Below are 106469 nucleotides of genomic sequence, written 5' to 3'. Positions count from 1 at the left end.
GGCAGTACAACGAACTGCTGTTTGACGACACCCCGGGCGAAGTGCGGGCCAAGCTGTCCAGTGAAACGCACAAGACGCAACTCAATCTCGGTTTTCTCACCCACCCGCGCAGCAACGGCAAAGGCCAGCCGCGCGGCGAGGGGGCGGAATTGCGCTCTGACGCCAGCATTGCCATCCGAGCCGCTCAAGGCTTGTTGCTGACCACCTACGGCAAAGTCCAGGCCAGTGGCAATCAACTGGAGCGAAAGGAAATGATCGAGCTGCTGGATCAGTGCGCCGAGCTTTTCAAGGCATTTGGCGATTACGCCAGTAGTAGCCAGGCTCTCAAGCTGGATCCGCAGTCGCAAACCGAGCTGATTGAACACATCAAGAATTGGGAAAAGGGTAGCAATACCGACCCCAAGTCTTCGGGAGGTGGCCAAGCTGTTCTTGGCCTGACGGCCATGGCAGGGCTTTCCTACAGCTCGCCGAAAGGCATCATCGGTTATGCCGGGCTCAACTATGACCTGGCCGCCAAAAAGCATTTGCAGTTCACCAGCGGAGAGCAGTTTGTGCTCAATGCCGGCAACGGTATCAGCCAGTTCGCCCAATCGGGCGATGTTCGCCTCATCGCGCATCAGGGGCAGTTCCTGATGCAAGCCCAAGCCAATGATCTGGTGGCACAAGCAGACAAGAGTATCCGCATCATGGCCGTGAACGGTGAGGTCTTGATTCATGCGCCGACTATCCGCTGTGTGTCGCAGGCCGGGTCATTTATCAAGATCGACAGCAACATCACCCTGGGTACTTCCGGGCAGGTGCTGATCAAGGCGGCTAGTAAGTCCATGTCTGGGCCGGCAACAGACAGTGCGGACTCTCCACATTTCCGCTCCGGCCCCACCGATCAGAAATTCCAGCTGCACTATCCCGGTAGCGACGGAGGACAGCCACACCTTGCTGCTCATCGTGACTACGAAGTCACGCTTAAAGACGGCAGTAAGTTGACCGGTACTTCTGATGCCGAAGGCAAAACCAAAATCTTGAAAGACCAGGCGATGCAGGTGGCCAAGGTTGCCATTCTGCCGAAACGGAGCTCATGACCATGTCGAGCGCGGAAATCTCCAAAGATATTTTTTATGCAGGCAAGAGTTCGGCCGTGTTGATGCCGAACCGTTACAAGGATCACCCGGTTGAGGTGAAACGGAATCACGTAGGCGTGTTCATCCTGGTGCATGGCGTCAATGATGTCGGAGTGAGCTACCCGGAGATGGATGTGGGTCTCTGCGCCGGTCTGAATGAGCGTCTCGATCGGGTGGATCTGTTTCCCAACGATTTCCGTATTCCCAAGGAAAAAGAAGCGGTAGTCACTGACCCGGACGCGGTATTCTATCAACGTGTTGCCAACGACCGAACCAACAGCCCGGTGATTCACTTTCATTGGGGCTACCGGGCATCAAAATATGATATTGCAAAGGAGAAAGTACACGGGCAGGTTGTAGACAAGCATGGCAACCGTCTTGATGTGCGCAATGCCAAGATGGGCGGCATGTTCGCCAACGCTACCAGCAATATCCCAGACATGTTCGGCGGGCACTTCAAGTCGGGTTTCTTTACCTGGATAACAGATAAAGCGGTGATGGATGATGCTCATAGCCTCAAGACTTGCCCGGATCGCAAATACATGGCGCTGGCCGCAAAGCGGCTGGCTGCGCTGATTACCCAGATTCGCACCATCGACCGCAACGAAACCATCACCCTGATCGGTCACAGCCAGGGCTGCCTTATCTCGCTATGTGCTCAGGCGTTTTTGAAAGAAGATGGTGGCAAGCTCGGTTATGCGGATTGTCTGATCATGAATCACCCGCCGTATGGTTTGCATGAGTCGTTTCTGGATTACGCCTCACAAAGCGGGCACGAGCAGCAAATCACCGAAGCCCGGGTGGAGACCTTGGTCAATCTGGTTAAGCTGATCACGGATAATCCTCACCCCTTGCCCGAATTCACCACACTGTCTCCCGACCAATGCAAGGTTGGCCGAACAGGCTCCGCCTGGACGCCAGAAGCGGGTAAGCGCATACCGCGTGATACGGATGAGGGGCGGGAGGCGAATGGTTACGACAATGTCAGCGACGATACCAAAACAGAGACTTTTGCTGAGCGGGATAACAGGGGCAAGGTGTATCTGTACTTCTGCCCGCACGACCAGACTGTAGGGCTTGCCAATGTGCAAGGTATTGGCACGTTGGGTGTGCCAGCAGCCGTGGATACAACATCGGCACACAAAAATGGTGGAGGCCGCTCGGCAAAGTCGCCCATGCCGGTATTAAGTGCCCTGGGGCCAAGATTCTTGCAGCGGGTGTGGACTTGGCGTAGCCGCAATGGAACACGTACGCCCGTGGGCGCGGCACCGGGGTCTTATGCTCCCCGAGCCGAAGATGAGAAAAAGTATGACGGTACCGGCTTCTTTGCCACTTTGGCGAGGGTTGCATTAAAGCCTGGCGAGCAGGTCCAGATTACTGGCGAAGCGCTGAACCCAACGTTTACCCCGGATCTGCACCATGGGGAAGATAGCGGGGCAGCAGCCAAGATTAATACCGAGAAAGAAGCAGAAGTGCATGGGCCAGGCTACGTTGGCGTGATCAATATGGATCCAATTGATGCTACGGATGCCTTGGTAAAGGGTGGGTTGAAGGGGCGGGCGGATGCCAAGGAGGCACTTCAGCATTATCAGGATGAGGGCACCTTCGAAAACTCCTACCACTCGTCCATCGTGGCCAACCGCGAGCATCACCGCTGGGTAACGGCGATGGATGTCGCTATTGGGCAGGCTAATAGCATTGATGACCCTGAGTGGCTTGAGTTGTTGCTACGCGTTGCAGACTGGCGAACGAACTGGATGCTCCTCAAGGCGACTACTAAGAAATATAACGAAATGGACGGTAAAGTTCGCGAGCTTGTGGAAGCCACGTATCAGTACTACTCGGATGGCACATTCCCGGCAGTACTTGATCGGTACAGCCCTGCCAAGCCCCCAGCTCCAGTTGTGAGCAAAACCCGTGCCGACCGCCAGAAAGAGGAGGACGCATGATGCTTCGCTTAGATGCTCGTCCTCGTTTTTGGGTTTGGCTCATTCCCTGTCTGACTGTTATTGCTATTTGGATGGTGGTGGCAGAAACCGCCATTCGCCCTACCTCGCTGATTCTGGAGTCGACCCCAATGCTGAATCGTTTTGCCTGGTGGCTACTACCGCCGATGTTGCTCATTGCCTCCTTGTTTACCGGTCAATGGGTGCTGGCCAGCTCGCGTTTGAATGCTGCCGAGGCGCTGCAGCAACAGCAGGCAGAAGAGGAGGCCGCTCAAAAGGCGCAGGCGGCACAAGCAGTGACTGATGCCAAAGCGCATCAACAGTTTGCGCTGGAGATACGCAGTGTTGGTGTGACCGTGGACCGCTTCCGCCAGATGAAGCTGTGGCAGCGGATCGATGAGATAAACAATCCTTGGCAAAACGTGCTGATACAGGATCCTGAAGCTTATCCTTGGAGCTGGGAGGAGCGAGGCACAATTATGACTCAGCGCACTAACAAGACGTTTGAAAACGCCTTGCGCTTATGGGTAGAGCGTTGGCCAATCCCCGTGTTGGTAACTGACGGTATCGGATGGGGGAATAATCACATTTTGCAAGCCCAAAACGGCTCAGGATTGGCTATCCACATGTTTACCGGACTGGATTCTCATAAAGGGGATGGCGGAGATGTGCTGGTAGAACGGTTATTCCGTTTTTTTGACGAGAATCCAACTTTGCCTGCCGCAGTACTGCTTGGTGTGGATAGCCAGGCTTTTTATCCGAAGGCATCTAAAAATGGCAAATCCATCCCCTCCATGCCGGACAGCATGAGCGCGATACTGGTGACGCGTACCGACCGCGTTAACCAGTTTATCCGCCCTTATGTGGTTGATGTGCCGTACAACATCAACATAGATGACACCAAGTACGACGTGATCAAGTTGTCCAAGTATTTTTTTGATATGGAATATGCTTACAAAGCAGCAAATAAGGGCCAGCAGGTTATGCCCACCACTTACTGGAACGAGCAGACTAAGACACTGATCGGCCAGGTGGACCCTAATGCCGGGCAAGGCGGCATGATTCCGTTCTGGCATCAAGGCAAGGAAGGATTCAAGCCCACGCCTTGGGTGCCGGTTCGCTGGACCAAGTGGCAATTGGAAGATGAGTACGATCGCGCGCCCTTGGTGGGATATCTGCACCGCCCGATCGAAGTGAAGCTGAATGGCGATATTCATCAACAGACGCAGGCCATGGCGAATGGCTGGAAAGCAGCGCTGGCAACACTGCCAGATGGCCAGGCCCCGCAATGGCTGTTCTATGACACGGGCGGCAACGACAAGCGAGTGATCCCATTCAGTAGTGCCATGGCGTTGGCCGATACCCCGCACCGGCTGGATTTCAGCGATGCCAAGCACAGCTACAACCTCACTCGTCGTGTGGCAGATACCGGCGCCTCTTCACCATTCATACAACTGGCCCTGGCTACCATGCGTAGCTACGACAAGGGCGGGGTGAGTGCAACGGTGAATCTGCGTCAGGATGGTCGTGCCAGCATCATCATGGTATCGCCGCCTTCTGCCGTGGAGAAGGCCAAGAACAAGCCCAATGATTACAACGGTGGGCCAGCGCCGGACCTGAGCAAACCGTATGACCCGTTTGTGGAGAAGAGGCTGTAGCCGCATGCCGAATGTCATTCTGGAAGGCTCTGATACCAGCCATGGTGGCAAGGTGGTGTCGTGTAGCAGCAATGTCACCATCAATGGCAAGAAGGTTGCCAGGGTGGGGGATGTTTGCAGTTGCCCTCTGCAGGGCCATTCTCATTGCGTGATTGTGGAGGGAGATGCCAGCGACACCATCGATGGCATTCCCGTTGCGTATGAAGGCCATAAAACCAGCTGTGGTGCTGTGTTGATGAATGGTGCAGCCAATTGCAGCAAGCAGTAAGTAGCAAGGCAGATTGTTGGTGAGCGCAACAAATCTCAATGCATTGCCACAAGCTGTTCAAGACGCCATTGGTTGCTGGCAGCTGCTGCTAACCGGTGACTACCCCGAAGTACCGCTCGGTACAAGTACATAAGTTCTCAAAGTGAATTTTAGCTTATCAGATGTAGCCCGCTCATTGATTAATGTGACTTATCAGAATAGTGAAGATGGTGCCTGCCTTGTACTGGCCATATTTTGATCCAATTTTATATTAAGAAAAGTATTGATTATCAATTATTGCGAGTATTGGTGAGTGATGCTTAATTTTGGCATGATGTGAATTTAATTGACTGGATGTACCGGAGGGTTTATGAGAATTTTGGCTGGTTTTTTTGCTATAACTTTTGCGGCATCTTGCTATGCACAGGATGCCTCTTGTATGGCAACGGAAGCGACAATTGATAGGCAGGTGGGTAATACGATAGATTCCCTTGTGAGGTCGGAGTTTATTAATTACGAAACCATTGGTGATTATCGATTATTTAGCAGGGAGATTGCCGATTCTATCTCGGCAAGTGATAAGTTGAAGGAGGATTATTTTGATAGCATTAGGAAGATTTACTTCTACTCTGGTATTTATGAAATAAATAAGAATGCTGTATCGGGTGATTACAGTAGCTATGATAGTAATCGTAGAAAATGTACGATTCGTAAATTTAAGTCGGAAATAGAAAAAGATGGGGAGGCGGCTAAAAATAAGGATGCCGCAATTGATGAGTATTTGGAGAAATACAAATCAAATGCAAAGTCATTGAAAGTGGCCGAGGGTATAGTGCAATCTATACAGAATGATGTGAAGGTGAAAGTGTACAATTATCTGCATGAATTTCATTACCAAAAATAGATGATTGGTGGGGCTAGGGGGCGATGGTGACTTCGAGCATGCCCCACTGCATGTCCTTGTTCATGCCGGGGAGGAAAATTTCACGGTGGGTCTGTTTCTTCTAGGCGGACTGTTTGAGGGTGGTGAAGCCCCATTATTGAGCATTTCCAGTTATCGGAGCGGTGGGATTGAGGAATTTTAATGGGAGGGCCGGAACTTATTCTGGCCTTCCCATGTTAATTATTTTGATGGGGATTTAATTCCTGCAAGTGCGAGGCCGGCCTAAGTGAAATTCTTGATAGCAATGTTTTTCATTATCGTCCTGGCAAAAGCTGCCGCTGCAGTTGAGTTAACATTGGGCGGTAATTTATCAATAAGAAATATAAAAGTAGTCAACAAGCAGGTCGTCCGCCTGGTTAATAGAAAATTTGATCGTCAATTAGTCATAAGAAACACTGGGCGCAGTGAAAACATATTGGGTTACATAAGTAAAGAATATTACACAGATGATTATTTGCAGGAAATTATTAATCAAAAAAATGAAGTGGTCGCTATTAATATTGCAACGTATGGAATAATAAGGCAGCCCAGTGGCGAGCAAGGCTATCATGAAGTTGCTAGCTGTGTTTTTATAAATATGGCAACAGGATGCATAATTAGTAGGGAGAGCGCCGTGGCTTGCTCAGGTAAATGGATTGGCAGCGAGGAGTGGGAAACTGATCAAGGTGAAAAAATAGATATGGCGGCGCTGAAAAAATCGATCTTAAAAAAGGCTACTGCAGATGCCGTTCTGATAAGAAACGAGAACTATAGCCGATGTAAAAAATCACAATTTAATCTTAAGAATATCAAATAAATTCCAACTCTGTGTGTTTTCATTTCATAGTCTTGGGTATCTTCGAAATGGTCCGTGTGGAATAAGTCCGCTTGAGGGGTGCTTTAGTCCAATCGATTTGTACAGCAAAACCTTGTGAAATAAAACATGAAACAGCAAAGAAAATAACCTGCGGGGGGGTAAAATGTATTTCGCTTCTTTTCTTGCATTTCAGATGGCAATCATTTCTATCATCAGTTATTTTTTAAATAAAAATTATCACAAATCACTTAGTGGTAATAAGAGCAGTTTTCTTTGGGAGGGTATGCTGGGTCGGTTTGTGTCCATGTTTTTTGCCTTTGTAGCCATAATCATATTGTTAATATCGCTATCAGGCCTGCGCTACTGTGCTGCGATTACTGACAATGCATGCAAAAGGCAGATATTTGCCAGTGCTGATATATTTGTTGCCTTTAAGGCATTCACCCTCTCAATGGCGATTGCATGGTTTTTTTCTGATAGATTTGCATTGTATGCACTGGCTACAAAATACAAGAAAAAATATAGCGAAGTCGTGCGGGATAGTAGCCTAAATAAGCTATCAAAAAAGTACACGTTATATTTTTTAATTTTAAATTTAATGCATTTTTTCTGTTATGTTATTTTTCACTAGTGCTATGCGCTTTCGTCTTGATTTTGGCTTGTATACGTTCTGCTAAATCAATGAAGCAGCCGCTGTTAGCGAAAGAGAAGCCAAAATTATGAAGGAAAGTATATTTATATACCCCTCGATCCGCCTCAGAGTACGCCAAGCTTCATGATACGTCATGGACCTACTTCCCCCCACTGCGTAGCCGGCCCTAGGATGTGTGGGTAAAGACTTTTCGGAGTTTCTAAATGAAAATCAATCATCTTGTCGGAATTTGTGCCTTGCTACTACTGTCTCAGCAGACGCTGGCAGCCTGCAGCAAGCACGACTGGCAGCAATTAATAAAACATGCTGATACTCCAACTGTAAATAATTATATCAGGAACCAGAACTGTAATATTGACCAATCTCTGGACGACGTTTCGAAGACGCCACTAATCTACGCAATTGAAGCGCGAAACCGAGCTGCGGTGCAGGCATTACTGCAGGCAGGTGCCAATCCAAACATCGATGGTTACGATGGCAATACGCCATTATTTTATGCCATAGCCACCAAGGATATGGACATTGTGCAGGTTTTGATTGCGAAGGGGGCAGACGTAAATGCCGCTACACGCATGAGTGAGATCACCGTATTGATGGTGGCAGTACTTGACTCCTCCCCTGGCATCGTTGCCTATCTAGTGGCCCATGGAGCCTCCGTGGATGATGTTGACAAATATAACCACAAAGCAATGGATTATGTTCTAAAACTGCCGCCGAACAGACGAGTAGAAATGCGAGCAGCACTGAATAGGCATTAGAAAATTACATCTAGATCAACAAAGTTTAGATTTATGGAATGGATACTCACTTACAGCACTAACCGCTTTTGTATATGTAAATATTTTACAGATTTCACTTCATAAAGGCTTTTGTTGTACAGCCAGATTTTGTGCTACTAGGTGGTAATGGTTGAAAATTGATAATAAAAAATGGAATCATTGAGATTGTTGCTAAACTTATAAAGACCAATAGCAGCGAAATAAACCACGAACTTGATGGCCTATCCAAGACTCCGCTAGTATATGCGGTTGAATAAAAAAACATTGACGTGATCACTTAAATAGTAAATGCAGGGGTGGTGTTGACTAAGATAGATACGATGAAAAAATACCACTCTACTATGCGATCAGTAGGGAGCAAATAAAGAGTGTGAAATACCTCATTTCGAATGGGTTGGCGCAAATTTCAACATTCGCACGTCAGCTCAATAAAAAAGAAAAGCAGGGTGCTCGATATGAGAAATTTTTTCATGTTTTGGGTGGTGGTTGTTATCTCTATAGTGCCTATGCGGGTTTTTGCCATAGATTGTATTAAGGTAAGGTCACTTCAGGAGAAAATAATTTGCAGCAATTCAGGTCTTCTTAAGCTGGACTAGGATTTAAATAAATTTTATGCAGCTAAGATTGTATTGACTGATAGTTTAGATGCTGAAAAATTAAGTCAGAAGGTATGGCTTTCTGATGTTCGAAGCACTTGTAAAACTGTTGAGTTTTTGGATGGTAAGTACAAGAGCAGGATTCAGGATTTGGCCTTGCAAATAATTAAAATGGCAGAGACGTGTGAAGTAAAAGAAGCTCAGCTGATGGGGGAGTGGTCTGGTGAACGTTATGCAAGGTTCGATGAATTTGAATTTGCTAAGGATAATGTATTTAATAGTTGGTTAGGTGGGCATCCAGAGTATGTCAATGGTGGCTGGAGTCTGAAAAAATCGTCTTGTACACTTGCGATTAAAGTGGTTCAGGGTGAAAGAGTAATTGTGAGTGACTACTTTGCTGTGCATAAAGGGGCTGGACGTTTGGTCATGATTAGCACTGATGGGAAGTCTGTAAGTGTTTATGAAAAATTAAACAATAAGTCTGAGTGGTTTGCGGTAGGTGCGGTCGTGTTGGCTTGTGCATTTGTTTTGAGGTTTTGTATCGTTTTAATTTGACGCTTTTGCTGAATTTTGCCGATGGCTTTGGTATTGATATAAGGAAATGTCGATGAGATGGGGGCTGGCGGTAGCTGGGTATTTATTAGGTGTTGTGCTGGCGTTTTTCAATGATTGGTCAATCAATTTATCTGGCGTTGTGACTGCGGGCTTGGGGTACTGGTTGGGTAGCACCGTTTTGAAAAACGGTCAGAATACGCCAAAGCGCTACCCTCTTACCGCCGAGACTGCAGAGGCCAAGACGCTGGCCGAGAGGGTTAGCTATCTTGAAGCTAGAGTGGATACGCTCAGCATTGAGTTGGAGAGACTCATGCGGCAAACGCCAGATTACCTGGCAAGCCCGGATCCGGAGCACACGGCTGACGCTGTGAAATATGAGCCCTTTCAGCCAGTTGAAACAAGCATTCAGCATGCCGTATTCCATGAAGCCCCGATAGAGGTCGAATCGAAACCTTTGCCTGACTTTGCGTATGCTGGAGCAGAATCAGTTGTCGCAGTAGCAAGCACAGAGCCGTCAAGCCAGCCTTCCCCAGTGGTTGAGGTTCCCGGGTTTATTGAACGTGCTTTCAAGGCGGGGCGCGATTGGTTGCTGGGTGGCAATACTGTGGTGCGTATTGGCATTATCGTGCTCTTTTTCGGCGTAGCTTTCCTGCTCAAGTATGCTGCGGACAACAGCTTGCTACCCATTGAGTTCCGTTTGGCGGGCACGGCTGTTGGTGCAATGGCCTTGCTGGCCATCGGTTGGCGTTTGCGTGCCCACCGCGCTGCATATGGTCTGGTGCTACAGGGTGGTGGAGTAGGGGTCTTGTACCTCACTGTGTTCTCAGCCGTAAAACTGTACGCATTGATTCCCGCCAGCGCGGCCTTGCCTTTGCTGGTGGTGATATGCGCGTTGAGTGCTTTCCTTGCGATTCGGCAGGATGCCGCGCCGCTAGCTTTCATGGGCAGCGCCGGTGGTTTTCTTGCGCCTGTGCTGGTGGCCAGCGGCGGGGGGAGCCATGTTGCGCTTTTCAGTTATTACGCATTGCTCAATGCCGGCATCCTTTCCATTGCCTGGTTCAAAGCCTGGCGATCGCTCAATTTGTTGGGCTTTGTTTTTACCTTTGTGATTGGCGCAGCGTGGGGGGCGACGGCTTATCGGCCCGAGTTGTTTGCCAGCACTGAACCGTTCCTTGTGCTGTTTTTCCTCATGTATGTCGGTATTGCGCTCCTGTATGCCATACGGCGCGAGTTGGCGCTCAAGCACTATGTAGACGGCTCATTGGTGTTTGGTACACCGATTGTGGCGACGCTGTTGCAAGGCGCGCTGGTGAAGTCCATGCCGTTTGGCTTGGCTTGGAGCGCGGTAGGCTTGTCTGCCTTTTATTTGTTGGTGACGGCTGGTCTGGCGCGACAGCGGCAACGCTTGGGCTTGCTGTTTGATTCGACTTTGGCGCTGGGCGTAATTTTTGCCACGTTGGCGGTGCCGTTTGCCTTTTCTGGACAGACAACCAGTGCGGCCTGGGCGTTGGAGGGAGCGGCTATTCTGTGGCTATCTGTACGTCAGCGCCGGCTATTGCCTCTGCTGTTTGGGCTGTTGATGCAATTGGCGGCAGCATTGGCGTTCTTGGTGTCTTTGACCGAGCCTGGCAGCGAAGCTGCATTACCTGTGCTGAATAGTGCCTGCCTGGCAATGCTGATGATTGCGTTGGCAGGTTTGTTTGTTGGCTGGTGGTTGCAGGTGCGCAGCGATGCGCGTGAGTGGCTGACCTGGTTGCCGGGATTTGGCACTGTGGCGGCTATTTGGGGGCTGTGCTGGTGGAGTGCTGCTGGTATCCGCGAAGTCGTCATTCATGCAGCAGGACTGGCGCCTGCTCAGACAGCCTCGTTCATACTGCCGGCGCTGGTGCTTTTCGCCGTATTGACCGCGTGGTTGGCCCATGCTGCGCGATGTGGGCTTGGTTGGTTACTGCCGGAGAAGGTGGCGCGAGCGCTACCGCCAGTTATAGCCTGGCTGACGCTTGGTTTATTTGTGGTGCATCGCGCGCCGCTGACTGGCTTGGGTATGGTGGCGTGGCCGCTGGCTTTGGCGTCGATCTATGGCATTTTGTGGCGCTTGCCGTCCGGTAGAAGCCTTGACGACAAATTTACTTCACAGCCGCGATACGCTGTTCTTCATGTGCTGAGCTTCTGGACGCTCTGTGGCTTGCTGGCTTTTGAAGGATATTGGCGCCTGCGGGAATATGTGCCGGAAGGGGCTTGGAGCTGGAGCGCCTGGGCATATGGCCTTGGCTTTTGCCTGCTGACCGTATCCACCTTGGGCTCGCGGTTGCGTTGGCCGGTACAGGCTTATGCTCGGTCGTACCAGCTATGGGGTGCTGTGCCACTAGCGTTGCTGCTGTGGGGCTGGAGTATCGCCAGCACTGGGAGTGATGGTGACGCAACACCCTTGTTCTGGCTTCCTCTGCTCAATCCTATGGATGTCGCCCAGATGTTGGCTTTCATTGCAGTGGCTGCGTGGGGTCGCCGACTACGTCAACTTGGCATCGCTCAGCAGCCGGTTGCCGTGGATTATCTTGGGCTTGCCACGATTTTCCTGTGGTTCAACGCCTTGTTGCTTCGCACTTTGCATCACAGGTTTGGCACTCCTTACGAGCCAGAAACGGTCCTGAGTACTTTTCGTTGGCAACAGGTGTTCATGCTTGGCTGGGGTGGGTTTGCCTTTGCGGCCATGTGGGTAGTGCGCGCCGAACGGCTGAGGAACACTTGCGTGGCGGCTTCCATGCCGTTGATGTTGGTGCTGTGGTTATGGTCGCTTTATGCGAACGTTACTCAACCCGGCGGCGACTGGATGCGCGTGCCCTTGCTAAATCCGCTGGACGCGGTCCTGCTGGCGATCTACATCCTTATTGCTTTCTGGTTCTCTCGTTTGGGCCACTTGGGCAAGCAGCTTGATCAATACCGCATGCAGCTGCTGGCGGCTGCAGGAGCCACTGCTTTCCTCTGGCTCAACGCCATGATGCTGAGAACGCTGCATCACTGGACGGGGATACCCTATACGCTGGAAGACATGTCCCACTCAATGCTTGTTCAGGCTGCATTGACGGTGTTCTGGACTTTGTGTGCGTTGGCCACGCAAATATTTGCTACTCGACGAGGTGCGCGTTTGTTGTGGTTCGTAGGGGGGGGCTTGCTTGCGATTACTGTACTCAAACTGTTTTTGTTCGACCTGTCACATGTACAGGGCGTAGAGCGGATTGTCTCCTTCATTGGCGTCGGCGTTCTACTTTTGTTGGTGGGTTATTTCTCACCATTGCCTCCAAAGACTGCCGAGCATGTTGAGAGAGGCGAATGATGCGTAAGTTAATTGCAGCCTGCCTAGGCATCGTGATGGGCGTGGCTTGTGCGGGAGATGTGCCACTGATTTCATTTTCCCAGCGATATGCGCTGGATTTGAACAGTCGCGGTGCGTATTTTCGGCTGACTTTGCCCCATCAGGTCTATGCCGCAAGCAAACGGAGCGATCTGGGTGACTTGCGCGTATTTAATGGGGCGGGTGAGTTGGTACCGTTCTCATTGGAGCAGCCCAAGCCAGTACCTGTTCGGCAAACTTTGCTCAAGCCAGCTGCTTGGTTCCTTGTTCCGTCTGAGGGGGCGGCTAGCGACAAGACGCGCCTGGGCGTTTCGGTTGGTGCGGATGGCACCTTGCGGGCCGAGGTGGCTGCGACCCCCGGTACGAAGCGTGATAGTGATGCTGTTTTAGTTGATCTGGGTAAGGGCGGCGCGGCGGTGGCCTTGTGGATCCGCTTGCGAGACGAGCGGTATCAAGGTCGTATTCATGTTGAGGCCGGTGATGATTTGAATGAATGGCAAGCGGTTGCCGATGCCACTTTGCTTAAGGTGTCTGCGGGCGGCAAGCAGCTAACTCAGGAGCGGGTTGCACTTGATGGCGTGAAGCAGCGCTATCTTAGATTGAGTTGGCCGGACGGTATGCCTGGGATCGCGGCTGTTGAGGTAGAGAGTAGTACTCAAGAGTCTGCATCAGATGCGGCTATCAAGGCCTTGCTTTGGCAAGAGGCGGCACAGGTCAGGGCTGGCGCTTCTTCTGGCGAGTATTTATTTGAAAGCGATGGCGCATACCCGGTAGAGAGTCTTCGAATCAGCTTGCCGCAGAGCAATACTATTGCGAGCGTGACAATTCAGAGCCGCGGCGATGCCAAGTCGCCATGGCATGATGTGGCGAGTGGAACCGTGTTTCGGCTGCAAGGCAATAATGGGGAACGGGTGTCTTCATCTTTGAGGTTTGACACCGTGTCCCAGCGCTACTGGCGGATGCTGGTAGATATGAGCAATGGCGGGATTGGCGGAGGGATGCCACAGTTGTCGCTGGGTTGGCGGCCAGCGGTGCTGACCTTTGTCGCGCGAGGGTCTCCGCCTTTTACGCTGGGAGTTGGTAATGCAGCTCTGACGTCTACCGCCTTGAGCAAGGATGCCTTGCTAGTGGGCGAGCATCCGGAGATTCGCGATGCCAGCTTGGGTGCCTTGTTGTCTACGGGGGCGGATAAGCAAACAGATGTTCCCTCCGATGCGACTCGCCGCACCGTGCTGTGGGCGTCCTTGATCGCAGCAGTCGCAGCACTGGGGATGATGGCATGGCGACTTGTCCGGAGCGGTGCTCCTGATGGCAAAAGATAGGCGGGTGGATTGTCTACAGGAGCCGGGGCTGGCCAGGCTGACCTAAACAGCCCAGCAGGCCAAATCTACTGGGCTGTTTTTTCATCTTAACGGGTACATTATGGCAACCGTCACCCTCTGCCTAGATATCGGCAAGAACAGCTTTCACCTGATCGGACATGACTAGCCCGCTGGTCAGTTACGCCTGAGCGCGGAGGACATCCTCGCCATCGATGGGCTGGAATTCGGTGGCTGGCTGGTGAGCCCGGCTGGGCCGGCCCCAGAGTGGGATGGTTGACAGGCCGTCGTTTGCCGAGGTCTGCCACCGGCTCATCGCAGAGGTCGTAGTTATCATGAGCGCCGGCCAGTCTAACGTCCGGTTTTCAATTCACTCCATAGTCGGTGCTCAAGCCGCAGAATGTCGGAGGGCAAGGGCTTGAGCAGGAACAGCGTTTTTATCACCGAGTCCGGTGGGTAGATGGCCGGGTTGTTGGCCAGCTCTGGTTTGACAAACTGCCTAGCCGCCAGATTGGCCGTAGGGTAGTACACCTTGTTGGTGATTTCCGAATTAATCTGCGGCCGCAGAATGAAGTTGATCCAGGCCATGGCAGCAGCCGGATTGGGGGCATCCTTGGGCACCACCATCATGTCGAAGCCGGCCGGGGCCCCGCTGGCCGGGATGATGTAGTCTATGCGGTAGGGTCGGCGCGCCTCCATGGCCCGGTGCCGAGCGATGTTGACGTCGCCGGAATAGCCCATGGCCACGCACACATCACCGTTGGCCAGATCATTGATATAACCGGATGAATTGAACTGGGTGATATAGGGACGGATTTTCTTCAAGACCCGAAAAGCTTCTTGGTAATCCGCTGGACTGGTGCTGTTTGGGTCTTTATGCAGATAGTGCAGAACCGCGGGGAGTACATCGGTCGGTTCGTCTAGTATCGATACCCCGCAGCTTTTCAACTTGGATAGGCTGGCCGGATTGAATAGCAGATCCCAGCTGTCTATGCGAGACTCGGTGCCTAGCGCGCTTCGCGTTCGCTCGACGTTGACACCCAGGCCGATGGTGATCCAAGCCCAGGGCACGCTGTATTTCTGTCCGGGATCGGCGTCCGCCACTAGGCGCATGATGTTTTTGTCCAGATTCACCAGGTTGGGCAGCTTTGCCTTGTCCAGCGGCTGATAAATGCCGGCCTGAATCTGTCTGGCCATGAAGTTGGCCGAAGGCACCACGATGTCGTATCCCGTCCTGCCTGCCAGCAACTTGGCCTGCAGGGTATCGTTGCTATCGTAAACGTCATACTTCACGGTAATGCCGGTCTCTTGCTGAAACCGGGCTACCGTCTTGTCGCCGATGTAATCTGACCAGTTGTAAATATTAAGCGACTGGCCGGAGGTATAAGGCGCGGCCAAGCTCAGCAGGCCCGCCAGCCAGCCGGCGCGGATAGTTGCATTCATGTCGACTCTCCCAAAGGCAAAGCAGGTTCCGCGCCCCCTGGCGCAAGAGCGGGCAGCGGCTTGTATTACGGTTAATGACCTGGCGGTTCAGGGCTGCCGTCTAGATCCGGCGTACTGCGGGGAGGTGATGCAAGCGATATTGCCGCCGCCCAACAGGATTTCACGGGTGTTGGGGATGCCGATGATTTGATGCTGTGGGAACAGGTCGGCCAGCAATTGCTGGGCGGGGAGGTCGTTGGGATCGCCGAACTCGGGCACCACCACCACGTTATTACCTACGTAGTAGTTGATATAGGACGCACAGATACGCGTGCCAGCCACCCGCGATAGGGCGGCATCCCCATGATCCAGCCCGGCGGCCTCCGCTTCGGTCCAGATCAGGGCGGCAGGGGCCTGCATCTTGTGGATCTTCAGACGGCGCCCCCGGGCATCAGTGGTACTGGATAGAATGTCGTAGGCTTCCTGGTAAATTTCATGCTGGGGATCCTCCGGGTCATCCGTCCACTGCAGTACCACCTCGCCAGGTCGGACAAAACAAGCCAGATCATCGATATGCCCGTCGGTTTCATCAAATTTACATCCGCGTGGCAGCCAGATGACCTTGCTGGCCCCAAGGTAGTCGAGTAGGTGCTGCGTAACCGCTTCCTTGCCCAGATGAGCATTGCGATTTGTGTTGAGCAGGCACTGTTCGGTGGTGATGACAGTCCCCTCGCCATCGCACTGGATCCCGCCCATTTCTGCAATGATGGGGGCACAGTAACGATCAGTATTTTCCACCTCCAGAATCTTGTGCGCGATCTGCTCATCCCGGTCCCAAGGAAAGTAAATGCCGCTATCCAGACCTCCATAGGCATTGAACTGGAAATCCACCCCTCGCACTTCTCCCTGCTCGTTCAGCAGCCAAGCCGGGCCAGTATCGCGGAACCAGGCATCATTGACAGTCATTTCCAACACCCGTACCTGCGACGGCAACATGGCGCGCGCATTCGCGTACTGCCCGGCGGAGGCGCAGACGGTCACCGGCTCGCTGCGCGCAATGGCGCTGGCGATGGCCACCCACACTTTCTGGGCCGGCTTGCCGCCATTGCGCCAGACATCGGTGCGCTCGGGCCAGCCAAGCCAGCAGCCCGCCTTAGTTTCAAATTCGCCGGGGCAGCGAAAACCGTCTTGCAAGGGAATAGAAGTGATAGTGCGTGCCATGCGTATGCTCCAGGTGAGGACAGCGTTGCCGACAGGGTTCGGCTTGCATGGCTACAGGCTATGGTGAATTTTTCTACTCGACTATTGATCAATTCTCCACTTTGGATGAATTCATTTCACACATAAAACCAGCGGAGCGGCAAAAGGCCACGAAGGCTGCCAGGCGGGGATCTTCGCGCTTGCGGCGTTCGGCTAGCAAATAGTAGTTGCCAGGAGAAGGCACCGCCCCCGGGAAAGGTCTGATTAGGCGCCCGCTTTTTAATTCTTCGCCAGCAGTCAGCGCATCGGCTAGGCAGATCCCGTGCTTCTGCAATGCAGCCTCGAGCGCCAGCCCTGAGTGGGCAAAATGTATATGCCGTTGCGGCATCGGCAAATCTGCGGCAAACGTGCCCAGCCAGGTTGCCCACGTCTTGCCGTCTGCATCATCGTGCAACAGGCAGCAGTGGGCGAGGTCGGACGGGCTGCGCAAGCCCTGCTCGCCTTCCAGTAAAGAGGGATGACACACCGGGAAAAACTCAATGGCCTGAAAGGGCTGCGCCCAGTAACGTGCCCAGTCGGCATGGCCTATGGCATACAGGATGGTGATGTCGGCGGCAAGGTTGACTACATCCGAATCGCTATCATGCACCAGCAGATGCAAGTGCAAGCCCGGATGGCGCTGAGCAAATTCGGCCGTCACTCGGGTAAAAAGACGGTGAGCCAACTCCGCAGGCACCGAGATTCTGAGCGTACCGTTCATGCCGGGCCTAGCGGCATTGCCGCAAGCCTCGGCAATCATGTCTAGAGCGTGCTGAACCTCCTGCAGTAGACGCAAACCGGCATCCGTCAGGTATTGCTGTCGTCCCCGCCTCTCGAACAGCGCGCACGCCAGCACCTGCTCAAGCGAGCGCACCTGATGGCTGATCGCACTGTTGGTGACACACAGTTCGGCAGCTGCTTTGCCGAAATGACCATGACGGGCAGCGGCCTCGAAAGCCCGGAGCGCCCCAAGCGGTGGAAGTTTTCTCATGCGGACAGCCTACCTCAAGGCTGCCGGTACCCGCTGGAAATTCCGCTCCGGCACCGCGGAAATAGGCAGTGCCAGTAATCACCGGCAGAAACTGACACGCCGCGAGCGTATACCACGCTGCGAACTTGCCCACTAGCAGGCTGTTGAAAAGACCATCAGCCGGGTGCATTCCTACATCTGCTTGCGTATGACGCAGTCAGTCACGATTCTTGCTGAATACGGAGTGGTTCCAGACGGAGTCTTCATTGGCTAGGCTGATGAACCAGCGGAACGGCAGGTTGTAGGAAATCTGCTCGACCAGCTGCCGCTCGCCGCGGATGCTGTACGCACTTGGAGCAGCATGGCCGGCATCAGTTTCTCAGGCGTGATACTTGGTCGTCCGCCTTTGACATCGGCCTCGTACATAGCCGAGAAGCGGGCATTCATGTTGGTGAGGGCTTCGTTGAACCAGGCGCGGATGGGACGCAGAGGCTGGTTGGCCGGAACGAATTCCTCAAGCCGAATGGTGGTGAACAACGCTTCGTTATAACCGTCCGCTCCACGCATGGAGCAACCTTCCGTCATGAGTGTTTGTCTGCATCGATCGCTGATTGGTGCACGAGATGCCAGTATTTCAACAGCCTGCTAGCTAGACCTGCGGGCTCTTTGATATGGAACTGATTCTCAAACTCAAATGCAGCATCCAATTTCGACAGATCACAGCACTCACATCGGCTTCAAGTGTAAATTAAACCTGTTTTAAAGTTAAATTCAAAAGATACTTCCACAGAAAACACTATACTATCCAAAGACAAGCAACCTGCATCAATCCTGACTAGCGAGGTCAATGTTGATTAAAACCATAACATCATTACTTCTCATTGCAATAAGCAGTATTGCTTTTTCGGCTGCGAGTATATCTTTTGCTACAGGGGAATTCCCGCCTTATGTATCCCGAGATATTTCAGATGGCGGCACTGTAAATAGAATAGTTCAAGCAGCCTGTATTGAGGCAGGAATAAAAGCTAGCATTGCCTACTACCCATGGTTGCGAGCTGAGTCAAGGGTGCGATCAGGTCAAGACTTCGCAGCGTACCCTTATGCATGGGATCATGAAAGAGCGAGTGAATTTCTTTACTCTGACTCATTAATGCAAACCAAATCACGCTTTTTTTATCTGAAATCAAAATTCAAGTCGAAGCCAAATTTTAAAACCTTCCCTGAACTGAGAGAGTTCACCATTGGAGGTACCCTTGGATATTGGTACGTTACAAAGCTATCCGAAGAGTCACTTAAAACTGACCTCTCCCCCAACGAGCAGGATGCCTTCAAGAAGCTTGCTAATGGGCGTGTGGATTTTGTCCCCGCTGATGAGATAAATGGATGGCACATCATCCATCAACTCTTTCCAGGTCGAGAAAAACAATTTGCCATGCTTGATGCCCCCATTCGGATAGGAACCCTGCATTTGATTGTCTCTTGGAAGTATCCAGACTCCCTTAATTTGCTTTCTAAATTTAATCAAGGCTTGGCCGCAATTAAAGCAAATGGAACATACCAAGCAATTGTTGGCAGCAAGCAATTAGACAATGATTCGAGAGTGGATGTCTTCATAAAGCAGTGAATAATGCAGACGCCCCCTATTGGCAACAATGCCAATAGGCAGTTCACCAACCCGCCCCAACGGCGGGTTTTTTACGCCTATTACGAGGCCGACATCCCCCCTGTATTGAGTAGCTGGACTGACCCGGCTCCTGTAGGCCTTCCTGCCTTGCATGGGATCTTCGATGTCGAGACCGACGAACCAACGGAACGGCGGGTTGTAGGAAATCTACTCGGCCAGCTGCCGCTCGCCACGGATGCTGTACGCACTTGGAGCAGCATGGCACGCATCAGTTTTTCAGGCGCATACTTGGCCGTCCGCCTTTGACATCGGCCTCGTACATAGCCGAGAAGCGGGCATTCATGTTGGTGAGGGCTTCGTTGAACCAGGCGCGGATGGGACGCAGAGGCTGGTTGGCCGGAACGAATTCCTCAAGCCGAATGGTGGTGAACAACGCTTCGTTATAACCGTCCGCTCCACGCATGGTGCAACCTTCCGTCATGAGTGTTTGTCTGCATCGTCGCTGATCGGTGCGGGAGACGACAGTATTTCAACAGCCTGCTAGTGGCCTGCTGTGATCTGCCTTAGTAACAACGCAATCGCGGCACTGCCCGTACAAGATGATCTCGTGTTCTTCGACCGTGAATCCTGTTGGCGCTAGGTGTTCCAGATTGCCCGGGCAGGCCTTGAAATCAAATACCCGCCCACACCGGCGACACTGAAAGTGATGATGGTGCCCATAGCTGGCCAGCTCATAGCGCGGGTTCTGGCCTGGCAGCACCACCGGCTTGATGGTGCCCTCGTCTTGCAAGGCCTTGAGGTTTCGGTACACGGTGGCAATGGACAACTGCGGTACAGCCTCTGAGGCCAGCGCCAGAATTTCCTGCGCCAGTAATGGGCGCTCGGCGGTAGTCATCACATCAAAAATGGCCTGATGTTGTCGGGTTCTTCGTTCCATATATGTTCAGCACTCTCGCCCGTCGGGCATCGTTGGCGGTATCGCCTGTGGGATTGTGCCGGCTTCTTATTGCGAATACAATCTCAAAAAGCTAATGCGAATACAATAGCAATATGGGTGAAACTACATGTATGCCACTACTAATACTAACCGCTTGCCGGTCACCGTACTGTCCGGGTTTCTTGGTGCAGGCAAGACCACGCTGCTCAATCACATCCTCAATAACCGAGATGGGAGACGGGTCGCGGTCATCGTCAACGATATGTCCGAGGTGAATATCGACGCCAGCCTTATACGAGACGGCGGTGCACAGCTGTCGCGGACCGAGGAGAAACTCGTCGAAATGAGCAATGGTTGCATCTGCTGTACCTTACGGGAAGACCTGCTGATTGAGGTCGAACGCTTGGCCAAAGAGGAGCGGTTCGACTATCTGGTGATTGAGTCGACAGGCATTTCCGAGCCGCTGCCGGTAGCTGAAACCTTCACCTTCGCGGGTGAAGATGGCCGCAGCCTCAACCATGCCGCCCAGCTTGACACCATGGTCACCGTGGTTGATGCCTTCAATTTTCTGCGCGACTACAGCTCGAAAGACAGCCTGAAAGAGCGTGGCGAGTCACTGGGCGAGGCAGACGAGCGTACGGTTGTAGATTTGCTCATTGAACAGGTCGAGTTTTGCGATGTCATCGTGCTCAACAAGCTGGACCTAGTCACCGCAACCGAGCGTGACTGCCTGATGGGCATCTTGCACAGCCTCAATCCGCGGGCACGCATCGAGATTGCCACTTTCGGGCACGTTCCTCTAGATCGGGTGCTGGGAACAGGCCTGTTCGACTTTGAACAGGCATCCCAGTCCCCGGGCTGGCTGCAGGAAATGCGCGGTGAACATGTACCGGAAACTGAAGCGTTCGGAATCGGCAGCTTTGTTTACCGGGCCCGCCGTCCTTTCCATCCGGACCGGTTCAAGCAGTGGAGCGATAACGAGTGGCCGGGAGTGATTCGCTCGAAAGGCTATCTCTGGCTGGCTAGCCATTCGGCGCTGGCTATCGCCTGGTCACAGGCGGGTCCGGTTGCAAGATTCGAGCCTGCTGGCTATTGGTGGGTGTCGGTGCCGAAAGAAAAATGGCCTGACGATGCAGAAACCATTGCACGGATTTACGAGGAATGGGATGAGCAGGTCGGCGATGCCCGCCAGGAACTGGTACTGATCGGCATGGGTATGGACGAGGCAGAGTTACGCAGCCGCTTTGATGCCTGTTTGCTAACCGACGAGGAAATGGCCCAAGGCCCTGCGGACTGGACAACATGGTGCAACCCGTTTCCTGACTTGCACTGATTTGACCGAGCTCCCCAAGCTGAGTCACCCAAGGCGCATTTCAATGATTTTCGCGACTGGTCAGATCTAGCAGTAACACCTGGCACCAACTGAAGTACAGAGACACGGGGAAAGGCCAAAGTCAAATGCTCTGTTGCCTCGCTAGGCGAATTTTCATCGGGTATATGCCCAAACCCATTGATAGGAAATGGCTGCAATCACATATCCAATGGATTGTCTCCTTCTTACTGTGGCTTTGCATCTCTGGCTGGACAGGCATTTTGTGCCTTAGTGCCGCGGTGTTGAATTCGGGTGGTAGCGGAGCAATTTTGCCAATCAAAATGGATTTCAAACATGAGCGCAGTACTTCCAGACATTTCACTGACTGACATTGCACCTAGGCTGAGCGCCTTGGCATGGGTTGGCATGCAGGGTATCGACCTGCCGGTCACCGTGGCCGAGGGCGGATATCGGCGCGAGCTGCATGCTAGAGTCGACGCACAGGTCGATCTGCCGGCACCGCATGTGAAGGGCATCCACATGTCCCGGCTGTACCGTCTGCTCGAAACGCTGGGAGATGATGCGGCACTGTCTCCGGCTGGGCTTTTGCGGGTATTGCAGGGCATGGTCGATAGCCACCGCGACTGTGAAACGCGCAACGCGCGGCTGCTAATTGGCTTCGATCTTCTGGTGCAACGGCCGGCACTGGTCACGCAGGGTTTGTCAGGCTGGAAATCCTACCCGGTGCAGCTGGACGCCACGCTTATCGACGGCACTTTCCGCTGTCGCTTGCGACTGACTGTAACTTATTCATCGACCTGCCCTTGCTCGGCCGCACTTTCGCGGCAGATCATCGAACAAGCGTTTATGCAGGACTTCGCTGGCCTGCGCCGCGTTGATCCAGCGCGCGTGGCTGGTTGGCTGCGCAGCAACGCCACGCTCGCGACGCCGCACAGCCAGCGCAGCGAAGCGCAAGTTGCCGTTGATTTGGCTCGAGACGCGCCAACGTTTTGTCTGCTCGAACTGGTCGACCGTATCGAGTACGCCGTGGGCACGCCGGTGCAAACGGCAGTCAAGCGTGCCGACGAACAGGCATTCGCTGCACTCAATGGCCAAAATCTGATGTTTGTCGAAGATGCGGCCCGTCATATTGAGGCGGCGCTGCGTGATTATGTTGAGCCCGTCATTTACGTGCGGCATCTGGAAAGCCTGCATCCGCATGATGCGGTGGCCTGGGCCTTGCCGGCTGCGCAAAGGGTGGGCGCATGAGCAGAGAATCGGCCGACCTTATCCCTGTCAGGCTGCAAACCGAGCAGGCCGATGCATTAGTCATGATCAGCAAATTCGGTGAGCTGGTGCTCGACCAACGCGGCGCCTACTGGTTGGGCGCACGCTTTGGCGCGCTGTTGCAAACCGCCAGAAACTTGCGTTTCCTTGGCGTCGCGCGGCTGCCACAACTTTGTGCTGCAGATGTTGCTCTATCCACTGTACCTGCAGCTGTACATGCCATAGATCGTAGAGGCGGATGCCGGCATCATCATCAGCGCCATGCTGTAGTGGTGCCTGCCACCTCTGGTGGTGGCGGTCGTCCTGGACAAGGTGTGCCTGCTGCTTGGCAGGCTTCAGCGTATTCGGCACCAGCGAGGGACTTACGTGGTGACGACAAGCACAAGCGGAGCGCCCACTTAGGATTCGTAGTAGAAACCCGCGCGAACATTTGCCACAAACTTATTTTGGCGCAGTGGCAAGAGAAGAATATGACCAGAAGAGCTTTCACCGACCAGTTGGTGGTCGAGTCACTTCAACTGTGGTGCGACAACGTCGTCCGGATTGGGAGGATCCATTCCGAAGGCGGCGATGTGGTGGCTGCTGTAACGCAGATACTCAGCGACAACTACGACTACGACAAGGGCAAGGTGCTCTTCAAGCCCACTCTGGCGTTCGGTCCGCATACCTATCGCCCGACCAAGGAGGGTGCGCTGGCGTATTTCATTGGAGGCAACCCCGACTTTCCGAACGACAAGGGTTTCAAGCTCAAGCCTTGGGTGAGAGTCTGGTTCAACAAGCTCGACTATGTACTTCATGGCGATCTCGCCATCGCGCAGTGCAATGTCTACCTCGTCAGCGATGACGATAGCCATATTTTCGTCAACAAGAGTTTTGTCTTCAAAATTTGCGATGACGGCAGAGTTAGGATCGTACTGCACCAGTCGTCATTGCCGTTCCAGCCAAAGGTGCAATAAATGGCCTCCATTGCTTCAGCTCAGAAGCTCACCATCACACTGCCCGACGGATCACAGCGCAACTTCAACGAACCGGTCACCGTAGCAGAGGTGGCTGCAGCTATCGGAGCCGAGCTGGCGAAAAACACTTTGGCCGGCAAGGTTGACGGCCAGTTGGTGGACGCCTGCGATCTGATCGACCGGGATGCGACGGTACAGATCATCACCCCGAAGGACGACGAGGGGCTGGCGACCATCCGTCACTCCTGTGCTCACCTGGTTGGCCATGCCGTCAAGCAACTATACCCGAGCGCGAAGATGGTGATCGGTTCGGTGACCGAGGAAGGTTTCTACTACGACATCGCCTGCGAGCGCCCCTTCACTCCCGATGATCTGTCCGCAATCGAGGCACGCATGCGTGAGCTGATCGCGAAAGACTACGGCGTCATCAAGCGCTTTTTACCGCGTTACGAGGTGATTCGCACGTTCAGTGCGCGTGGTGAGGACTACAAGTTGCGCCTGATACACGACATGCCCGATGAAGTGCAGATGGGCTTGTATTTCCACGAAGAGTACGTGGACATGTGCCATGGCCCGCACGTGCCCAACACGCGCTTTCTCAAGCACTTCAAACTCACCAAGCTTTCCGGCGCATATTGGCGCGGTGACGCGAAGAACGAGCAGCTGCAGCGTATCTATGGCACGGCCTGGGCAGACAAGAAGCAGCTCGACGCCTACACCAAGGGTATTGAGGAGGCCGAAAAGCGCGACCACCGCAAGCTGGGTCGCGAGCTAGATCTGTTCCACTTCCAGGAAGATGCTCCTGGTGCGGTGTTTTGGCATACGCGCGGCTGGGTGGTTTTCCAGCAGCTAATCGCCTATATGCGTCGTCGCCAGGATCAAGCCGGCTACGTGGAAGTGAATTCACCCGATGTAATGGATCGCAGCCTGTGGGAAATCTCCGGTCACTGGCAGAGCTATCGCGATCACATGTTCACCACCAAAACCGAGGATGGCCGGGCGCTGGCGATCAAACCGATGAACTGTCCCGGCAGCGTGCTGCTGTACCGACATGGCATAAAGAGTTACCGCGATCTGCCAATCCGTATGGGCGAGTTCGGCAAGGTACATCGCTACGAGCCCTCGGGGGCACTGCATGGTCTGTTGCGCGTGCGCCATTTCACACAGGATGATGCGCACATCTACTGTACACCGCAGCAGATGGACGCCGAATGCCGCGATGTGGTGGCGCTGGTGCTCGACATCTATCGCCAGTTCGGTTTCGACGACGTGCGCATCAAGCTTTCCACCCGCCCCGACAACCGTATGGGCACCGACGCCACTTGGGATCTGCTCGAAGGCGCGTTGGTCCAGGCACTGCAACGCATGAGCCTGGATTACCGGATCAGCCCCGGAGAAGGTGCGTTCTACGGTCCCAAGCTCGAATTCGTGCTGCGCGATGCTATCGGCCGCGACTGGCAATGCGGCACGCTGCAAGTGGACATGAATCTGCCCGAGCGCTTCGGCATCGATTACGTCGACGAGGACGGTCAGCGCAAGCGCCCAGTCATGCTGCATCGTGCACTGTTCGGCTCGCTGGAGCGCTTCATCGGCATTCTGATCGAGCATCACGCCGGCAAATTACCGGCTTGGCTCGCGCCGGTGCAAGTTGTGGTGCTGGCTATTAGCAAAGATCACGCCAGCTATGCGCATGACGTGGCGAAACTCTTGTGTGGTGCCGGGCTACGTGCCGAGACCGACGTGCGCAACGAAAAGATCGGCTACAAGATCCGTGAGCAAACGTTGCAGCGCGTCCCCTTCCTGCTGGTCGCCGGCGACAAGGAGCGTGATGCTGGCGCCATAGCCATCCGCAGCCGTGATGGCGAGGATCTGGGCGTACTGCCGCTGGCACAGGCGGTAGCTTACTTAAAGGGCGTCGCCAAGGCGCCTGATTTCGCAGCACGACAGGCCGTGCTGCAAGCACTGTGCGCCCGACTTGGCGTCCATTTCAACGCATTAGACAGGAATGAACCATGAATCATGCTCACATTCCTCAAACGTATGAAGAATGGCGACACTGCATCACAGTCATTTGTCGTCAGCCGCTCACCATGCCATATCTTGAGGCGCGCATCGCGGCACTGAACACCGGCAGCGATCCTATGACCGCTAGGTTCGTCGAACTGTATGGCGAAGCGCAGCGGCTAAACGCCATAACCTGGTTCAAAGAGGGTCGTCATGACTTCTGAAAACCACGCTTTCATTGCGGCTAGGCAAGCTCGCCACGCAGATCTGTTGGTGCTCGGCGGCATGGTCATCACGCCGAACGGTGCCGAGCGTATCGATGTCGCCTGCGCTGATGGTCGAATCGTCGCGCTGGGCGATCTGCGCGGAAGCTGGAGCACCAAAACCACGATAGAAGCCAGTGGCCTGCATGTGCTGCCAGGAGTGATCGACAGCCAGGTGCATTTTCGTGAACCCGGTCTCATGCACAAGGAGGATCTGGAAAGCGGCACGCGTGGCGCGGTGCTTGGTGGCGTAACCGGCGTATTCGAAATGCCCAATACCCAGCCGTTGACGTTGTGTGAAGCCGACCTGCAAGCCAAGCTTGATGCTGCACATGGGCGATCATGGTGTGATTACGCCTTCTATATCGGTGGCTCGGCGGTCAATGCCGAGCGGCTTGGTGCATTGGAAAACCTTCTAGGATGCGCAGGCATCAAAGTGTTCATGGGCAGCTCCTTCGGCGATCTGCTGGCCGACGAGGAGGATGTGTTACGCCGCATCCTGCGCCACGGCCGCCGCCGTATGGCGGTGCACGCCGAGGACGAAGCCCGGCTGCGTGAGCGTAAAAAGTTGGTCGAGGTCAGCGGTGATGTACGTGAACATCACCACTGGCGCGATGTTGAAAGCGCATTGCTTGCTACGCAGCGCATTGTTTGCCTTGCCGCCGAAGCTGGCCGACGCCTGCATGTGCTGCATGTGAGCACAGCTGAAGAAATGGGGTTTCTGGCCCAGCACAAGCACCGCGTTACCGTCGAGACCACGCCGCACCACCTGAGTATGCATGCGCCCGACTGCTACGAGCGTCTCGGCAGCTTGGCGCAGATGAACCCGCCATTGCGTGAAAAGCATCATCAGGATGCGCTGTGGCACGCGATCCGCGATGGTGTGGTCGACGTAATAGGCAGCGACCACGCACCGCACACCCTGGAAGAAAAAGCCAAGCCGTATCCACAATCGCCAAGCGGTATGACTGGCGTGCAGACACTGGTGCCCTTGATGCTTGATCACGTGAATGCCGGCCGGCTCAGCCTGCAGCGCCTGGTTGATCTGACTAGCACAGGCCCGGCACGTATTTTCGGCATCGAAGGCAAGGGGCGCATAGTGCCCGGTTTCGATGCCGACCTCACCTTGGTCGATATGGCTGCCCAGCGTACGATCAGCAATGACTGGATCGCCAGCCGCAGTGGCTGGACGCCGTATGACGGTGTTCGCATTACCGGCTGGCCCATCCACACCGTGATCCGTGGTCAGGTAGTGGTGCGAGACGAGCAGCTACAAGGCGTGCCGCAAGGTCAGGCCATCCGTTTTCTGGAAACCAGCGCTGATATTGCATCGGCCAAGCAAGGAGCCCTCCCATGACCAATCCAAATCCTGAATTACAAGCCCGAAATTCGATCCGCTTCGAGACCCGCACCTCGATCGAACAGGTCGAGGAGAGCCAAGATCTGGCACCAAAATTTGATAAGGATGGCCTGATTGCTTGCGTGACCACCGACGCAGTTAGTGGTGAGGTTTTGATGTTGGGCTATATGAACGGTGAAGCGCTGAAAAAGACCATTGCTAGCGGCGAAGCACATTACTGGAGCCGTAGCCGCAAGATGCTGTGGTACAAGGGTGCCACCAGCGGGTTGGTGCAACGCGTCGTTGAAATGCGCATTGACGACGACCAGGACGCAGTGTGGCTGCGTGTAGTACTGGCCACCGGCCCGAAGGCTGCACCAGCCAGCTGCCACGTCGGATATCGCAGCTGCTTCTACCGAACCGTGGAGCTGAAAACAGGCAGGATTGGCTATGCTGAAACTGAAAAGACCTTTGATCCCAAGCTGGTCTACGGTGACGCGCCTAATCCCACGATTTTGTAACGCGAGTGCAATGTGCCTGAATTGGAGGCGCGTGTTCATCGGCTGGAGCAAGAAAAGTCCATCTTAAAAAAAGCTACCGCTCTCTTGATGTCAGACGAAATCAATCGTCCGCGCTGGTAGACCAGTTAAGTGAGCAATTCTCTGTTGTGATGGCCTGCAATGCGCTGAGTATCAGCCACTCGGCGTATTACGCTGCACGAAAGCAGCAACGGGATATCGATCCTGAGCAATTGGCCCTTCGTGCCAAGGTTCGCCACCTGTTTGGCCAAAGTCGCGGCGCAGCCGGTAGCCGGACATTGGTTGCCATGCTCGCACATGAAGGCATTGCGGTTGGTCGTTACAAGGTTCGTCGCTTGATGAAAGCGGCTACGTTGACGAGTTAAGCAGCTTGCGGCGTCCGAGTCTGATCAGAACGCGAGAGAGAGGGCCGTAATGTGAAGGCCGCCCTTGGGGCGGCCTTGGCAAGCTTTACGGCCAACTTATTGTTTACACTTTGTAGAGGGATACCGTTTGCAGGATGGCGCGCGCTTGCTGATGCAGATCGCGCGCCGCGGTGGCTGAGCTGCTGGCGGCGCTGGAATTCTCTTCCGCCATCTGGGCTATCTGTTCTACCCGCTGGGCAATGGTATTGCTGGTGCTGGTCTGTTCGGAGATGCTGCCGGAAATGTCCTGCACCAGTTCCATGGCTTGGCGGGTATTGCTCTGAATGCGGCCGATGGCATCGTTGGCTTCGGATGCACTGTCGGCTTCCAGATTGGCCTTGCTGACCACGTCTTCCATGCTGGTGACCGCTTCGCGGGTGCCGGCTTGCATCTTGCTGACAATGCTGGAGATTTCTCCGGTGGATTTGGCCGTTCTTTCGGCCAACTTGCGAACCTCATCGGCCACGACGGCAAAGCCTCGCCCCATTTCTCCTGCGCGTGCGGCTTCAATGGCGGCGTTCAGCGCCAGCAGATTGGTCTGGTCGGCGATGTCCTTGATGATGCCCATGACGGTGGCGATGGTGTGGCTGTCGGTTTGCAGTTGCGTGATGTGACCGGCGGCGTCGCGGATGGAGTCGGAGACCGAGCGAATACCGTCCACGGTGGCAAGAATCACCAGCCCGCCCTGAGTGGCGGTTTGCCCGGCTTCGCTGGTCTGGCCCGCGGCTTCGCGGGCGCGGTCGGAGACATGGTTGATGCTGACGGTCATTTCTTCCACGGCGGCGGCCATGGCGCCGGCAGCTTCGCTCTGTACTTCACTGCTGCGGGCGATTTGGCTGGTGTTGGCAGCCATGCTTTCAATGGCTTGATCCACGCTTTCCACGCTGCTGCGGATGCTCTGGAAGCTGGATTGCAGTTGTTGCACCAAGCTATTGAAGGCTTCGGCGGTTTCACCTATCTCGTCGCGTCTCGTAGTGGGCGCGCGTAGGCGGAAGTCCAATGTGTCCCGCACTTGCAGCACCACGGTGCGTATGGTGTTCAAGCTGCCGCGAATATGACGGAATAGCGTCAGCCCCATCAAGGCGCAGGCCACAAGGCAGGCTCCCATCAATGAGACGGAGTACAGCATAGCTTGGCTATAGGCGGTTTCGTTGTCGCGCGACAGGCCTTCGGCCAGGTCGTAGTTGAACTTGCCGTGCTCCTGCAGTTTCTTGTTGAGCGAGGAGGTGAGGCTGCGCATCTGACCTTGCTGGATAGCGGCTTGAGCTTCGCTGGTCTTGTGCGCGTTGGACAACTGCAGAATGGCGTTGCGCGACACACGGTAGCTGGCCAGCAAGGCGCGATCCTGATCCAGCAATTTTTTGTCGTCGTCGCTGGAGATCAGATCCTTCTCGTAGTGGGAGAGCGCGTCGTCCATTTTCTTGTCGGCGGCATCGATGGCTTTCTGGTCAGCGGCTTTCTGATTGTCGGTTTCGTCCAGAATATGCCGGTAAGTTCCTGTGCGGGATTGGGTCAAGCCATCCTGCGCGTCATCCAGCGTGGCGATACTGGGGAAGGTATTGAGCTTGAGATAGGTAAATCTTTCCTTGGCCTGTTTTTGCTCCCACAGGCCGAAGCTGCCGACGGCAACAAGGGCAAGCAGGGCGATGGTCAGGGTCAGGATGAGCCGTTGCGAGATGTTCATGAAATTCCTCATTCTGGCGGGCTGTCATTGATGGCTTCGTGTGTGTCGTCTGTGTCGACGCTCTTCCCTGAAGCATAGGAAATCGGCGAGAAGAAAAAAGTAAGATGTCATGTATTGGCATAGATGTCCGGGGCTTTGCTTGTCATCGACGGGGAGGCGGTGAATAATTCGCGCTTCCTTTTCGTTTTCGCAGCCACATTCATGACTATCCAGATCGCCGAATCCCGTGTTGAACGCCTGGTGGTGCATCGCGTGGGCAACGCCACGCGCGGCGAACCGCTGCAGTTGTCCGAACGCACTACCGAGGTAGACGATGAAGTGTCGTCGCTGATTCTGTCCGGCTATTTGCGCGGTGTGGTGTCCGATAAAAAGAAGCACCAGTTTTTTCATGAGACAGATCTCAATTTGAACGAGGTCTATCACTTCAGCCGCCAGTTTTTCCGTGGCGAGATCGACTTCCTTGCCCTGTCCCAGCGCTTGGCCCGTCATTTGCATGCGCGTTCGCAGCATCCCAATATCAGCGCGGGCGATCTGTTCGTGATCCAGTTTGCGGGCTTGTCGGACGGCGAGCGCGAGTTGCGCGCGCTGGGGGTGTTCAAGTCGGAAGTGCGCGACGATTTTCTGTCCATTATCGAGTCAGGCGAGGTGTTCGACATCCGCCACGCTTCTGGCATCAACCCCAAGCTGATCGACAAGGGGGCGTTGATTCTGGAAAACGGCCCGCTGGTGTATGCGGTGGATAGGGGCGGGCAGCAGGCCAAGTTTTGGCTGGACGATTTCCTCAAGGCCATGCGCGTGCCGGACGCCAGCACGACCACCCGCATGGTGGCCAGCGTGGTGGAGCAGTTGTCCGAAGAGATTGTCGATCCGATGGAGCAGGCGCGTTTCAAGGATGAGTTCCTGGCAGCCTGTCAAAACGAAGAAGAGATGTCGGCCGGGCAGGTAGGGGCTATTGCCGAGAAATTCGTTCCCAAGGAGCAGGTAAACCAGGCGTTTGACGCGGCGGCGGAATCCTACGGCTTTGGCGTGGACGAAGAAGCGCGTCTGCCGGCGCAGAACATGGCCAAGCGGCTGGAGAAATCCTTGTCCCGCTATGGCGTGGGTCACGGCATCAGCGTACTGCTGCCGGCTGGCATCACCCTGAAGAATATACAGTCGGTGAATGATGGCGAAGGCGGGCTGACATTGACGCTCAATCTCAACAAGCGGGATTGATCTTGCTTTTGTGCGGCGTCAAGCCGCGTGAGTCAGCAAAAAGCCCGGAAACTTTCCGGGCTTTTTTGCAAGCAATTCCCTTTGATAAGAGGGTTAGTCCTGCAGCACGGTGGCCATGGCTTCCGCTACGTAGCCGACATTGCGGCTATTGAGACCGGCTACACACATGCGGCCGGAACGCACCAGATACACGGCAAACTCCTCGCGCAAGCGATCCACTTGCGCCGGGCTGAGGCCGGTATAGCTGAACATGCCTTGTTGTTTGACGAAGTAGCTGAAGTCGCGACCCGGAATGCGGGCACTCAATACGTCAAACAGGCTGTGACGCATGGCCTTGATGCGCTCGCGCATGGCGGCCACCTCACCCTGCCATTCGGCAAACAGCGCCGGGTCGTTCATCACGGCGGCGGTAATCTGGCCGCCGTGGGTCGGTGGGCTGGAATAGTTGCGGCGCACGGTGGCCTTCATCTGACCCAGCACGCGATCCGCCTCCGCCTTATCCGCACAGACGATGGACAGGCCGCCACAGCGCTCGCCATAGAAGGACAGGTTCTTGGAGAAGGAATTGCTGACAAAGAAACTGACGCCGGCATCGGCCATGGCGCGGATGGCGTAGGCGTCTTCGTCCAGGCCTTCGCCAAAACCCTGATAGGCGATATCCATGAACGGAATCAGCTTGCCTTCCACCACAGTCTTGACCACCTGGTCCCACTGGGCGCGGCTCAGATCCACCCCGGTAGGGTTGTGGCAGCAGGGATGCAGCAACACGATGCTCTGGGCCGGCAGCTGGCGCAGGGTGGACAGCATGGCATCAAATTGCACGCCGCCGGTAGCCGCGTCGTAATAGGGGTAGTCGTGCACCACGATGCCCGCGCCTTCAAAGATGGCGCGGTGATTGTCCCAGGACGGGTTGCTGATCCAGGCCTCGCTGGCCGGGAAGTAGCGCTTGAGGAAGTCCGCGCCCACTTTCAGCGCGCCGGATCCGCCAATGGTCTGAATGGTGGCGATGCGCTGGGCGGCCACGGCGGGATGTTCAGCGCCGAACAGCAGCTTCTGCACGGCGCTGCGGTAGTTGGCGGCGCCCTCCATCGGCAGGTAGGGGCGTGGCAACGGCGACGCGGCGCGGGCGGCCTCGGCTTTTTGCACCGAGGACAGCAGCGGGATGCGGCCCGCTTCGTCGTAATACAGGCCAATGCCCAGATTCACCTTTTCGGCGCGACTGTCGGCGTGAAAGGTTTCCACCAGAGTGAGGATGGGGTCGCCGGGGTAGGCGTCGACGTGTTCGAACATGGTGCGGCAATTCCTTTGTAGCGAGTGGTGACGGCAGACGCGGCGAGGCGTCCTGCCCGACGGTTTCTCCTGGCGCCGGGCACAAGTCCCACATCTTCGCGCAAAGCCTTGCGCTGGGGCAATACGCGAAATTGCCTTTGGCATTTCCGGAAAGCAGGGGGGCTATTTGGTTTTTGGGAGGGTGACTCGGGCGACAAGTGCTGGCATAATCCGCCACTCGGTGCGCCCATGGCGAAATTGGTAGACGCAAGGGACTTAAACAATTTGAGCACCAGCGTGCGAAAGCCGCTGTGTGAATGGCGTCAAATTCAGCGAACCCCCTGCCTGACGGCGAGGCAACGCTGAGCGAAGCCCCGGTTCTTCGGGGAACGTGCAGAGACTTGACGGCGCCGGCCTAAGGCACTAGCTACGGTCAAGACAAAGTCCAGACCACGAACGCCCGCAAGGGCGGCGGCGAAAGCCGAAGTGGTAAGAAAATCCCTCGACTTCGGTCATGCCGGTTCGACCCCGGCTGGGCGCACCAACCGACTGCCTGTCTCAATGTTCGCACGGCATGTCGTTTTCCAGCGCTTGCAGGCCTCCTTTGGCTGGCAAGGCCGGCGAAGCTGCATTAAGATACGCTGCGTCGGCAAGCGCCGGCGCGAGGAACAGGGCAGGCGGCGATGCAGACCGCCATTAATGTTGGGGCAGTCGGACTGCCCAAGCTTGATGCGTTACAGGATCTAGACAGAAGTTCATGAAGCCAAATACCGAAACGGCACTGGGTGCTGCACTCAAATCCGCCGTACAAAGTCTGTCCAAGAAAAAGCAGACCGAGATGATCGCGGAGCATGTTTACAGCAAGTTCGAAGTGTTTCGCCAGTTCCGCCCGCTTGCGCTGGGCATCCACGAGAGCCTGATCGCTTCCTTGCCGCAATTCGAGCCGGTGCTGATTTCCCGCGTGGTGGCCAACCACTGTCGCAAGCCGCGCTACGTCAAATCGCTGGCTCGCGGCGGCAAGCGCTTTGATCTGGCCGGCAAGCCGGCCGGCGAAGTCACCGCCGAAGAGAAAAAAGCCGCTCAGTTGATGTCCGCGCCCAAGCCGGCAGCAGAGGCCGCGCCGGTGGTAGAGGCCCCGGTGTCGGACGCGCCGGCCGCCGAGAAGGCGCCGGAATAAACCAGCAGACCGCGCACCTGCGCCTCGCTTAGACAAAACCCTCCGTTGCTCCGCGCCGGAGGGTTTTTTACATTCACTGTCCATTGTTTTGAGGTGACGCCATGCGCTGGCTGCTCGCTCCCGATTCCTACAAAGGCTCCTTGTCCGCCGCCGAGGTGGCGCAGGCCATGCGTCGCGGTTTGCTGCGTGCTGACCCCGCGGCGGAATGCGTACTGAAACCCATGGCGGACGGCGGGGAGGGGACGCTGGATGCCTTGCATGCTGCCAGCGGCGGCGAGTGGCTGTCATTGCCGTCGCTGGATGCGGTGGGGAGGGCACAGGAAGTGGCGTGCCTGCGTTTGCCGAACGGCATGGTGGTGGTGGAGGTGGCACGCATTGTCGGCTTGCCTCAGGCTGGAGAAACTGCGGTGCTGCAGCGGCATAGCGGCGGAGTCGGCAGTGTATTGCGTCAGCTGCGCGAGTCCGGCGTGCGCCGTATTGCAGTGGCGCTGGGCGGTTCCAGCACTAATGACGGCGGCGCAGGTTGTCTGGCGGCTTTGGGCGCAGAGTGGCGCGACGCGACGGGGGGCGTCCTGGATGGCAGTCCGGCGCAGATGGCCGCTTGTGTCACCCTGTTGGCCGAAGGCCTGCGTGAAGCATGGCGCGATGTTGAGCTGGAAATCTGGTCGGATGTGGATAACCCGCTGACCGGCTCGCGTGGCGCTACGGCTGTGTTTGGCGCGCAAAAAGGTGTCAGCGCTGACGTCGCCCAAGCATTGGATGCCGGCATTGAGGCCTGGGCTGGGGAACTGGACGCCTTGCATGGCGAGGCGGTTCGTCTGCGGCCGGGCAGCGGTGCGGCCGGCGGTTTGGGCTATGCCTTGCAATGGCTGGGCGGCTGCATGCGTTCCGGCGCGGAGGCGGTGGCCGAGCATACCGGTCTGGCGGCGGCCCTGACGCAGGCTGACTGGGCGCTGAGCGGCGAAGGGCGCAGCGACAGCCAGACCCTGTCCGGCAAGGCGCCTGCCTGCGTGGCGGCGCTGGCCGCCACCGCTGGCGTGCCGGTCAGTCTGATCTCGGGTGCCGTGGAGGCGGATGCCGAGGGGCGGTTGGCGCAACGCTTTCAGGGCATGTTTTCACTGTGCAACCGGCCGATGACGCTGGCTATGGCCCTGGATGAAGCGGCGGAGCGGGTGGCGGAGTGCGCAGAGCAGCTGGCTCGCGCGATACTGGCGGCAAGGAGAGGCGGATGACGCAGTTGGCCGTGATTCAAGGCGATATCACCACGCTGGCGGTAGACGCCATTGTCAATGCCGCCAACAGTAGCTTGCTGGGCGGCGGTGGGGTGGATGGCGCGATACATCGCGCAGCCGGTCCTGCCTTGCTGGTCGAGTGTCGCGCCTTGAACGGCTGCCAGCCGGGGGAGGCCAAGCTGACCGGCGGCCATGATTTGCCGGCGCGTCATGTCATTCATACAGTGGGCCCCATCTGGCAGGGCGGTCAGCACGATGAGGCGGCCACCTTGCGCCGTTGTTACGCGGCGAGCCTAGATCTGGCGTTGGCACAAGGGATGAGCAGCATCGCTTTTCCCGCCATCAGCTGCGGCGTATACGGTTATCCGCTGGAAGAGGCATGCTGGCTCTCGGTGGAGGCGGTGCATCACTGGATGTACCAGCATCCGGACGCCTGCGTGCGGGATATCTGGCTGGTGGCCTTTGACGAGCGCGTTGCCGCCGCGTGGGCGGCTTGCGGAGTCAAACGGCTGCCGTTTCCTGCCTAAGACCCAGCTGCTCAGTCCCGGCGCCGCTAACCACGCCTCGCAGAGGCGTCTGAGCCAAGACGCGCCGACGCAGGCGGTGCCCGGAGTACGGCAAGAAGGCGCAACGCAGAATCTGGGGTGTGTGAGCGGGTTTCAGCTCACCACATCCTTGGCCGGGCGCGGCAACTTGCCGCCGCAATGTTTGCAATACAGCGCATCCCAGTCATGTCCTTCGGTGAAACAGTGCGGGCAGAGGCGGGTGCCGGATTCGTGGTCCGGGTGTTTGAGGCTGTTGCGGGCGATTTCCGCTGTGACAATGCCAGTAGGTACGGCGATGATGGCGTAGCCAGTGATCATCACCACGCTGGCCAGCGCCTGCCCGAGCGGCGTCTTGGGTGTGATATCGCCAAAGCCCACCGTGGTGAGGGTGACAATGGCCCAGTAAATGCTGGTGGGAATGCTGGTGAAGCCGTGTTCATCGCCCTCAATAACATACATCAGCGTGCCAAGGATGATCACCAGCATCATCACGGAGGCGAGAAACACCGTGATTTTGCGCCGGCTGGCCAGCATGGCGCGGCGCAGCTCCCTTGCTTCGCCCATATAGCGCGTCATCTTCAGGATGCGGAAAATCCGCAGCAAGCGTAGCACTCGTATGTCCGCCAGAAAGCGGCTTTCCGGCACAAACAAGGCCAGGTACAGTGGCAGGATAGCCAGTAAATCCACCACGCCGAAAAAGCTGCGTGCGTAGCGCAGCGGTTTGTGCACGCATAGTAGACGCAAGGTGTATTCGATGGTGAAAAAGACCGTGAACAGCCAGTCCAATGCTTTGAGTTCCACACCCCATCGAGCGCGGATGCTGGCGACGCTTTCCAGCGTCACCGTCAGCAAGGACAAAATGATGGTGACGATCACGGCGAGGTCGAACAACCGCCCGGTGCGGGTGTCCGCTTCAAAAATGATGATGTACAACTTGCGGCGCCAGCCCTGCAGCGGCACCAGATCTTCCTGTGTTGGCATATCGTGCGAAATTTTATGGTTAATTGGTTATAAGAAAACACTATTAGCCAGCAGGGGCCGGTCATATATTATAAGCGCTATCTAACTTCACTCTTTTGTAGCCCGGGAGAATAAGACTATGGCCATCGCCCAGAGCATTACCGACCTGATCGGCAACACACCGCTGGTAAAACTCAATCGCGTCACCGCCGGCAGCGTGGCTACCGTGGCGGCCAAGCTGGAGTTCTTCAATCCGGCGCACAGCGTGAAAGACCGTATCGCTCTGGCCATGATCGACGCTGCCGAAAAAGCCGGCAAGATCGGGCCGGGCACCACCATCGTCGAGCCCACCTCGGGCAACACCGGCATCGGCTTGGCCATGGTCTGCGCCGCGCGCGGCTACAAGCTGGTGATCACCATGCCGGAAACCATGAGCCGCGAGCGCCGCCAGTTGCTCCGCGCTTACGGTGCCGAACTCATTCTCACGCCGGGCCCGGACGGCATGGGCGGCGCCATCGCCAAGGCGCGCGAGCTGGTGGAAGCCAATCCAGACACCTGGTTCCTGCCGCAGCAGTTTGAAAACCCGGCCAACCCGGAAGTGCACCGCAACACCACGGCCGAAGAAATCTGGCGCGATACCGACGGACAGGTAGACATTCTCGTGGCCGGTGTCGGCACCGGCGGCACCATCACTGGCGTGGGCGAAGTGCTGAAAGCGCGCAAGCCCGGCGTGCAGGTGGTGGCGGTAGAACCGGACGCCTCGCCGGTACTGTCCGGCGGCCCCAAAGGCCCGCACCCCATTCAGGGTATCGGCGCCGGCTTCGTGCCGCCCATCCTCAACACCGGCATCTACGACGAAATCATCCGCGTCAAGAATGACGACGCTTTCGATACCGCTCGCAAGGTAGCGACGCAAGAGGGCGTGCTGGTGGGTATTTCCTCCGGTGCGGCGGTATGGGCTGCCTTGCAACTGGCGCAACGTCCGGAAAACGCCGGCAAGCTGATTGTGGTGGTGATTCCTTCTTTCGGCGAACGTTACCTGTCTACGCCCTTGTTTGAGCATCTGGCCGGCTAAGCTCGCCAGCGGCTTTTCAAACCGGCCCGCGCCTTGGCGTTGGCCGGTTTTTTCATGCCCGGCGAAACATGCGCGCAGGCGGAGGGTCCAAAACCGGCCATAATCCGTTACACTCACCGCCATGACTCTCGCCCCGTTTTCCCGCCTAGCGTCATCCCTGACTCTTGTGTTGCTTGCCGGTTGCAGTTTATTGCAACAGCCGGCGGCTCCGGTGCGTTCCAGCGCGCCGTCTTCCGCGCCGGCGCAAGCACCGCGGCAGGATTCCCGCGCAGATGCGCTGGTGCGCGAAGCCACCCGCCTGGCAGGCAAGGTAAAGGCGGGCGAGCTGTCACGCACCGCGGCGGCGGACCAGCTCAACCTCACCCGTCTGAAGTTGGTCGGCCCCAATCTGGTGGACGACAATACCTTCGCCATGTATCGCTACCTGGCGGTGGAACGCGACGCCGGCAGGCTGACCCAGGAAGAGTCGCAAGCGCGCATGGAAATGCGCCTGCGTGAATGGATGCGCCGCTGGCCCCGCATGAACCCCCGTCCGCCCGAGCCCGTCTTCACCGATTTTCTGCTGAAAGTCTACGGACTGCCGGCACTAGACCACTGATCACCATGAGCAAGAGCAAGAAAAAGAATCAGACCGAGGGCTGTCCCTGCGGTCTTTCCGCCGCCTATGAATCCTGCTGCGGCGAGTATATCGAGGGCAAGGCCTTGCCCGCCACCGCTGAGAAATTGATGCGCTCCCGCTATACCGGCTATGTGTTGGTGAAGGAGCCGTATCTGCTGTCCTGCTGGCATGAAAGCACCCGGCCAGAGTCGCTGGATCTGGCGGCGGATTCGCCGGTGAAATGGATCGGCTTGGAAATTCGCGCCGCCTCAGGCGGCAAGAAGGCCGACAGCGAAGGCACCGTCGAATACGTAGCGCGCTACAAGGTGGCCGGCAAGGCTTATCGCCTGCATGAGATCAGCCGCTTTGTGAAACAGGACGACCGCTGGTTCTACGTGGACGGCGACGTGCTGGAAGAATGACACCCTTGAGCCGGGACAAGCCGCCACAAGTGCGGCATTGACCCGGCTGCCCCTCTGCGGGAGCATGGTGGCTTCCTTTTTCCGGGAGGTTTCCATGCTCACCTTCTACAGCGATGCCCATCGCTTGCAGCACGGCAAGGCCGAGCTGATCGACGGTACCCTCAAGCCCTGTTTCGAAAACCCTTCCCGTGCGGACATGGTGTTGGCCGAAGCGCAGCGGCGATTCCCCAATAGCGTGCGACAACCCGCCGAACATGGTCTGGACCCCATCTTGCGGGTGCATGACGCGGGCTATGTGAGGTTTTTGGAAACGGCCTGGGCCCGTTGGAGCGCCATGGGCCGCGATTACGATGCACTGCCAAAAATGTGGCAGATCCGTCGTCTGCGCGAAGCCATTCCTGAACACGTGGAAGGCCAGCTCTGCTATTACTCGATGGACTGCGGCACGCCCTTGACCGCCGGCACCTGGCCTGCCATCCGCGCTGCGGCAGATGTGTCGCTTAGCGCCGCCGACCGGCTGGTGGCTGGCGACCGCGCGGCGTTCGCGCTGTGCCGCCCTCCCGGCCATCATGCCGCCTTCGATTACTGCGGCGGTTACTGTTTTTTCAACAACGCTGCCATCGCCGCCCAACACCTGCGGGACAAGGGCGCCTCGCGCGTGGCGGTGCTGGATGTGGATTACCACCACGGCAACGGGACGCAGGACATTTTCTATCGTCGCAAGGATGTGCTGTTTCTGTCGGTGCATGGCGATCCGCGCACCGAATACCCTTTCTTCCTTGGGTTTGCCGATGAGAAGGGAGAGGGCGAGGGGCTGGGTTACAACTTCAACTTCCCGCTGGCGGCGGGGACACCGGCGGATACTTGGTTTGCTGCCCTGGATACCGCGCTGGCGGAGGTGGACCGCTATGCGCCGGAAGCGCTGGTGGTATCGCTGGGAGTGGACACTTTCGAGGGCGATCCCATCTCCCGTTTCCGCTTGCGCTCGGAAGATTTTCTGCGTATTGGCGAGCGTATCGGCAAGCTACATATTCCCACGGTGTTCTGCCTGGAGGGCGGATACGCCGTGGAGCCGATCGGCGTCAACGCCGTGAATGTGTTGCAAGGGTTCGAGAGCGCCTGATGCCTCCTGTTCACTCGAAGACCGGCGCCGCAACGCCGGTTTTTTTCGTCTGGCTTTTGCCGCCGACTGATCTATGGTTTGGTGATGTCGCGGGTGATCGTTGAGTGTTTGATATGAAAATACTGTTTCAGATCAAGCGCATGTCGATTGCAATTAGGTGACGGCCACCTGAGGCGGCTAGGCTGAAAACGAGGGATGAGAGGAAAGGAGGCGCGCCATGGGCATGGCGTTGAAACATCTGCTCCATGAGCTGGAGGAGTGCCGCAGCACGGGTGGCGAGGCCGGTGTGGTGCTGGCTTTGCAACAGGTAAGAACCATCGAAGTACCGCTGGACTTGGTGTCTTGTCGCGAGTTGCGGGTGTTGGCGCATGTATTCAGTGGCGATCAGCCGGCGCTGGCGGCGTTGGTATTGAAAGCCGCCTTGCTGGACATGCAGGAGCATCTGGATGACGACCTCGACAGCTTGGCGGACATCGCGCGCAAGTTGATGGAAGACCCCTGCCAGAAAGCCAGTGAAGTCATTTGAGCGCAGCGGTGCGCGCGGGGCAGCAAGGGCCGGCTTGTCCGGCTCTTCTTCATGATGTTTGCGGCGTTCATGCCGGCACGGCCAACAACTCGGCGATGTGGTCTTCCAGCGATGCGGGCTTGCGATAGGGCGCGGCGCGTTTCACCACGTTTCCCTGCCGGTTCAGCAGAAACTTGGTGAAATTCCACTTGATGCGGCGGGAACCCAAAAGACCCGGCTTCTCGCGTTTGAGCCAATCCCACAGCGGGTGGGCCGTGTCGCCGTTCACCAATACCTTTTCCATCATCGGAAAACTCACCCCGTAGTTCAGTTCGCAGAAACTGGAGATGTCTTCTTGCTGACCAGGTTCCTGTTTGCCGAACTGATTGCAGGGAAAGCCCAGAATCACCAGACCTTGATCCTGATAGCGGCGATGCAGCTTTTCCAGTTCGGCGTACTGCGGGGTAAAGCCGCAACGGCTGGCGGTGTTGACCACCAGCACCACTTTGCCGCGCAGGCTGGCCAAATCGTAAGGCTTGCCGGTGAGCGAGCGGCAGGGCATCAGATAGAAGGGCGAAGTCATCAGACGCGCTCCGGTAAAGGAAGCGGGCATGGTGGCAAGAACCATCATGGAAAACAATGAGCCAAGGCAAAATTGATGGCTTCTAGCGGTTTGAGATGGTTCAGGTTTGTTTTTTATGAATATGGAATGGTTTGTGGAAAAAAAAAGGGGCGTTACGGCAAGGGGGAACCGCGACGTCCCAAGAAGAAACAGCTTTGCAGTGCCAGGGTTTTGCCACCGGGAAAGGTGCCGAACCCACTGTTCATCCTAGAACAAGCAGCCGATTTTGCGACCCGCTTTTTCAGCTGCGTCAGTCGGTGTTCTTTGAACAATCCTGCGATGACAAGACCCGTGGCGGGCGGGAGCGATTGTTGAGGGCAGACGTAAAAAAGGGACAGCGCAAGCTGTCCCTCAGGCGGCTGATAGAGTCATGGGATGAGTAGGGTGCGGGGCCCGACAGGGCCGGGTCCTTCGGCTAACCTATTGCTGCGAACCTTCCCATTGACCTCCTCCCAGCCAGAGAGCCTCGATTTTCGGGCAGAAAGCGAGAGGAGGTTTTTCAACAATCAGAAGTGCAGGCAGTGTCAGGGGCGCGGCAGGGTCACGCCGACCTGGCCCATGTATTTGCCGCTGCGATCCGCGTAGGACACGTCGCACACTTCGTCGGATTCAAAGAACAGCACCTGCGCCACGCCTTCGTTGGCGTAAATCTTGGCCGGCAGGGGGGTGGTGTTGGAGAACTCCAGCGTCACATAGCCTTCCCATTCCGGTTCGAACGGGGTGACGTTGACGATAATGCCGCAACGGGCATACGTGGATTTGCCCAGGCACACGGTCAGCACCGAGCGCGGGATGCGGAAGTATTCCACGGTGCGGGCCAGCGCGAAGCTGTTGGGCGGGATGATGCAATAGCCCTTGCCGGATACCTCTACAAACGAATCCGGGTCGAAGTTTTTCGGGTCGACGATGGTGCTGTTGATATTGGTGAACACCTTGAATTCGTCGGCGCAGCGAATATCGTAGCCGTAGCTGGATGTGCCGAAGGAAATGACCTTTTGACCGTCGACGTTCTTGATCTGGTTGGCTTCGAACGGCGCGATCATGCCTTGTTCTTGCGCCATGCGCCGGATCCACTTGTCAGATTTGATGCTCATGGGCCTGGGTCCGCTTCTGATGTCAAATAGTGAGGATTCTAAACGCTCTCGTCGGTGCAGGCCACTGCCGCGAAAGGGGCGGGCGGCAGGTTTGACGCGCGTCAAACCGCATGCGGGCAAGTAATGGAAAACCGCGCAAGGCACAGGGGCTTCTGGTTATAATAATGCAAATAATTCGCGTTACAGGGTTGCATGCTTATGTTGTCGCTTGATCAGTTCCCATTGGGAAAGCCGGGGGTTGTCGACAGCCTTGATCTGTCTGATGAGGCTTATCGCCGCGTGGCCGCTTTCGGCCTGATTCCCGGCTGCCTGTTCAGTCTGGCTCGCAGCGCGCCCTTTGGCGGCCCGCTGGTGCTGGAGGTGGGTGCCACTCGCTTTCTCTTGCGCCGCAGCCTTGCCCGTTCCATCAAGGTGCGGGACGCGGCATGAAAAGATTCGCTCTGATAGGCCTGCCCAATACTGGCAAATCCACTGTTTTTAACCGCCTTACCGGCATGTCGCAGCGGGTAGGCAACTGGCCCGGTCTGACGGTGGATCTCACTAGCGCCAAGCTGTTGCTGGGCGGCAGCATGGTGGAGTTGATCGACTTGCCCGGCGTCAACGATCTTACCGGTTACTCCGATGACGAAGCCGTGGTGCGCGATGTACTGCTGAGCACCGGTTTTGACGGCGTGCTGCTGGTGTTGAACGCCGCGCAGCTGGATCGCCAGCTGCCGCTGGCCTTGCAGGTGCAAGCGGCGGGCTTGCCTTGCGTGCTGGCGCTGAATATGGCGGACGAAGCCCACTTGCTGGGCGTGACGCTGGACGTGGAGCAACTGTCGGCCCGCTTGGGCATGCCGGCGGCGCTGGTGTCCGCCAAGCGCATGCAAGGTTGGCCGAAGCTGATGGACGCGCTCAACAAACTGGCTTGCCGCGAGGGCGGGCCGGTGCATGCCGCGCTAGACAAGGTGCCGGAAACCGAAGCCGCCTTCGAGGCCGCGCGCGGCAAGCTGGCCGGCGCATGGAGCCTGCCGCCGGTGTTGCCCAAAGGCCTGACCGAAAAGGTCGACAATTGGCTGATGCATCCCTGGCTGGGCTTGCCCTTGTTTTTTGCCTTTATGGCGGTGCTGTTCAACGCCACCTATCAGATAGGCACGCCCTTGCAGGGTCTGGTGTCCGGCGGTATGGACTGGCTCAAAGAACACGCCTTGTCGCTGTTGATCGCGCCGCTGCCGGCCATTGTGCAAAGCCTGCTGGTGGATGGCATCTGGCAGGGGGTGTCCACAGTGGTCACGTTTGCGCCCATCCTGTTTGTGTTCTTTGTGCTGATGGCCATGGTGGAGGATAGCGGCTATCTGGCGCGCGCGGCGTTTCTTACCGATGCCTTCATGGCGCGGCTGGGGCTGGATGGCCGTGGTTTCGTCATGCAGCTTATGGGGTTTGGCTGCAATGTGCCGGCCATCCTGGGGACCCGTGTCATGCGGCAGAAAAAACAGCGCTTGCTCACCATGATGGTGATTCCGTTTTCCCTGTGTTCGGCGCGTTTGCAGGTGGTGGTGTTTTTCGCCGGCGTGCTGTTCAAGCCTTCACAAGCGCCCTGGGTGCTGAGCGCGCTTTATGCCTTGAGCTTCGCCGTGGCCATTTTCACTGCCTGGGTATTCAAGCACCGCTATCGCAGTAACGAGGCTTTTCTGCTGGAGGTGCCGCCTTACCGCCTGCCGGGCGCGCGACACATGCTGATTCGCGCGGTGGGCGAGGTGCGGGCTTTCTTGCAGCTGGCTTCCAGTTTCATCTTGATGGGGGTGGTGCTGGTGTGGCTGGTGTCGCACATTCCGGCTGGCGGGGACAAATCGCTGGCGGATGTACTGGGCACGGTGTTTGCGCCGGTGCTGGACCCGATCGGCATCCGTCACGAGCTGGCCGTGGCGCTGCTGGTGGGTTTTGTCGCCAAGGAGATTCTCCTCGGCGGTCTGGCCGTCATCTACGGCGTACCGGAAACCGGTCTTGGCGCCGCGCTGGTGGCCCATCTGGACTGGGCCTCGGCCATGAGCTTCCTGATCTTCACCCTGGTGTATGTGCCTTGCCTGTCGACGGTGGCTGCCATCCGTCGCGAGTCCGGCAGCCGCAGTTTCACTGCGCTGACGATTGGCTGGTCGGTGCTGCTGGCCTGGGTGTTGTCTTTTGTCTTCTACCAGACGGTGACCCATTTGCGTTGAGACCCACCCGCCGTCTCCGCCAACAGCCGCCTTGAGCGGCTGTTTCTGTTTTTGGCTTGATCCTGCTCATGATATTAGAAATCAATGATATATATGCTGCAGCCTGTTCTCATTACTCCCCGGACGCGCCGTCATGACTGTTGATCTTTCCGTTTCCTGGCTGGGCATGACCATGCCCAACCCGCTTTACAATGCCTCCGGCGTGATGTGCCGCAGCGTGGAGGAGCTGGAGCGGGTGCGCTTGTCCGCGGCTGGCGCGGTGATCACCAAAAGCTGCACGCTAGACCCGCGCGAAGGCAATCCGGAGCCGCGTTACGCCAGCACTCCGCTGGGCAGCATCAACTCCATGGGTTTGCCCAACGCCGGCTACCGCTATTACTTCGACTATGCCCGCCGTTACCCGCACCATGCCGGCAAGCCGCTATTCCTGTCGCTGTCGGGCCTATCACTGGAAGACAATCTGACCATGCTGGAGGCGCTGGCGGTTGAGCAACTGCCCTGTTTGCCGGAAATCAATCTGTCTTGCCCCAATGTGCCGGGCAAGCCGCAACTGGCCTACGATTTTGCCGCTACGGCCATTGCCTTGGCGGAGATCAGCCGCGCCTGGCACGGACCATTCGGGGTGAAGCTGCCGCCGTATTTCGATCCGGTGCATTTCGTGGAAATGGCCCATGTGCTTGGGGGGTATGCAGGATTGCGCTTCATCACCTGCATCAATTCCATTGGCAACGGGCTGGTGATTGATGTCGAGCGGGAAAGCACGGTCATCCGGCCCAAGCAGGGGCTGGGTGGGCTGGGCGGCGATTACGTACTGCCGACGGCGCTGGCCAATGTGCGCGAGTTTGCCCGGCTGTTGCCGGAGAAACATGTGATTGGCTGCGGCGGCATTCGCAGCGGCAAGGAAGCGTTCATGCACATTCTGGCTGGGGCCACAGCGGTACAGGTCGGCACCTGTTTGCATGAAGAAGGCGAGGGTGCCTTTGAGCGCATTCTGGGCGAGTTGACCGACATCATGCGCGCCAAGGGCTACCACCGGCTGGAGGATTTCCGCGGTCGCCTCAAAGTGTGCTGAGCGCGGTCGCAAAAAGATAAGGTTGGCCGAAGGTTTTCGGCCAACCTTATCAATGACCCCGTTTTGGCGTTGATTCAAAGCGGTGCGGGCACCGTCCTGGATTGGTCAGTCGAAGCGCCAGCAGGCCATCGACAAAGACCCCATGCGCCAGTCATCGTGCAGCTTTACCGGTGGCGTGTCGTCCGAAGCCGCTCCCAGCATGACCAGCAGCGGATTGAAGTGCTCGTCGCTGGGGTGGTTTTCCCGGCAGTGCGGCGCCCGTGTTTTCCACTGCAGCATGTCGCTCTGGCGGTTGTCTTGCAGCGCCTGGTTCATCCATTCGGCAAACTCCGCCGCCCAGGCGGGCGGCGCGCTGCCGTCGCGCATCAGCGCCCACAGATTATGGGTGTAGCTGCCGGATCCGATGACCATCACATTGTCGTCGCGCAGGCTGCGCAGCGCCCGACCCATGGCGAAGTAGGTGTCGGCGGACGCGCCGTGCGGCAGCGACACCATCACCAGCGGCACATCGGCTTGCGGATACATCAACATCAACGGCGTCCACATGCCGTGATCCAGATCGCGGTGGTCGGTGGTACCCACGCGCAGACCGCTGTCGCGCAGCAGATTCACCACCTCGCCCGCCAATGCAAGGTCTGTGCTGGCCGGGTAGCGCAAGGTATAGAGCACGGCCGGGAAACCGCCAAAATCGTACATCGTGCCCGGCTTGGGGCTGAGGTTGACCAACGGCGCGGCGCTTTCCCAGTGGGCGGAAACAATCACGATGGCGCGCGGGCGCGGCAGGGTTTTGCCCAATTGCGCCAGAAAATGGCGGGTGGGGCTGTCTTCCAGCGGCAGCGTGGGCGCGCCGTGGGAAATGAAAAGGGCGGGTTGTCTGTTGCTCATGATCTGGCTGCCTGGAGTGTTGTCATGGCATCAGCTTAATGCAGACGCGAAGTGAGAAATACCCCTGTTACGGGAGTAGGTTATTTACCGCCAGTAAACAACCTGCAGGTATTCGACACTGTATGGGGCAGGCTATTGCCTGCCGGCGGGATGCGCTGTTGCGAGGTGGCCGACCGATGCCGGGAGGCGCGGCGGGCGCACTCAAAGATGACTGAGCAGCCAGAGCCAGCCAGCAGCCACCACCAGCATGCCCAATTGGCGCTGGGCGCTGCGATGGAAGACGATGGGCGCGGCGGCGAGGCGGTTGGCGCTAAGCGTGCGGTTCATAGTGGTGCTCCTTGCTGTTGATGGCTCGATTGTGGTGCAAGGCTTCTCATTTATCAAATTGAATATAAATCTTTAATTGATAGTTATTTGTTATTGATGAGAGTGGGCAGGCTGTCGCACAGCACACACAAAACAATTTCGGCCAACGCAGGGTTGGCCGAAGGGTATGAGAACTCGGAGAGATGACGCGGGTGGCTTCATTGCAGCCAGGCAAAGCTGGCCAACATGTCCAGCAAGGCATCTTGCCATTCATGCGGATTGTTCATGGTGCGCTCCTTGGCTTGTCGACAGACTAGAGTATGGCGGCTCCTGATAGTTTGGTTAAATTGATTGTTGTTAATCCATTGTTTGCTATCGACTATAGACAAAAAAAGGAGCCGATGGCTCCTTTCTGTCTAGCAGCACCCGGGATCAATCCCAAGGAACATCCGCAACTTCGGCGTTGCCGTCAGCGGCGGCGCGTTCCGGCGCGGCGGCGGCAGGAGCGGCTTGCGATGCTTCCAGCCCGCCCAGCGCGGCGATCAGGGCCTCTACCAGCTCGCCCAGCTCTTCGCTCATCAGCGTAAAGGTGGCTTCAAACAGGCTGTCGCGGTCATCGCCGGCATGGCTGGCCTCTTCTTGCAGCACGTCAAGGAACTGAATGCGCTTGAGTTGCAGTGTATCGGTCAGCATGAAGCGGATCTTTTCCTGCCAGATCAGCCCCAGACGGGTTACCTGCTTGCCGGTGGCGATGTGCTGGCGAATCTCGTCGGCCGTGAGGTCGATGCGGCTGCAGCGCACCACTGCGCCGTTTTCGCTGCTGTCTTTCAGCTCACAATCCGCGTCCAGCTCAAAACCCTCAGGCGCTTCGCCGCCGGCCAGCCAGTCGGTCATGGCCGTATGCGGCGCAATGGCGGTGCGCGGCAGCGCGGCGGGGAAGGGCGGCAAGGCCTCGCGCAGTTTGGTCACCAGGGCCTCGGCCTTGCTGGCAGTGCCGGAATCCACCATCAACCAGCCGCGCCGGGTGTCCAGATAGGCGGACAGGCGGTGGCTGCGGACAAAGGCGCGCGGCAGCAGGTCGTCGGTGACCTGCTCTTTGAGCGCCAGTTTTTCCTTTCGGCCCACCTTGCGCAGCTCGCGGGCTTCGATGTCGGCCACCTTCATGTCCACCACATCGCGGATCACGCCGGCAGGCAAAACCTTGTCTTCGCGCCGCAGCGATACCAGCAGGCTGCCGCGAGCGCTGTACACGGGTTCATCAAGGTGCCCGGCGACGGAAACCCAGCCTTCGCTGAACCAGTCCAGGCCGGAGCAAGGCTGGAACGGCCTTTTCCCCAGAGCATCAGACAGTTGCGATTGATCGGGGATGGCGTCCGGGCTCAGACGGTAAAAAGATAGTTGCTTAAACCACATAGTTGTTCCATAATGCGCGTCCTCTGAGCCGCAGATTGTAACGCGTCAGCGACGCGAGCGGCAGGCTTTACAGAGAGCGGTAATTGTGGGAGCGGAGTGTAGCTTAGCCTGGTAGAGCGCTACGTTCGGGACGTAGAGGCCGGAGGTTCGAATCCTCTCACTCCGACCAGCAATAAAAACCGTAAAATCCTTGCAAAGCAGCACGAAACAAGGTAAATTTCTCGTCTCCCAGCCGTCAGGGTGGGGATGCAAAATCGGAGTGTAGCTTAGCCTGGTAGAGCGCTACGTTCGGGACGTAGAGGCCGGAGGTTCGAATCCTCTCACTCCGACCAGATTCAAAAAAGCCTTGAATTTCTTTACAGAGACTCAAGGCTTTTTTACCAAGTTGGTTTGCCGGTATAGCTCAGTTGGTAGAGCAGCGCATTCGTAATGCGAAGGTCGGGGGTTCGACTCCTCTTACCGGCACCATAGAAATCAAGGGGTTAGGCTATCTTCAGGCCTGACCCCTTTTCACTTTGTGCCATATTTGTGTCATCGCCTCCCAAAATGGCGTCCAGCTTCTTCGCGTGATCAGACAAGTGACTAGGTGTAACGGCGCGGGAACCTTTGCACCGCTTTGCACTTAATTTTGCGCTGGCCTAACCGCCAAAGCTGCCGCAAAACTTACTGCACGCAACAGCCTTGGCTGGGGGCGTTAGAACAGACCGCCCAGAGCCTCTGGCTCCCAGTTGGTAATCACAAGCTCTCTACTGGTTTCGGCCGTGCCATAGTTGTTGGCTGTGCTGTACTTGATATCCAGCCCCTCCATCCAGAAGCCATCAAATACTGCCCGAATGTCCGGGTGGTCGTTAATGCTGACCATCACTTTACCCTTGCATGTCTGCATAGCTTCAGCCAACTGCTCATACTGGCCGAACTCAAACGGCACACCATAGCCTTCTGTCTGCCAATACGGCGGGTCAGCGTAGAAGAAGGTATGCGCCCTGTCGTATCTCTTAAGGCAGTCCTGCCACGAGAGGTTTTCGACGTAGGTGCCGGCAAGCCGCAGGTGTGCGGCACTAAGGTTCTCTTCGATCCGACATAGGTTGATGGCTGGGCCGGTGGTGGCCGTACCAAAGGTCTGTCCCGTAACCTTGCCAGCGAAAGCATGGTGTTGCAGGTAGTAAAATCTGGCCGCGCGCTGGATATCAGTCAACGTCTCCGGGCGGGTCATTTGCTGCCACTTAAATACTTCGCGGCTGCTAATTGCCCACTTGAACTGGCGGACAAACTCTTCCATGTGGTTTTGCACCACCCTGTACAGATTCACCAGCTCGCCGTTAACGTCGTTTAACACTTCGACGGGAGCAGGGACATGGCGCAGGAAGTACAACGCTGCGCCACCGCAAAACAGCTCTACATAGCACTCATGCTTCGGAAACAGGGGCATAAGCTTGTCAGCAAGGCGGCGCTTACCGCCCAGCCACGGGATGATCGGACTGGAGTCCATCGTCTTCTCCTAGACGTGGCGCTCCTGGGCGCTCTATAGGGAGGCTCTCGGCCTTCAGATGATTCAGCGCCCGACAGCGCGGGCACTTGATGGTCAATTCAAGATACCGGCCAGAGGCCAGTTTGCGGCCGCACTGGCCGCACCGGATTTCATGGTTAAACACTGCAAGCCCCTTAGAAGCTCTGTCAGAATGGATCATCAATCCTGAACACAAGGCCATTGAGTGCGGCATGGGCCGGCCTGGTGTGCTTGTCCATGATGGCCACGTATTCCAGATAGGGCCGGTTTGCCTGGTTGTCCACAAAGAACTTCCAACGGCTGGCCATGTAAGCCGGCTGCAGGTTGTTCTGGTGGATGGTCTTCAGTCGCCAGGGCGACAGGCCCTTGCCCAGTACTTCGCCGGTCTCCTTGTCGGTCTGGGCATCGCGGCCCTACCAGCCACGGCGCTGCAGCACCGGAATCAGCTACTTCTCAAAGTCGCTGTAGGTCTGCCCGGTCGCCAGCGCCTTGTCCACGGCCTGGCGAATGTCCACCAGCACATCCATCTTCATCACGCCAGCCACCGTGAAGGCTTTCGCCTGGGCCTCTTGCCAGACAATCATCTGCTCTTGCGCGATAGTAGTGAAATTTTAATTGATAATGATTTATCATTTGCATTACTATTTGAGAATGAATATTATTCTCAAATTGTGCAATCAATAAAGATAGGGAATTGTTTATTCATGAAACCCAAGTCTTACTCAGAAAGCGCTCAGATCTTGGCGCCTCTTGTTGTGGCGCGAGCCCTGGGGCCAAGTCCCTTGGCGCTTCACTTGGCCCTTGCAGGGGTGCTATGTATTGGCTTCTTCGGCCAAGCATTCGCCGACGATGCGCCTATCTTGCCGACCGTGACGGTTAGCGCTGATTCGTCAGGTGGCCAGCTGTTGCCCTATGCAGGCGGGCAGGTCGCGCGAGGTGCGCGGCTAGGGTTGCTAGGCAATACCGATACGATGAAGTCGCCGTTCAATATCAGCAGCTACACGGCGCAAAAGATGCAGGATCTGCAGGTGGATGCTGTAGCGGGTGTTGTAACCCAAGATTCCTCTGTCCGCGTGAGCCAGAACGGCGGCGTGGTTGATTCTTATTTCATTCGAGGGTTTCCAATCAATGAAGGCAATCTAGGTGAGATCGCCTTTGACGGTCTGTATGGCGTGGCACCCAACTACCGCGTTTTTACCGACTACGCTGAGCGCGTCGAGGTGCTTAAAGGTCCAGGGGCTCTGCTGTACGGTCTGTCACCGAATAGTGGTGTCGGTGGGGTGATCAATGTGGTGCCTAAGCGGGCGAAGGCAGAAGATTTGACCCGTGTCACCACCGACTTCGCTACGTCTTCTCAAATAGGTGAACATTTCGATCTCAGTCGACGTTTCGGTGCCGATCTTGAGTTCGGTTTTCGCCTTAATGGTAGGCATAGTCAGGGTAGTACTGCTGTGGACAAGCAGTCGCGCAAAACGGTTGTCGGATCTCTGGCTCTCGACTATCAGGGAGAACGGCTGCGCGCCTCGCTTGACGCATATAACCAGGAAGAAAAGTATGACGCCCCGTCGCGTCCATTTCTGATTGCATCGGAAGTTGCCGTTCCGTCTGCTCCAGCTAACAGTAACAACGTTAGCCAGCCTTGGGCCTGGTCGAAGATTAAAGAGCAGGGAGTCTTATTCAAAGCTGAGTATGACCTCATCGACAAGCTGACACTTTTTGTCAATGCAGGTGGCTCCCACTCCGACGTGGCGCGCCTGTCGGATCAGACACCGAAGATACTGAATAGCGTTGGAGATACCAGCGCGACGCCGATGTATTACAAGTTCGGCGTGGATCGCTCCAGTGCTGACGCCGGGTTGCGTGTTTATTTTGACACTGGCGTGGTTCACCATGCCGTTACCGTGCAGGCAAGCAGCTATCGTGACGAATTGTCGCGCTCGTCTGGCAGTGGTACCTCGGTGTTGTCGAACATTTACAGGCCGGTCGACAGTGCGAGCCAGGGCATCAGCTTGCCGTCCTCGATACCGAAGGTATCCTCGACTCATCTCTCAGGTGTAGCACTGGCCGACACTATGGTTATGCTTGACGAGCGCCTGCGAGTGACGCTTGGCGTGCGCCAGCAGCAAGTCAAATCGGACAACTTCGGAGCTGGCGGCGCGGTTACCTTGTCCTATGACAAGGCAGCTGTTACTCCGGTGGCCGGAGTGGTGATCCAGCCTTGGCAAATGGTGTCACTCTACGCCAACTACATCGAGGGACTAAGCAAGGGCGATATCGCTCCGTCGACGGCCAGCAACGCTGGCCAAGTGTTTGCACCATATAAAACCAAGCAATACGAGACGGGTGTCAGGATCGACCATGGCCGGCTGATGACAACGCTGAGCTTGTTCCAGATCACCAAGCCGAGTGGCCAAGTTACCAACAACGTGTTTGCCGTGGATAGCGAGCAGCGTAATCGTGGTATGGAACTTAACTTGTATGGCGAAGTGGCCAAGGGTTGGCGATTGCTCGGTGGAGTGACTTTGCTCGACGCTGAGCTAACCAAGACCAATAACAGAGCTACGCTTGGTAAGCGACCGGTTGGTGTGCCAACGGTACAGGCCAACCTGGGAGGCGAGTGGGATACGACTTGGGTGAAAGGGCTCACGCTGACCGGTAGCATCATCTACACCGGCAAGGAGTACGTCAACCAAGCGAATACCCAGAGCCTCCCGGCGTGGACTCGCTTTGACTTGGGCGGCCGCTACAGTACCAAGATCGAAGGGAAATCAGCCACATTCCGGGTGAACCTGTTGAATGTGTTCGATCGCCATTATTGGGCTGGAGTCGCTTCGTACGGCACGATCTCGCAAGGGACTTCGCGCACCCTGCAAGTGTCGGCTGCGGTTGATCTTTAAGTATTGGAAATGCCGACCATGGCCCTCCCCCTCCCCTTAAGGCCCCTCGCTGGGCGCGCCCATTCTCTTCCGCCGCTGCTGGATCCGGTCATCGCGAAGTTTCTACATGTGAAGCAACACCTGTTGCAAGTGCTGACCATGGAGTACGGCTCTCCACTCAACCTCGTGTGGCCACATTGCTTGGCACAAAACGTCAAAGCAATGCGTGCCGTGCTGGATCGGCACGAGGTGCGCTACGAGATATTTTACGGGGCCAAGGTTAACAAGTCACAAGCGCTGGTGCGCGCCGCAGTGGAAGCCGGCATCGGCGTAGACGTGTCGAGCATTTACGAAATGAACGACGCGCTGCGTGCGGGCCTTAATCGGGTTCGGCTGTGCGCCACAGGACCGGCTAAAACGCGAGCCTTTCACGAAGAACTGATTGCCAGGGGGGCGCTGATCTCGGTCGACTCTGTCGAGGAGTTGGCCGACTTGGCCGAGTATATGCACTCGGCCACAACAGGCTGCGCTGCACGCGTGCTGTTGCGCTACAGGCCGACTGGGGCACCGACTAGCCGCTTTGGTATGGGGGGGGATGAGCTCTTGCAATGCCTGCAACGGCTCGCAGAGCCGTCCAGCCGGTTTGCCTTCGAGGGCTTCCATTTTCACCTGGGTGGCTACGATGTCGAGTCGCGTGTGCAGGCGTTGCGGGAGCTGACTCGCTTTGTCGAGATAGCTCGCGAGCTTGGCCTGGCTCCACGCATGCTCGACATCGGCGGGGGCTTTCCGATCCGATATGCCGACGCAGGCGGCTATGCAGCATTCCTGCATGGGCAACGCGCCGGTGACTACCGTACCGGCAAGGTACCGGCTTCTTTCTATCCGTACGGCAGTAGCATGGGAGCGTGCGAGTGGCTCGACAGCTTCTTACTGGCGCAATGCAAGGAGGGTGTGTCGGTCGCTCGCTATCTCGATGACGAACGGTTGACCTTAGGATTGGAGCCGGGCCGCAGTTTGGCTGACCAGGCTGCCATTTCGGTGTTCCGCATCACCCGCGTCAAGCGTTTGGCGATGGGCGATTTGGTGATCTTGGTCGAGGGCAGCAGCTTCAGCGCTTGCGAAACCTGGTTCGCGTCCGAGTTCCTAGTCGATCCGATCCTGGTGTCCGGCCGTAATGACAACGCGACACTAAGCACCGATCTCCCACCTACGTCGCTGCGCGCCTATATCGCCGGGCACAGCTGCCTTGACGACGACGTGATCACCAACCGCTGGCTGTCGTTCGATACCCCACCGCAAGCCGGCGATCTGTTGGTGTACGCCAACACCGCCGGTTACCAGATGGATCTGCTGGAAAACGAATTTCACCGCCATCCTATGCCGCGCCGCGTTGCCGTGACTTACGACGCGGCCGGTATGCTGGCGGTTACCCCTGACGACCTCATGGAGTAAAGAGATGGTTCTGAACAAAGTAACCGATCTAATCGGCAATACCCCGATTCTTAGCATTTCTGTGCCGGCCAAAAATACCCGATTGCTGCTCAAGATCGAGAAGAACAACCCGGGCGGCAGCATCAAGGACCGCATGGCTCGCAATATGGTGATTGCGGCGCTCAAGTCAGGCCGCCTCAAGTCCGGCGGCGTGGTGGTGGAGTCGTCATCCGGCAACACCGGTTGCGGTCTGGCGATCGCAGCCATCGAATTCGGCTTGCGCTTCATCGTGGTGGTAGACCACCACGCGGCACAGGACAAGATCGCAGTGATGCGCGCGCTCGGTGCCGAGATCCGCTATGTCGAGGGGGACTACCGCGAGGATGAGGTTGCGGTGGTTGAGCGCCAACGCCTGGCAGCCGAAATCGCCTGCCAGATTCCCGGCGCGGTATTCATGAACCAGTCGGACAACGCGGCTAACGCCGGTGGTTATGGAGACTTTGTGCACGAACTGATCTGCCAGACCCGCAATGTAGATGCCTATGTCGGCTGCGTGGGAACCGGTGGTTCTATGACCGGCATCGCGCGCGGACTCAAGGTGCACAACCCGCGCGCTAAGACCATCGCGGTGGAGCCGGCCGGCTCCATCGTGTTCGGTCAGCCCGGCCACCCTTACTATCAGTCCGGTACCGGCACGCCGGCCGGCGACACTGTGGGTCTGGTACTAGACTACAGCTGCATTGATTTGGGTGTGCAGGTGACCGATGCGCAGGCGTTCGAAACCGCGCGTTACATCGCACGGCGTACTGGCCTGTTGGTAGGCGGATCCACCGGCGGCGCGATCTACAAGGCTCTGGAGCTCATTCATAGCGGCCTGATCGGTGGCAATGTGGTGACGGCGGTGGCGGACGGCGGTGAAAAATACCTGCACACCGTGTTCAGCGAGAGCTGGCTCAAGGAGCGCAATCTGCTCGATTCGAACATCTGGACCCAGCTCGACAACTGGTTGGCCCCGGGACATCTGGAAATTGAAGACGCGCCGCTGGCGATGCCACAGTTGAGCGCCGCATGATGGCGCAGTCGTTGAATGTCGTGATTTGCGGCGGCGGTCGCACCGGGCATCTGAGCGCTGTGCTGTTCAAGCAACTGCCCGGTGTGCGCGTATCGCTGCTGACCCATAACCCGGACGTGATCGAGCGCCATGCCGAAGCGAGCATCCGTGCGCTGTTGCCGGATGGGATCACCTTGTCGGCGCGGCTGGATGCGGTGTCGGACCAACCGCAACAGGTGCTGATCGATGCCGACGTGGTGATCGTTACCGTGCCGGCACAGGCGCGGCCTGCGTTACTGAAGACAATCGCTGATAATTTGCCGGAGCACAAGCCGGTCTACGTTGGCGCGATTCCGGGCTTCTGCGGTTTCGATTGGCTGGCCGAGAAGGCGCTGGCAGCACGGCCCAACGCGGTGATCTGGGGCATGAAAGATGTGCCGTATATAGCCTTCGAACTGCTGCCCGGCGTATCGGTGCGCATGGGCGGAGCCAAGAGCACGCTGTACGTTGGTACCCATCCGCGCGAAAGCGAAGTAGCGCGCCAAGCGCTGCTCGCGCACTTGCGTAGGCTGTATACCATGCCGGTCGAACTGCTCGGCCACTATCTGGAAATCACCCTGACCCCGGGCAATCCGATCATGCATCCGTCGGTGATCTACGGGCTGATCGGTCCGTATGCGCAGTGGCACAACAAGCCGTTTACCGTGCCGCTGAGCTGGTGGACTGATTGCCCGGAGCTCGGCGCCTATTACCTTGAGCGTTGCGACGAGGAAAGCCAGCTGCTGTGCAAAGCGGTCGAACAGCGACTGGGTGTGGATATGTCCTCGGTGCAGACGCTCAAGCAAGAGATTATCGAAGCCTACCAAGAGCAAATACGAGATCACTCCACCATGCTGTCGGTACTGCGAACCAATCAGGCCTATGACTCGATCCTGGTGCCGATGGTGCACACCGCGGATGGCTATGTGATTGACAAGGAAAACCGCGCTTTCCACGAAGACGTGGCGTTCGGTCTGGCGCTGCTGGTCGAAATGGGAAAGCGGCTGGGTTTGCGTATGCCATATATCGAAGAAATTTTTCACTGGAACATCGCCTACATGGGGGGATTACGCAGTTCCGCGCTCGATTATTTCCCGCCCATTTGGCCGGCTTGCGACTTATGAAAAGCAATCTGAATCCCCGACAAATCGGGAGCAACATGTCCGCAGGGCGCGAAGCCGTCGCCCTGCACAATGCCGAACGCAATGCACTGCGCCGCGTAGTGCGTTGCCTGTTCGCCGAAAAGATCATTGACCCCGCAATGTTGGTATTTGCTCCACAAGGCCGCAGCGTGTGGTTGCCGTTGTGGCATCGGCTAGCCTTGGTCTACTTCGAAGACTTGCAGGTGGCTCCCGCCAATACGTTCATCAATCATGGCGCGATCACCCTGATTGAGCACGGTGGCAAGCGCAGTGCGATCGTAAGTGCCGCACAGCTGATCGAGACCTTGCGTGAGTGCTTCGATTTTGCCCCGAGCGACGAAGGCGTAGCCGGCTTGAAGGCCGATATGGCCAACAGCGTCGCTAACGATGCACTGGCGCGCCTCTACCGCGAAGCGTGGAACGGCGAACTGCGCGAGCATATCGGTGTTGCCGGCGCTTGGGGCCTCACCGACTACTTGCGCCGACACTCCAGCACCAGCGCGGCGGCGGTGCTGCTCGACCAATGGGGCTCGCTCGAAGGACACCCGTTCTACCCGACCTGGAAATCCAAACCGGACTTGACCCCGGAACAGGTGGCCGCGCTGTCGCCCGAGTTCAACGCCAAAGTGCCGGTACGCATCGCCGCGCTTCGCGCCGATAACGCGTACTTGGAACGCATGCCGCACGTGCATAGCTACCATGACTGGTTCGCCGCGAATTTCCCCACACAATGGGCGAGTTGGAAGGCCGGCCTGAATGCCAGAGGACTCGATGAAACGGACTGGCTGCCGCTACCGCTCCACGCTTGGCACTTGGAGAATTTCGTGCGCAAGGAATACGCAGCCGAGATAGAGGAAGGTATCCTGATCCTGGATGGTCCAGACATCGAAACCCTGCCGACCATGTCGTTTCGTACCATGCTGCCGCAGTTGCCGGGCACGCCGCCGTTCATCAAGCTGCCGGTAGCATTGTGGCTGACCAGCGAGCAGCGCAGCCTGCAGGCGAAGTCGATCCATATGGGACCGCGCATCAGCGCAGTGATCAAGCGCATCCTGGCTGTCGAGCACGGTTTCGACCGGATGCTCGACATCTTCCCGGAAGAGGTGGCGTTCCACTATAAACATGCGGTGCGGCAGGAAGACCACCCGGGACGCCATCTGTCGGTCGCCTTCCGCAACAGCCGGGAAGCGTTCGAACGCTCCGATGGTCTGCTGCCAATCACCGTGGCTGCCTTGCTGACTGGTGCGCCGGTTAGTGGCCGGCCGCTCATCAGCGAACTGATCGAACGCGGTGGTGTGCGAGCATCCAGAGAGACGGTTGAAGCATATTTCCGTCAGTATGCGCGCGTAGTTACGCGCCCGGTGATCGCGATCTACCTGCTGTATGGAATCGCGCTTGAGGCGCACCAGCAGAACACCTCGGTGCTGTTCGATACGGATGGTGCGCCGAAGAGCCTGCTAATCCGCGACTTCGGCGACGGCCGCACCTACACGCCTCTACTGAATGCGCGCGGCTACGAACTCAAGCCCTATGTGTATCCTGGCATTCTGCCGACCATGTTCGATGGCGACATCGAGCCGGTGCGCTCGTTCGTGGTGGATGCATGCTTTGTGTGCCACCTGCACGAAGTGGCGCTGCTGTTAACCAACGAGTACGAACTAGCTCCGACCCGGCTGTGGGAGATACTACGCGAGGAGACCGAGGGCGCGTTCGATGCCGTCGCGGAGCGGGTCGATCCGGTGCTGTGGCAGCGAGAGCGGGTGGCCTTCCTTACGCAACCGTGGTTCACGCGCTCTGTGTTGCGCATGCATCTGCTCAAGTACGCCGACTACCGTCTGCAGCACCAACTGCCCAATCCACTGGCAGCGGCACCGAGCGGGAACTGACAATGGCACACGCTCCGATCGCGCCGGCACGGTCGTCACGGCTCATTCATCTGCTGTTCGTGGTCCAGTTGGTATCGATGGGCGCCATGGAGATGAGCGGGCCGTTCTGGCCCATTCATCTCCGGGCGCTCAGCACTTCCGGCTGGCAGTTCGGTTTTGCCGGCGTCGCCATTTACGTCGGCCCGATGCTCGGCATCGTGCTGACCAGCACATTCTGGGGGCGGGTCGGTGATCGCTTCGGCCACAAGCTTATGATGGTCCGCGCACTGCTCGGCCTGGCGCTGACTCAGCTTGCATTGGCCTTTGCCCAAGACGTGTGGACCATCCTCGTGCTGCGCCTCCTGCAGGGAGCCTGCGCCGGCTATATTGCGCCGGCGCAGGCGTATGGGGTCAGCATAGAGTCGCCCGCACGGCACGTGCGCCTGTTCGCCTATTTACAGGTGTCTACCAATGTTGGCTCGCTGTTCGGGGCCGTGGCAGGTGGCCTGATCCTCGATCATGCCAGCTTTTACTGGATCAACATCGGCGCCGCCGTGGCATGCGCAATCTGTGCGGGCACCGTTGCGCTGATCCTGCCCTCTGTGCGACCCGTTGCCAAGGCAGTGCCCTCCGTGAGTGACACTATGCTCGAACCTGGGGCGCTGTGGCGCAAGCCTCCGATCGCCGGGCTGCTTTGCGTGACTGGACTCCTGCTTTTGAGCCGTATGATCACCCAAACCCCATTCTCGCTCTATGTCCGCTCGGTGTTCGGCGTGAGTAATTGGCTGGTGGGTTTGAGCTACGGCTTGCAGGCGTTCGGTTTCGTGGTGTCGGCTACGCTGTGGGCACGCTATTTCGAACGCAAGCAACTGGACGACGCACTGCGCAGCATCACCCACGTGGCGATGGCTTGCGCGATATTGACGGCGGTAGCCGGCCTCACCCGCAGCATTGCGGTATTCATCGCTATTCATTTCGCCTGGGGTGTGCTGCTTGGCGCGACCACACCGGTACTGATGGCCTTGATCTCCAAGGCGGCTGGCAGCCAACGCCAGGGCTACATTCTCGGCATCGGTCAGAGCACTGCGCAGTTCGCGTCGATCACCGGCATCGCGCTTGGCGGCTGGCTAACCCAAGTCGTGGGGCTTCGCTACACCTATTTCTATGTGGCGGCATGCTACGCATTGGCGATGGTGGCCGTGTTGGCAATGCGGAGTGAACGGGTAACTACTGCCCGCCCACAGGAGGAGCATGGCTGAGTTTGCGCCAAGCGCTTGTAGTCTTCAGTCAGGCCCTTCAGCAATACGAGGCATTCAACCGAAATGGTGGGTAGCGCCGGTTTGACCGACTACTCATTCTTGGATTTCAAGAGATTCATCATGGCATTCCATCGTCGATGGGCATTTGCAGCCCTCATCCTGGCGGCATTAGCCGGTCTGCTGGTTTTCCTGGCAAAGCCGGTCAGAAGCAACGCTACCGCCGCAGCCTTACCCGGTGCCACCACGATTACCGACCTTGCCGGTCGCAAGGTGCCAGTGCGCCTGCCAGTACGGCGCGTGATCCTGGGCGAAGGCCGTCAGCTTTACCTGGTAGCGGCACTCGATACAGACAACCCTATGCAGCGCATCATTGGCTGGCGTAAGGATCTGATCCAGTCCGATCCGGACACCTATAACGCCTATCTGCGTAAATTTCCCAAAATTGCCGAGATTCCGACTTTCGGCGGTTTCGAGGATGGCTCGTTCGACATTGAGCAGGCGATCGCGCTTAAGCCCGACGTGATCATCATGAATATCGAATCGCAGCGCGCTACTGATGATGCGCGGTATATCGAGAAGCTCGGCGAACTCGGCATTCCGGTGGTCTATGTTGACTTCCGCCACTACCCGATGGAAAACACCGAGCCGACCATGCGTCTGTTCGGCAAGCTGTTCGGCAAGGAGGCACGGGCCGAAGCATTCATTGCGTTTCGACAGCAACAGATCAAGCGCGTCACCGACGTCATCGCCGCCTGGCAGCCGGCACGCCCCAAGGTGTTCATCGAACGCATCGGCGGCTATACCCAGGACTGCTGTCTGAGCTTCGGTAACGAGAACTTCGGCAAGTTCGTCGAGATGGCGGGTGGTCGCAACGTGGCGCACGATATCATCCGTGGTACCTTCGGCCAGCTCAACCCCGAGCAGGTAGTCGCCGCCAACCCAGACCAGGTGGTTATCACCAGCGCCAACTGGGAGGCGTTCGTTCCGCACGGTAGCTGGATCGGGGTTGGGCCGGGCGCAGACCTGGCGGAAGCCGCGCACAAGCTCGCCGCCTATACCAAGCGGCCGGCTTACGCCGGCGTTACCGCCAACCGGAACCAAGCCTTTCATGCCATCTGGCATCAGTTCTATAACAGCCCGTACCAGTTCGTGGCAATCCAGCAATTGGCCAAGTGGTTCCACCCGGGACTATTCGCCGATGTCGATCCGGATGCTACCTTTCGCGAATTGCACCAGCGTTTTTTGCCGATTAGCTACCAATCCGGCTATTTCGTGAGCCTTCCAGCCAAGGGGAAACAGTTATGAATTCCAGCCATGTAGCCCGGGTGGGGCAGCAGGCAATCTATCGCACGCTGGTGCGGCGCAAACGCAGCCTGCTCAGTGTACTCGCAGTGCTGCTACTGTTGAGCCTATTGCTCGACCTGGCATTGGGCCCTGCCAGCTATAGGCTCGAAGACGTGATCGGCGCCTTGTTGCATCCGAGCAGTGCCCCTGACCAGTTACGGGTGGTGCTGTGGGAGATTCGCCTGCCGGTGGCATTGATGGCAGCGACGGTGGGTGCCGCGCTTTCACTCGCAGGCGCGCAGATGCAGACTATTCTCAACAATCCCCTGGCGAGCCCGTTTACTCTCGGCGTATCCGCTGCTGCCAGCTTTGGTGCCGCGCTCGGACTGGCGTTCGGTCTCAAGCTGTTTCCGACCGCAACTGAGTATATGGTGCCGCTCAATGCCTTTGCCATGGCCATGGTGTCGGTTCTGATCATTCACTTGCTGAGTCTGCGTCGTGGCGTGGGTACCGAAACCATCGTGCTGCTCGGTATTGCATTGGTATTCGTCTTCAACGCGCTGCTGGCCTTGGTGCAATACTTCGCTAGCGAGCAGGCGGTGGCTGCTGTGGTGTTTTGGACCATGGGCAGCCTGACCAAGGCTACCTGGCCCAAGCTGGCCGTAACCTGTCTGGTAATTGCGCTCACGCTGCCGCTGTTCGTCAGACGAGCTTGGGCTCTCACCGCCTTGCGCCTGGGTGACGACAAAGCTGCCAGCTTTGGCATTAACGTGGCAAGGCTACGTTGGCAGACCCTGGTCCTCGTCAGCCTGCTTGCGGCGATCCCGGTCGCCTTCGTTGGTTCCATCGGTTTTGTCGGTCTGGTTGGCCCGCATATCGCACGCATGCTAATTGGGGAAGACCAACGCTTTTTCCTGCCGGCCTCGTTGCTGACCGGCGCGCTGGTGCTGTCGGTTAGTTCGGTGGTCAGCAAAACCCTGATTCCGGGCTCTATCTTTCCGATCGGAGTGGTGACCGCGCTGATTGGCGTGCCGTTCTTCATTTCCCTCATTCTTGGCAGCAGGAGAAACATATGGTGAAGCTGCGTTTGGAACGTCTCGGCGCAAGTTATGGAGGGAGGAAGGTTCTCATTGATGTCAGCACGCCCACCTTCTGCGGTGGCGAAGTGGTGGCAGTTGTCGGCCCTAATGCGGCTGGTAAATCGACCCTGTTCAAACGCATCGCCGGCCTGATCGATGGGCCTGGGCGTGTGGTGTTGGATGGAGCGCGCAAGGGGTATGGCAGCATCGGCTACATGCCGCAGGACATCAGCGCCAATGCGCGGATGACTGTATACGAATCTGTTTTGCTGACACGCAAGCAACAGGCACCGACGTGGATGGTACATGACAAGGACCTAGCAAAAATCGACACCATTTTGGCTTCGCTTGGCATCATCGAACTGGCGTTTCGCCAATTGAGTGAACTCAGCGGCGGACAGCGTCAACTGGTATCAATCGCACAGACGCTGGCACGTGAGCCGGAAGTGATGTTGATGGACGAACCAACCAGCGCGCTCGACCTGCATCGGCAGATACAGGTCCTCGACTTCATGCGCAAGCAGGCACACGAGCGCGGGCTTCTGGTTTTCATCGCCATTCACGACCTCAATCAGGCCTTGCATTTTACTGACCAGGTTGTAGTAATTGCTGGAGGCACCGCACGGGCCAGTGGTCCCAGTTGCAATGTCATCACGGAGCAGATACTGCGAGAGGTGTATCAGATCGACGCACGCATCGAGCGCTGCTCGCAAGGCATCGCTCATGTGATCGTAGATGGTGTGGTGTAATGGGATTTATCGAATACTCGGCCTCACTCAATTGCGCGCGGGGATACTCGATGTTCAAGGTGTCAATAGTGTCGGCTTAGCACTAGTGCCGGATGCAGTGCTTCAGCACTCACACGCGAGGTGAAGAGCGGTGGCTACGAATCAGCTCATCGGAGAGCACCTAGAACAGAGGTATCAGGCAGAACGCTGGCCTGTTCAAGATAGGGTGCGATTTGGCTGTCGCTGGGCATTGGGAGGACGGGGCAAGGCCAAAAAGCCAATCGTGCTTTGTTTTATGCTGGATGATGAGTTTTCGTGACTTATTAGCTTGGCGGATAGTGTGCGTCGGTGCGAGCAGCGAATCGGTCGATAAGTGCTGCCAGACGCCATCGGCATAGATGACCCCCTCTCGCAAGCACTGCCATGCTGTTCAGTGATTAGTCATGGCATTGGTTTCCAGCTGGCACAGGCTCAACAGATTTACCATCACTAGTTTGGCCTGCGGGGTTTTTTTCGGGGGCGACTTGAACGACCATACCGCACCTTGCCAAGCCGTTTCGAGATAGCAGCCCAACTCCTCGGCCTGATTCATTTCGCGCAGCGTCCTGCACCAAGTGGGCACGCAACGCGTAATGGTCCGCCATGCGGCGTAGTGCGGGATCGGTGATGAGGTCTTCGGGCTTCTGGTAATCGGCCAGCAAGCTGTCCAGTAGTGTGTCAGGTACGTCGTGTTTCTTCGAGCTCATTGTGTCTCCAGACTAGGTGGCAGTTTCCTGCCAAATGTCCGTTTACACAAAATTCAGTACACGCCCCCCTTTTGTTATTTGCTTGCACGAGCATTGCACGGCTCGTGCAACAGGCCATCCCGGTTGCGCCCAAGAACCTTGGCGCGCGCCACAACAATAAATCCGTCATTTGACTCGCTTCTATATTTCTATAATATTGGAAACATGGAAACTTTAACCGCTGCTGAAATCCTTGCCGCTCTCGGGCACGAGTCGCGTCTTGCTATCTTCCGCCTGCTCGTGGAGGCTGGCCCGGAGGGGGTCAACGCCTCCGCCATTGGTGAGCGCCTGAATATTCCGAATGCCACGCTGTCCTTTCACCTGTCGCACCTGAGTCGTGTCGGTCTTATCAAGGGCGAGCGTGAGAGTCGCTTCATCCACTATTCCGCCGAGTACGGGACGATGAACGAACTGATTGCATTCCTGGCCCACAACTGCTGCCAGGGAAAGGCATGTTTGCCGAAGACGACGGCTTGCGACGCACTCGCCAAGCGTCGGACCCAGAAGCCCCACTCCCAAGAGAAATGACCATGAGCAACCCGAAAACTGTCCTTGTTCTCTGCACGGGAAATTCCTGCCGCTCCCAGATGGGTGAAGCAATCCTTAACCACGATCTGGCTGGCCTCGTGCGCGGCATCTCCGCCGGCACCCTCCCGCAACCCAAGGTCGCCGATGGCGCCATCGAAGCCTTGCAGTTGGCGGGCTTGCCGACGGAAGGCCTGTTCCCGAAAACGGTTGAAGACGTCATGGACCAGGAAATCGATCTGGTGGTCAGCGTTTGCGACAACGCCAAGGAAACCTGTCCCGTTTTCCCGCGGCCGGTGAAGCGTATCCACGTGGGCTTTCACGACCCGCACGGCGAGCCGCTGGAAAGCTTCCTGGCGGTGCGCGACGACATTCGCGCACGGCTGGTGCCGGCTGTGCGCGAAGCCCTGGGCTTGTGAGGAACCATCATGTCTGTTGTTCAATGTGAAGCTGGCGCCAAGGCCGCGGCCGGCGCGCCGATGAGTGTTTTCGAGCGTTATCTGACCCTCTGGGTGTTTCTCTGCATCATCGCCGGTATCGCTGCCGGTCAGCTGGCGCCCCGCGTGTTTCAGGCCATCGGCCACATGGCGGTGGCGCAGGTGAATCTGCCGGTCGGCCTGCTGATCTGGGTCATGATTATCCCCATGCTGGTGAAGGTGGATTTCAGCGCCTTGCATGAAGTGAGGCAGCACGTCCGCGGCATCGGCGTCACGCTATTCGTGAACTGGCTGGTGAAGCCGTTTTCGATGGCTTTTCTGGGCTGGTTGTTCGTGCGGAATCTCTTTGCCCCCATGCTGCCCGCCGATCAGCTGGATAGTTATATTGCCGGCCTCATCCTGTTGGCGGCTGCACCCTGTACCGCCATGGTCTTTGTCTGGAGCCGGCTGTCCAACGGCGATCCGCTGTTCACGCTGTCGCAGGTGGCGATGAACGACAGCATCATGGTGTTTGCCTTTGCCCCGATTGTTGCGTTCCTGCTCGGCATTTCGTCCATTGCCGTGCCATGGGCCACGCTGCTGACCTCGGTCATCCTCTATATCGTCATCCCCGTCATTCTGGCCCAGCTTTTGCGCAAGACCTTGCTGGCCAAGGGGCAACCCGCCTTCGACGCTGCCATGGCCAGGATTGGCCCGTGGTCCATCTCGGCACTGCTTGCAACCTTGGTGTTGCTCTTCGCCTTCCAGGGCGAGGCCATCATCAAGCAACCTCTGGTCATTGCATTGCTCGCCGTGCCCATCCTCATCCAGGTATTTTTCAATTCGGCGCTGGCCTACTGGCTGAACAAAATGGTTGGAGAGAAGCACAATGTGGCTTGCCCATCAGCACTCATCGGGGCGTCGAACTTCTTCGAACTCGCCGTGGCTGCCGCCATCAGTCTGTTCGGGTTTGAGTCTGGCGCGGCGCTGGCCACAGTCGTCGGGGTTCTCATCGAGGTGCCGGTGATGTTGCTGGTGGTGAAAGTGGTCAATGCATCCAAGGGCTGGTACGAGGCCTGAAGCGCGCAAGGAGGAAATCATGAAGAAACTCGAAGTGTTTGATCCGGCCATGTGTTGTGCCACGGGTGTTTGCGGTGTTGATGTTGACCCGATGCTGGCCCAGTTCGCAGCCGACCTGAAATGGGTTGAAGCGCATAGCATCACCGTTGAGCGCCACAACCTCGGCCAGGAGCCGCAGGCCTTCGCCGCCAATGCGGACGTGGTCAGGGAGATGAAAGCCGGCATGGATCGCCTGCCCATCCTCGTCGTTGATGGCCATATCGTGTCCACCGGCATGTACCCGTCGCGCGCCCAATTGGCCCAGAAGCTGGGCATCGCGCTGACAACGGCCGAGAAACCGCGCATCAAGGCGGGTGGCTGCGGCTGCAAGCCGGGATGCTGCTGAGCAAGGGGTTGATCATGTCGTTGCCCGCTATCCAGACCCGCTACCTGTTCTTCACGGGCAAGGGCGGCGTCGGTAAGACATCGCTTTCCTGCGCTACTGGCCTGGTACTGGCAGAGGCTGGCAAGAAGGTGCTCATCGTCAGCACCGACCCGGCCTCCAACCTGGACGAGGTTCTGGGCGTGGATTTGAGCCAGTTCCCCACCGCCATTCCGGGCGCTCCGGGGCTGTTCGCCTTGAACATAGACCCGGAAACGGCTGCGCATACCTACCGGGAACGGATGGTGGCGCCGTATCGCGGCATCCTGCCAGCTGCAGCCATCCTGAGTATGGAGGAGCAATTCTCCGGCGCCTGCACTGTCGAGATTGCGGCCTTCGATGAATTCTCGAAACTGATCGGCGACCCCGCGATTACTGCCGGGTTCGACCACGTCGTTTTCGACACGGCTCCCACCGGTCACACGCTGCGCCTGCTGACGCTGCCCTCGGCGTGGGGCGAGTTCATCTCCTCTTCGACGGGCGGCGCTTCCTGCCTGGGGCCCTTGGCCGGGCTGGAGAAACAGAAGGCTTTGTATGCCGCAACGGTAGCCCGTCTATCCAGTGCCAGCGAGACGACCGTCATTCTGGTAGCGCGTGCAGACACGGCCTCATTGCGTGAGGCTAACCGCACCCGCCTTGAGCTGAACGGCCTGGGCATTTACAACCAGACGCTAGTCATCAACGGTTTGTTCTCTGGCGATACGGCTGGCGATGCGATTGCAGTTGCCATGGCGGCGCGCGCCGCTGACGCTATCGACTCCATGCCGTCTGAACTTGCCGACTTGCCGCAAACGCGCGTCCCCTTTCTGCCTCTTGGCGCAGTGGGCCTGGATGCCCTGCGGGAGATGGCGCACCCGGAGACGGCGGTGGCCCCAAACGGTATCGTCATGCCGGAAACCCTGTTGCCGCCCAATCTCCATGGTCTTGTCGACGCTATTGCAGCAAAGGGGCATGGGGTCATCATGACCATGGGCAAGGGGGGCGTCGGCAAGACAACGGTGGCGGCAGCCATTGCCGTGGCACTGGCCAAGAAAGGCCATAAGGTCGTGTTATCCACAACCGACCCGGCAGCCCACACGGCTGCGGCCATTGATGGCGTCGTGCCTGGACTTGCGGTAACCCGCATCGATCCCGTGCTGGAAGTGAAGCAATACACTGATGAGGTGCTGGCCAAGGCCGGACAGCATCTCGATTCGGGTGGGCGCGCCATGCTCGAAGAGGACTTGCGCTCTCCCTGCACCGAAGAAATCGCCGTATTCCGCGCCTTTGCGCGCACTGTGGATGAAGGCAAGGATGGTTTTGTGGTGCTGGATACCGCGCCAACTGGGCACACCATTCTTTTGCTGGACGCCGCTGAGGCCTATCACAGGGAAGTCATGCGGATCCAGGGCGACATGCCCAAGGCCGTGCTCCAATTGTTGCCTCGACTGCGCGACCCCAGCTATACCCGGGTGCTCATTGTGACCCTGCCGGAAGCCACGCCAGTTCATGAGGCGGAACGCCTTGCCGCCGATTTGGCGCGGGCAGGTATTCAACCGCATGCCTGGATCGTCAATCAGTCGCTCTTGGCGAGTGGTACAAAGCATCCCATTCTTTGCCAGCGTGGTGCATATGAAGAGCCGTACATTCGCCGGGTTGCAGACAGTCTATCCAAGCAATCGGCGCTGATACCGTGGCTGGTTGAAGCGCCGGTTGGCGAGAGTGGCCTGGAGCACTTGATCGGCGCCTGACTCGCAAGCAAATGCGTTGAGTGGATTTTGACAGCTTGCGCAGTGTTGCAGCCATTCAGTCAAAGACAGCGGTGAGCGGGGCAGACCGTGCGGCGTAGTCGCCGTGGAAGAGCGCTTTGGCCAAACTAGCTGCCGCCAGCCAGGCGCCTCGTCAGTGGGTCGGCCAGGGTGGTTCATGCCGGACAGTGCGTTTTGCATTGCTTAGGGATACTGAAAGTAATTAGCGCAGCCGGGGTGATTCAGGGGCGACTCCGCTTGCCGGCGCCATTCGCATCAAGGCCTTGCAGCACGCTTGCTGCAAGGCCTTTCTGTTTGACTCGCAACCCGGGAGGGGATGGCGGACAAGCAAGCTGTCCACGCGGTCGGCTTGGGCCCGGCAGCTACGCTGGCTGTTGTTGCGTGGTGCAATGAATGCCGCCGCCGCCCGCGGCGATGGGGTCGATGTTGAGCTGGACAATATCCCTGCCGGGAAACAGTTCGCGGAGAATCGCGCGGCTGTTGTTGTCCGCCCTGGCATCGCCAAATTGCGGCGCGATGACGGCTTTGTCGCAAACGTAGAAGTTGATGTAGCCGGCAGCGAACTCTTCGTTTTCATACTGCTTTCTTACCGAAGAGGGGCCGGCCATTTCCACCACTTGCAGCTTGCGGCCGCGCGCATCGGTGGCATTGCGTAAGATGCCGAGGTGGCGACGGGTCACGGCGTGGTCGTAAGAGGATGGGTCGTTATCCAGCCCGGCCACCACGACGCCGGGGCTGGCAAAGCGGGCGTAGAAGTCGGTATGGCCGTCTGTGATGTCTTTGCCGGCGATGCCGGGCAGCCAGATGATCTTGTCCAGCCCCAGCAGGGTTTTCAGCTCGGCTTCGCACACCGCCTTGCTTACACCCGGATTACGGTTACGGTTCAGCACACAACTTTCGGTAATGATGGCGGTACCTTCGCCATCCACTTCAATACCTCCTCCTTCCAGCACCAGCTTGCTGCGCAGCAAGGGGACGCCCGCCTTGCCGGCAATGTATTCGGCCAACTTGGCATCGTCCGCATGCGCTTGCTTGTTGCCCCAACCATTGAAGTTGAAACTGACCGCAGAGCGCTCGCCATTGCTGTTTTTGACAAAGACCGGGCCGGTGTCCCGCAGCCACAAATCATCCATTTCCGTCTCAAGCAGGTTGATGCCATTGCCGCACAAGCGGGCGGCAATATCGTACTCCTCGGGTCGCACCAGCATGTTGACCGGCTCATACTGCGCAATGGCGCGGGCTATTCCGGCCAGCGCCGCGCGGGCGCCGTCCCGCAGGCGGGCTCCCCATATTTCTTCGTCGGGACCAAAGCCCATCCAGGTGGCGGCGTGTCGCTCGCCTTCGTCCGGCATGCGCCAGACAGCAGGGGCAGCTTGGGCGAGGCTGGCACTCAGCCCGGTGGCACCGACAAGCAGTCGGCTGCCGGCCAGCATCAGTCCTTGTGCGATAAACGCGCGTCGGGTATTCATTTTGCGCTCTCCTGAAAGCGGCGAATCCGGCACGGTTGTCGTGCCGGTCGCGTCTTACTTGCCTGTCTTGAAGGTAGTCCACAGCCGGTTTTCCAGCCGGCTGCTTTCCGCACTTTGGGTACTGAGCGTGAATAGGGATTTGCGCACGGATTCCGGCGGGTAAACTCCCGGGTTTTGACGCAGATCCGGCTCAACAAAAGGTTGGGCCTTCAGATTGGCATTGGCGTAACGGGTGGCGTTGGAAATATGCGCCACGATATCAGGCCGCAGAATGAAGTTGATGAACAGGTGGGCATTGTTCGGGTGCGGTGCGGTTTTGGGTATTGCCATGCTGTCATACCACATCAGTGTGCCTATGGCGGGGATGCTGTACACCAGTTCCCGACCCTTGCCCACTTCGCGATTCTTTTGAGCGGCCAGATTGATGGCGCCCGAGTACCCGGCAAACACGCAAAGTTCTCCCTCCATCAGCTCGTTGGCGTTGGCCGAAGTGGCAAACAGGCTGATGGCCGGTCTGATCTTCATCAGCATGTTGCGCACGGCATCGTAGTCTTTGCTGTCCGCATTCTGCACATTGCGCCCCGCATAGTGCAGGGCCAGCGGCAGGATCGTGCTGGCGGAGTCCTGCAGCCCCAATGCGCAATGCCCAGCGGCCAATCGTTTTGCAATCTGCGGATTGAACAGCAAGTCCAGACTGTTGGCCGGCATGTCTTTGCCGAGAATCGACGCCACTTTCTTGCGGTCGTAACCGACACCGACAGTGCCCCACATATAGGGTACGCCATACTGATTGCCCGGGTCGGAGCGCGCCATCAGCTTCAACAAGGCGGGGTCCAGATTGCGCAGATTGCTCAGGCGGCTCTTGTCCAGTTTGCGAAAGGCACCGGCCTCTATCTGTTTGGCCATGAAGTCATTGCTTGGCCATACCAGATCGTAGCCGCTATTGCCGGTAAGGAGCTTGGCCTGCAGCGTCTCATCGCTGTCATAGCTGTCATAGCGCACCTTGATACCGGTTTCTTTCTGGAATTGCGCCAGCGTATCAGGCGCAAAGTAGTCGGACCAGTTGTAGAGGTTAAGCACTTTTTCCTCTGCCGCGTGCGTGAAGCCTGACGCCAGCATTGCGGCAAGAATGAAGACCTGTCTGGACATCATGCGAGCTCTCCCGTTTTGCGATAGCAGGATGCCTGGCCGTCGCTGGTCAGCAGCGCGCGGTACATTTCCGGACGACGGTCGCGGAAGAAACCCCAGGATTGGCGGTCCGCCCTGATGGCGTCCAGATCAAAGGTATGCAGCAGGATGGTTTCTTCGGTGCGGCCGGCTTCCGTCACTTTGGCGCCGGTGTGATCGGCAATGAAGCTGGAGCCATAAAACACGCCGGTCAGTCCCTGCTGCCGGTCATTGCCATTGCCGAAGCCGGTTTCGGCGCCGATCCGGTTTGCCGCTACCACCGGCAGCATATTGGCGGCGGCATGGCCTTGCATGGTACGTTGCCAATGGCCGGAGGAGTCGTATGCGGCGTCAAACGGTTCGGAGCCGATGATGGTCGGGAAGCACAGTACTTCCGCCCCCATCAGCGCCAAGGCGCGCGCGGTTTCCGGATACCATTGGTCCCAGCAAATGCCGATGCCGATACGGCCAAAGCGCGTATCCCATACCCTGAAGCCGGTATCGCCGGGCGTGAAGTAAAATTTTTCCGTGTAACCGGGGCCGTCCGGAATATGTGTCTTGCGATACACGCCCAGTACGGCGCCGTCGGCATCGGCCACCGCCACCGAGTTGTAAGCGGCATTGCCGGCGCGTTCGAAAAAGCCGATGGGCAGTACGATGCCCAGCTCGCCGGCGAGCGCGGCGAAGCGGGCAATGCGCGCGTTTCCGGCAAAAGGTTCGGCCAACTCTAGATGACGAGCATTCTGGTCCAGGCAGAAGTACGGCATCATGAACAGTTCCGGGCACAGCACCAGCTGGGCCCCTTGTCCGGCCGCCTGGCGGATGAGCCGTTCCGCTCTCGCCATATTGTCTTCCAGGTTCCAGCTGCCGGATGCCATCTGTATCGAAGCCACTGTCAGGGTGCGATGAGTCATAGGTTGTTCCTTGTGCTCAGTGAGAGGCCGCGACAAGCGGCTGTTGCTGGGTGGAGCAATGCAGGCTGCCGCCGCCTATGGCAATGCGGGTAACCGGCAGCAACAAGACTTCCCGATCCGGGAATGCCCGAGCGAACACCTCCCTGGCCGCATCGTCCTCCGGGACGCCGAACGCGGTGGAGATCACCGCGCCATTCACCAGGATGTAATTGGCGTAACAGTCGCAATAGCGCTCAGACCCATAGCGCTCGCTGACCATGGGTGATGGCAGGTCGAGCAGTTCAAAGCGGTTTCCCTTGGCGTCTGTCGCCAGCTCCAGTGCCCGGCGGTTTTCCCGCATGATGCGGTAGTAGTCGCCTTGCTCTTCTTCGGCAGACTGGCAAAGCAGCTTGCCCGGCGCGATGAATGAGGCAATGCCGTCAACGTGGCCATTGGTTTCGACTTCTTCGGGGTTCCCCGGCAACCAAATGATTTTTTCCACGCCCAGCATGCGTTTGAGCTCGGTCTCGATCTCGGAGCGACTCCAGGAGGGATTGCGATTGGGGTGCAGCAAGCAACTCTCCGTGGTCAGCAAGGTGCCTTGCCCGTCCACATAAAACGAGCCGCCCTCCAGAATGAGGTGGGAGTTGAAAATGACGGTGCCCGCATGGCGAGCCATGTCTTGTCCCAATTGCTGGCAGCCATCGTAAGGCTGGTATTTCTCGCCCCAGGCGTTGAAACGGAACAGCGCTGCGCCCAGTTGCCCGCGATCGCCTTGCAGGAATAGGGGGCCGCAGTCCCGCACCCAGTTGTCTTCCGCCGCCACCGCCAGCACGCGCACCGTGGGGCCGCACAATGCTTGGGCCCGCTCGGCCTGGCTGAAATGGGCGGTGACGATGCAAGGCTGAAAGCGGGCGATGGTTTGCGCTGTCAGCGCGAATTCGGCGCAGACTGCCTGATAGTGCTCGCCCCACAGTCCTTGCCGGTACTCCGCCACGGGCCAGCCCAGCCAGGTGGCTTGCTGCGTTTCCCACTCTGCGGGCATGCGAAAGCCGGCTTTGCGGGCATCAAACTGCATCATGGTCATCTCCTTTGCTTGTGGGTGGTGAGCGGAGTATGTGATAAATCATGCTTGATAAAAATTGATGTTTATTGGCTTAATTGGCCAATTTTTCTCATGAGTTTCTGCCATGCACCGTATTCCGTCCCTGAAGTTGCTGATGGGGTTTGAGGCCGCTGCGCGACTGGGCAGCTTTGCCCGGGCTGCGGACGAGTTGTGCCTGTCTCAATCGGCCATCAGCCACCAGATACAGCAACTGGAAGAGCAGACCGGGCAGACGCTGTTCAGGCGGGTGGGGCGGGGGGTTGAGCTGACCATGGCGGGCGAAGTGCTGCAAAGGACCGTGCAGCGCTCACTGGAAACCCTGCGCAGCGGGCTGGGGCGCATTGCTACTTATCTGGACCCGGGCCTGGTAGTGCTGGTGTGCCCGGCGCCGCTGTTGCATGGCTGGTTGCAACCACAATTGGAACAATTGCAGCGCGACCTGCCTGGCTTGTGCCCATTGCTGTCCACCGATGAAACCGCCCGCTATGTTGATGAGATTGATGTCGATATCACTATCGGCAGCCGTCCCATCCAGCAGCCGGGCTTGCTGGAACTGCCGTTGCTGCAGGATCAATGGGTGGTGGTGGCCAGGCAGGATGTGGCGGGTCGGCTGAATGGGCTGCCGCAAGAACAGCATACCGGGCATTGCTCGCTGATTTGCCTGGAGGAGCATCTGACCGGCGAGTTCACCGGGCCGTTATTCCGGCAATGGCTGAACAGCTTCCGCATGGCGGCCATTTATGACGACCAGCGCTGCGTGCTGGATGCGGTTGCTCGGGGGCGCGGCATGGCCTTGGTATCCAGACTTGCCGCGCTGGAAGGTTTGCAAGACGGTACGCTGGCAAGGGTAAACGGCTACCCGGTATTGCCTGGCCAGAGCTGGTGGTTGTCCCGGGTGACTGGTACGCCGCGTTCGGATCAGGTTCGCCAGGTTTTTGACTGGCTGCTTGAGCGTGCGGCGGCGCAAACGGAAGCGCAGCCGGCCGGGTAAAGCGGCGGGTGCGAAGACACCGCCTTGCTTGTCGCTTAGCGAGTGGCCAGCTCTTCTGGCAGGGGAACGCTGGCGCGCAGCAGGCGATCCCGCACCGGCAGCCAGTCGGGGTGGTCCGGAGGAAGTTCAATCAACAGATGCGTGCATGCGCTGGCATCGGCTTCATGCAGCACGGCGTAGATCCGGCTGGCGCAAGCCGCCGGATCATCTGGCAGCAAATGGGTTTGCCCGGTGTTTTCCGGGGCGGGGCCAAAGCCGATATAAGCCCAGCGGCGCTCCGGGTGCGGGGGCCAGCGCAGAGGCCTGGCCTGGTTTTCCACCCGGAAGCAGGGCAGTCGGGGTGCGTAGTGAGAGGCTAGGGCGCCCGGCACTCTGGGCGCTGGCGCGCTGGCGCGGGAAGCCAGTGGTAGTATCTCGGCCAGTTGGGCCTCGCTGATGGCGCCGGGTCTGAGAACCCTGGCCACCGGGCCGCTGAGGTCGACAATGGTGGATTCGACGCCTACGCGACAGGGGCCGCCGTCCAGTACGGCGGCAATACGCCCTTGCATGTTCTTCAGCACATGCTCGGCGCAGGTCGGGCTGATGTGACCGAAAGGGTTGGCCGAAGGGGCCACTACCGCATGGCCCAGCTCATCCAGTACCGCCTGAAACAGCGGGTGGGCCGACCAGCGCACAGCGATGGTGTCCTGCCCGCCGGTAATCAGCGGCGATGCTTGCGCCGACGCTGGCAGAACCAGTGTCAGCGGTCCAGGCCAGAAAGCTTCAGCCAGGCGCAGCGCCGCTGGCGGTACGGATGCCACCCAGTGGGCAAGATGCGCCAGATGCGGAATGTGCACGATCAATGGATGATCGGCGGGCCTGCCTTTGGCCTGAAAGACCTTGGCGACGGCGTCCGGATTGCGGGCGTCGGCAGCCAGTCCGTATACAGTTTCGGTGGGGAGTGCCACCAGTTCACCGGCGGCGAGCAGAGCGGCGGCGCGGCGGGCATGCACCGGGTGATGGTCGAGATATTCCATGGTAGGGATTCAAGGATTGCGGGCATCGCAGCACTCAGGCGCGGTCGGAGCGTGCGCCGCATTGCTGGCGGCGGGCTGCTCATGCATGGCGCCGCGGCTAATATCGGGCTGCCCACGGGGCCGGCCGCCCCGGCGCGCTGCCGCGGACACTTGTCTGTAGCCGGCGGGCGAAGCGAATACCTTTCACTCTGAAGGAAAATGTATGTTCCGTAAAATACATTAAACATCAGAAATCGATCGTTAAAACAGAATAATTCTGCCTGTGGGGTCCGTCAGATCCGGGGAGGAATGGCGATGCGGCGACCGCATTGTCTGCTTGCTGCTCGGACATTTCCTACCCGTTCGGTCTATCATGGTTAAACCATGCTTTTGACATGGCCATGATAAAAACGACATCGCTCGAACGGAGTCAGAGATGTTTTTCAAACGCGCCAAAGCCGAGGCAATCGCCTCGCCATCTTCATCCAGCCAGTCACTCATCCAGGTCATCAAAACCCGCAGCGGCAATCTGGACGCCGATCTGAACGCGGCGTCGCGCGCTGGCATCCGGCTGGTGCTGGGTTTCATCGCCCCTTCGGCCAACCTTGATCAAGTGGCCCGTTCCGCAGCGGCGGCGTTTCCAGGCGCCCGCGTGGTGCTGACCACCACCGCCGGCGAGTTGTGTTCGCTGGATGGCCGCGACGGTCTTTACCTGCCGGCGCAAGGGCAGTGGGACAGCATGGTATTCCAGCTGTACAGCGAGGAGGTGCTGTCGGATGTGCATGTGGCCAGCGTGTCGCTGGAGTGCGAAGACATCAAGCGCGGTCAGCCCAAGCTGAGCCACGGCGAGCGCGTGAACCGCATCGCCGGCAGCCTGGGCAAAGTCGCGCTGCCCTTCACCATGAATTACCAGGAAGGCTTCGTGCTGACCTTGGTGGACGGCCTCTCCAACAGCGAGAGCTATCTGATGGAAGCGGTGTACGACTCGGAGCGCTTCCCTTTCCTGTTTGTCGGCGGCTCGGCCGGCGGGCCGCTGGATTTCACCATGACCCGGCTGCACGACGGTCAGTCTGTCCGCGACGGTCACGCCGTGCTGGTGTTCATCAAGCTCAAGCCTGCCTACCGCTATGCGGTGTTCAAGTCGCAGAACTTCCAAGAAACCGGCGTCAGTTTCACCATTGCCGAAGCCAATACCGAGTTGCGTCAGGTGCAGTCGGTGTTTGATCGCGACGGCAAGGTCTGCAATGTGCTGGACGCGCTGGCGGCGCATTTCTCCTGTCGTCGCGAAGACGTGGGCGGCAAACTGGCCAAATACAGTTTCGGCATTCGCATCCGCAACGAGATGTTCGTGCGTTCCGTATTGAGCGTGGACGCGGTGCGCGGCATGCTGCAGTTCGCTTGCGATCTTTCCTTTGGCGAAGAACTGCTGCTGCTCAAGCAAGAGGGCCTGGTGGATCGCACTCGCAACGATTTCAACCGTTTCAGCCAGGGCAAGCCGCAACCGATAGGCGGTCTGCTCAATGACTGCATCTTGCGCCGTCTCAACAATGCGGCGGAACTGTCGGCGGGCAATGTGTACGGACAAGTGCCGGTGGCGGGTTTTTCTTCCTTCGGCGAACTGCTGGGCGTCAATATCAACCAGACGTTGACCGCTGTGTTCTTTTATCCGGCGCAAGGCTTCAAGGATAGCTTTGTCGAGCTGTTCCCCGTGCATTACGCCAACTACAAAAATTACTTTTCATCGCGTGAGGTGCTGCGCGCCCGCTGGATTGACCGCATGAAAAGCAAGGTGATTCACGAACTGCAGGGCTACAAGAGCTTTGCCAGCCAGTTGATGGAAAGCCTACCCATGTTCCGCCAGACCTCGGCGGAACTGGTGGCGCATCTGCGCTCCATCCAGCAGGAAATCACCCGGTTCACCTCCAGCGTGGACGAAGGCAACAGGGCGTCCAGCGCGGTGAACGAACGCATTGGTGACCTGGAAAAAGATGCCCGGCAGATCGGCGAAGTCATGATGATGATCAAGAAGATCGCCGAGCAGACCAATCTGCTGGCGCTCAACGCCGCCATCGAAGCCGCCCGCGCCGGCGAGGCCGGGCGCGGTTTTGCCGTGGTGGCCGACGAGGTGCGCAAGTTGGCCAACAATACGCAGTCCAATCTCGATTCCACTGGCGGGACGGTCCAACATGTGATGGACGGTGTGCAGACCGTGGGGCTGGGCATGCGGCAGATGAACGAACTGGTGGGCAACTTTGCCGGCGAGATGCAGCAAGTGCTGGGTCTGCTGCAGCGGCTGGTGGACACCTCTTCGGGCAGCCAGGTGCAATTGGACCAGATGGTGAACAGCACGGAAGAGCTTTATCAGCGCATGCGGGTGGTGGATCAGGATCTGGAAGCCATCATCGCGCTGGAGCGCTAAGCCGCCAGATGCGCCGCAGGCTGCCGCAAAGAAGACTGCCGGGGCGGTTCCCGCAGTCTTTTGCATGCCCGCAACCCTGCCGGCATCAGGGTTGATCTTTGGAATCGTATGCATGACAATGCGGTGTAGGCCGGCTGCTTGTCCGGCTGTCTCTCACCGTTAGCCCCGGAAAGCCCGGCATGTTTGAATCCTTTTTCATCCGCGAGGGCACGCCCACCGCGCTGCTTTTACAGGGCAGCTATCGTCCCGGGCTGGTGCTGCTGTCGCTGTCGGTGGCCTCGCTGACGTCCATGGTGGCGCTGCAGGTGGCCGGCATGGCGCGCGAGGCCGGCAGCCGGGGGCTTCGGCAAACCGCTTTGCTCAGCGGCTCATTCGCGCAAGGCGTGGGCATCTGGGCGATGCACTTCATCGGCATGCTCGCCTTTGATCTGTGCTCCAGCGTGCGCTACGACCAGGGCATTACCTTGTTGTCGATGCTGCCGGCGGTATTCGCCTCCTGGGTGACGCTGAACATGCTCTCGCACGAGCGGGTATCGCCTGCGCAGCTGATGGTGGGCGGGGTGCTGGTGGGGTCGGGCATTGGCACCATGCACTATACCGGCATGGCCGCCATGGTGATGGCGCCGGCGTTGCGCTATGAGCCCGGCTGGTTTTTCGCCTCCATCGCCGTGGCGGTGGCGCTGGCCATGCTGGCGTTGTGGATTCGTTTCGGCCTGGGACGCGGGGGTGTTTTCACGCCTTTGCAGTCCATCTTGCTGGGCGGGGTAGTGATGGGCGTGGCCATTGCCGGCATGCATTACACAGGCATGGCGGCGGCTCGCTTCATCGGCAGCGCAGAACCGGGCTACCAGGCGGGGGCGAACCAGAACGGCAGTCTGGCGCTGGCGGTGTCGCTGTTTACCGTTTGCGCCGGCGTCTTTGTCATGGCCGGCAATGCCTTGCTGCGCTACCGGCAGCTGATGGGCGAGCGCACCGCCGGCGAGGCGCGCTTGCGCGCCATTGTGGATACCGCCGTGGACGGTATCATCACTATCGATGCACAGGGCAAGGTACTGTCGCTTAATCGTGCGGCGGAACAACTGTTTGGCTGGCGCGCCGATGAACTGGTGGGGCGCAACGTCAATCACCTGATGCCAGAGCCTCACCGCTCAGCTCATGACGGCTATCTCTCGCATTACCTGGACAGCGGCGACGCTCGCGCCATCGGCGTGGCGCGCGAAGTGTCGGCGCTGCGCAAGGATGGCACGGTTTTCCCCATACGCTTGGCGGTGGGCAAGGTAGAGCATGGCGGCGAGCCCATGTTCGTCGGCTTCATCACCGACATCAGCCAGCGCCGGCAAATGGAGCGTGAGCTGGCCAAGCGCGAAACCCAGTATCGCACGCTGATCGCCAATATCCCGGGCGTGGCTTTCCGCAGCCTTGTCGATGAGCAGTGGAGCAAGATCTTTATCAGCGACGCCATTACCGAATTGTGCGGCTGGGACAAGGAGCTGATTCTCAGCGGCAAGCTGAGTCTGGCCTCCATCATCCACCCTGATGATTTGCAGCGTGTGCGCGATACCGTGGCCGAAGCCGTGGCCAACCATCGCTCCTATATCGTGGAATACCGCATTTTCCATTTTGGCGGCGGCGAGCGCTGGGTGTCGGAAAGCGCCGGCATCGTGTTTGATCTGGACGATACGCCGCAATGGATAGACGGCGTGCTCATCGACATCACCGACAGTAAGATGCGCGCGGCGGAGCATGAGGGTGTGGTGTACGCCATACGGCGCGCCCTTGCTGTGGCCGAGTTCGACATGAATGGCCGCATTCTTGACGCCAATGACAATTTTCTTGCCCTGACCGGCTACAGGCCGGATGAGTTGCTGGGGCAGCATCACAGCATCTTGTGCAACCCGGGGGAGACCGATGCCGCGTCTTACCGGGCATTCTGGCTTGCCTTGCGCACAGGCGCTTTCCAGGGTGGCGAGTATTGTCGCCGTCGCCGCGATGGTCGCGAACTATGGATTCAGGCGGTCTACAACCCGATTCTCGATGCCGACGGCAAACCCTGGAAAGTGGTGAAACTAGCCAATGACGTCACCGTGCGCAAGGCCATGGAGCGCGATCTGACCGAAGCGCGCGACCGCGCCGAGCAGGCCGCCGCCGCCAAGGGCATGTTCCTCGCCAACATGAGCCATGAAATCCGCACGCCGATGAACGCCATCATTGGGTTTGCCGAACTGCTGCTGGACACGCCCCTGACGCCGCAACAGCAGCGTCATCTGCAAACCGTGCGTCAGTCGGCGCGCTCCCTGCTGGGTTTGCTCAACGATATTCTCGATACCGCCAAGCTGGAGCGGGGCGCGCTGGAGCTGGATGAGGCCGACTTCTCCCTGCATGGTCTCTGCGAGCAGTTGATGGAGTCTTTTGCGTTGCAAGCCAAGGCCAAGCCGGGCTTGGCCTTGCGGCTGGAATACGATGCCGCGTGCCCTGCATGGGTACATGGCGACGCCTTGCGCATGCGCCAAGTGCTGACCAATCTGCTGGGCAACGCGGTGAAGTTTACCGAGGCCGGCAGCGTCGTCCTGCATGTGGCGCGCGACGGCGGCGCGCTGCTGATCGAGGTGAGGGATACCGGCATCGGCATCGCGCCGGAGCGGCTGGATTCGATTTTCGCCCCGTTCACCCAGGCAGACGCCAGTATGGCGCGCCGTTTTGGCGGCACCGGGCTTGGCACCACCATCGCCCGCCAGTTGATCGAATTGATGGGCGGGGTCATTACCGTGGACAGTCGCATTGGCGAGGGCAGTGTGTTCAGCCTGCGCCTGCCGTTCCAGGAGGCGATAGGCGCTGCGGCGCTGTCCCCCGTGCCCGGGCGCTTGGCGCTGCCAGCGCTCAGCGTACTGGCGGTGGACGACGTGCCAGAGAATCTCGAGCTGCTGCAGATGATGCTGGCGCGGGAGGGCATGCGGGTGACCGTCGCAGAGGGCGGCTCAGCGGCGCTGCAGCGGTTTGCCGAAGCGCGCTTCGACATCATTTTGATGGACGTGCAGATGCCTGATATGGACGGATTGACCGCCACCCGGCAAATGCGTGAACGGGAGCGCCTGCTGGGTTTGCCCGCCGTGCCCATCATTGCGCTGACGGCCAGTGTACTGAGTCAGGATCGTCACGATGCACAGGCTGCGGGCATGAACGGTTTTGCCGGCAAGCCGGTGGACATGGATGCCTTGAAGCAGGAAATGGCTCGCGTGCTGGGGCTGGCGCATGCTGTAGAAACGGGGCATGCGCCGGCCGCCGGGGTGGTGATCGACTGGAAAGGCGCCGCTGCGCGCTGGGGCGGGGCGGCTGCGCTGACGCCGCGCATCCGCCGTTTCCTGACGGATTATCAGGATGCGCCCTCGACGCTGGCCGGCGCGGACCGAGACGCGTGCCGCCAGCTGGCTCACCGTTTGCGCGGCGTGGCCGGCAATTTGGGCCTGACTCAAGTACAGCAACTAGCCGAGGCGATCGAATCCGCCGGACATTGTGATCCCGCTTCGAGCAAGGCCTTGCGGGAAACGATGGCCGCCGTGGCAGCCGAGCTTCCCGCAGAAGCCGCTCACGACGAGCCGGCAAACGACGCGCCGCTGAATGCCGCCGCCTTGCCCTTGCTGCAGCGCGTGGCGGAAGCCTGCAGGCAGGGCAGGCTGGACGATGATGCGCTGGCGGCATTGGCCGGCCTCTTGCCGGCCTCTGGTCTGGGCGCGCTGTGCCAGGCACTGGATGATTTTGATTTTGACGCAGCCGAAGCCTTGGTGGCCGACTGGCAGGCAAAGTGGGACAGCATGGCCGCCTCGGGCGGAGAAACGGAAAACAATGACGCGCCCTGACGACCTTCGGCCAACCTTGCTGCTGGTGGATGACGAGCCCAATAATCTGCAAGTGCTGCGCCACATCCTGCAAGACGCTTATCGCTTGCTGTTTGCCCGCGACGGGGAGAAAGCCTTGGCCTTGGCCCGCGCTGAACGACCGGACCTGATCCTGCTGGATGTGATGATGCCGGGCATGACCGGGCTGACGGTATGTCGCGAACTCAAGGCCGATGCGCAGACCGAAGCGGTGCCGGTGATTTTCGTCACCGCGCTCAGCGACAGTAGCGACGAGGCGGAGGGTTTCGCCGCCGGCGCGGTGGACTACATCACCAAGCCCGTCAGTCCGGCCATCGTACAGGCCCGCGTGCGCACGCACCTGTCGCTGGTGCGTGTGGACGAGTTGCGGCAAACCCGCTTGCAGGTCATTCAGCGGCTGGGCCGCGCAGCCGAATTCAAGGACAACGAAACCGGGCTGCACGTCATCCGCATGAGTCATTACGCCAGGGATCTGGCACTGGCTGTCGGTTGCGACGACAGGTTTGCCGAAGACTTGCTCAACGCCGCGCCCATGCACGATATCGGCAAGATAGGCATTCCGGACGCCATTCTGCAAAAACCGGGCAAATTGGACGACGAGGAGTGGCGGGTGATGCGCACGCATCCGGAGATCGGCGCGCGCATTATCGGCGACGACAGCTCCAGCCTGCTGCGCATGGCGGCCAGTATCGCGCTGGCGCACCACGAGCGTTGGGACGGCAGCGGTTACCCGCAAGGATTGAAAGGGGAGGCGATTCCACTGGCGGCGCGCATTGTGGCCATCGCCGATGTATTCGACGCGCTGACCAGTCGCCGCCCGTACAAGGGGCCGTGGAGTGTGGACGATGCACTGGCGTGGGTCGCCGGCGAGGCGGGCAAGCATTTTGATCCGTCGCTGGTCAGCGGCTTCCTCTCTTTGCGGCCACAGCTGGAGGCCATTCGACAACGCTGGGGGGAGGAATGAACAAGGGGGCCTGCGGCCCCCTTGTTCATTGGTTGAGTCAGTGTCAGTGGCTGGTGTGCGGGGCGGCTACATCGCGCAACTTCTGCACCAGTTGCGTCAAGGCTGCCTGCGCATCGCCAATGTCTTGCTGCGAGGCCAGCACGCCCTCTATGGCTTCATTGAGCACGTAGGCGATGTCTTTCTCCTGTGCGTCTGTCAGGAACATGCCGATGACAGACGCCATCATCGTCTGGCGCAGGTTCTCGATACCCATGCGTACCGCTACCTGATTGTTGCGCTGGGTGGCGTCCAGTTGCTCCATGCGGCCGGTCAAGGCAAAAACCAGCTCGGCGATCTGCTGGTCGCGCTGCTTGTGCCTTTCTTCATTGATCAGACCATCCAGCTTGTAATTCACCCCGTCCAGCAGCAGCGCCAGATTGTCGCGCATGCGGCCCGCCAGATCGTGGTTGTCGCGCGGTACATTCTTCACCAGCAAGGAGACGTGGGGGTAGTTGATCTGCATCATCGACTTGAACTGTACCAGGCGGCCCATGCCCCGCTGGTTGGACAGGATCGCCGCCTCCAGCTGGTTGACTTCATTGTCTAGTTTCTTCAGGAACACCTCGGACAGACCATGCACTTCCAGACAACCCTCCAGCCCCATGTCGCTGACCGAGCGCAGTACCACGGCGGAAAGGTCATCAATGCCCGAACAGGTGGCGATGCGTTTGAACGCCTCCACCAGCACACCCAGTTCGTTCATGCCCGCCATGGCCGTCATGGCGGCCGAACTGGCGTAGGCAAGGCTGTCGTGCAACTGGCGCATGCGCTGCAGATTGTCCAGATAGGTGGCTACCTTGGCCTGCAATACCGCCATGTCCACCGGCTTGGCGATGTAGTCGACGCCTCCCACTTCATAGCCGCGGATCTTGTCTTCGGTTTCTGCATGGGATGAGACAAAAATCACGCAAAAGCTGTTGGGCTCCTTGTGCTGGCGCAACTTCTCGCAGACGTCGTAACCCGAGATCTCATCCTGCAGGTCAACGTCCATGATGACGAGATCGATATCGTTGTTGATGAACGCCTGCTCGGCTTCTCCGGCGTTGATGGCGCCGTGAACCGTATGATTTTCCATTTCCAGACCGGTGCGCATCAGTCGCTGGATGATTTTCTGGTCGTCTACAACCAGGATGTTGCCCATGAGCTTTCCCTTGCTGTTGGCTGTCAGCTGGCTACCGGCGAAACCCGCAACGGATGCCCTTGTTGCCCCCTGTGCGGGCAGCGGTGTCGGCATGGGGTTGTACTGGCAGCGCTGGTCGTTTTTATGGAGAGGGGCCACTGTCGGTAGTCAGTTTCCAGTCAATAATATAGCCAGCGCTTGATGGGATGTCTGAGTAATCACTTGTCAAAATGGGAATGCTTGGCCGGAATCCTGAAGCTCAGGCAGGCTGCGCCTGTGCAACGTGTTCTGCCAGGCGCTGCGCCAGAAACTCCCGCAGCGCTTGCACTGCCGGGCTCAGCAAGCGTCGGCTGGCGCACATCATGTTCAAGGGCGCGGGGTCGCCTTGCCATGCGGGGCACAGCGCCACCAGCCTGCCGCAGGCAAGGTCGGCGGCCACGTCCAGCCCGGATTTGTAGGCAATGCCCAAACCCGCCAGCGCCCAGCGACGCACCACGTCGCCATCATCGGCCTGACGATTGCCGCGCACGTTGACGGTGAGCGTCCGGTCGCCTTCGGCAAACCACCAGCGGTCGTGAAAGCTGTCGCCCAACATGTAGCAAAGGCAGTTGTGCCCGGTCAGCTCGCCGGGGTGAACCGGCGTGCCGTGCCTTGCCAGATAAGCCGGCGAGGCGCACAGCACCCGCCTGTTGGCCGGGTAAAGCGGCAGGGCGATCATGCCGGAGTCCGGCGGCTCGCCATAGCGGATGGCCAGGTCCACCGGTTGCCGATACACATCGGCCAGCCGGTCCGACAACTGGGCACGAATGGCCACCTCCGGGTGACGCGCCATGAATTCGTCCAGCCAGGGCAGGATGACATTGCGCCCCAAATCGGAAGGCATGGACAGTTGCAGCGTACCGCGCAGCACCTGATTGCCGCTGTGCAGCGCCTCGCGCGCCCCGTCCAGCAACTCCAGCGCCTGGCGGGCGCTGCCGAGAAACTGCTCGCCTTGCGGCGTAAGGCGCAGGCTGCGGGTAGAGCGGACAAACAGCTGGCATTGCAGCTCGGCCTCCAGCCGCTTTAACGCGGCGCTGGTAGCGGCCGGCGTCAGCCCCAGCTGGCGGGCTGTGGCGGTGAGGCTGCCGGATTCCGCCGTCTTGATGAAGATATCTAAGTCCTGAAGCGCTTTCATGGTCAAAAAATATTTGATAGTGGTTCAAACATGGATCGGTTTTTCAAATTGTCAGCATGGTGCATGATGGCGGCCAATGGCAATACGGCTTGTCGATTCCGATATGAAAATCCGGATGTCCGGCCGCACGCCCAACCCGCTTTCACATGGAGAAACCGAGATGAACGTCGCTGACATCGCCCAAACCCGCTACACCACCAAGGCCTTCGACCCGGCTTACACTTTGCCCGCCGATATCGTCGAGCAGATTGAAACCCTGTTGCGCTTCAGCCCCTCATCCACCAATGCGCAACCCTGGCATTTCTTTATCGCCGCCAGCCAAGAGGGCAAACAAGCCGTCGCCAAGGCCACGACGGGGCCTTACGCCGCCAATGAAGCCAAAGTGCTCAACGCCTCGCACGTGGTCGTGTTCTGCACTCGCGCCGCGATTGACGAGGCGCATTTGCAGGCGGTGCTGGACAAGGAGGAGGCGGACGGCCGCTTTGCCAATGCCGATGGCAAGGCCGGTCAGCACAAGGGTCGTTCTTTCTATGTCGACATGCATCGTTTCGAGCGCCGCGATGCCCAGCACTGGATGGAAAAACAGGTGTATCTGGCGGTGGGGACGCTATTGTTGGGCGCGGGCGCACTGGGAGTGGACGCTTGCCCCATTGAAGGTTTCGATCAGAAAATCCTCGATGACGTATTGGGCTTGCGCGAGAAGGGCCTTACCAGCGCAGTCATCGTGGCGCTGGGCAAGCGCAGCGAGCAAGATTTCAACGCCAAGCTGCCCAAATCGCGTCTGGCTGCCGAAACCGTCATCACTCGCCTTTGAGCCCGGCGTCCGCCGGTCCCGACAGAGCAATGAAAAAGCCGAAGCAGTTGCTTCGGCTTTTTTTTCGGCCTTCGGCCAACCTTGCCGCGCCGCCCATGCAGGGAGACTAACAAAAAACAGCGACTCGGCTAAGACCACACTCGCCGGCGCGGGCTGTGCGTGGCGCGCGGCAAGGAAGCACAACGCGGCATCAGGGGGTGTTGGTCGCTCTTATTGGCCTGCCGGGGCCAGCAGCGGCGCGTAGCCCATATTGCGCAGTTTCTCCACGGCCTCGTCGGCTTCGGCGCGGGTCTTGAAGGGTCCAAGTTGAACGCGGGTTTCGGTATGCGCCTCAATCCCCTTGGCCTTCAGCTCCTTCAACAGTTTTTCCGCGTTGCCCATGCTGGAGAACAGGCCCAGCTGCACCTTGTAACCCACCGAGCTGCCGGCAGGCTTGGCTTTCACCATCGGCGCCGCTGGCGCGGGCGTCTCTGCAGCGGTTGAAGGCGCCGCTGTCGGCGTGGGGGCCGCGGCTACCGGCTTGGCGGCAGGGCTGGCCGACGCTACGGCGGGGGCGGCCTTCTGAGGCGCGTGACTGGCGGGCGGAGCGCTCACCGGCGGCTTGCTGTTGGCCACCGCCGGCGTCTTGCTTATGTCTGGCGCTTTGGGACTGGTCTCGGCAGGCGTTGCCGGCGCCGCGGGTGCTTCCTGCGCAGGCACGCTGGCCTCGGGCGCCGCGGGCGCGCTGGCTTCCGCAGCCGGTTCGGAGGCGATCGGATCGGTAATGGGCGAGGAGGCGGGACTGACGATCTTACCCGAGCTGTTGTTGGTGGGCGTCGCCGCCGTCATGTCCACCTTGCCGCCCTTCATGCTGTCCATCACGGGGATGGCGGCCAAGGCCACGGCGACCAGCGCGCCGGCAATGGCCAGCCTCTTTTTTAACTTGCCGCTGAGCTCTTTTTCATCGTTGCCGTCGCCGGCGTCGCGCTGTGGGTTTTGTTCTGTCATGGCCTTAAATTTTATGCAGCAGTGGCTTGAAAAGGCTGGTAAAATGCCGGGTTCCTCAGAATTGGGTTACCCGGGTGGCTGTTTTGATTGAAACCTAGTTTAGCCACTTGTTCTGACATTTGGGAGTATTTGGGAGATTTTTATGGCAAATGAACGTACCCTGTCCATCATCAAGCCGGACGCTGTCGCCAAGAACGTTATCGGCAAGATCTACGACCGTTTCGAATCCGCTGGTCTGAAGATTGTCGCTGCTCGCCTGAAGCAGCTGTCCCGCGCCGAAGCCGAAGGCTTCTACGCTGTGCACAAAGAACGCCCCTTCTTCAAGGATCTGGTTGACTTCATGGTTTCCGGCCCGGTGATGATCCAGGTGCTGGAAGGCGAAAACGCTGTCGCCAAGAATCGCGAACTGATGGGCGCCACCGATCCGAAGAAAGCCGACGCCGGCACCATCCGCGCCGACTTTGCCGAATCCATCGACGCCAATGCCGTTCATGGTTCCGACAGCGCTGAAAACGCCGCTATCGAAGTGGCTTACTTCTTCGCTTCTTCCGAAATCGCCGCCCGCTGATTTCGCGACGCTGTAACAGTTTCACCCGTTGTAAGGGCGGCGGCTCCGGCCGCCGCTTGCTTCCGAGGATTGCATGAAAACCAACCTGCTCGACTTCTCCCTGGACCAGCTCACCGCGCATTTCGCCGAGATGGGTGAAAAGCCTTTCCGCGCCAAACAGGTGATGCGCTGGATGCATCAGATGGGTGAAGACGATTTCGACGCGATGACCGACCTTGCCAAAAGCCTGCGCGCCAAGCTGCATGAGCGGGCCGAGGTGCGCGTGCCGTCGCTGATGACCGGGCAGGCCTCCAGTGATGGTACCCGCAAGTGGCTGCTCGACGTCGGCACAGGCAATGGCGTCGAAACCGTTTTCATCCCCGAAGACGATCGCGGCACCTTGTGCGTGTCATCCCAGGTGGGATGCGCCCTCGAGTGCACGTTCTGCTCCACCGGCCGTCAGGGGTTCAATCGCAATCTCAGCACTGCGGAGATCATCGGTCAGCTGTGGTGGGCCAACAAGGCCATGGGCGTAACGCCGAAAAATGAACGAGTGATCTCGAACGTGGTCATGATGGGTATGGGCGAGCCGCTGGCCAACTTCGACAACGTGGTCAGCGCGCTGCAGATCATGCTGGACGACCACGGCTACGGCCTCAGTCGCCGTCGCGTTACGCTGTCCACCTCCGGCCTCGTGCCGCAGATGGATAGACTGCGGGAAGCCTGTCCGGTGGCGCTGGCCGTTAGCCTGCACGCGCCCAACGACGCCATTCGCGACGAAATCGTGCCCATCAACAAGAAATATCCCTTGAAGGAATTGATGGCCGCCTGCCAGCGCTATCTGGAGAAGGCACCGCGCGACTTCATTACCTTCGAGTATGTGATGCTTGACGGTGTCAATGACAGGCCGGAACATGCTCGCCAGCTGCTTGAGCTGGTGCGTGACGTGCCGTGCAAGTTCAACCTGATTCCGTTCAATCCGTTCCCCAATTCGGGGTACGATCGTTCCAGCAACAACGCGATCCGCATTTTCCGCGAGATGTTGCAGGAGCAGGGTTATGTGGTTACCGTGCGCAAGACGCGCGGCGACGACATCGACGCCGCCTGCGGTCAGTTGGCCGGGCAAGTACAAGACAAGACCAAGCGTCAGGTCAAATGGATGCAGATAGCCCAGGAGGGGGACAAGGCATGAAATTCTTGCGAGTGTGGATGGCTGTATGCCTGATGACGGTCACCGTTTCCGCATTCGCCATGCCCCCAAATCGGAAGTTGGCCGAAATCCGCAGTCAGCTGGCTCTGGAGTACGCCAGGTTGGGCAATATGGCTGTGGCAGTGCAAACCGTCAACGAGGCCATTGAGGCCGATGCCTCTTATGCGCCGGCCTTTTTGACCAAGGCCTACCTCCAGAGCCAATTGGGCCAGGATGGCGATGCCGAGCAAAGCTACCTGAAAGCCCTGCAGCTGGATCCGGGCAATCCTGAGGCCAATAATAATTACGGTTTTTTCCTCTGCGAACATCAACACCCGCAGACGGCCATCGATTTTTTCAACAAGGCCTTGGCCAATCCTCTGTATCAGACGCCGCAAACGGCCTACCTCAATCTGGGCCGCTGCAGCGCCAAGTTGGGGCAGGTGGATAAAGCCAACGACTACTTGTTGTCCGCCTTGCGCATCGTGCCCGACTATCAGCCGGCTTTGCGTGAATTGGCTGTGTTGCATCTCGATCAGGGGAATGCCAAGCTTGCGGCTTTCTATTTCGATCGTTTGATGCGGACTGCAGGGACTGCAGGCCCATTGCCCGCGGATACGCTGTGGCTGGGCGTGCAAATCGCCCGTCGCAACGGTGATCGCGTGCATGAGGCGGAGTACGGTGCCATTTTGAAGAACCGTTTCCCCGATTCGAAGGAAACACAACTGTTGTTGAGCGGAAACTGAGGATGGAAAACAAGCCTGAGAACACGAGTCCGCTGAGCGCTGGCGTCGGGGCCTCGCTCAAAAAAGCTCGTGAAAATGCCGGCCTGGGGCTGGGTGAAGTGGCCGATCGGCTCAAACTGTCGGTACGCCAGCTCGAAGCCATCGAGAAAGATGATTTCCAGCAGTTGCCCGGCGCGGCTTTTGTGCGGGGTTTCGTGCGCAATTACGCGCGATTCTTGAACATTGACGACACGCCCCTGTTGGCGGCGCTTGAAGAGCACTTCCCGTCGGCGGTCAATGATGTCGTCAATCTGGTAAAGCAGGGTGGCGATGCGCGTCCTTTGCGCAGTGTTGATGAAATGTTGCAAGGACAGGCGCCCGGCGGCAAGTCTGGCTTGCCCAAGGCGCTGCTGGCGTTGTTGGCGCTGGCGGTCGTATTGGGCGGTATTGCCTGGTTTGCAATGAGTGGTCTGGGCGGCAAAACGCCGGAAGCAACCATCAAACCGGTGGATGCAGTCGCGGCGAGCGATGCTCCCGCTATTGCAGCTAGCGATGCGGTTCCGGCGGTGGCTTCCGAACCGACTCCAGGTACGGTGAGCCTGCCGGTTGAGCCGGCATCGGTCCCAACCCCGACCCCATCGACTGCAGTGCAATCGCAAGTTGCGGCCAGTCAGCCGCTTGTCAAAGCACCGGCCGCATCGGCGCCGGGGACGGCGACGGAGTCTGTGGGCGAGGGCAGGATATCCCTGAGCGCGCGTGAGGCGGCTTGGATTTCCGTGATTGACGCCAATGGCAAGAAACTTCAGTTCGGCACCCTGGAAGCGGGTGCGAGCAAAGAATTGAGCGGTACGCCCCCGTTTCAGCTGAAAATCGGCAATGCGGCGCAAGTACAGCTGAACTACAACGGCCAGCCAGTGGCGTTGACCGACAAGATCCGTGGTACCACGGCCAAGATTGAACTCAAATAGGTTCGGATTGTTGCATGAATAGCGTGACTATCGCGCGACGCCCCACCCGCCAGGTGCGCGTGGGGCATCTCATTGTAGGTTCGGATGCGCCGGTAATGGTGCAGTCCATGACCAATACCGACACGGTGGATGCCCTTGCGACTGCGCAGCAGGTGCATGAGCTGGCGCAGGCCGGCTCGGAAGTCGTGCGTATTACCGTCAACTCGCCCGAAGCGGCGGCGCGCGTGGCGGAAATTCGCCAGCGGCTGGATGACATGGGTTGCAATGTCCCTCTGGTGGGCGATTTCCATTTCAATGGCGATCGTTTGCTGAAGGACTACCCGGACTGTGCCCGTGCGCTGGCCAAATATCGCATCAACCCCGGCAACGTGGGCAAAGGTGCCAAGGGCGACGACAAATTCGCCTTCATGATTCGCACCGCCGCTGAGCTCGACAAGGCCGTGCGCATCGGTGTGAATTGGGGCAGTCTCGATCAGGCCTTGCTGGCGCGCATGCTGGACGCCAACAACCATCGCCCTGACCCCTTGCCGCTGGAAGTTGTCATGCGCGAAGCGCTGATCGTGTCTGCGCTGGAGTCGGCCGACAAGGCGATCGAACTGGGCTTGCCGGCAAACAACATCATCCTGTCTTGCAAAGTCAGCAATGTGCAAGACCTGATCACGGTTTACCGCGATCTGGGAAGCCGCTGCGACTACCCTTTGCACTTGGGCCTGACCGAAGCCGGCATGGGCAGCAAGGGCATCGTTGCCTCATCCGCGGCGCTGGCGGTACTGCTGCAGGAGGGCATTGGCGATACCATTCGCATCTCCCTTACGCCCCAACCGGGCGAGACGCGCACCAAAGAGGTGGTTGTCGCGCAGGAATTGCTGCAAACCATGGGTCTGCGCAGCTTTACGCCGCTGGTCACTGCCTGTCCGGGTTGTGGTCGCACCACCAGCACTTTCTTCCAGGAGTTGGCTGATAGCATCCAGCACTTCCTGCGCGAGCAGATGCCGGTATGGCGTTTGCAGTATCCGGGCGTGGAAGACATGAAGGTGGCCGTGATGGGTTGCGTGGTGAACGGTCCTGGCGAAAGCAAGCTGGCTGATATTGGCATTTCCTTGCCGGGTACGGGCGAAGTACCGGTGGCACCGGTCTATGTCGATGGCCAGAAGGACGTCACGCTGAAGGGTGACAATATCGCCGAGGCCTTCAAGGCCATCGTGGAGAATTACGTGCGTACGCGATATGGCGAGGGCGGCGTTAAGCGCCGCGAGACAGCTGCCCGCACCATTCCCATTCGTCCGGTGGGCTGATCCTTCGGCCAACCCGATAGCACCGTCTCAGGGCGGCATCAACAGAAATTCAAGACAGAACAAGACATGGCTCAGAAACTGCAGGCAATCAAGGGCATGAATGATGTGCTGCCCGCCGAATCGCATCAGTGGGAATTTTTTGAAAGCGCGCTGCGCCAATTGCTGGCGGACTACGGTTACCAGAATATCCGCACCCCCATCGTGGAAACCACGCCGTTGTTCGTGCGCGCCATTGGCGAAGTGACCGATGTGGTCGAGAAGGAAATGTACACCTTCGTCGACAGCTTGAATGGCGACAGCCTCACGCTGCGCCCGGAAGGTACCGCAGGCACCTTGCGCGCCGTCGTCGAACACAGCCTGCTCTACAACGCCACGCAGAAACTGTGGTACATGGGGCCGATGTTCCGTCACGAAAAACCGCAGAAAGGGCGCTATCGCCAGTTCCACCAGATGGGTGTGGAAGCGCTGGGCTTTGGCGGCCCGGACATCGATGCTGAAATCATCGCGATGACCGCCGATCTGTGGCGTCGACTGGGCCTGTCCGAGTTCGTGCGTCTGGAAATCAACTCGCTGGGCAATCAGGAAGAGCGCGCTGCGCATCGTCAGGCGCTGATCGCTTATCTGGAGCAGCATGTCGACATTCTGGACGAGGACGGTAAGCGCCGCCTCTACAGCAATCCCTTGCGCGTGCTGGATACCAAGAACCCGGCATTGCAAGAAATGGCCGACAAGGCGCCGCGCCTGTCTGACTATCTGGGGGAAGCCTCTCGCGCGCACTACGAAGGCTGGAAAGCCATGATCAGCGCGCTGGGCATCGAGTTTGTCGAGAATCCGCGTCTGGTGCGAGGTCTCGATTACTACAACCAGTCTGTGTTTGAGTGGGTAACGACCGAGTTGGGCGCGCAGGGTACTGTGTGCGCTGGTGGTCGCTACGATGGCCTGATTGAACAATTGGGCGGCAAGCCCGCGCCGGGCATCGGCTTCGGCATGGGGCTGGAGCGCGTGCTGCTGTTGTTGCAGGAAAAACAACTGTTGCCGGAACGTCCGACCGTGGATGTCTATCTGGTGCAGCAGGGCGTTGGCGCGCCGGTGTACGCCATGCAGCTCGCGCAGCGTTTGCGCGCTGCCGGTCTGGCTGTGATCCAGCATTTGGGTGACGGCAGTTTCAAGTCGCAGATGAAAAAAGCGGACGGCAGCGGCGCCGCATTTGCCGTCATCGTCGGCGAAAACGAGATGGCCGCCGGCCAGGCAGTGGTGAAACCGCTGCGCGCTGATGCGGCTCAGGAAACCGTGGCGCTGGATCAGGTAGCCCTGACCATCGCCCGCCTCAAGGCATAAGGGGAAACGCCATGGCTTACGATTTGCAGGAACAGGAACAGATTGATTCGCTGAAAGCCTTCTGGCAGCAATGGGGCAAGCTGATCGGCGGTGCGGTGTTGGCCGTTACCATCAGCTATCTCGGCTACAAGGGCTATGCCTACTATCAGGCAGGACAGGCCGCCAAGGCAGCAGTGGTGTTTGCCGATCTGGAGCAAGCCTCCGCCACGGCTGACATCGCCAAGGTCAAGGCTTCGGCCAACCTCTTGCAGTCGGACTACGCGGGTACGTCCTTCGCCGCCGAAGGCGCGCTGCTGGCCGCCAAGGTGGCATTCGACAAAAACGACACGGCAACCGCGCAGACTCAGCTGAGCTGGGTCGTTGCCAACAGCAAGGACGAAGCCTTGGTGGCGGTTGCACATTTGCGACTTGCCGCCATCCTGTTGGACCAAAAGCGTTATGATGGCGCCATCGCTGAATTGACGCAGGCGCATCCGTCGTCCTTCGACGCCTTGTTCCTCGATCAAAAGGGCGATGTGTACGCCGCCAAGGGCGAGCAGGCCGCCGCGCGCGACGCCTATAAGGGCGCGCTGGCCAAGCTGCAGGGCGAGTCGCCCAATCGCCAGTTCATCCAGACAAAACTCGACGCGCTGGGAGGTTGATTGATGCGCCGCCAACTGTTGGTCACTGCAGTTCTTTCCTCTTTCATGCTGGCCGGTTGCGCCAGCTGGTTTGAAGGCTCCTCCGCGGCCAAGCCCACACCGCTGGCGGCGTTCAAGTCCATCCAGACCCTGTCCGTCAAATGGAGTGTCAATCAGGCGGCGCCGGGTACCGGCTTCCTGCCGGTATACAGCAACGGCAATGTGATCGCCGCCGATGCCGCCGGTCATATCCGCACACTGGATGCTTTGAGCGGGCGCGTCGTTAACGATGTGGCGCTCAAGCGCAATCTGTCTTCCGGTGTGGCCGTGGACGGCAATACCGTCGTTGCACTGACGCAGGACGCCAAAGTGGTGGCGGTGGATCGCGCTAGCGGCAAGACCCTGTGGGAGCAAAGTCTGACCAGTGTGGCGCTGGAAGCGCCGCAAATCAGCGCCGGCATCGTCGTCGTGCGCAGCAATGATGGCCGCATCACGGGTTTCAAACTGGCGGATGGCACGCAACAATGGTCTGTCAGTCGCGTGCAACCGCAACTGGTGGTGCGCAATAGCGGCTCCATGCAGGCGGTGGCCAATGAGGCCGTGATGGTTGGCCTGCCCGGCGGCAAGCTGGACATCATCAGCCCGGCTTCGGGCAACCCCCTGTGGGAGGCTGCGGTAGCCAATCCGCGGGGCGCGACCGAGCTCGAGCGTATTACCGATATCACCAGCCGCCCCGTGTATGACGGCGGCCAGGTGTGCAGCGTGGCCTATCAAGGCCGCGTGGCATGTTTTGAAGCGCGTACCGGTAGCCTGATCTGGGCGCGTGAGTTGTCATCCAGCCGCGGCGTGGCCATGGATGCAGGCAAAGTGTATGTCACTGCAGAGGATGGCTCCGTCTGGGCCTACGATCGCAATACCGGTCGCAACCTCTGGAAGGCCGACATGCTGAAATTCCGCAACGTATCCGGTCCGGCCATGCTGGGACGCTTCGTGCTGGTGACGGATGGCGAGGGCTATGCCCATCTGCTGTCCAACGAAACCGGCGCCATGGCGGGTCGGGTTAAACTGGGCGGCGAAGGCGGCACCGATCAGCCACTGTCTCTGGGCAGCTCCGCGCTGGTGCAGGGACAGAACGGTCGCCTCTCGCTGCTCGCCCTTGAATAAAAGCTGTATACATGAAACCAACCGTAGCACTGGTAGGCCGCCCAAATGTGGGCAAGTCAACCCTCTTCAACCGGCTCACGCGTAGCCGCGACGCTCTCGTCGCCGATCAACCCGGCCTGACTCGCGATCGCCATTACGGCCATGGCCGGGTGGGAGAGAAACCGTATCTGGTGGTGGACACCGGCGGTTTCGAACCGGTGGTGGATGAAGGCATTCTCTTCGAAATGGCCAAGCAGACCTTGCAGGCCGTTGACGAGGCAGACGCGGTCGTGTTCCTGGTGGATGGCCGTACCGGCCTGACGCCACAGGACAAGATCATCGCCAACCGCCTGCGCCAGATTGGCCGTCCGGTCTACCTGGTGGTCAACAAGGCCGAAGGCATGAGCCATGCCATGGCTGGCGCGGAGTTCCACGAACTGGCCTTGGGTCAGCCGCTGGTTATCTCCGGCGCGCATGGAGATGGTGTCCGCGAGCTAATGGAAATGGTGCTGGCCGACTTCCCCGATGAAGTTGACGAGGATAAGCACCACCACCCCAAGTTTGCCATCATTGGCCGTCCCAACGTGGGCAAATCCACCCTGGTCAACGCCATTCTGGGCGAAGACCGCGTGATTGCCTTTGACCAGGCAGGTACTACCCGCGACAGCATCTATATTGATTTTGAGCGGGATGACCAAACCTATACCATTATCGACACCGCCGGCGTGCGTCGCCGGGCCAAGGTCAACGAGGTCATCGAGAAGTTTTCCGTGATCAAGACCATGAAGGCTATTGAAGACGCCAACGTGGCTGTGCTGGTGCTGGATGCTCAGCTGGATATTTCCGAGCAGGACGCCACCATCGCCGGTTTCGCGCTTGAAGCGGGTCGCGCTTTGGTGGTGGCTGTCAACAAATGGGACAATCTGGACGCCGAGAAGAAGGAAAATGTGAAGCGGGAAATCGCACGCAAATTGAACTTCCTCGAGTTTGCCAAGTTCCATTACATCTCGGCTATCGAAGGCCGGGGCGTGGCGGACCTGTTCAAGTCCATCGATGAGGCCTATCAGGCCGCCATGGTGAAACTGGCAACGCCGAAGCTGACCCGAGTGTTGAATGTTGCGGTTGAGCGTCAGGCTCCGCCGCGCAGTGGTCTGGTTCGGCCCAAGATGCGTTATGCTCACCAAGGTGGCATGAATCCGCCCATCATTGTTATCCACGGCAATTCGCTGGACGCAGTGCCGGACAGTTACACGCGTTACCTGGAGCACACCTTCCGCAAGGTGTTCAAACTGCAGGGGACGCCGTTGCGAGTCCAGTACAAGACCTCGGAAAACCCGTTCGATGCCGATGAAGGCAAGGAAAAGCCTCGCGCCAAGGCCAAGCCGCGCACCAAATTGCCGGGCCGCGAGAAGGAAGTGCGTTACGGCAAGAAGGCCAAAAAATAGTACGGTTGGATTTTTTCTGCTAAAACTAAGCTTACCAGCCGGTGCTTTACATAATTACTTAATACAACAATCAACGATTCGGAGATAACGAATGAGCTCTAAAGGGCAAATGTTACAAGACCCGTTCCTTAACATTCTGCGTAAGGAACATGTGCCGGTTTCTATCTATCTGGTCAACGGCATCAAGCTGCAAGGTCAGGTGGAGTCTTTTGACCAGTATGTGGTCCTGCTGAAGAACACCGTAACCCAGATGGTCTACAAGCACGCCATTTCCACCGTTGTGCCGGCCCGCCCGGTCAACATCCCGCACGAACATCCGGGTCAGAAACAGGACCAGCAAGACGCCTGATCTCTTGTTGCATCCTGTCGGGCCGTCAGGCCGTGCCTAAGGGCATGGCTTGCCGGCCTTTTTTCTTTTTACAAAGACCCGACTGGGTCATACGGACTGGTTTCTCATTGTGTTTGATCGTCCCGATATAGGTGATCAGGCGGTATTGGTCTGCCTGGATTTTGGTGATCCTGACCATCAGGAAAATGTGGCTGAATGCATTGAGCTGGTACGCAGCGCTGACGTCTCGGTCAGCGGTGTGGTGCAGGGCAAGCGGCAGCGGCCGGATGCCGCTTTGTTTGCCGGGAAGGGCAAGGTGGAGGAGGTGGCCGAGATGGTGCGCGCCACTTCGGCCAACGTAGTGATTTTCAATCATCAGCTATCCCCGGCGCAGGAGCGCAACCTTGAGCGCGCCTTGCAGTGCCGCGTCATCGATCGCACCAGCCTGATTCTGGATATCTTTGCCCAGCGCGCGCGCAGCCATGAAGGCAAGCTGCAGGTCGAGCTGGCGCAACTGTCGCACATCGCCACCCGCCTGGTGCGCGGCTGGACTCACCTTGAGCGGCAGAAGGGCGGTATCGGTTTGCGCGGGCCGGGTGAGAGCCAGCTGGAGACGGACCGTCGCTTGCTGGGACACCGGGTCAAGGCGCTCAAGGAGCGGTTGGCGCAAGTGCAAAAGCAGCGCAAAACGCAGCGGCGCGGTCGCCAGCGCACGGGTATCGCCTCGGTGTCCATTGTCGGCTATACCAATGCCGGCAAGTCCACGCTGTTCAACTCGCTCACCAAGGCGCGCATCTACGCGGCAGACCAGTTGTTCGCAACGCTGGACACCACCAGCCGCAAGCTGTTCCTCAATCCGCAGGCCTCCATCATCTTGTCGGATACCGTCGGCTTTATCCGCGATTTACCTCACACGCTGGTGGCGGCCTTCCGCGCTACGCTGGAAGAAACCATTCAGGCCGATTTGCTGCTGCATGTTGTGGATTCGGCCAATCCCATGCGCGATGTGCAGATTGATGAGGTTAATAAAGTGCTGGCCGAGATCGGCGCGGATGGCGTGCCGCAGCTCATTGTCTGGAACAAGACAGACCTGCGCGGCTTGCCGGCTGAAGTGGAACACGACGAAACCGGCGCGGTGGCGGCCGTGCGGGTGTCCGCACTAACCGGCGAAGGGCTGGAACTCTTGCGGGAGGCGCTTGCCGAACGTGTTCAACCCTTTGATAACGAACACGAAGAACAGAACGAGCATGTCGCAGAATGATCCAAACCGCGGCCCGCGGGGAAGTGACGGGCCGCCGGACCTAGATGAGGTTTTCCGCAATATCAACGCACGTCTGGCACGGCTTCTTGGCGCCAAGAACGCTGGCAACGGCCAACAGCCGCCATCGCCCAAGCTGGCTTTCCGCGGCACTGCGCTGGCGGTGGTCGGCGTGGTTGGTGCCTTGTGGCTGGCTAGCGGTTTTTACGTTGTTGACGCCAAGGAGCAAGGCGTAGTGCTGCGCATGGGCAGCTACAACCGTGTGTCGGACCCGGGCCTTCAATGGCATTTCCCGTATCCGTTCGAAAAGGTGGAGATCGTCAACCTGACCGAACTGCGCAGCGTGGAAGTGGGCTATCGCAGCAACGCCAAGAATCGCGTGCCGGAAGAATCGCTGATGCTGACTTCGGATCAGAACATCATCGATGTTCAACTCTCCGTGCAATATGACGTGAAAGACCCGAAATCCTTCCTCTTCAACAACGCCTCGGCTGATCGCAACGCCAACGACATCGTCAAGCAGGCGGCCGAAACCTCCATTCGCGAAGTGGTAGGGCGCAACAAGGTGGACTTCGTGCTCAACGAAGGTCGCGGGCAGATTGCCGCGGACACGCAAAAGCTGATGCAGGAAGTGCTGGATCGCTATCGTCTTGGCGTGCGCGTCGCCAAGGTCAACATCAACGACGTGCAACCGCCGCAGCAAGTGCTGGCCGCCTTTGACGACGCGGTCAAGGCGGGTCAGGACAAGGACCGGCTGCGCAATGAAGGCCTGGCTTACGCCAACGATGTGGTGCCCAAAGCCCGCGGTATGGCCGCACGACTGGAGCAGGAAGCCGAGGCCTACAAGCAACAAGTGGTGGCCAGAGCGGAAGGCGATGCCTCACGCTTCAAGCAAGTGTTGTCGGAATACAACAAAGCGCCCAAGGTCATGCGCGATCGTTTGTACCTCGACATGATGCAGCAGGTGATGAGCAATACCAGCAAGGTGGTAGTTGATCAAAAGGGTGGCAACAGCTTGCTCTATTTGCCGCTGGACAAGCTTATCCAGGCCAGTCAGCCTGGCGCACCTGTGCCGGTGCCTTCGACCAACCCCGCTCCGGCGCAGGCGGCTCCCGCCGTGCCTCCGGCAGCCTCTCCGTCTTCTGCCGGCAACGGCAAGAACGGGCGCGATGTGACGCGCAGCAGAGACATTTTTGCAGGAGAGCGCTAAGCCATGGACCGTTTGATACCTACTCTGGCGGCAGTGTTCGGTGCGCTTTTGCTGGCCAGCCTGTCCTTGTTCATCGTTGACCAGCGGCAATACGCCATGGTTTTCCAGTTTGGCGAGGTCACTCGCGTCATCAAGCAACCCGGTATTCATTTCAAAATTCCGCTGCTGCAGAACGTGCGCTATTTCGATAGCCGCGTGCTAACCATCGATGCAGAATCTCCTGAGCTTTTTAATACCCGGGAGAAGAAAAACGTACTGGTGGACAGCTTCGTCAAATGGCGCATCGTGGATGTCGAGCAGTTCTACAAGAGCGTCGGTTCCGAACCTGCGGCTGTGGCAAGACTGAAACAGACCATCAACGACGGCCTGCGCGCGGAGTTCGGTCAGAAAACCGTCGCTGACGTGATTTCCGGCCAGCGCGACCTTGTCATGGAGACGGTTCGTCAGCGCGCCGATGCCGATGCGAGGAAAATTGGCGTGGAAATTTTGGATGTCCGCTTAAAACGCGTCGATTTTCCGGATAAAATAAGCAATTCCGTCTACGACCGCATGCAGTCAGAGCGCCGCACCGTGGCAAGTCAGCTGCGCAGCGAAGGCGCGGCTGATGCCGAACGCATTCGCGCCGAGGCGGAAAAGGAACGCGACGTGTTGTTGGCCGAAGCCTACAACCAGGCCCAGCAACTGAAGGGCGAGGGCGACGCCAAGGCGGCCGCCATCTATGCCGATGCTTACGGTAAGAGCCCCGAGTTCTATGCCTTCTGGCGCAGCATGGATGCTTACAAAGAGTCGTTCAAACACAAGAGCGACGTGATGGTGTTGGACCCGAGCAGCGAGTTCTTCAAGTACTTCAAGAACCCGCAGGCTTCGGCAGGCAAGGGCAAATAGCCGCCTGTCAAGGCTGGCAAGCTCTCGCCGCAGCTTCTACAATCTGGTTTGAACATGACTGGCCGGGAGCTCCCGGCCAGTTTGCCGTAAACAGGGCGGGGTGATGAATCCCGCCTTTTATTTGTCGAAAATCGGAATATGCGTAACTGGCTGTTACCGGAATACATTGCTGACATCCTGCCCGCCACCGCCCGTCAGGTGGAATCGGCCAAGGCTGCGATGCTCGAGCGATTTCGTTGTGCGGGCTATGAACTGGTCCTGCCTCCCCTCATCGAGTACGTCGACTCGCTGGTGGCCGAGGGCGATACCGCCCTCGATCTGAAAACCTTCAAGCTTGATGACCAGCTGTCGGGTCGCCAACTGGGTCTGCGCGCGGATATCACCCCGCAAGTGGCGCGTATAGACGCTCATTTGCTGGGTCATCGTACCGGCGTTACCCGCCTGTGCTACGCCGGCAGCGTCGTGCATACCCGTCCGGACGGTCTCATGAGCTCGCGCCAGCCCATGCAGGTGGGCGCCGAGCTGTACGGTTACGCCGGCATCGAGGCCGACATCGAAATCATCGAACTGATGCTGTCGACGCTGGATCAGGTGAAGGTGCCCAGCATCCGGCTGGACGTTGGCCACACTGCCATCTTCCGCGGATTGGCTACCGCCGCTGGTCTGACGCCGGAGGCTACCAGCGAACTGTTCGCCGTACTGCAAAACAAGGACGCCGCCAGCATTTCGGCTCTGGTAGGCAATCTGGCTGAGCCTTATCGCAGCGCCTTCCTCGCCCTGCCCGAGCTTTACGGCCCCGCCAGCGTGCTGGAGAAAGCGCGCACCCGCCTGCCGTCCTTGCCTGAGGTGGAGTTGGCACTGATGCAGCTGTCCGCCATTGCCCGCGCGTTTGAAGGTCGGGTTGAAATCAGTTTCGACTTGTCCGAACTGCGCGGCACGCATTACCACACCGGCCTCATCTTCGCCGCTTACGCCCCGGGTTGGGCGCGCGAGCTGGCGCGCGGCGGTCGTTACGACAATGTGGGCCGCCGTTTTGGCCGCGCCCGCCCGGCTACCGGTTTCAGTCTGGACCTGCGCGATCTGATCCAGATCCTGCCGGAGCGCGATACCACCAAGGGCATCCGCGTTGCTGCCCGCCACCTGCCCGCCGCCATGGATGCGGTACAGGCGCTGCGCGCCGAAGGCGAGGTGGTGATGATCGATTATCTGGGCGAGTCCGCCGCCGCCATTGGCTGCAACCGAGAACTGGTTCCGGCTGCCGATGGTTGGCAAGTGCTTCCCTTCAACTGATTTTTAGTTTGACTCAAGAAGAGGTTTTCCAATGTCCAAGAACGTTGTCGTGATCGGTACCCAATGGGGTGATGAAGGCAAGGGCAAGATCGTTGACTGGCTGACCGACCACGCACGTGCCGTGGTGCGCTTTCAGGGCGGCCACAATGCCGGCCACACCCTGTGGGTGAACGGCAAGAAAACCGTGGTGCGTCTGGTGCCGTCCGGCATCCTGCGTCCCGATGTCGACTGTTTTATCGGCAACGGCGTGGTGTTGTCCCCCGAAGCCCTGCTGAAGGAAATCGACGAACTGGAAGCCGCCGGCGTCAACGCTTCGGCCCGTCTGAAGATTGCCGAAGGCTGCCCGCTGATCCTGCCGTATCACATCGCGCTGGACCAGGCTCGCGAAGCCTCCTTGGGCGCCAGCAAGATCGGCACCACCGGTCGTGGCATCGGCCCCTGCTATGAAGACAAGGTAGCCCGTCGTGCGCTGAAGGTGATCGATCTGTTCAACCCGGCCCGCTTCGCCGCCAAGCTGAAGGAAAACGTCGATTACTACAACTTCCTGCTCACCAACCTGTTCAAGGTTGAGCCGGTAAGCTACGACACCATCCTGGCCGACACCATGAAGATGGCCGAGCGCATCAAGCCGATGGTAGCCGACGTGTCCCGTACCCTGTACGACCTGGACAAGGCCGGCACGCCCATCCTGTTTGAAGGCGCGCAAGGCACGCTGCTGGACATCGATCACGGTACCTATCCCTTCGTGACCTCGTCCAACTGTGTTGCCGGCGCCGCTGCGCCGGGCGCTGGCGTACCGCCGCAAATGCTCAACTATGTACTGGGCATCGTGAAGGGCTACTGCACGCGCGTGGGGTCAGGTCCTTTCCCCACCGAGCAGGACAACGATACCGGCATGTTCCTCGCCAAGCGCGGCAACGAGTTCGGTTCCGTCACCGGTCGTCCTCGTCGTTGCGGCTGGTTTGATGCCGCCGCGCTCAAGCGCTCCATCCAGATCAACGGCGTGTCCGGTCTGTGTGTGATGAAGCTGGACGTGATGGACGGTCTGGAAGAAATCAAGCTGTGTACTGGCTACATGCTGAATGGCCAGAAAGTGGATATCCTGCCGTTTGGTTCCGATGCCGTTACCCAGTGTGAACCGGTCTACGAAACCCTGCCGGGCTGGACCGATTCCACAGTGGGCGCCAAGCGTTGGGAGGACCTGCCGGCCAATGCCCAAGCCTATCTGAAGCGCATCGAGGAAGTGTGCGGCGCGCCGGTTGACATCGTGTCCACTGGTCCCGATCGCGAAGAAACCATCGTACTGCGCCACCCGTTCGGCCTGTAAGCCGGATTTGTCCGCAGATAAAACCCGCCTTTGCCGGCGGGTTTTTTTATGGGCGCGACACAGGCATGATGACCGGCCGACTAGCAAAAGGAGCAAGGCATGGTGGATAGAATTAATACGGCACTGGTGGGTTACGGATATGCCGGCAAGACTTTTCACGCACCCTTGATCGCGGCATGCGAAGGTCTCTCGCTGCATACCATTGTCAGCAGCCGGCCAGATGCCGTGCTGGCGGATTGGCCTGGTTGCAGAGTAGCCGCCACGCTGGAACAGGCGCTGGCAGACCCGGCGGTTGCTCTGGTGGTGATTGCTTCGCCCAATGACCAGCATTTTCCGCAGGCGCGCGCGGCCTTGCTGGCTGGCAAACACGTGGTGGTGGACAAGCCTTTTACGGTAACGCTGGCAGAAGCAGAGGCTTTGCAGCGCTTGGCCGAAGAGCAGGGCAGGCTGCTATCGGTATTCCACAATCGACGCTGGGACGCGGATTTTCTGCAACTGCGCGCCTTGTTGCTTGAGGGCCAGTTGGGCGCGATCAGCCACTTTGAATCCCACTTCGATCGCTACCGGCCGCAAGTGCGCGCCCGCTGGCGCGAGCAAGACATTGCCGGCGCCGGGCTGTGGTTTGATCTGGGACCGCATCTGCTGGATCAGGCGCTCTGCCTCTTCGGCCAACCTGAGGGGATTACCGCGCATCTGGCGCGCCAGCGGGAAGGCGCACAGGCAGTGGACTATGCCCATGTGCACCTGCGCTACCCGGCGCAGTCGGTGGTGCTGCACGCTTCTTGCCTGGTGAGCGGTGGTTCGCCGCGTTACCTTGTGCATGGCAGTAAGGCCAGCTTCGTCAAATACGGTCTGGACACGCAGGAAGGCGACCTCAAGCAGGGCAAGCTGCCCGGTCACCCTGCGTGGGGGCTGGATGTCGAGTCGGGTTGCTTGCTGACGCAGGAGAACGATCTTGTCAGCCGGCAGGATTTGCCCGCGCCAACTGGCGATTACCGGCAGTATTACCAGTCAGTGGCCTCCGCCGTAAACGGGCATGGCGACAACCCGGTGCCGGCGGAACAGGCGCTGTCGGTGATGCGCTGGTTGTCGCTGGCGGTGTTGAGCGATGCGCAGCGGCGGGAAACCCGCCTGACGGATTTGCCGGCGCTGACATAGCCTTCCCCGCCCCCTTGCTAGAGCGCGGCGATGCAGGCGACGTGTTTGGCGCCGCCCGCACATCGCTAGAAGCCCTGGACCATGGCGCAACGCGGGAGCAGGGGTTTTGTTAGCGGGCCTTACTGAGGCGAAGTGGGGTGGTAACCATCGTTCAGGGTTTGCAGGAAGGCGAGCAGGTCGTCGATTTCCTGCTGGCTTAGCGTGGGACGCCCCCCAGGCAAGCCGCCAAAAGGTGCTTCCTGATTGATGTTGTCCTGGTACGCGGCCGGCAGATCGTCAAATTTGACGGTTTTGCCGGCCGCGTTTTTGCGGTACCAGCGTTTGGGATTGGTATCGCGACTGGCGTAGAACTCCAGCGCGGTGCGCAAATCATGGAATACACCGTTGTGGAAAAACACCTGCCGGCTAGCAACGTTGCGCAACGTGGGTGTGCGGAACAGGCCGCACCAGTCTGTGCGGTCCGAGTGGTCGGTGCGGGCCGGGCCACACAGGCCCAGATCGTAATAGGCCGGATTGCGGTTGGCGGGCAGCGTGTGGTTGCGCGGCACCCCCACGGCAATATGGCCAAAGTCGGTAAACGCCGGAAACGCACCGCCTTCCGTGCGCTGGCTGATGTGACAGCTAGCGCAGTTGCCCCGGTTCTCATCATTGAATACCGCCAAGCCGCGCTGTTCGCGCGCGCTCAGCTCGGCCTGGCCGCGCAATACCGCATCGTATTTGCTGCTGTAGGGGTAGAACTCGGTAGGGTTCTGCTGGAATACCTCCAGCGCCAGCGTCAGTTGGTCGAAGGCGCGTTCGCTATCTTCAAAGGCATGTTGGCCGAACACCTGCTTGAACAACGCGCCGCTGGCGCTATGCGCCAGACGCTCCACCAGCTCGGCCTTGGTGGCATTGGCCATCTCGTTGGCCGCCAGCAGTGGAATGGCCGCTTGAGCGCGCAAGCTGTCCGCTCGGCCATCCCAGGTAAAGCCGCCGGTAGGGCCGGCGTCTTCGCTGTCATTCCCGTCGTTGTCGCGGAAGTGCTCGCTGAATGGGCCGTTGCTTTGCAGGTAGCGCAAGGAGGGCACTGCGCGTGCGCCGGCTTGCTGCCCGTCTTTGCCGCCATATTGAACGGACAGGCCGTTGGGCGGCCCGTAGGCATGGGCAGGGTCATGGCAGGTGGCGCAGCTCATCAAGCCAGAGGCAGACAAGGCCTTTTCTGAAAACAGCGCTCGTCCCAGTGCATCCAACGCCTGATAGGAAGGCTGCGCGGCAGGCGCTACTGCCGGCGCGGCAACGTTGGCCGAAGGCGCGCCGCAGGCGCTTAGCAGCAGGGCGGTCATGCAGGTAAAAAGGCGGAGGCAAGCGGGCGGGATGTTGGGCATAGGGGTCAGTTCCGTCTGCGCGGTATTGTCAGCTGGCGCGGGTGGCAGTCTAATGCGGCGATCATACGTGTGAAACAAGACAAATTGATAATGGCAGCATGCTCATTGCAAAGGAACCGACCATGAAAACAGTCAGAATGACCGCGCTTGCCCTCGCCGTCGCCGCAGGCCTTGCGGCTTGCGCCAGCCCGGATAGCCCCAAACTCACCGCCGCTTCGCTTGAGCCCATCCAGAATGTGGTGGTGATTTTTGCCGAGAACCGTTCGTTTGATAATCTGTATGGTCTGTTTCCCGGCGCGGACGGCGTGCCGGGCGTCAACCCCTCCGCTAGACAGGCCTTTGTGCCGCAGAAGGACTTCAACGGCACCGTATTGCCCAGCCTGCCGCCTACCTGGAACGGCCTGACGGCTGCGGGGCAGAGCGTGACCTTGCCGCAAGCCCAGACTACCGGTTTCGCTAATCGTCCTTTTCAGATCGATGCGGCTGACGGCGTGGCCCATACCGGTGTCAAGCTGACCCAGGCCGTTACCACGCGCGATCTGGTCCACCGCTTTTACAACAACCAGATGCAGATCAACGGCGGTGCCAATGACAAGTTCGCCGCCTACTCGGACGCTGGCGGCCTGGCCATGGGCTATTACGACGGCAGCGGCATGGAAATGTGGCGGTTGGCGCGCGAATACGTGCTGGCGGACCACTTCTTCATGGGCGCGTTCGGTGGCTCCTTCCTGAACCACCAATACTTGATTTGCGCTTGTGCGCCTGCTTATCCCAAGGCCGATGAGTCGCCGGCCAAGGGCTCCATCTCCGCCATTGATACCGATGCTCAGGGCCGTTTCGTGAGGCTGACGCCGGCGGCGAATGCCACAGCCTCTGTGCTGGAGGGCAAGCCGCTGTACAAGAATGACGGCAACCTCACGCCGCGCGACGCTAAGGGCATGTATTACGCCGTCAATACCATGCAGCCGGCTTTCCAGCCCAGCGGCAATGCGCCGGCCGGTGGCAACAACCAGTATGCCGACCCGGCCAAGGCAACGACCTTGCCGGCACAGACCGCCGCCACCATTGGCGACCGTCTTAGCGACAAGGGCGTCAGCTGGGCCTGGTATGCCGGCGCGTGGAATGCGTCGCTGGCTGATCGCGGCAATGTCTACAACAATACCCAGCCCAATTTTCAGGCACACCACCAGCCGTTCAACTATTACGCCCGGTTTGATCCGCAAACCGGCGCGAGCGAGCGCGAGAATCACCTGAAGGATTTTGACCAGAGCTTCCTGCGCGACGCTGCGGCCGGGAATTTGCCGGCGGTGTCTTTCTACAAGCCTCAAGGCAACCTGAACCAGCATGCAGGCTACGCCAATGTCAGCGACGGCGACGCTCATATTGCCAAGGTTATTCGTCAGCTGCAGCAAAGCCCCCAGTGGAAGAACATGCTGATCGTGGTTACCTATGACGAAAATGGGGGCTTTTACGACCATGCGCCGGTGCCAAAGGGTGACCGCTGGGGCCCGGGCTCGCGGATTCCCGCCATCATCATCTCGCCTTATGCCAAGCGTGGTTTTGTGGATCATACCCAGTACGACACCGGGTCCATCCTGCGCTTCATTACCCGGCGTTTCGATCTGAAACCCTTGCCTGGCGTGGTTGAGCGCGATGAGGCGCTGCATGCCAACGGTCAGCCGCCCATGGGCGATCTGAGCGCGGCGCTTGATTTGCCTGCTCGCTGAGAGTCATTTCCTTCGGCCAACGGGGCGCGTTTGTCGCCCCGTTTTCTTTGCTTGGGCGATATGGCAGCCATGCTTAACGATCATTGACAGGTGTAAGCGTGGCGCTACAGGCAAGCGGTGCTAGACTGCCTGTCTGCCTCCCGGATGTCGTTAACATGCTCCCTGTTGTTGCCAGCGCCATGCTGACCCCGTTGATTGTTGCTACTGCCCTGTTCATGGAGAATATGGACGCAACGGTCATTTCCACTTCCCTGCCTGTCATCGCACAGGATCTGCATGTCGACCCGATTTCGCTGAAGCTGGCGCTGACCTCCTATCTGGTGAGTCTGGCGGTATTCATCCCAGTCAGCGGCTGGATGGCCGATCGTTTCGGCGCGCGGCGTATTTTCCGCTGGGCCATCGCCATCTTCATGGCCGGATCGCTGTTTTGCGCCTTCAGCAAATCGCTTGAAGGTTTCGTCTTGGCGCGTTTTCTGCAAGGTATGGGCGGAGCCATGATGGTGCCGGTGGGGCGGTTGGTGATTTTGCGCACCACGCGGAAGGAAGAGCTGGTCAAGGCCTTGAGCTATCTCACCATTCCGGCCTTGCTGGGGCCGGTGTTCGGGCCGCCGTTGGGCGGCTTCATCAGTACCTACTTTCACTGGCGCTGGATTTTCCTCATCAACTTGCCCATCGGCGTATTGGGCATCGCGCTGGCGGGGCGTTTCATTGCGGATTTGAAAAGCGATAATGTGCCGCCGCTGGATATTCCGGGTTTCCTGTTTACCGGCATCGGCTTGTCCGCCTTGATGCTGGGTTTGGCTTCGGAAGGCAAGCACATGCTGTCTGCAGACTTGTCCATCGCGGCCAGCGTGCTGGGCATAATACTGCTGCTAGCCTACCTCTGGCACTATCGCCGAGTGGCGCACCCCCTGCTGGATTTGTCCTTGCTGCGACTGAAGACCTTCCACGCCAGCGTGATTGGCGGCTTTTTCTTCCGTGTCGGCACTGGCGCCACGCCGTTCCTGCTCCCCCTGATGCTGCAACTTGGATTGGGCTACTCGCCTTTCGAGTCGGGCTTGCTGACATGCTCCACTGCTATCGGGGCGATTTTCATGAAAACCATCGTGGCGCGGGTGCTTGAGCGTTTCGGCTTCCGTCGCGTGCTCATTGTCAATTCGGTGCTGGCGGGGGTGTCGATGGCGGTGTATGCCTTGTTCCAGCCAGGAACGCCTCATCTGCTGATGCTGCTAGTATTCCTGGCGGGGGGCTGTCTGCGGTCCTTGCAGTTCACCAGCCTCAATGCCATCGCCTTTGCGGATGTGGATCAGGCGAGAATGAGCCATGCCACCAGTTTGTCTAGCGTCGCGCAGCAGTTGGCGGCGGGCTTCGGCGTGACCGTAGCGGCCATGTCGTTGCAAACAACGACGTGGTTGCAGGGTAGGGCTCAGCCGCAACTATCCGACTATGCCTGGGGTTTTGTGGTGATGGGGGCGTTGGCTGCCGGTTCGGTGCTGCACTTCTTGCCGCTGGATCGTACTTCCGGCGCGGCATTGGCTTCAACGCGAAAGGCTTGAGGGCGAGGTTGGCCGAAGAGGGCGGCGTCCGGCAATCTCTTGCAGGCAACGCCACTGCAGCCCCTTGCTCACGGAGATCGCTTGGGAGGTGTATATCTGGGAGAGAAATGAAAAAAAGCCGCTGACATCGTCAACAGCTTTTTTAAATGGTGCCCAAGAGAAGACTCGAACTTCCACACCCTTGCGGGCGCTAGGACCTGAA

At 58.6% G+C, this 106469-nt stretch carries 95 protein-coding genes, 3 tRNA genes and 3 pseudogenes; 72 read left to right on the top strand and 29 right to left on the bottom strand.

The window, feature by feature from the left end; all coding sequences use genetic code 11:
* The 11 genes from Q0P52_RS14770 to Q0P52_RS14720 form a co-directional block, all read left to right on the top strand.
* The coding region (locus Q0P52_RS14770; protein WP_293813766.1) for a type VI secretion system Vgr family protein at positions 1-1079 on the top strand (1079 nt) is incomplete at its 5' end.
* A 2-nt stretch (positions 1080-1081) separates the two neighbouring features.
* Positions 1082-3067, top strand: a complete 1986-nt coding sequence (locus Q0P52_RS14765) for a DUF3274 domain-containing protein (RefSeq protein ID WP_293813765.1) — start codon at positions 1082-1084, stop codon at positions 3065-3067.
* Positions 3064-4722, top strand: a complete 1659-nt coding sequence (locus tag Q0P52_RS14760) for a DUF2875 family protein (protein WP_293813764.1) — start codon at positions 3064-3066, stop codon at positions 4720-4722. Before Q0P52_RS14765 ends, Q0P52_RS14760 begins: the two co-directional genes overlap by 4 nt.
* Positions 4723-4726: 4 nt before the next feature.
* Positions 4727-4990, top strand: a complete 264-nt coding sequence (locus tag Q0P52_RS14755) for a PAAR domain-containing protein (RefSeq protein WP_293813763.1) — start codon at positions 4727-4729, stop codon at positions 4988-4990.
* Between the two features lie 349 nt (positions 4991-5339).
* A complete protein-coding gene (locus Q0P52_RS14750; protein ID WP_293813762.1) occupies positions 5340-5873 on the top strand; it encodes a hypothetical protein in 534 nt (177 codons plus the stop codon).
* Between the two features lie 265 nt (positions 5874-6138).
* Positions 6139-6708, top strand: coding sequence for a hypothetical protein (locus Q0P52_RS14745; protein WP_293813761.1), 570 nt, complete (start codon positions 6139-6141; stop codon positions 6706-6708).
* Positions 6709-6871: 163 nt separating this feature from the next.
* Complete coding sequence (locus Q0P52_RS14740) at positions 6872-7339, top strand: hypothetical protein (RefSeq protein WP_293813760.1); 468 nt, start codon at positions 6872-6874, stop codon at positions 7337-7339.
* Between the two features lie 224 nt (positions 7340-7563).
* Positions 7564-8118 carry an ankyrin repeat domain-containing protein gene (locus Q0P52_RS14735; protein ID WP_293813759.1) on the top strand — a complete coding sequence of 185 codons (555 nt, stop codon included), beginning with the start codon at positions 7564-7566 and terminating at the stop codon, positions 8116-8118.
* Positions 8119-8768: 650 nt separating this feature from the next.
* Positions 8769-9290 carry a hypothetical protein gene (locus Q0P52_RS14730; RefSeq protein ID WP_293813758.1) on the top strand — a complete coding sequence of 174 codons (522 nt, stop codon included), beginning with the start codon at positions 8769-8771 and terminating at the stop codon, positions 9288-9290.
* 52 nt (positions 9291-9342) lie between these two features.
* Positions 9343-12624, top strand: coding sequence for a DUF2339 domain-containing protein (locus Q0P52_RS14725; protein ID WP_293813757.1), 3282 nt, complete (start codon positions 9343-9345; stop codon positions 12622-12624).
* Positions 12621-13964, top strand: a complete 1344-nt coding sequence (locus Q0P52_RS14720) for a DUF3999 domain-containing protein (protein ID WP_293813756.1) — start codon at positions 12621-12623, stop codon at positions 13962-13964. The genes Q0P52_RS14725 and Q0P52_RS14720 overlap by 4 nt, the downstream gene beginning before the upstream one ends.
* Positions 13965-14312: 348 nt before the next feature.
* Here Q0P52_RS14720 and Q0P52_RS14715 read toward each other — a convergent pair whose 3' ends face one another.
* From Q0P52_RS14715 to Q0P52_RS14700, 4 genes and pseudogenes are all read right to left on the bottom strand, one after another.
* Positions 14313-15404, bottom strand: a complete 1092-nt coding sequence (locus tag Q0P52_RS14715) for a polyamine ABC transporter substrate-binding protein (protein ID WP_293813755.1) — start codon at positions 15402-15404, stop codon at positions 14313-14315.
* Between the two features lie 87 nt (positions 15405-15491).
* Positions 15492-16604 (bottom strand): agmatine deiminase, encoded by a 1113-nt coding sequence (gene aguA / locus Q0P52_RS14710; protein ID WP_293813754.1) that lies wholly within the window; start codon positions 16602-16604, stop codon positions 15492-15494.
* Positions 16605-16692: 88 nt separating this feature from the next.
* Positions 16693-17613: a LysR substrate-binding domain-containing protein gene (locus Q0P52_RS14705; RefSeq protein ID WP_293813753.1), complete on the bottom strand. Its 921-nt coding sequence runs from the start codon at positions 17611-17613 to the stop codon at positions 16693-16695.
* 199 nt (positions 17614-17812) lie between these two features.
* A pseudogene (locus tag Q0P52_RS14700) lies at positions 17813-18159 on the bottom strand (transposase); the annotation flags it as partial.
* Positions 18160-18439: 280 nt separating this feature from the next.
* On the opposite strand from Q0P52_RS14700, the gene Q0P52_RS14695 reads away from it, so the two are divergent.
* The gene (locus Q0P52_RS14695) at positions 18440-19216 is read left to right on the top strand and encodes a transporter substrate-binding domain-containing protein (protein ID WP_293813752.1); all 777 of its coding nucleotides are present in this window, start codon (positions 18440-18442) and stop codon (positions 19214-19216) included.
* 210 nt (positions 19217-19426) lie between these two features.
* On the opposite strand, the pseudogene Q0P52_RS14690 reads toward Q0P52_RS14695, so the two are convergent.
* A pseudogene (locus Q0P52_RS14690) lies at positions 19427-19679 on the bottom strand (IS5/IS1182 family transposase); the annotation flags it as partial.
* A gap of 66 nt (positions 19680-19745) precedes the next feature.
* Positions 19746-20153 carry a transcriptional repressor gene (locus Q0P52_RS14685; RefSeq protein ID WP_293813751.1) on the bottom strand — a complete coding sequence of 136 codons (408 nt, stop codon included), beginning with the start codon at positions 20151-20153 and terminating at the stop codon, positions 19746-19748.
* 127 nt (positions 20154-20280) lie between these two features.
* Here Q0P52_RS14685 and zigA point away from each other — a divergent pair, with 127 nt between their 5' ends.
* From zigA to Q0P52_RS19345, 8 genes and pseudogenes are all read left to right on the top strand, one after another.
* Positions 20281-21486 (top strand): zinc metallochaperone GTPase ZigA, encoded by a 1206-nt coding sequence (gene zigA, locus Q0P52_RS14680; RefSeq protein ID WP_293813750.1) that lies wholly within the window; start codon positions 20281-20283, stop codon positions 21484-21486.
* Between the two features lie 333 nt (positions 21487-21819).
* A complete protein-coding gene (gene folE2 / locus Q0P52_RS14675; RefSeq protein WP_293813749.1) occupies positions 21820-22734 on the top strand; it encodes a GTP cyclohydrolase FolE2 in 915 nt (304 codons plus the stop codon).
* The gene (locus Q0P52_RS14670) at positions 22731-23708 is read left to right on the top strand and encodes a hypothetical protein (protein WP_293813748.1); all 978 of its coding nucleotides are present in this window, start codon (positions 22731-22733) and stop codon (positions 23706-23708) included. Before folE2 ends, Q0P52_RS14670 begins: the two co-directional genes overlap by 4 nt.
* Positions 23709-25616 (top strand): annotated as a pseudogene (gene thrS, locus Q0P52_RS14665) (threonine--tRNA ligase); the annotation flags it as partial.
* Between the two features lie 104 nt (positions 25617-25720).
* Positions 25721-25936, top strand: coding sequence for a hypothetical protein (locus tag Q0P52_RS14660; protein WP_293813747.1), 216 nt, complete (start codon positions 25721-25723; stop codon positions 25934-25936).
* Entirely contained in the window at positions 25926-27332 is a 1407-nt protein-coding gene (locus Q0P52_RS14655; protein ID WP_293813746.1) for a dihydroorotase, read from the top strand. Before Q0P52_RS14660 ends, Q0P52_RS14655 begins: the two co-directional genes overlap by 11 nt.
* A complete protein-coding gene (gene hisI / locus Q0P52_RS14650; protein ID WP_293813745.1) occupies positions 27329-27835 on the top strand; it encodes a phosphoribosyl-AMP cyclohydrolase in 507 nt (168 codons plus the stop codon). Before Q0P52_RS14655 ends, hisI begins: the two co-directional genes overlap by 4 nt.
* A 149-nt stretch (positions 27836-27984) precedes the next feature.
* Positions 27985-28218 (top strand): IS3 family transposase, encoded by a 234-nt coding sequence (locus Q0P52_RS19345; protein WP_366062469.1) that lies wholly within the window; start codon positions 27985-27987, stop codon positions 28216-28218.
* A gap of 103 nt (positions 28219-28321) precedes the next feature.
* Here Q0P52_RS19345 and Q0P52_RS14645 read toward each other — a convergent pair whose 3' ends face one another.
* Entirely contained in the window at positions 28322-29941 is a 1620-nt protein-coding gene (locus Q0P52_RS14645) for a methyl-accepting chemotaxis protein (RefSeq protein WP_293813744.1), read from the bottom strand.
* 201 nt (positions 29942-30142) lie between these two features.
* Between Q0P52_RS14645 and Q0P52_RS14640 the strand changes: the two genes are divergently transcribed.
* The gene (locus tag Q0P52_RS14640) at positions 30143-31156 is read left to right on the top strand and encodes a nucleoid-associated protein (RefSeq protein ID WP_293813743.1); all 1014 of its coding nucleotides are present in this window, start codon (positions 30143-30145) and stop codon (positions 31154-31156) included.
* 93 nt (positions 31157-31249) lie between these two features.
* Here Q0P52_RS14640 and Q0P52_RS14635 read toward each other — a convergent pair whose 3' ends face one another.
* Positions 31250-32446, bottom strand: a complete 1197-nt coding sequence (locus tag Q0P52_RS14635; protein WP_293813742.1) for an amino acid aminotransferase — start codon at positions 32444-32446, stop codon at positions 31250-31252.
* Positions 32447-33182: 736 nt separating this feature from the next.
* Here Q0P52_RS14635 and Q0P52_RS14630 point away from each other — a divergent pair.
* The 3 genes from Q0P52_RS14630 (at position 33183) to Q0P52_RS14620 (ending at position 35361) form a co-directional block, all read left to right on the top strand.
* Positions 33183-33602, top strand: a complete 420-nt coding sequence (locus Q0P52_RS14630) for a ProQ/FINO family protein (protein ID WP_293813741.1) — start codon at positions 33183-33185, stop codon at positions 33600-33602.
* A 101-nt stretch (positions 33603-33703) separates the two neighbouring features.
* Positions 33704-34834 (top strand): glycerate kinase, encoded by a 1131-nt coding sequence (locus tag Q0P52_RS14625; protein ID WP_293813740.1) that lies wholly within the window; start codon positions 33704-33706, stop codon positions 34832-34834.
* On the top strand, positions 34831-35361 hold the full coding sequence (locus Q0P52_RS14620) for an O-acetyl-ADP-ribose deacetylase (protein WP_293813739.1): 531 nt from the start codon (positions 34831-34833) through the stop codon (positions 35359-35361). Before Q0P52_RS14625 ends, Q0P52_RS14620 begins: the two co-directional genes overlap by 4 nt.
* Positions 35362-35493: 132 nt before the next feature.
* Here Q0P52_RS14620 and Q0P52_RS14615 read toward each other — a convergent pair whose 3' ends face one another.
* Positions 35494-36360: an ion transporter gene (locus tag Q0P52_RS14615; RefSeq protein ID WP_293813738.1), complete on the bottom strand. Its 867-nt coding sequence runs from the start codon at positions 36358-36360 to the stop codon at positions 35494-35496.
* 118 nt (positions 36361-36478) lie between these two features.
* Here Q0P52_RS14615 and cysK point away from each other — a divergent pair, with 118 nt between their 5' ends.
* From cysK to Q0P52_RS14590, 5 genes are all read left to right on the top strand, one after another.
* On the top strand, positions 36479-37414 hold the full coding sequence (gene cysK / locus Q0P52_RS14610; RefSeq protein ID WP_293813737.1) for a cysteine synthase A: 936 nt from the start codon (positions 36479-36481) through the stop codon (positions 37412-37414).
* A gap of 211 nt (positions 37415-37625) precedes the next feature.
* The gene (locus Q0P52_RS14605) at positions 37626-38012 is read left to right on the top strand and encodes a hypothetical protein (protein WP_293813736.1); all 387 of its coding nucleotides are present in this window, start codon (positions 37626-37628) and stop codon (positions 38010-38012) included.
* A 5-nt stretch (positions 38013-38017) separates the two neighbouring features.
* Positions 38018-38434 (top strand): YchJ family metal-binding protein, encoded by a 417-nt coding sequence (locus Q0P52_RS14600; RefSeq protein WP_293813735.1) that lies wholly within the window; start codon positions 38018-38020, stop codon positions 38432-38434.
* 94 nt (positions 38435-38528) lie between these two features.
* Complete coding sequence (locus tag Q0P52_RS14595; RefSeq protein ID WP_293813734.1) at positions 38529-39557, top strand: histone deacetylase family protein; 1029 nt, start codon at positions 38529-38531, stop codon at positions 39555-39557.
* A gap of 223 nt (positions 39558-39780) precedes the next feature.
* On the top strand, positions 39781-40083 hold the full coding sequence (locus Q0P52_RS14590; protein WP_293813733.1) for a hypothetical protein: 303 nt from the start codon (positions 39781-39783) through the stop codon (positions 40081-40083).
* 67 nt (positions 40084-40150) lie between these two features.
* On the opposite strand, the gene Q0P52_RS14585 is transcribed toward Q0P52_RS14590, so the two are convergent.
* Positions 40151-40624 (bottom strand): glutathione peroxidase, encoded by a 474-nt coding sequence (locus Q0P52_RS14585; RefSeq protein WP_366062478.1) that lies wholly within the window; start codon positions 40622-40624, stop codon positions 40151-40153.
* A 584-nt stretch (positions 40625-41208) separates the two neighbouring features.
* A complete protein-coding gene (dcd, locus tag Q0P52_RS14580) occupies positions 41209-41778 on the bottom strand; it encodes a dCTP deaminase (RefSeq protein ID WP_293813731.1) in 570 nt (189 codons plus the stop codon).
* Positions 41779-41976: 198 nt separating this feature from the next.
* Between dcd and Q0P52_RS14575 the strand changes: the two genes are divergently transcribed.
* The 3 genes from Q0P52_RS14575 to Q0P52_RS14565 all read left to right on the top strand — a co-directional run bounded on the left by Q0P52_RS14575 (position 41977) and on the right by Q0P52_RS14565 (position 45045).
* Positions 41977-42207 carry a FeoA family protein gene (locus Q0P52_RS14575; protein ID WP_293766902.1) on the top strand — a complete coding sequence of 77 codons (231 nt, stop codon included), beginning with the start codon at positions 41977-41979 and terminating at the stop codon, positions 42205-42207.
* Positions 42204-43973, top strand: coding sequence for a ferrous iron transport protein B (feoB, locus tag Q0P52_RS14570; RefSeq protein WP_293766905.1), 1770 nt, complete (start codon positions 42204-42206; stop codon positions 43971-43973). Before Q0P52_RS14575 ends, feoB begins: the two co-directional genes overlap by 4 nt.
* Positions 43974-44106: 133 nt before the next feature.
* Positions 44107-45045 carry a dihydroorotate oxidase gene (locus Q0P52_RS14565; RefSeq protein WP_293766908.1) on the top strand — a complete coding sequence of 313 codons (939 nt, stop codon included), beginning with the start codon at positions 44107-44109 and terminating at the stop codon, positions 45043-45045.
* A 105-nt stretch (positions 45046-45150) separates the two neighbouring features.
* Here the strand turns inward: Q0P52_RS14565 and Q0P52_RS14560 are convergent, their stop codons facing one another.
* The 3 genes from Q0P52_RS14560 to Q0P52_RS14550 form a co-directional block, all read right to left on the bottom strand.
* Positions 45151-45930 carry a class III extradiol ring-cleavage dioxygenase gene (locus Q0P52_RS14560; protein WP_293766910.1) on the bottom strand — a complete coding sequence of 260 codons (780 nt, stop codon included), beginning with the start codon at positions 45928-45930 and terminating at the stop codon, positions 45151-45153.
* A 201-nt stretch (positions 45931-46131) separates the two neighbouring features.
* On the bottom strand, positions 46132-46257 hold the full coding sequence (locus Q0P52_RS14555) for a hypothetical protein (protein WP_293766913.1): 126 nt from the start codon (positions 46255-46257) through the stop codon (positions 46132-46134).
* A 411-nt stretch (positions 46258-46668) separates the two neighbouring features.
* Entirely contained in the window at positions 46669-47649 is a 981-nt protein-coding gene (locus Q0P52_RS14550) for a recombination-associated protein RdgC (protein WP_293766915.1), read from the bottom strand.
* A 92-nt stretch (positions 47650-47741) separates the two neighbouring features.
* On the opposite strand from Q0P52_RS14550, the gene Q0P52_RS14545 reads away from it, so the two are divergent.
* The 3 genes from Q0P52_RS14545 to Q0P52_RS14535 all read left to right on the top strand — a co-directional run bounded on the left by Q0P52_RS14545 (position 47742) and on the right by Q0P52_RS14535 (position 48117).
* A tRNA-Pro gene (locus tag Q0P52_RS14545) sits at positions 47742-47818 on the top strand.
* An 86-nt stretch (positions 47819-47904) separates the two neighbouring features.
* Positions 47905-47981: transfer RNA gene (locus tag Q0P52_RS14540), tRNA-Pro, on the top strand.
* A gap of 60 nt (positions 47982-48041) precedes the next feature.
* A tRNA-Thr gene (locus tag Q0P52_RS14535) sits at positions 48042-48117 on the top strand.
* A gap of 226 nt (positions 48118-48343) precedes the next feature.
* On the opposite strand, the gene Q0P52_RS14530 is transcribed toward Q0P52_RS14535, so the two are convergent.
* The 4 genes from Q0P52_RS14530 to Q0P52_RS14520 all read right to left on the bottom strand — a co-directional run bounded on the left by Q0P52_RS14530 (position 48344) and on the right by Q0P52_RS14520 (position 49740).
* Positions 48344-49138 (bottom strand): DNA adenine methylase, encoded by a 795-nt coding sequence (locus tag Q0P52_RS14530; protein ID WP_293813730.1) that lies wholly within the window; start codon positions 49136-49138, stop codon positions 48344-48346.
* Positions 49101-49337 carry a Com family DNA-binding transcriptional regulator gene (locus Q0P52_RS14525; RefSeq protein ID WP_293765679.1) on the bottom strand — a complete coding sequence of 79 codons (237 nt, stop codon included), beginning with the start codon at positions 49335-49337 and terminating at the stop codon, positions 49101-49103. Before Q0P52_RS14525 ends, Q0P52_RS14530 begins: the two co-directional genes overlap by 38 nt.
* Positions 49324-49503, bottom strand: a complete 180-nt coding sequence (locus Q0P52_RS19340; protein ID WP_293765682.1) for a phage minor head protein — start codon at positions 49501-49503, stop codon at positions 49324-49326. Before Q0P52_RS19340 ends, Q0P52_RS14525 begins: the two co-directional genes overlap by 14 nt.
* A gap of 99 nt (positions 49504-49602) precedes the next feature.
* Positions 49603-49740, bottom strand: coding sequence for a hypothetical protein (locus tag Q0P52_RS14520; protein WP_293765678.1), 138 nt, complete (start codon positions 49738-49740; stop codon positions 49603-49605).
* Between Q0P52_RS14520 and Q0P52_RS14515 the strand changes: the two genes are divergently transcribed.
* The 9 genes from Q0P52_RS14515 to Q0P52_RS14475 all read left to right on the top strand — a co-directional run bounded on the left by Q0P52_RS14515 (position 49726) and on the right by Q0P52_RS14475 (position 61931).
* The gene (locus tag Q0P52_RS14515; protein WP_293813729.1) at positions 49726-52053 is read left to right on the top strand and encodes a TonB-dependent siderophore receptor; all 2328 of its coding nucleotides are present in this window, start codon (positions 49726-49728) and stop codon (positions 52051-52053) included. The two genes, Q0P52_RS14520 and Q0P52_RS14515, sit on opposite strands and share 15 nt — an antisense overlap.
* Positions 52054-52071: 18 nt before the next feature.
* Entirely contained in the window at positions 52072-53484 is a 1413-nt protein-coding gene (locus tag Q0P52_RS14510; protein WP_293765676.1) for a Y4yA family PLP-dependent enzyme, read from the top strand.
* A gap of 4 nt (positions 53485-53488) precedes the next feature.
* Positions 53489-54535, top strand: a complete 1047-nt coding sequence (locus Q0P52_RS14505) for a cysteine synthase family protein (RefSeq protein ID WP_293765675.1) — start codon at positions 53489-53491, stop codon at positions 54533-54535.
* The gene (locus Q0P52_RS14500) at positions 54532-55677 is read left to right on the top strand and encodes an NAD/NADP octopine/nopaline dehydrogenase family protein (RefSeq protein ID WP_293765674.1); all 1146 of its coding nucleotides are present in this window, start codon (positions 54532-54534) and stop codon (positions 55675-55677) included. Before Q0P52_RS14505 ends, Q0P52_RS14500 begins: the two co-directional genes overlap by 4 nt.
* Positions 55674-57581 carry an IucA/IucC family protein gene (locus Q0P52_RS14495; protein WP_293765673.1) on the top strand — a complete coding sequence of 636 codons (1908 nt, stop codon included), beginning with the start codon at positions 55674-55676 and terminating at the stop codon, positions 57579-57581. Before Q0P52_RS14500 ends, Q0P52_RS14495 begins: the two co-directional genes overlap by 4 nt.
* A gap of 2 nt (positions 57582-57583) precedes the next feature.
* Complete coding sequence (locus Q0P52_RS14490) at positions 57584-58819, top strand: MFS transporter (protein ID WP_293765671.1); 1236 nt, start codon at positions 57584-57586, stop codon at positions 58817-58819.
* A gap of 120 nt (positions 58820-58939) precedes the next feature.
* On the top strand, positions 58940-60124 hold the full coding sequence (locus Q0P52_RS14485; RefSeq protein WP_293765670.1) for an ABC transporter substrate-binding protein: 1185 nt from the start codon (positions 58940-58942) through the stop codon (positions 60122-60124).
* Positions 60121-61182, top strand: a complete 1062-nt coding sequence (locus Q0P52_RS14480) for an iron ABC transporter permease (protein ID WP_293765669.1) — start codon at positions 60121-60123, stop codon at positions 61180-61182. The genes Q0P52_RS14485 and Q0P52_RS14480 overlap by 4 nt, the downstream gene beginning before the upstream one ends.
* Positions 61176-61931 carry an ABC transporter ATP-binding protein gene (locus Q0P52_RS14475; RefSeq protein ID WP_293765667.1) on the top strand — a complete coding sequence of 252 codons (756 nt, stop codon included), beginning with the start codon at positions 61176-61178 and terminating at the stop codon, positions 61929-61931. Before Q0P52_RS14480 ends, Q0P52_RS14475 begins: the two co-directional genes overlap by 7 nt.
* Before the next feature lie 409 nt (positions 61932-62340).
* Here the strand turns inward: Q0P52_RS14475 and Q0P52_RS14470 are convergent, their stop codons facing one another.
* The gene (locus Q0P52_RS14470) at positions 62341-62502 is read right to left on the bottom strand and encodes a hypothetical protein (RefSeq protein WP_293765665.1); all 162 of its coding nucleotides are present in this window, start codon (positions 62500-62502) and stop codon (positions 62341-62343) included.
* A gap of 358 nt (positions 62503-62860) precedes the next feature.
* On the opposite strand from Q0P52_RS14470, the gene Q0P52_RS14465 reads away from it, so the two are divergent.
* From Q0P52_RS14465 to arsA, 5 genes are read left to right on the top strand one after another with little or no spacing between them, the layout of a single operon-like run.
* The gene (locus Q0P52_RS14465; RefSeq protein ID WP_293765664.1) at positions 62861-63223 is read left to right on the top strand and encodes a metalloregulator ArsR/SmtB family transcription factor; all 363 of its coding nucleotides are present in this window, start codon (positions 62861-62863) and stop codon (positions 63221-63223) included.
* Positions 63148-63639 carry an arsenate reductase ArsC gene (locus tag Q0P52_RS14460; protein WP_366062455.1) on the top strand — a complete coding sequence of 164 codons (492 nt, stop codon included), beginning with the start codon at positions 63148-63150 and terminating at the stop codon, positions 63637-63639. The genes Q0P52_RS14465 and Q0P52_RS14460 overlap by 76 nt, the downstream gene beginning before the upstream one ends.
* Before the next feature lie 9 nt (positions 63640-63648).
* Positions 63649-64716 carry an ACR3 family arsenite efflux transporter gene (gene arsB / locus Q0P52_RS14455; RefSeq protein WP_293813728.1) on the top strand — a complete coding sequence of 356 codons (1068 nt, stop codon included), beginning with the start codon at positions 63649-63651 and terminating at the stop codon, positions 64714-64716.
* A 19-nt stretch (positions 64717-64735) separates the two neighbouring features.
* Positions 64736-65101 (top strand): arsenite efflux transporter metallochaperone ArsD, encoded by a 366-nt coding sequence (gene arsD / locus Q0P52_RS14450; protein WP_293765659.1) that lies wholly within the window; start codon positions 64736-64738, stop codon positions 65099-65101.
* On the top strand, positions 65092-66867 hold the full coding sequence (gene arsA, locus Q0P52_RS14445) for an arsenical pump-driving ATPase (RefSeq protein ID WP_293813727.1): 1776 nt from the start codon (positions 65092-65094) through the stop codon (positions 66865-66867). The genes arsD and arsA overlap by 10 nt, the downstream gene beginning before the upstream one ends.
* A 380-nt stretch (positions 66868-67247) precedes the next feature.
* Here arsA and Q0P52_RS14440 read toward each other — a convergent pair whose 3' ends face one another.
* From Q0P52_RS14440 to Q0P52_RS14425, 4 genes are read right to left on the bottom strand one after another with little or no spacing between them, the layout of a single operon-like run.
* Positions 67248-68354 carry an agmatine deiminase family protein gene (locus Q0P52_RS14440; RefSeq protein WP_293765656.1) on the bottom strand — a complete coding sequence of 369 codons (1107 nt, stop codon included), beginning with the start codon at positions 68352-68354 and terminating at the stop codon, positions 67248-67250.
* 54 nt (positions 68355-68408) lie between these two features.
* Positions 68409-69506, bottom strand: a complete 1098-nt coding sequence (locus Q0P52_RS14435) for a polyamine ABC transporter substrate-binding protein (RefSeq protein WP_293765655.1) — start codon at positions 69504-69506, stop codon at positions 68409-68411.
* On the bottom strand, positions 69503-70435 hold the full coding sequence (gene aguB, locus Q0P52_RS14430) for an N-carbamoylputrescine amidase (protein WP_293765654.1): 933 nt from the start codon (positions 70433-70435) through the stop codon (positions 69503-69505). The genes Q0P52_RS14435 and aguB overlap by 4 nt, the downstream gene beginning before the upstream one ends.
* A gap of 16 nt (positions 70436-70451) precedes the next feature.
* The gene (locus tag Q0P52_RS14425; protein WP_293765653.1) at positions 70452-71495 is read right to left on the bottom strand and encodes an agmatine deiminase family protein; all 1044 of its coding nucleotides are present in this window, start codon (positions 71493-71495) and stop codon (positions 70452-70454) included.
* Between the two features lie 109 nt (positions 71496-71604).
* Between Q0P52_RS14425 and Q0P52_RS14420 the strand changes: the two genes are divergently transcribed.
* Positions 71605-72510 carry a LysR family transcriptional regulator gene (locus Q0P52_RS14420; RefSeq protein ID WP_293765651.1) on the top strand — a complete coding sequence of 302 codons (906 nt, stop codon included), beginning with the start codon at positions 71605-71607 and terminating at the stop codon, positions 72508-72510.
* A gap of 35 nt (positions 72511-72545) precedes the next feature.
* Here the strand turns inward: Q0P52_RS14420 and Q0P52_RS14415 are convergent, their stop codons facing one another.
* Positions 72546-73526 carry an L-threonylcarbamoyladenylate synthase gene (locus Q0P52_RS14415; RefSeq protein WP_293765650.1) on the bottom strand — a complete coding sequence of 327 codons (981 nt, stop codon included), beginning with the start codon at positions 73524-73526 and terminating at the stop codon, positions 72546-72548.
* 415 nt (positions 73527-73941) lie between these two features.
* Here Q0P52_RS14415 and Q0P52_RS14410 point away from each other — a divergent pair, with 415 nt between their 5' ends.
* From Q0P52_RS14410 to Q0P52_RS14400, 3 genes are all read left to right on the top strand, one after another.
* Entirely contained in the window at positions 73942-75924 is a 1983-nt protein-coding gene (locus tag Q0P52_RS14410; RefSeq protein WP_293765649.1) for a methyl-accepting chemotaxis protein, read from the top strand.
* A 179-nt stretch (positions 75925-76103) separates the two neighbouring features.
* Positions 76104-79778, top strand: a complete 3675-nt coding sequence (locus tag Q0P52_RS14405) for a PAS domain S-box protein (protein ID WP_293765647.1) — start codon at positions 76104-76106, stop codon at positions 79776-79778.
* Entirely contained in the window at positions 79765-80760 is a 996-nt protein-coding gene (locus tag Q0P52_RS14400; protein ID WP_293765645.1) for a two-component system response regulator, read from the top strand. The genes Q0P52_RS14405 and Q0P52_RS14400 overlap by 14 nt, the downstream gene beginning before the upstream one ends.
* Before the next feature lie 43 nt (positions 80761-80803).
* Here Q0P52_RS14400 and Q0P52_RS14395 read toward each other — a convergent pair whose 3' ends face one another.
* On the bottom strand, positions 80804-81940 hold the full coding sequence (locus Q0P52_RS14395; RefSeq protein WP_293765643.1) for a response regulator: 1137 nt from the start codon (positions 81938-81940) through the stop codon (positions 80804-80806).
* A 238-nt stretch (positions 81941-82178) separates the two neighbouring features.
* Positions 82179-83093, bottom strand: a complete 915-nt coding sequence (locus tag Q0P52_RS14390; RefSeq protein WP_293765641.1) for a LysR family transcriptional regulator — start codon at positions 83091-83093, stop codon at positions 82179-82181.
* A 160-nt stretch (positions 83094-83253) separates the two neighbouring features.
* Here Q0P52_RS14390 and nfsB point away from each other — a divergent pair, with 160 nt between their 5' ends.
* Entirely contained in the window at positions 83254-83907 is a 654-nt protein-coding gene (gene nfsB / locus Q0P52_RS14385; RefSeq protein WP_293765640.1) for an oxygen-insensitive NAD(P)H nitroreductase, read from the top strand.
* 210 nt (positions 83908-84117) lie between these two features.
* On the opposite strand, the gene Q0P52_RS14380 is transcribed toward nfsB, so the two are convergent.
* Positions 84118-84894 (bottom strand): SPOR domain-containing protein, encoded by a 777-nt coding sequence (locus Q0P52_RS14380; RefSeq protein ID WP_293765638.1) that lies wholly within the window; start codon positions 84892-84894, stop codon positions 84118-84120.
* Between the two features lie 142 nt (positions 84895-85036).
* On the opposite strand from Q0P52_RS14380, the gene ndk reads away from it, so the two are divergent.
* From ndk to Q0P52_RS14300, 16 genes are all read left to right on the top strand, one after another.
* Positions 85037-85462, top strand: a complete 426-nt coding sequence (gene ndk / locus Q0P52_RS14375) for a nucleoside-diphosphate kinase (RefSeq protein ID WP_293765636.1) — start codon at positions 85037-85039, stop codon at positions 85460-85462.
* Between the two features lie 73 nt (positions 85463-85535).
* Positions 85536-86633, top strand: coding sequence for a 23S rRNA (adenine(2503)-C(2))-methyltransferase RlmN (gene rlmN / locus Q0P52_RS14370; protein WP_293765634.1), 1098 nt, complete (start codon positions 85536-85538; stop codon positions 86631-86633).
* On the top strand, positions 86630-87376 hold the full coding sequence (gene pilW / locus Q0P52_RS14365) for a type IV pilus biogenesis/stability protein PilW (protein WP_293813726.1): 747 nt from the start codon (positions 86630-86632) through the stop codon (positions 87374-87376). Before rlmN ends, pilW begins: the two co-directional genes overlap by 4 nt.
* Before the next feature lie 2 nt (positions 87377-87378).
* The gene (locus Q0P52_RS14360; protein WP_293765632.1) at positions 87379-88323 is read left to right on the top strand and encodes a RodZ domain-containing protein; all 945 of its coding nucleotides are present in this window, start codon (positions 87379-87381) and stop codon (positions 88321-88323) included.
* A 14-nt stretch (positions 88324-88337) separates the two neighbouring features.
* The gene (gene ispG / locus Q0P52_RS14355; protein WP_293765631.1) at positions 88338-89618 is read left to right on the top strand and encodes a flavodoxin-dependent (E)-4-hydroxy-3-methylbut-2-enyl-diphosphate synthase; all 1281 of its coding nucleotides are present in this window, start codon (positions 88338-88340) and stop codon (positions 89616-89618) included.
* A gap of 66 nt (positions 89619-89684) precedes the next feature.
* Positions 89685-90956: a histidine--tRNA ligase gene (hisS, locus tag Q0P52_RS14350; RefSeq protein ID WP_293765629.1), complete on the top strand. Its 1272-nt coding sequence runs from the start codon at positions 89685-89687 to the stop codon at positions 90954-90956.
* An 11-nt stretch (positions 90957-90967) separates the two neighbouring features.
* Positions 90968-91597, top strand: coding sequence for a tetratricopeptide repeat protein (locus Q0P52_RS14345; protein WP_293765627.1), 630 nt, complete (start codon positions 90968-90970; stop codon positions 91595-91597).
* A gap of 3 nt (positions 91598-91600) precedes the next feature.
* Positions 91601-92740 carry an outer membrane protein assembly factor BamB gene (gene bamB / locus Q0P52_RS14340; protein ID WP_293765625.1) on the top strand — a complete coding sequence of 380 codons (1140 nt, stop codon included), beginning with the start codon at positions 91601-91603 and terminating at the stop codon, positions 92738-92740.
* Positions 92741-92751: 11 nt separating this feature from the next.
* Positions 92752-94164, top strand: coding sequence for a ribosome biogenesis GTPase Der (gene der, locus Q0P52_RS14335; protein WP_293765623.1), 1413 nt, complete (start codon positions 92752-92754; stop codon positions 94162-94164).
* Positions 94165-94255: 91 nt separating this feature from the next.
* Positions 94256-94513, top strand: coding sequence for an RNA chaperone Hfq (gene hfq, locus Q0P52_RS14330; RefSeq protein ID WP_045844760.1), 258 nt, complete (start codon positions 94256-94258; stop codon positions 94511-94513).
* A gap of 109 nt (positions 94514-94622) precedes the next feature.
* The gene (gene hflX, locus Q0P52_RS14325; protein ID WP_293765620.1) at positions 94623-95753 is read left to right on the top strand and encodes a GTPase HflX; all 1131 of its coding nucleotides are present in this window, start codon (positions 94623-94625) and stop codon (positions 95751-95753) included.
* Positions 95740-96960 (top strand): FtsH protease activity modulator HflK, encoded by a 1221-nt coding sequence (gene hflK, locus Q0P52_RS14320; protein WP_293765619.1) that lies wholly within the window; start codon positions 95740-95742, stop codon positions 96958-96960. The genes hflX and hflK overlap by 14 nt, the downstream gene beginning before the upstream one ends.
* Positions 96961-96963: 3 nt before the next feature.
* Positions 96964-97845, top strand: coding sequence for a protease modulator HflC (gene hflC, locus Q0P52_RS14315; RefSeq protein ID WP_293765617.1), 882 nt, complete (start codon positions 96964-96966; stop codon positions 97843-97845).
* Between the two features lie 138 nt (positions 97846-97983).
* On the top strand, positions 97984-99135 hold the full coding sequence (locus Q0P52_RS14310; RefSeq protein WP_293765615.1) for an ATP phosphoribosyltransferase regulatory subunit: 1152 nt from the start codon (positions 97984-97986) through the stop codon (positions 99133-99135).
* A gap of 31 nt (positions 99136-99166) precedes the next feature.
* Entirely contained in the window at positions 99167-100462 is a 1296-nt protein-coding gene (locus Q0P52_RS14305; RefSeq protein ID WP_293765614.1) for an adenylosuccinate synthase, read from the top strand.
* Positions 100463-100561: 99 nt separating this feature from the next.
* Positions 100562-101620 carry an oxidoreductase gene (locus Q0P52_RS14300; RefSeq protein ID WP_293765613.1) on the top strand — a complete coding sequence of 353 codons (1059 nt, stop codon included), beginning with the start codon at positions 100562-100564 and terminating at the stop codon, positions 101618-101620.
* Positions 101621-101739: 119 nt separating this feature from the next.
* Here Q0P52_RS14300 and Q0P52_RS14295 read toward each other — a convergent pair whose 3' ends face one another.
* Positions 101740-102942 carry a cytochrome c peroxidase gene (locus Q0P52_RS14295; protein ID WP_293765612.1) on the bottom strand — a complete coding sequence of 401 codons (1203 nt, stop codon included), beginning with the start codon at positions 102940-102942 and terminating at the stop codon, positions 101740-101742.
* A gap of 164 nt (positions 102943-103106) precedes the next feature.
* On the opposite strand from Q0P52_RS14295, the gene acpA reads away from it, so the two are divergent.
* Both acpA and Q0P52_RS14285 read left to right on the top strand, forming a co-directional pair.
* Positions 103107-104711, top strand: coding sequence for an acid phosphatase (gene acpA / locus Q0P52_RS14290; protein WP_293765611.1), 1605 nt, complete (start codon positions 103107-103109; stop codon positions 104709-104711).
* A gap of 155 nt (positions 104712-104866) precedes the next feature.
* Positions 104867-106267, top strand: coding sequence for a DHA2 family efflux MFS transporter permease subunit (locus tag Q0P52_RS14285; protein WP_293765610.1), 1401 nt, complete (start codon positions 104867-104869; stop codon positions 106265-106267).
* On the opposite strand, the gene Q0P52_RS14280 is transcribed toward Q0P52_RS14285, so the two are convergent.
* The coding region (locus Q0P52_RS14280; protein WP_293813725.1) for a hypothetical protein at positions 106250-106469 on the bottom strand (220 nt) is incomplete at its 5' end. The two genes, Q0P52_RS14285 and Q0P52_RS14280, sit on opposite strands and share 18 nt — an antisense overlap.

The organism is uncultured Aquitalea sp. (genome assembly GCF_945957525.1).
Classification (GTDB): Bacteria; Pseudomonadota; Gammaproteobacteria; order Burkholderiales; family Chromobacteriaceae; genus Aquitalea.
This window is presented reverse-complemented; position numbering and strand designations above follow the sequence as displayed.

Coding starts and splice junctions, on each gene's coding strand:
- Q0P52_RS14410 (WP_293765649.1), top strand. CDS start 73,942: ATGTTTTTCAAACGCGCCAAAGCCGAGGCAATCGCCTCGCCATCTTCA.
- Q0P52_RS14640 (WP_293813743.1), top strand. CDS start 30,143: ATGACTATCCAGATCGCCGAATCCCGTGTTGAACGCCTGGTGGTGCAT.
- Q0P52_RS14740 (WP_293813760.1), top strand. CDS start 6,872: ATGTATTTCGCTTCTTTTCTTGCATTTCAGATGGCAATCATTTCTATC.
- Q0P52_RS14735 (WP_293813759.1), top strand. CDS start 7,564: ATGAAAATCAATCATCTTGTCGGAATTTGTGCCTTGCTACTACTGTCT.
- bamB (WP_293765625.1), top strand. CDS start 91,601: ATGCGCCGCCAACTGTTGGTCACTGCAGTTCTTTCCTCTTTCATGCTG.
- aguB (WP_293765654.1), bottom strand. CDS start 70,435: ATGACTCATCGCACCCTGACAGTGGCTTCGATACAGATGGCATCCGGC.
- Q0P52_RS14615 (WP_293813738.1), bottom strand. CDS start 36,360: ATGCCAACACAGGAAGATCTGGTGCCGCTGCAGGGCTGGCGCCGCAAG.
- Q0P52_RS14500 (WP_293765674.1), top strand. CDS start 54,532: ATGATGGCGCAGTCGTTGAATGTCGTGATTTGCGGCGGCGGTCGCACC.
- Q0P52_RS14530 (WP_293813730.1), bottom strand. CDS start 49,138: ATGGACTCCAGTCCGATCATCCCGTGGCTGGGCGGTAAGCGCCGCCTT.
- Q0P52_RS14400 (WP_293765645.1), top strand. CDS start 79,765: ATGACGCGCCCTGACGACCTTCGGCCAACCTTGCTGCTGGTGGATGAC.
- Q0P52_RS14345 (WP_293765627.1), top strand. CDS start 90,968: ATGGCTTACGATTTGCAGGAACAGGAACAGATTGATTCGCTGAAAGCC.
- der (WP_293765623.1), top strand. CDS start 92,752: ATGAAACCAACCGTAGCACTGGTAGGCCGCCCAAATGTGGGCAAGTCA.
- Q0P52_RS14685 (WP_293813751.1), bottom strand. CDS start 20,153: ATGGAACGAAGAACCCGACAACATCAGGCCATTTTTGATGTGATGACT.
- Q0P52_RS14440 (WP_293765656.1), bottom strand. CDS start 68,354: ATGAATACCCGACGCGCGTTTATCGCACAAGGACTGATGCTGGCCGGC.
- Q0P52_RS14620 (WP_293813739.1), top strand. CDS start 34,831: ATGACGCAGTTGGCCGTGATTCAAGGCGATATCACCACGCTGGCGGTA.
- Q0P52_RS14475 (WP_293765667.1), top strand. CDS start 61,176: ATGGTGAAGCTGCGTTTGGAACGTCTCGGCGCAAGTTATGGAGGGAGG.
- Q0P52_RS14480 (WP_293765669.1), top strand. CDS start 60,121: ATGAATTCCAGCCATGTAGCCCGGGTGGGGCAGCAGGCAATCTATCGC.
- Q0P52_RS14750 (WP_293813762.1), top strand. CDS start 5,340: ATGAGAATTTTGGCTGGTTTTTTTGCTATAACTTTTGCGGCATCTTGC.
- Q0P52_RS14630 (WP_293813741.1), top strand. CDS start 33,183: ATGAAGCCAAATACCGAAACGGCACTGGGTGCTGCACTCAAATCCGCC.
- Q0P52_RS14585 (WP_366062478.1), bottom strand. CDS start 40,624: ATGCCCTGCCGCTCGCTCACCGGCAAGCCTTACGATTTGGCCAGCCTG.
- Q0P52_RS14720 (WP_293813756.1), top strand. CDS start 12,621: ATGATGCGTAAGTTAATTGCAGCCTGCCTAGGCATCGTGATGGGCGTG.
- Q0P52_RS14635 (WP_293813742.1), bottom strand. CDS start 32,446: ATGTTCGAACACGTCGACGCCTACCCCGGCGACCCCATCCTCACTCTG.
- folE2 (WP_293813749.1), top strand. CDS start 21,820: ATGAGCGCAGTACTTCCAGACATTTCACTGACTGACATTGCACCTAGG.
- hisS (WP_293765629.1), top strand. CDS start 89,685: ATGGCTCAGAAACTGCAGGCAATCAAGGGCATGAATGATGTGCTGCCC.
- Q0P52_RS14470 (WP_293765665.1), bottom strand. CDS start 62,502: ATGAATCAGGCCGAGGAGTTGGGCTGCTATCTCGAAACGGCTTGGCAA.
- Q0P52_RS14575 (WP_293766902.1), top strand. CDS start 41,977: ATGTTGTCGCTTGATCAGTTCCCATTGGGAAAGCCGGGGGTTGTCGAC.
- Q0P52_RS14460 (WP_366062455.1), top strand. CDS start 63,148: ATGTTTGCCGAAGACGACGGCTTGCGACGCACTCGCCAAGCGTCGGAC.
- ispG (WP_293765631.1), top strand. CDS start 88,338: ATGAATAGCGTGACTATCGCGCGACGCCCCACCCGCCAGGTGCGCGTG.
- Q0P52_RS14600 (WP_293813735.1), top strand. CDS start 38,018: ATGAGCAAGAGCAAGAAAAAGAATCAGACCGAGGGCTGTCCCTGCGGT.
- Q0P52_RS14550 (WP_293766915.1), bottom strand. CDS start 47,649: ATGTGGTTTAAGCAACTATCTTTTTACCGTCTGAGCCCGGACGCCATC.
- arsD (WP_293765659.1), top strand. CDS start 64,736: ATGAAGAAACTCGAAGTGTTTGATCCGGCCATGTGTTGTGCCACGGGT.
- Q0P52_RS14495 (WP_293765673.1), top strand. CDS start 55,674: ATGAAAAGCAATCTGAATCCCCGACAAATCGGGAGCAACATGTCCGCA.
- zigA (WP_293813750.1), top strand. CDS start 20,281: ATGTATGCCACTACTAATACTAACCGCTTGCCGGTCACCGTACTGTCC.
- Q0P52_RS14645 (WP_293813744.1), bottom strand. CDS start 29,941: ATGAACATCTCGCAACGGCTCATCCTGACCCTGACCATCGCCCTGCTT.
- ndk (WP_293765636.1), top strand. CDS start 85,037: ATGGCAAATGAACGTACCCTGTCCATCATCAAGCCGGACGCTGTCGCC.
- Q0P52_RS14660 (WP_293813747.1), top strand. CDS start 25,721: ATGAATCATGCTCACATTCCTCAAACGTATGAAGAATGGCGACACTGC.
- Q0P52_RS14560 (WP_293766910.1), bottom strand. CDS start 45,930: ATGAGCAACAGACAACCCGCCCTTTTCATTTCCCACGGCGCGCCCACG.
- arsB (WP_293813728.1), top strand. CDS start 63,649: ATGTCTGTTGTTCAATGTGAAGCTGGCGCCAAGGCCGCGGCCGGCGCG.
- Q0P52_RS14435 (WP_293765655.1), bottom strand. CDS start 69,506: ATGATGTCCAGACAGGTCTTCATTCTTGCCGCAATGCTGGCGTCAGGC.
- Q0P52_RS14565 (WP_293766908.1), top strand. CDS start 44,107: ATGACTGTTGATCTTTCCGTTTCCTGGCTGGGCATGACCATGCCCAAC.
- Q0P52_RS14510 (WP_293765676.1), top strand. CDS start 52,072: ATGGCCCTCCCCCTCCCCTTAAGGCCCCTCGCTGGGCGCGCCCATTCT.
- dcd (WP_293813731.1), bottom strand. CDS start 41,778: ATGAGCATCAAATCTGACAAGTGGATCCGGCGCATGGCGCAAGAACAA.
- feoB (WP_293766905.1), top strand. CDS start 42,204: ATGAAAAGATTCGCTCTGATAGGCCTGCCCAATACTGGCAAATCCACT.
- Q0P52_RS14485 (WP_293765670.1), top strand. CDS start 58,940: ATGGCATTCCATCGTCGATGGGCATTTGCAGCCCTCATCCTGGCGGCA.
- cysK (WP_293813737.1), top strand. CDS start 36,479: ATGGCCATCGCCCAGAGCATTACCGACCTGATCGGCAACACACCGCTG.
- Q0P52_RS14755 (WP_293813763.1), top strand. CDS start 4,727: ATGCCGAATGTCATTCTGGAAGGCTCTGATACCAGCCATGGTGGCAAG.
- Q0P52_RS14670 (WP_293813748.1), top strand. CDS start 22,731: ATGAGCAGAGAATCGGCCGACCTTATCCCTGTCAGGCTGCAAACCGAG.
- Q0P52_RS14395 (WP_293765643.1), bottom strand. CDS start 81,940: ATGGGCAACATCCTGGTTGTAGACGACCAGAAAATCATCCAGCGACTG.
- hflK (WP_293765619.1), top strand. CDS start 95,740: ATGTCGCAGAATGATCCAAACCGCGGCCCGCGGGGAAGTGACGGGCCG.
- rlmN (WP_293765634.1), top strand. CDS start 85,536: ATGAAAACCAACCTGCTCGACTTCTCCCTGGACCAGCTCACCGCGCAT.
- Q0P52_RS14305 (WP_293765614.1), top strand. CDS start 99,167: ATGTCCAAGAACGTTGTCGTGATCGGTACCCAATGGGGTGATGAAGGC.
- Q0P52_RS14520 (WP_293765678.1), bottom strand. CDS start 49,740: ATGATTGTCTGGCAAGAGGCCCAGGCGAAAGCCTTCACGGTGGCTGGC.
- Q0P52_RS14300 (WP_293765613.1), top strand. CDS start 100,562: ATGGTGGATAGAATTAATACGGCACTGGTGGGTTACGGATATGCCGGC.
- Q0P52_RS14490 (WP_293765671.1), top strand. CDS start 57,584: ATGGCACACGCTCCGATCGCGCCGGCACGGTCGTCACGGCTCATTCAT.
- Q0P52_RS14625 (WP_293813740.1), top strand. CDS start 33,704: ATGCGCTGGCTGCTCGCTCCCGATTCCTACAAAGGCTCCTTGTCCGCC.
- nfsB (WP_293765640.1), top strand. CDS start 83,254: ATGAACGTCGCTGACATCGCCCAAACCCGCTACACCACCAAGGCCTTC.
- pilW (WP_293813726.1), top strand. CDS start 86,630: ATGAAATTCTTGCGAGTGTGGATGGCTGTATGCCTGATGACGGTCACC.
- Q0P52_RS14705 (WP_293813753.1), bottom strand. CDS start 17,613: ATGAGAAAACTTCCACCGCTTGGGGCGCTCCGGGCTTTCGAGGCCGCT.
- Q0P52_RS14360 (WP_293765632.1), top strand. CDS start 87,379: ATGGAAAACAAGCCTGAGAACACGAGTCCGCTGAGCGCTGGCGTCGGG.
- acpA (WP_293765611.1), top strand. CDS start 103,107: ATGAAAACAGTCAGAATGACCGCGCTTGCCCTCGCCGTCGCCGCAGGC.
- hisI (WP_293813745.1), top strand. CDS start 27,329: ATGACCAATCCAAATCCTGAATTACAAGCCCGAAATTCGATCCGCTTC.
- Q0P52_RS19345 (WP_366062469.1), top strand. CDS start 27,985: ATGGCCTGCAATGCGCTGAGTATCAGCCACTCGGCGTATTACGCTGCA.
- Q0P52_RS14765 (WP_293813765.1), top strand. CDS start 1,082: ATGTCGAGCGCGGAAATCTCCAAAGATATTTTTTATGCAGGCAAGAGT.
- Q0P52_RS14525 (WP_293765679.1), bottom strand. CDS start 49,337: ATGATCCATTCTGACAGAGCTTCTAAGGGGCTTGCAGTGTTTAACCAT.
- Q0P52_RS14425 (WP_293765653.1), bottom strand. CDS start 71,495: ATGATGCAGTTTGATGCCCGCAAAGCCGGCTTTCGCATGCCCGCAGAG.
- Q0P52_RS14655 (WP_293813746.1), top strand. CDS start 25,926: ATGACTTCTGAAAACCACGCTTTCATTGCGGCTAGGCAAGCTCGCCAC.
- Q0P52_RS14285 (WP_293765610.1), top strand. CDS start 104,867: ATGCTCCCTGTTGTTGCCAGCGCCATGCTGACCCCGTTGATTGTTGCT.
- arsA (WP_293813727.1), top strand. CDS start 65,092: ATGCTGCTGAGCAAGGGGTTGATCATGTCGTTGCCCGCTATCCAGACC.
- Q0P52_RS14420 (WP_293765651.1), top strand. CDS start 71,605: ATGCACCGTATTCCGTCCCTGAAGTTGCTGATGGGGTTTGAGGCCGCT.
- Q0P52_RS14310 (WP_293765615.1), top strand. CDS start 97,984: ATGCGTAACTGGCTGTTACCGGAATACATTGCTGACATCCTGCCCGCC.
- Q0P52_RS14725 (WP_293813757.1), top strand. CDS start 9,343: ATGAGATGGGGGCTGGCGGTAGCTGGGTATTTATTAGGTGTTGTGCTG.
- Q0P52_RS14695 (WP_293813752.1), top strand. CDS start 18,440: ATGTTGATTAAAACCATAACATCATTACTTCTCATTGCAATAAGCAGT.
- Q0P52_RS14555 (WP_293766913.1), bottom strand. CDS start 46,257: ATGAACCGCACGCTTAGCGCCAACCGCCTCGCCGCCGCGCCCATCGTC.
- Q0P52_RS14295 (WP_293765612.1), bottom strand. CDS start 102,942: ATGACCGCCCTGCTGCTAAGCGCCTGCGGCGCGCCTTCGGCCAACGTT.
- Q0P52_RS14505 (WP_293765675.1), top strand. CDS start 53,489: ATGGTTCTGAACAAAGTAACCGATCTAATCGGCAATACCCCGATTCTT.
- hflC (WP_293765617.1), top strand. CDS start 96,964: ATGGACCGTTTGATACCTACTCTGGCGGCAGTGTTCGGTGCGCTTTTG.
- Q0P52_RS14595 (WP_293813734.1), top strand. CDS start 38,529: ATGCTCACCTTCTACAGCGATGCCCATCGCTTGCAGCACGGCAAGGCC.
- Q0P52_RS14390 (WP_293765641.1), bottom strand. CDS start 83,093: ATGAAAGCGCTTCAGGACTTAGATATCTTCATCAAGACGGCGGAATCC.
- aguA (WP_293813754.1), bottom strand. CDS start 16,604: ATGGCACGCACTATCACTTCTATTCCCTTGCAAGACGGTTTTCGCTGC.
- Q0P52_RS14715 (WP_293813755.1), bottom strand. CDS start 15,404: ATGAATGCAACTATCCGCGCCGGCTGGCTGGCGGGCCTGCTGAGCTTG.
- Q0P52_RS14590 (WP_293813733.1), top strand. CDS start 39,781: ATGGCGTTGAAACATCTGCTCCATGAGCTGGAGGAGTGCCGCAGCACG.
- Q0P52_RS14760 (WP_293813764.1), top strand. CDS start 3,064: ATGATGCTTCGCTTAGATGCTCGTCCTCGTTTTTGGGTTTGGCTCATT.
- Q0P52_RS14380 (WP_293765638.1), bottom strand. CDS start 84,894: ATGACAGAACAAAACCCACAGCGCGACGCCGGCGACGGCAACGATGAA.
- Q0P52_RS14405 (WP_293765647.1), top strand. CDS start 76,104: ATGTTTGAATCCTTTTTCATCCGCGAGGGCACGCCCACCGCGCTGCTT.
- Q0P52_RS14415 (WP_293765650.1), bottom strand. CDS start 73,526: ATGGAATATCTCGACCATCACCCGGTGCATGCCCGCCGCGCCGCCGCT.
- Q0P52_RS14465 (WP_293765664.1), top strand. CDS start 62,861: ATGGAAACTTTAACCGCTGCTGAAATCCTTGCCGCTCTCGGGCACGAG.
- hfq (WP_045844760.1), top strand. CDS start 94,256: ATGAGCTCTAAAGGGCAAATGTTACAAGACCCGTTCCTTAACATTCTG.